General features: G+C 59.8%; 111 protein-coding genes and 1 tRNA gene (2 of these 112 only partly in view). 57 read left to right on the top strand and 55 right to left on the bottom strand.

Annotation, left to right across the window (positions count from 1 at the left end; all coding sequences use genetic code 11):
- Positions 1 to 1,136, top strand: partial view of an MFS transporter gene (locus CR254_RS05080; protein ID WP_097928696.1) — the 3' portion only. 13 nt of this gene lie to the left of the window's left edge; only the last 1,136 of its 1,149 coding nucleotides appear in the window; its start codon lies off the left edge, out of view; the stop codon is at positions 1,134 to 1,136.
- Here the strand turns inward: CR254_RS05080 and pth are convergent.
- From pth to CR254_RS05045, 7 genes are all read right to left on the bottom strand, one after another.
- Positions 1,126 to 1,812: an aminoacyl-tRNA hydrolase gene (pth, locus tag CR254_RS05075; RefSeq protein WP_097928695.1), complete on the bottom strand. Its 687-nt coding sequence runs from the start codon at positions 1,810 to 1,812 to the stop codon at positions 1,126 to 1,128. The two genes, CR254_RS05080 and pth, sit on opposite strands and share 11 nt — an antisense overlap.
- Positions 1,813 to 1,892: 80 nt before the next feature.
- On the bottom strand, positions 1,893 to 2,519 hold the full coding sequence (locus CR254_RS05070) for a 50S ribosomal protein L25/general stress protein Ctc (RefSeq protein ID WP_097928694.1): 627 nt from the start codon (positions 2,517 to 2,519) through the stop codon (positions 1,893 to 1,895).
- A gap of 178 nt (positions 2,520 to 2,697) precedes the next feature.
- Positions 2,698 to 3,051: an MmcQ/YjbR family DNA-binding protein gene (locus CR254_RS05065; RefSeq protein WP_097928693.1), complete on the bottom strand. Its 354-nt coding sequence runs from the start codon at positions 3,049 to 3,051 to the stop codon at positions 2,698 to 2,700.
- The gene (locus CR254_RS05060; protein ID WP_180955883.1) at positions 3,048 to 3,668 is read right to left on the bottom strand and encodes a LutC/YkgG family protein; all 621 of its coding nucleotides are present in this window, start codon (positions 3,666 to 3,668) and stop codon (positions 3,048 to 3,050) included. Before CR254_RS05060 ends, CR254_RS05065 begins: the two co-directional genes overlap by 4 nt.
- Positions 3,665 to 5,092 (bottom strand): LutB/LldF family L-lactate oxidation iron-sulfur protein, encoded by a 1,428-nt coding sequence (locus CR254_RS05055; RefSeq protein ID WP_097928691.1) that lies wholly within the window; start codon positions 5,090 to 5,092, stop codon positions 3,665 to 3,667. The genes CR254_RS05060 and CR254_RS05055 overlap by 4 nt, the downstream gene beginning before the upstream one ends.
- On the bottom strand, positions 5,089 to 5,835 hold the full coding sequence (locus tag CR254_RS05050; protein ID WP_097928690.1) for a (Fe-S)-binding protein: 747 nt from the start codon (positions 5,833 to 5,835) through the stop codon (positions 5,089 to 5,091). The genes CR254_RS05055 and CR254_RS05050 overlap by 4 nt, the downstream gene beginning before the upstream one ends.
- Before the next feature lie 81 nt (positions 5,836 to 5,916).
- Complete coding sequence (locus tag CR254_RS05045; RefSeq protein ID WP_097928689.1) at positions 5,917 to 6,564, bottom strand: GntR family transcriptional regulator; 648 nt, start codon at positions 6,562 to 6,564, stop codon at positions 5,917 to 5,919.
- A 135-nt stretch (positions 6,565 to 6,699) separates the two neighbouring features.
- On the opposite strand from CR254_RS05045, the gene speB reads away from it, so the two are divergent.
- Complete coding sequence (speB, locus tag CR254_RS05040; protein ID WP_097928688.1) at positions 6,700 to 7,644, top strand: agmatinase; 945 nt, start codon at positions 6,700 to 6,702, stop codon at positions 7,642 to 7,644.
- Here speB and CR254_RS05035 read toward each other — a convergent pair.
- From CR254_RS05035 to CR254_RS05025, 3 genes are all read right to left on the bottom strand, one after another.
- Entirely contained in the window at positions 7,641 to 8,099 is a 459-nt protein-coding gene (locus CR254_RS05035) for an SRPBCC domain-containing protein (RefSeq protein ID WP_097928687.1), read from the bottom strand. The two genes, speB and CR254_RS05035, sit on opposite strands and share 4 nt — an antisense overlap.
- A gap of 161 nt (positions 8,100 to 8,260) precedes the next feature.
- On the bottom strand, positions 8,261 to 8,896 hold the full coding sequence (locus CR254_RS05030; RefSeq protein WP_097928686.1) for a DsbA family protein: 636 nt from the start codon (positions 8,894 to 8,896) through the stop codon (positions 8,261 to 8,263).
- Positions 8,897 to 8,930: 34 nt separating this feature from the next.
- The gene (locus CR254_RS05025; protein ID WP_097928685.1) at positions 8,931 to 9,497 is read right to left on the bottom strand and encodes a DUF721 domain-containing protein; all 567 of its coding nucleotides are present in this window, start codon (positions 9,495 to 9,497) and stop codon (positions 8,931 to 8,933) included.
- Between CR254_RS05025 and CR254_RS05020 the strand changes: the two genes are divergently transcribed.
- The 6 genes from CR254_RS05020 (at position 9,496) to CR254_RS04995 (ending at position 16,598) form a co-directional block, all read left to right on the top strand.
- Positions 9,496 to 10,506, top strand: a complete 1,011-nt coding sequence (locus CR254_RS05020) for an A/G-specific adenine glycosylase (protein WP_097928684.1) — start codon at positions 9,496 to 9,498, stop codon at positions 10,504 to 10,506. The genes CR254_RS05025 and CR254_RS05020 overlap by 2 nt on opposite strands.
- 182 nt (positions 10,507 to 10,688) lie before the next feature.
- Positions 10,689 to 11,795: an alkane 1-monooxygenase gene (locus CR254_RS05015; protein ID WP_097928683.1), complete on the top strand. Its 1,107-nt coding sequence runs from the start codon at positions 10,689 to 10,691 to the stop codon at positions 11,793 to 11,795.
- Positions 11,795 to 13,441 (top strand): FAD-binding dehydrogenase, encoded by a 1,647-nt coding sequence (locus CR254_RS05010; RefSeq protein WP_425440245.1) that lies wholly within the window; start codon positions 11,795 to 11,797, stop codon positions 13,439 to 13,441. Before CR254_RS05015 ends, CR254_RS05010 begins: the two co-directional genes overlap by 1 nt.
- A gap of 229 nt (positions 13,442 to 13,670) precedes the next feature.
- Positions 13,671 to 14,756, top strand: coding sequence for a PA0069 family radical SAM protein (locus CR254_RS05005; RefSeq protein ID WP_097928681.1), 1,086 nt, complete (start codon positions 13,671 to 13,673; stop codon positions 14,754 to 14,756).
- A 37-nt stretch (positions 14,757 to 14,793) separates the two neighbouring features.
- Positions 14,794 to 15,420: a ribonuclease HII gene (gene rnhB / locus CR254_RS05000; RefSeq protein WP_097928680.1), complete on the top strand. Its 627-nt coding sequence runs from the start codon at positions 14,794 to 14,796 to the stop codon at positions 15,418 to 15,420.
- A 71-nt stretch (positions 15,421 to 15,491) separates the two neighbouring features.
- On the top strand, positions 15,492 to 16,598 hold the full coding sequence (locus CR254_RS04995; RefSeq protein WP_097928679.1) for a site-specific DNA-methyltransferase: 1,107 nt from the start codon (positions 15,492 to 15,494) through the stop codon (positions 16,596 to 16,598).
- Between the two features lie 75 nt (positions 16,599 to 16,673).
- On the opposite strand, the gene CR254_RS04990 is transcribed toward CR254_RS04995, so the two are convergent.
- A complete protein-coding gene (locus CR254_RS04990; RefSeq protein WP_097928678.1) occupies positions 16,674 to 17,948 on the bottom strand; it encodes a cation:proton antiporter in 1,275 nt (424 codons plus the stop codon).
- Between the two features lie 114 nt (positions 17,949 to 18,062).
- Positions 18,063 to 18,551, bottom strand: a complete 489-nt coding sequence (locus CR254_RS04985) for a GNAT family N-acetyltransferase (RefSeq protein ID WP_097928677.1) — start codon at positions 18,549 to 18,551, stop codon at positions 18,063 to 18,065.
- A 140-nt stretch (positions 18,552 to 18,691) separates the two neighbouring features.
- Here CR254_RS04985 and CR254_RS04980 point away from each other — a divergent pair, with 140 nt between their 5' ends.
- From CR254_RS04980 to CR254_RS04950, 7 genes are all read left to right on the top strand, one after another.
- Complete coding sequence (locus CR254_RS04980; RefSeq protein WP_097928676.1) at positions 18,692 to 19,297, top strand: flavin reductase family protein; 606 nt, start codon at positions 18,692 to 18,694, stop codon at positions 19,295 to 19,297.
- A gap of 1 nt (position 19,298) precedes the next feature.
- On the top strand, positions 19,299 to 20,171 hold the full coding sequence (locus tag CR254_RS04975; RefSeq protein ID WP_097928675.1) for an S-methyl-5'-thioadenosine phosphorylase: 873 nt from the start codon (positions 19,299 to 19,301) through the stop codon (positions 20,169 to 20,171).
- 120 nt (positions 20,172 to 20,291) lie between these two features.
- A complete protein-coding gene (locus CR254_RS04970; protein WP_219617977.1) occupies positions 20,292 to 21,878 on the top strand; it encodes a SulP family inorganic anion transporter in 1,587 nt (528 codons plus the stop codon).
- Positions 21,879 to 21,963: 85 nt separating this feature from the next.
- Entirely contained in the window at positions 21,964 to 22,356 is a 393-nt protein-coding gene (locus CR254_RS18180) for an alkaline phosphatase (RefSeq protein WP_245851381.1), read from the top strand.
- A gap of 72 nt (positions 22,357 to 22,428) precedes the next feature.
- A complete protein-coding gene (locus tag CR254_RS04960; RefSeq protein WP_097928674.1) occupies positions 22,429 to 22,644 on the top strand; it encodes a hypothetical protein in 216 nt (71 codons plus the stop codon).
- Positions 22,644 to 23,315 carry an ABC transporter ATP-binding protein gene (locus CR254_RS04955; protein WP_097928673.1) on the top strand — a complete coding sequence of 224 codons (672 nt, stop codon included), beginning with the start codon at positions 22,644 to 22,646 and terminating at the stop codon, positions 23,313 to 23,315. The genes CR254_RS04960 and CR254_RS04955 overlap by 1 nt, the downstream gene beginning before the upstream one ends.
- Positions 23,308 to 24,618: an ABC transporter permease family protein gene (locus tag CR254_RS04950; RefSeq protein ID WP_097928672.1), complete on the top strand. Its 1,311-nt coding sequence runs from the start codon at positions 23,308 to 23,310 to the stop codon at positions 24,616 to 24,618. The genes CR254_RS04955 and CR254_RS04950 overlap by 8 nt, the downstream gene beginning before the upstream one ends.
- Positions 24,619 to 24,648: 30 nt before the next feature.
- Here the strand turns inward: CR254_RS04950 and CR254_RS04945 are convergent, their stop codons facing one another.
- The 3 genes from CR254_RS04945 to CR254_RS04935 form a co-directional block, all read right to left on the bottom strand.
- Positions 24,649 to 25,569, bottom strand: coding sequence for a hypothetical protein (locus CR254_RS04945; RefSeq protein ID WP_219617976.1), 921 nt, complete (start codon positions 25,567 to 25,569; stop codon positions 24,649 to 24,651).
- Between the two features lie 196 nt (positions 25,570 to 25,765).
- On the bottom strand, positions 25,766 to 27,169 hold the full coding sequence (locus tag CR254_RS04940) for an NAD(P)(+) transhydrogenase (Re/Si-specific) subunit beta (protein ID WP_097928670.1): 1,404 nt from the start codon (positions 27,167 to 27,169) through the stop codon (positions 25,766 to 25,768).
- 10 nt (positions 27,170 to 27,179) lie between these two features.
- Entirely contained in the window at positions 27,180 to 28,748 is a 1,569-nt protein-coding gene (locus CR254_RS04935) for a Re/Si-specific NAD(P)(+) transhydrogenase subunit alpha (protein WP_097928669.1), read from the bottom strand.
- A gap of 189 nt (positions 28,749 to 28,937) precedes the next feature.
- On the opposite strand from CR254_RS04935, the gene mutL reads away from it, so the two are divergent.
- Positions 28,938 to 30,779 carry a DNA mismatch repair endonuclease MutL gene (gene mutL / locus CR254_RS04930; protein WP_097928668.1) on the top strand — a complete coding sequence of 614 codons (1,842 nt, stop codon included), beginning with the start codon at positions 28,938 to 28,940 and terminating at the stop codon, positions 30,777 to 30,779.
- A gap of 33 nt (positions 30,780 to 30,812) precedes the next feature.
- On the opposite strand, the gene rsgA is transcribed toward mutL, so the two are convergent.
- Both rsgA and gloB read right to left on the bottom strand, forming a co-directional pair.
- Positions 30,813 to 31,895: a ribosome small subunit-dependent GTPase A gene (rsgA, locus tag CR254_RS04925; protein ID WP_097928667.1), complete on the bottom strand. Its 1,083-nt coding sequence runs from the start codon at positions 31,893 to 31,895 to the stop codon at positions 30,813 to 30,815.
- A gap of 261 nt (positions 31,896 to 32,156) precedes the next feature.
- Complete coding sequence (gloB, locus tag CR254_RS04920) at positions 32,157 to 32,924, bottom strand: hydroxyacylglutathione hydrolase (protein WP_097928666.1); 768 nt, start codon at positions 32,922 to 32,924, stop codon at positions 32,157 to 32,159.
- Between the two features lie 63 nt (positions 32,925 to 32,987).
- Here gloB and CR254_RS04915 point away from each other — a divergent pair, with 63 nt between their 5' ends.
- The 7 genes from CR254_RS04915 (at position 32,988) to CR254_RS04885 (ending at position 39,361) form a co-directional block, all read left to right on the top strand.
- On the top strand, positions 32,988 to 33,767 hold the full coding sequence (locus tag CR254_RS04915) for a class I SAM-dependent methyltransferase (protein ID WP_097928665.1): 780 nt from the start codon (positions 32,988 to 32,990) through the stop codon (positions 33,765 to 33,767).
- Positions 33,768 to 34,031: 264 nt separating this feature from the next.
- Entirely contained in the window at positions 34,032 to 34,592 is a 561-nt protein-coding gene (locus tag CR254_RS04910; protein WP_097928664.1) for a F0F1 ATP synthase subunit delta, read from the top strand.
- Entirely contained in the window at positions 34,592 to 36,130 is a 1,539-nt protein-coding gene (atpA, locus tag CR254_RS04905; protein WP_097928663.1) for a F0F1 ATP synthase subunit alpha, read from the top strand. Before CR254_RS04910 ends, atpA begins: the two co-directional genes overlap by 1 nt.
- A 36-nt stretch (positions 36,131 to 36,166) precedes the next feature.
- The gene (locus tag CR254_RS04900; protein ID WP_097928662.1) at positions 36,167 to 37,036 is read left to right on the top strand and encodes a F0F1 ATP synthase subunit gamma; all 870 of its coding nucleotides are present in this window, start codon (positions 36,167 to 36,169) and stop codon (positions 37,034 to 37,036) included.
- A gap of 18 nt (positions 37,037 to 37,054) precedes the next feature.
- The gene (gene atpD / locus CR254_RS04895; RefSeq protein WP_097928661.1) at positions 37,055 to 38,479 is read left to right on the top strand and encodes a F0F1 ATP synthase subunit beta; all 1,425 of its coding nucleotides are present in this window, start codon (positions 37,055 to 37,057) and stop codon (positions 38,477 to 38,479) included.
- Between the two features lie 55 nt (positions 38,480 to 38,534).
- A complete protein-coding gene (atpC, locus tag CR254_RS04890) occupies positions 38,535 to 38,945 on the top strand; it encodes an ATP synthase F1 subunit epsilon (RefSeq protein ID WP_097928660.1) in 411 nt (136 codons plus the stop codon).
- Between the two features lie 65 nt (positions 38,946 to 39,010).
- Complete coding sequence (locus CR254_RS04885) at positions 39,011 to 39,361, top strand: H-type lectin domain-containing protein (protein WP_097928659.1); 351 nt, start codon at positions 39,011 to 39,013, stop codon at positions 39,359 to 39,361.
- 70 nt (positions 39,362 to 39,431) lie between these two features.
- On the opposite strand, the gene CR254_RS04880 is transcribed toward CR254_RS04885, so the two are convergent.
- Positions 39,432 to 40,451 carry a ribose-phosphate pyrophosphokinase gene (locus CR254_RS04880; RefSeq protein WP_097928658.1) on the bottom strand — a complete coding sequence of 340 codons (1,020 nt, stop codon included), beginning with the start codon at positions 40,449 to 40,451 and terminating at the stop codon, positions 39,432 to 39,434.
- A gap of 119 nt (positions 40,452 to 40,570) precedes the next feature.
- Here CR254_RS04880 and CR254_RS04875 point away from each other — a divergent pair, with 119 nt between their 5' ends.
- On the top strand, positions 40,571 to 41,179 hold the full coding sequence (locus CR254_RS04875) for a 2-hydroxychromene-2-carboxylate isomerase (RefSeq protein WP_097928657.1): 609 nt from the start codon (positions 40,571 to 40,573) through the stop codon (positions 41,177 to 41,179).
- Complete coding sequence (locus CR254_RS04870) at positions 41,179 to 41,964, top strand: alpha/beta fold hydrolase (protein WP_097928656.1); 786 nt, start codon at positions 41,179 to 41,181, stop codon at positions 41,962 to 41,964. The genes CR254_RS04875 and CR254_RS04870 overlap by 1 nt, the downstream gene beginning before the upstream one ends.
- On the opposite strand, the gene CR254_RS04865 is transcribed toward CR254_RS04870, so the two are convergent.
- The 5 genes from CR254_RS04865 to msrC all read right to left on the bottom strand — a co-directional run bounded on the left by CR254_RS04865 (position 41,965) and on the right by msrC (position 45,623).
- Entirely contained in the window at positions 41,965 to 43,005 is a 1,041-nt protein-coding gene (locus tag CR254_RS04865; RefSeq protein ID WP_097928655.1) for a threonine aldolase family protein, read from the bottom strand. It lies immediately after the preceding gene.
- A complete protein-coding gene (locus CR254_RS04860; RefSeq protein ID WP_097928654.1) occupies positions 43,002 to 43,445 on the bottom strand; it encodes a YcgN family cysteine cluster protein in 444 nt (147 codons plus the stop codon). Before CR254_RS04860 ends, CR254_RS04865 begins: the two co-directional genes overlap by 4 nt.
- Positions 43,446 to 43,491: 46 nt before the next feature.
- Positions 43,492 to 44,397: a bifunctional riboflavin kinase/FAD synthetase gene (locus tag CR254_RS04855; RefSeq protein ID WP_097928653.1), complete on the bottom strand. Its 906-nt coding sequence runs from the start codon at positions 44,395 to 44,397 to the stop codon at positions 43,492 to 43,494.
- Between the two features lie 33 nt (positions 44,398 to 44,430).
- Complete coding sequence (locus tag CR254_RS04850; RefSeq protein WP_097928652.1) at positions 44,431 to 44,883, bottom strand: MaoC family dehydratase; 453 nt, start codon at positions 44,881 to 44,883, stop codon at positions 44,431 to 44,433.
- Between the two features lie 284 nt (positions 44,884 to 45,167).
- Positions 45,168 to 45,623: a free L-methionine (R)-S-oxide reductase MsrC gene (msrC, locus tag CR254_RS04845; protein ID WP_097928651.1), complete on the bottom strand. Its 456-nt coding sequence runs from the start codon at positions 45,621 to 45,623 to the stop codon at positions 45,168 to 45,170.
- Positions 45,624 to 45,662: 39 nt separating this feature from the next.
- Between msrC and nadC the strand changes: the two genes are divergently transcribed.
- Both nadC and pgi read left to right on the top strand, forming a co-directional pair.
- A complete protein-coding gene (gene nadC, locus CR254_RS04840) occupies positions 45,663 to 46,538 on the top strand; it encodes a carboxylating nicotinate-nucleotide diphosphorylase (protein WP_219617975.1) in 876 nt (291 codons plus the stop codon).
- A complete protein-coding gene (gene pgi, locus CR254_RS04835) occupies positions 46,535 to 48,124 on the top strand; it encodes a glucose-6-phosphate isomerase (RefSeq protein WP_097928650.1) in 1,590 nt (529 codons plus the stop codon). The genes nadC and pgi overlap by 4 nt, the downstream gene beginning before the upstream one ends.
- Positions 48,125 to 48,163: 39 nt before the next feature.
- Here pgi and CR254_RS04830 read toward each other — a convergent pair whose 3' ends face one another.
- Complete coding sequence (locus CR254_RS04830; protein ID WP_097928649.1) at positions 48,164 to 48,403, bottom strand: DUF2061 domain-containing protein; 240 nt, start codon at positions 48,401 to 48,403, stop codon at positions 48,164 to 48,166.
- Between the two features lie 123 nt (positions 48,404 to 48,526).
- Here CR254_RS04830 and CR254_RS04825 point away from each other — a divergent pair, with 123 nt between their 5' ends.
- A complete protein-coding gene (locus CR254_RS04825; protein ID WP_097928648.1) occupies positions 48,527 to 49,369 on the top strand; it encodes a helix-turn-helix transcriptional regulator in 843 nt (280 codons plus the stop codon).
- 127 nt (positions 49,370 to 49,496) lie between these two features.
- Here the strand turns inward: CR254_RS04825 and amtB are convergent, their stop codons facing one another.
- Both amtB and CR254_RS04815 read right to left on the bottom strand, forming a co-directional pair.
- Positions 49,497 to 50,813, bottom strand: coding sequence for an ammonium transporter AmtB (gene amtB, locus CR254_RS04820; RefSeq protein WP_097928647.1), 1,317 nt, complete (start codon positions 50,811 to 50,813; stop codon positions 49,497 to 49,499).
- A 42-nt stretch (positions 50,814 to 50,855) separates the two neighbouring features.
- Positions 50,856 to 51,194: a P-II family nitrogen regulator gene (locus CR254_RS04815; RefSeq protein ID WP_097928646.1), complete on the bottom strand. Its 339-nt coding sequence runs from the start codon at positions 51,192 to 51,194 to the stop codon at positions 50,856 to 50,858.
- Positions 51,195 to 51,488: 294 nt separating this feature from the next.
- On the opposite strand from CR254_RS04815, the gene CR254_RS04805 reads away from it, so the two are divergent.
- Together CR254_RS04805 and CR254_RS04800 are read left to right on the top strand one after the other, a co-directional pair.
- A complete protein-coding gene (locus CR254_RS04805; RefSeq protein ID WP_097928644.1) occupies positions 51,489 to 53,522 on the top strand; it encodes a transglycosylase domain-containing protein in 2,034 nt (677 codons plus the stop codon).
- Positions 53,523 to 53,555: 33 nt separating this feature from the next.
- Positions 53,556 to 54,857 carry a lytic murein transglycosylase gene (locus CR254_RS04800; protein ID WP_097928643.1) on the top strand — a complete coding sequence of 434 codons (1,302 nt, stop codon included), beginning with the start codon at positions 53,556 to 53,558 and terminating at the stop codon, positions 54,855 to 54,857.
- A 1-nt stretch (position 54,858) separates the two neighbouring features.
- Here CR254_RS04800 and CR254_RS04795 read toward each other — a convergent pair whose 3' ends face one another.
- The 8 genes from CR254_RS04795 to htpX all read right to left on the bottom strand — a co-directional run bounded on the left by CR254_RS04795 (position 54,859) and on the right by htpX (position 64,305).
- Positions 54,859 to 56,181 (bottom strand): M16 family metallopeptidase, encoded by a 1,323-nt coding sequence (locus CR254_RS04795; protein ID WP_097928642.1) that lies wholly within the window; start codon positions 56,179 to 56,181, stop codon positions 54,859 to 54,861.
- Positions 56,178 to 57,521 (bottom strand): M16 family metallopeptidase, encoded by a 1,344-nt coding sequence (locus CR254_RS04790; RefSeq protein WP_097928902.1) that lies wholly within the window; start codon positions 57,519 to 57,521, stop codon positions 56,178 to 56,180. Before CR254_RS04790 ends, CR254_RS04795 begins: the two co-directional genes overlap by 4 nt.
- 69 nt (positions 57,522 to 57,590) lie before the next feature.
- Positions 57,591 to 58,151 (bottom strand): DUF3035 domain-containing protein, encoded by a 561-nt coding sequence (locus CR254_RS04785; RefSeq protein ID WP_180955882.1) that lies wholly within the window; start codon positions 58,149 to 58,151, stop codon positions 57,591 to 57,593.
- A 32-nt stretch (positions 58,152 to 58,183) separates the two neighbouring features.
- Positions 58,184 to 58,660, bottom strand: coding sequence for a signal peptidase II (gene lspA, locus CR254_RS04780; protein ID WP_097928640.1), 477 nt, complete (start codon positions 58,658 to 58,660; stop codon positions 58,184 to 58,186).
- A 109-nt stretch (positions 58,661 to 58,769) separates the two neighbouring features.
- On the bottom strand, positions 58,770 to 60,359 hold the full coding sequence (purH, locus tag CR254_RS04775) for a bifunctional phosphoribosylaminoimidazolecarboxamide formyltransferase/IMP cyclohydrolase (RefSeq protein ID WP_097928639.1): 1,590 nt from the start codon (positions 60,357 to 60,359) through the stop codon (positions 58,770 to 58,772).
- A gap of 12 nt (positions 60,360 to 60,371) precedes the next feature.
- The gene (locus tag CR254_RS04770; protein WP_097928638.1) at positions 60,372 to 62,087 is read right to left on the bottom strand and encodes a heparinase II/III family protein; all 1,716 of its coding nucleotides are present in this window, start codon (positions 62,085 to 62,087) and stop codon (positions 60,372 to 60,374) included.
- 53 nt (positions 62,088 to 62,140) lie between these two features.
- A complete protein-coding gene (locus CR254_RS04765; protein ID WP_245851379.1) occupies positions 62,141 to 63,406 on the bottom strand; it encodes an RsmB/NOP family class I SAM-dependent RNA methyltransferase in 1,266 nt (421 codons plus the stop codon).
- Positions 63,403 to 64,305 (bottom strand): zinc metalloprotease HtpX, encoded by a 903-nt coding sequence (htpX, locus tag CR254_RS04760; RefSeq protein ID WP_097928637.1) that lies wholly within the window; start codon positions 64,303 to 64,305, stop codon positions 63,403 to 63,405. The genes CR254_RS04765 and htpX overlap by 4 nt, the downstream gene beginning before the upstream one ends.
- A gap of 72 nt (positions 64,306 to 64,377) precedes the next feature.
- On the opposite strand from htpX, the gene CR254_RS04755 reads away from it, so the two are divergent.
- The 6 genes from CR254_RS04755 to CR254_RS04730 all read left to right on the top strand — a co-directional run bounded on the left by CR254_RS04755 (position 64,378) and on the right by CR254_RS04730 (position 68,382).
- On the top strand, positions 64,378 to 64,563 hold the full coding sequence (locus tag CR254_RS04755; RefSeq protein WP_097928636.1) for a DUF1674 domain-containing protein: 186 nt from the start codon (positions 64,378 to 64,380) through the stop codon (positions 64,561 to 64,563).
- A gap of 40 nt (positions 64,564 to 64,603) precedes the next feature.
- Entirely contained in the window at positions 64,604 to 66,058 is a 1,455-nt protein-coding gene (locus CR254_RS04750) for an NAD-dependent succinate-semialdehyde dehydrogenase (protein WP_097928635.1), read from the top strand.
- A gap of 113 nt (positions 66,059 to 66,171) precedes the next feature.
- Complete coding sequence (tsaD, locus tag CR254_RS04745) at positions 66,172 to 67,245, top strand: tRNA (adenosine(37)-N6)-threonylcarbamoyltransferase complex transferase subunit TsaD (RefSeq protein WP_097928634.1); 1,074 nt, start codon at positions 66,172 to 66,174, stop codon at positions 67,243 to 67,245.
- 11 nt (positions 67,246 to 67,256) lie between these two features.
- On the top strand, positions 67,257 to 67,532 hold the full coding sequence (locus CR254_RS04740) for a YciI family protein (protein ID WP_097928633.1): 276 nt from the start codon (positions 67,257 to 67,259) through the stop codon (positions 67,530 to 67,532).
- Position 67,533: 1 nt separating this feature from the next.
- Positions 67,534 to 67,953 carry an EVE domain-containing protein gene (locus tag CR254_RS04735; protein WP_097928632.1) on the top strand — a complete coding sequence of 140 codons (420 nt, stop codon included), beginning with the start codon at positions 67,534 to 67,536 and terminating at the stop codon, positions 67,951 to 67,953.
- A gap of 45 nt (positions 67,954 to 67,998) precedes the next feature.
- Positions 67,999 to 68,382: a DUF1761 domain-containing protein gene (locus CR254_RS04730; protein WP_180955881.1), complete on the top strand. Its 384-nt coding sequence runs from the start codon at positions 67,999 to 68,001 to the stop codon at positions 68,380 to 68,382.
- A 31-nt stretch (positions 68,383 to 68,413) separates the two neighbouring features.
- Here the strand turns inward: CR254_RS04730 and gltB are convergent, their stop codons facing one another.
- The 3 genes from gltB to CR254_RS04715 all read right to left on the bottom strand — a co-directional run bounded on the left by gltB (position 68,414) and on the right by CR254_RS04715 (position 74,987).
- A complete protein-coding gene (gene gltB / locus CR254_RS04725; RefSeq protein ID WP_097928630.1) occupies positions 68,414 to 72,943 on the bottom strand; it encodes a glutamate synthase large subunit in 4,530 nt (1,509 codons plus the stop codon).
- 11 nt (positions 72,944 to 72,954) lie between these two features.
- A complete protein-coding gene (locus CR254_RS04720) occupies positions 72,955 to 73,380 on the bottom strand; it encodes a GFA family protein (protein WP_245851377.1) in 426 nt (141 codons plus the stop codon).
- Positions 73,381 to 73,547: 167 nt separating this feature from the next.
- On the bottom strand, positions 73,548 to 74,987 hold the full coding sequence (locus tag CR254_RS04715) for an NAD(P)-dependent oxidoreductase (protein ID WP_097928628.1): 1,440 nt from the start codon (positions 74,985 to 74,987) through the stop codon (positions 73,548 to 73,550).
- 263 nt (positions 74,988 to 75,250) lie between these two features.
- Between CR254_RS04715 and CR254_RS04710 the strand changes: the two genes are divergently transcribed.
- On the top strand, positions 75,251 to 76,054 hold the full coding sequence (locus tag CR254_RS04710) for an undecaprenyl-diphosphate phosphatase (protein WP_097928627.1): 804 nt from the start codon (positions 75,251 to 75,253) through the stop codon (positions 76,052 to 76,054).
- Here CR254_RS04710 and CR254_RS04705 read toward each other — a convergent pair.
- Together CR254_RS04705 and CR254_RS04700 are read right to left on the bottom strand one after the other, a co-directional pair.
- Entirely contained in the window at positions 76,051 to 77,055 is a 1,005-nt protein-coding gene (locus tag CR254_RS04705; protein WP_097928626.1) for a complex I NDUFA9 subunit family protein, read from the bottom strand. The genes CR254_RS04710 and CR254_RS04705 overlap by 4 nt on opposite strands.
- Positions 77,056 to 77,122: 67 nt before the next feature.
- Positions 77,123 to 77,725, bottom strand: a complete 603-nt coding sequence (locus CR254_RS04700) for a LysE/ArgO family amino acid transporter (RefSeq protein ID WP_180955880.1) — start codon at positions 77,723 to 77,725, stop codon at positions 77,123 to 77,125.
- Between the two features lie 79 nt (positions 77,726 to 77,804).
- Between CR254_RS04700 and CR254_RS04695 the strand changes: the two genes are divergently transcribed.
- The 10 genes from CR254_RS04695 (at position 77,805) to ptsN (ending at position 84,977) form a co-directional block, all read left to right on the top strand.
- On the top strand, positions 77,805 to 78,692 hold the full coding sequence (locus tag CR254_RS04695; protein ID WP_097928625.1) for a LysR family transcriptional regulator ArgP: 888 nt from the start codon (positions 77,805 to 77,807) through the stop codon (positions 78,690 to 78,692).
- Between the two features lie 65 nt (positions 78,693 to 78,757).
- Positions 78,758 to 78,844: transfer RNA gene (locus CR254_RS04690), tRNA-Leu, on the top strand.
- Between the two features lie 142 nt (positions 78,845 to 78,986).
- The gene (locus CR254_RS04685) at positions 78,987 to 79,598 is read left to right on the top strand and encodes a ribonuclease D (protein WP_097928624.1); all 612 of its coding nucleotides are present in this window, start codon (positions 78,987 to 78,989) and stop codon (positions 79,596 to 79,598) included.
- 67 nt (positions 79,599 to 79,665) lie between these two features.
- Positions 79,666 to 80,619 carry a KpsF/GutQ family sugar-phosphate isomerase gene (locus CR254_RS04680; protein ID WP_097928623.1) on the top strand — a complete coding sequence of 318 codons (954 nt, stop codon included), beginning with the start codon at positions 79,666 to 79,668 and terminating at the stop codon, positions 80,617 to 80,619.
- Between the two features lie 4 nt (positions 80,620 to 80,623).
- A complete protein-coding gene (gene lptC / locus CR254_RS04675) occupies positions 80,624 to 81,226 on the top strand; it encodes an LPS export ABC transporter periplasmic protein LptC (RefSeq protein WP_097928622.1) in 603 nt (200 codons plus the stop codon).
- Positions 81,223 to 81,708 carry an LptA/OstA family protein gene (locus CR254_RS04670; protein WP_097928621.1) on the top strand — a complete coding sequence of 162 codons (486 nt, stop codon included), beginning with the start codon at positions 81,223 to 81,225 and terminating at the stop codon, positions 81,706 to 81,708. Before lptC ends, CR254_RS04670 begins: the two co-directional genes overlap by 4 nt.
- A complete protein-coding gene (lptB, locus tag CR254_RS04665) occupies positions 81,708 to 82,445 on the top strand; it encodes an LPS export ABC transporter ATP-binding protein (protein WP_097928620.1) in 738 nt (245 codons plus the stop codon). Before CR254_RS04670 ends, lptB begins: the two co-directional genes overlap by 1 nt.
- Positions 82,446 to 82,472: 27 nt before the next feature.
- Positions 82,473 to 83,786 (top strand): RNA polymerase factor sigma-54, encoded by a 1,314-nt coding sequence (rpoN, locus tag CR254_RS04660; RefSeq protein WP_097928619.1) that lies wholly within the window; start codon positions 82,473 to 82,475, stop codon positions 83,784 to 83,786.
- 109 nt (positions 83,787 to 83,895) lie between these two features.
- On the top strand, positions 83,896 to 84,471 hold the full coding sequence (gene hpf / locus CR254_RS04655) for a ribosome hibernation-promoting factor, HPF/YfiA family (protein ID WP_097928618.1): 576 nt from the start codon (positions 83,896 to 83,898) through the stop codon (positions 84,469 to 84,471).
- Positions 84,472 to 84,509: 38 nt separating this feature from the next.
- Entirely contained in the window at positions 84,510 to 84,977 is a 468-nt protein-coding gene (gene ptsN, locus CR254_RS04650; protein WP_097928617.1) for a PTS IIA-like nitrogen regulatory protein PtsN, read from the top strand.
- Here the strand turns inward: ptsN and CR254_RS04645 are convergent, their stop codons facing one another.
- The 8 genes from CR254_RS04645 to cysQ are packed head-to-tail and all read right to left on the bottom strand — an operon-like array spanning position 84,978 to position 94,160.
- Positions 84,978 to 86,483: a hypothetical protein gene (locus CR254_RS04645; protein ID WP_097928616.1), complete on the bottom strand. Its 1,506-nt coding sequence runs from the start codon at positions 86,481 to 86,483 to the stop codon at positions 84,978 to 84,980. It abuts the gene before it with no gap.
- Positions 86,483 to 88,144, bottom strand: coding sequence for a DUF5927 domain-containing protein (locus tag CR254_RS04640; RefSeq protein ID WP_097928615.1), 1,662 nt, complete (start codon positions 88,142 to 88,144; stop codon positions 86,483 to 86,485). The genes CR254_RS04645 and CR254_RS04640 overlap by 1 nt, the downstream gene beginning before the upstream one ends.
- Positions 88,145 to 88,175: 31 nt before the next feature.
- The gene (locus CR254_RS04635) at positions 88,176 to 89,195 is read right to left on the bottom strand and encodes a glycosyltransferase family 2 protein (RefSeq protein WP_097928614.1); all 1,020 of its coding nucleotides are present in this window, start codon (positions 89,193 to 89,195) and stop codon (positions 88,176 to 88,178) included.
- A 10-nt stretch (positions 89,196 to 89,205) separates the two neighbouring features.
- Positions 89,206 to 90,345, bottom strand: a complete 1,140-nt coding sequence (locus tag CR254_RS04630; protein ID WP_097928613.1) for a glycosyltransferase — start codon at positions 90,343 to 90,345, stop codon at positions 89,206 to 89,208.
- Positions 90,346 to 90,363: 18 nt separating this feature from the next.
- Positions 90,364 to 91,245 (bottom strand): UTP--glucose-1-phosphate uridylyltransferase GalU, encoded by an 882-nt coding sequence (gene galU, locus CR254_RS04625; protein WP_097928612.1) that lies wholly within the window; start codon positions 91,243 to 91,245, stop codon positions 90,364 to 90,366.
- Between the two features lie 23 nt (positions 91,246 to 91,268).
- The gene (locus tag CR254_RS04620) at positions 91,269 to 92,567 is read right to left on the bottom strand and encodes a glycosyltransferase family 2 protein (protein ID WP_180955879.1); all 1,299 of its coding nucleotides are present in this window, start codon (positions 92,565 to 92,567) and stop codon (positions 91,269 to 91,271) included.
- A gap of 4 nt (positions 92,568 to 92,571) precedes the next feature.
- The gene (locus CR254_RS04615) at positions 92,572 to 93,372 is read right to left on the bottom strand and encodes a 3-deoxy-manno-octulosonate cytidylyltransferase (RefSeq protein WP_097928610.1); all 801 of its coding nucleotides are present in this window, start codon (positions 93,370 to 93,372) and stop codon (positions 92,572 to 92,574) included.
- On the bottom strand, positions 93,372 to 94,160 hold the full coding sequence (gene cysQ / locus CR254_RS04610; protein WP_097928609.1) for a 3'(2'),5'-bisphosphate nucleotidase CysQ: 789 nt from the start codon (positions 94,158 to 94,160) through the stop codon (positions 93,372 to 93,374). The genes CR254_RS04615 and cysQ overlap by 1 nt, the downstream gene beginning before the upstream one ends.
- Before the next feature lie 85 nt (positions 94,161 to 94,245).
- On the opposite strand from cysQ, the gene CR254_RS04605 reads away from it, so the two are divergent.
- The gene (locus CR254_RS04605) at positions 94,246 to 95,064 is read left to right on the top strand and encodes an ABC transporter permease (RefSeq protein WP_097928608.1); all 819 of its coding nucleotides are present in this window, start codon (positions 94,246 to 94,248) and stop codon (positions 95,062 to 95,064) included.
- Between the two features lies 1 nt (position 95,065).
- On the opposite strand, the gene CR254_RS04600 is transcribed toward CR254_RS04605, so the two are convergent.
- On the bottom strand, positions 95,066 to 95,971 hold the full coding sequence (locus CR254_RS04600) for a LysR family transcriptional regulator (protein WP_097928607.1): 906 nt from the start codon (positions 95,969 to 95,971) through the stop codon (positions 95,066 to 95,068).
- A gap of 66 nt (positions 95,972 to 96,037) precedes the next feature.
- Positions 96,038 to 96,628 (bottom strand): transglycosylase SLT domain-containing protein, encoded by a 591-nt coding sequence (locus CR254_RS04595; RefSeq protein WP_097928606.1) that lies wholly within the window; start codon positions 96,626 to 96,628, stop codon positions 96,038 to 96,040.
- A 178-nt stretch (positions 96,629 to 96,806) separates the two neighbouring features.
- On the opposite strand from CR254_RS04595, the gene hspQ reads away from it, so the two are divergent.
- Positions 96,807 to 97,133, top strand: coding sequence for a heat shock protein HspQ (gene hspQ / locus CR254_RS04590; protein ID WP_097928605.1), 327 nt, complete (start codon positions 96,807 to 96,809; stop codon positions 97,131 to 97,133).
- Between the two features lie 4 nt (positions 97,134 to 97,137).
- Here the strand turns inward: hspQ and CR254_RS04585 are convergent, their stop codons facing one another.
- Positions 97,138 to 98,706 carry a gamma-glutamyltransferase family protein gene (locus CR254_RS04585; protein WP_097928604.1) on the bottom strand — a complete coding sequence of 523 codons (1,569 nt, stop codon included), beginning with the start codon at positions 98,704 to 98,706 and terminating at the stop codon, positions 97,138 to 97,140.
- 267 nt (positions 98,707 to 98,973) lie between these two features.
- Here CR254_RS04585 and CR254_RS04580 point away from each other — a divergent pair, with 267 nt between their 5' ends.
- Positions 98,974 to 99,318, top strand: coding sequence for a DUF2794 domain-containing protein (locus CR254_RS04580; protein ID WP_097928603.1), 345 nt, complete (start codon positions 98,974 to 98,976; stop codon positions 99,316 to 99,318).
- A gap of 108 nt (positions 99,319 to 99,426) precedes the next feature.
- Here the strand turns inward: CR254_RS04580 and rnr are convergent, their stop codons facing one another.
- The 5 genes from rnr to CR254_RS04555 form a co-directional block, all read right to left on the bottom strand.
- Complete coding sequence (gene rnr, locus CR254_RS04575) at positions 99,427 to 101,655, bottom strand: ribonuclease R (protein WP_097928602.1); 2,229 nt, start codon at positions 101,653 to 101,655, stop codon at positions 99,427 to 99,429.
- A gap of 91 nt (positions 101,656 to 101,746) precedes the next feature.
- Positions 101,747 to 102,244, bottom strand: coding sequence for a DUF892 family protein (locus CR254_RS04570; protein ID WP_097928601.1), 498 nt, complete (start codon positions 102,242 to 102,244; stop codon positions 101,747 to 101,749).
- Between the two features lie 86 nt (positions 102,245 to 102,330).
- A complete protein-coding gene (locus CR254_RS04565) occupies positions 102,331 to 103,062 on the bottom strand; it encodes a hypothetical protein (RefSeq protein WP_097928600.1) in 732 nt (243 codons plus the stop codon).
- Between the two features lie 107 nt (positions 103,063 to 103,169).
- On the bottom strand, positions 103,170 to 105,836 hold the full coding sequence (gene topA / locus CR254_RS04560; RefSeq protein ID WP_097928599.1) for a type I DNA topoisomerase: 2,667 nt from the start codon (positions 105,834 to 105,836) through the stop codon (positions 103,170 to 103,172).
- A gap of 160 nt (positions 105,837 to 105,996) precedes the next feature.
- Positions 105,997 to 106,995, bottom strand: a complete 999-nt coding sequence (locus CR254_RS04555; protein WP_097928598.1) for a DctP family TRAP transporter solute-binding subunit — start codon at positions 106,993 to 106,995, stop codon at positions 105,997 to 105,999.
- Positions 106,996 to 107,243: 248 nt separating this feature from the next.
- Here CR254_RS04555 and CR254_RS04550 point away from each other — a divergent pair, with 248 nt between their 5' ends.
- The 7 genes from CR254_RS04550 to CR254_RS04525 all read left to right on the top strand — a co-directional run.
- Positions 107,244 to 108,170: an aspartate carbamoyltransferase catalytic subunit gene (locus CR254_RS04550; protein WP_097928597.1), complete on the top strand. Its 927-nt coding sequence runs from the start codon at positions 107,244 to 107,246 to the stop codon at positions 108,168 to 108,170.
- A gap of 61 nt (positions 108,171 to 108,231) precedes the next feature.
- Positions 108,232 to 108,693 carry a hypothetical protein gene (locus CR254_RS17855; RefSeq protein WP_145996700.1) on the top strand — a complete coding sequence of 154 codons (462 nt, stop codon included), beginning with the start codon at positions 108,232 to 108,234 and terminating at the stop codon, positions 108,691 to 108,693.
- Positions 108,690 to 109,979, top strand: a complete 1,290-nt coding sequence (gene pyrC, locus CR254_RS04545; protein ID WP_180955878.1) for a dihydroorotase — start codon at positions 108,690 to 108,692, stop codon at positions 109,977 to 109,979. The genes CR254_RS17855 and pyrC overlap by 4 nt, the downstream gene beginning before the upstream one ends.
- Positions 109,976 to 110,602, top strand: a complete 627-nt coding sequence (gene plsY / locus CR254_RS04540; RefSeq protein WP_425440236.1) for a glycerol-3-phosphate 1-O-acyltransferase PlsY — start codon at positions 109,976 to 109,978, stop codon at positions 110,600 to 110,602. Before pyrC ends, plsY begins: the two co-directional genes overlap by 4 nt.
- 13 nt (positions 110,603 to 110,615) lie before the next feature.
- Positions 110,616 to 110,969: a DUF805 domain-containing protein gene (locus CR254_RS04535; RefSeq protein WP_097928596.1), complete on the top strand. Its 354-nt coding sequence runs from the start codon at positions 110,616 to 110,618 to the stop codon at positions 110,967 to 110,969.
- 47 nt (positions 110,970 to 111,016) lie between these two features.
- A complete protein-coding gene (dprA, locus tag CR254_RS04530; RefSeq protein ID WP_245851375.1) occupies positions 111,017 to 112,114 on the top strand; it encodes a DNA-processing protein DprA in 1,098 nt (365 codons plus the stop codon).
- Positions 112,115 to 112,160: 46 nt separating this feature from the next.
- Positions 112,161 to 112,382 carry the start of an ATP-dependent DNA helicase gene (locus CR254_RS04525; RefSeq protein WP_097928595.1) on the top strand. The gene runs 1,311 nt beyond the window's last position, so 222 of the gene's 1,533 nt are visible here — the first part of the coding sequence; its start codon is at positions 112,161 to 112,163; its stop codon lies off the right edge, out of view.

The following is a 112,382-nucleotide window of genomic DNA, read 5'->3' as shown; positions in this document are numbered from 1 at the left end:
AACCATCCGTCATTATCCTGACTGCTGCCGTTGGCGTTGTTGGTTCTAACTCACTGTTGCTGGGCCCGATTGCGACGGCGGTTGCGCAGTCCTTTGTGGGGGCGGGTGCGTCGGATGTTTTGCTGGCCTCGGCGGCTTACGGTCTGGCCACGGCGTTCAGCGCGCTGACGCTGGCACCGCAGGTGGACCGGATCGGGGCTGGGCGTGTGGCGGTGCTGGCGCTGATGGTGCTGGCCGCGGCGCTGGTGGCCTCGGCCATGGCGACCAGCGTACCGTTGCTGATTGCGGCGCAGTTGGTTGCAGGTTTGGCGTGCGGTGCTGCGCTGCCCTCGATCTATTCCCTCAGCACCGAGGTCGCGGACCCGGGGCGCGAGGCCGAAACCCTAGGCGTCGTGCTGTCCGGCTGGACCATTGCGCTGGTCGCGGGGGCCAGCTTGGCCGGACCTGTGGCGGAATACCTGCATTGGCGAGCGGCCTTTGCAGGGCTGGGCGTGTTTGCGCTGATCGCGGCGACGGTGCTGCATATCCGCCTGCGCGGGCGCGGCGCGCCGGTGGATGGTAAAACCACCTCTCCGCTGGTCGCGCTGCAAACGCCGGGGATCGTGCCGGCACTGATCGGGGTCGCGGCCTTTATGATCGCGTTTTACGGCATCTATACCTATCTGGGCTGGCATGTTCAGGGAGTGCTGGGGCAATCAACCGCGAGGACCGGCTTTCTGACGCTCAGCTACGGGATCGGGTTCGGGCTGGCCGTGCCGCTGGATCGCGTTATTGACCGGTTGGGTGCGGTGCGCATGGCGCCGGTGCTGCTGTTCACGCTGGCAGGGGTCTATGTGGCGCTGGCGCTGGTGATGCATAGCTTTGCAATGCTGGTCGCGCTGTGCTTCGTCTGGGGCTTGGTGAACCATATGGCGATGACGCTGATCGTATCGCAATTGTCGGCGCTAGCTCCATCGCGACGGGGTGCGATTCTAGGGTTATATTCCGCCACGACCTATCTGTGCGTGGCGGGCGGCGTTGCGGTGTTCCGTCCGATTGTGGAGCATTTCGGCCTGTCCATGGCGGCATTCGTATCGGCGCTGTGCATCCTGCCCGCCGCAGTGCAATCGCTGCAACGGCGTCGCGTTAGCGCTTAAACCGATCGGCCAGACGCTCCAGCGCGCTACGCTCATCCACTGGTTCTGGGGCAGGGGGGGCTGGTTTTGCGGTGGTGTCCGCGCGCGGTTTGCTGGTTGAGGATCGTGGCGGCGCAGTGCGCAGGGACACCGCGTTCAAAAACCGGCCGCTATCGCCCTTGGCCAGTTCCGCCGCGCCATCCGAGATTCCGCGCAAAACATCGTCCAGCCACGTTTCCTCCGCCTTGGCAAAGTCGGACAGAACATAGCCCGATACGCGATCCTTATGCCCCGGATGCCCGACGCCCATGCGCACACGCTGATAATCCGGCCCTGCATGCGCGTGGATCGAGCGTAGGCCGTTATGCCCCGCATGACCGCCGCCCATTTTGACCCGTACCTTACCGGGGACCAAATCCAGCTCATCATGAAACACGGTCACATCCGCCAGATCGACCTTCCAAAAGCGCATAGCCTCGCCCACGGATTGACCGGAATTGTTCATATAGGTGCTGGGCTTTAGCAGCCAGACCTTCTCGGTCCCCAAACGCCCCTCGGCGACCTCGCCCTGAAATTTGGTGCGCCACGGGCCGAAACCGTGATCCGAGGCGATGGTGTCCAGCGCCATAAACCCGATGTTGTGCCGGTTGCGCGCATATTTCGCGCCCGGATTGCCCAGTCCAACAAATAGTTTCATGGCTCTTTCCCCTTACAAACGAAAACGCGCACCGCTTGGGATAAGCGGTGCGCGTCAAAAGGTCTACGGAGTGGGAGGAATTACTCCTCGCCGCCCTCGGCTTCGCCCTCTTCGCCTTCATCCTCATCGGAATCAGCAATGCCGCCCGGTGCCTGAATGTTTGCGATGACGAAATCACGGCCCGTGATCATCGTGCGTGTGCCGTCAGGCAGGTCGATATCGGAGATGGTGATGGTGTCGCCAACTTCGAACTTGGACAGATCAACGACCAGCTGGTCAGGGATCTTGCTCGCCGTTACCTTCAGTTCAACTTCGGAACGAACAACGATCAGCGATCCGCCCTTCTTGATGCCGGGGCATTCTTCTTCATTCTCGAACACCACCGGGATGTAGAGGTTGATGCGGCTCTTGTCCGACAGGCGCAGGAAATCAACGTGTGTCGGAAGATCCTTGACCGTATCGCGCTGAACCGCACGACAGATCACCTTGTTCTCAACACCGTCAACCTTGACGTTCATCAGCGTGGACAGGAACTTGCCCGCTTTGAGCAGCTTGAGCAGCTCGTTGAACTTCACGCTGATCGACTGTGGCTCTGCGTTGCCACCGTAAATCACACCAGGGACCAGGCCCTCACGACGCGCAGCGCGAGCAGCCCCTTTGCCCACACCATCACGCGCCACTGCTTCGAGAATTGTGTTCTCAGCCATTGGCTATCTCCTAAAATCTGTTTCTTGGCGGCGATCCTCCAGGGGTGTAAGCGCCGCGCGAACCTGTCCCTTAGTCGATTCACTTTACAAGATAAAGAGCGTCGTTGGGGATTCGAGAAATAGAATGCCGCGCGCGGGCAGATGCCTCCGGCGGGGATATTTGGGGAATGCGATGGGCCTAGCGTGGCGGTAATTGCGCCCGCATCGCCTTGGTCAATCCGGCGCGCACCGTGTCATAGGAGGTTTCGATCCGCCCACACAGCTCATCCAGCCCCGTTTCGGTGAGGTTGAACGAGATCCAGCCACCCCGTGGCAGGTATTTCGCCCGCTGTGCGGCACCGATTTCAATCAGGAATGCTGCGGTGTCCACGTCCTGACATTTCACGGTGATCCGGTCCTGTTGCAGGCCCAGAATGGCAAAGACCTTTGCCTTGTCCCCGATCCCCACCTTGAACACATGCGCGCCGCCCCATTGCACGATCATGGTTGCGCCGGGCAATGCGGTGGCGTGATCCTCCAGTATTTGCCTCATGCATCAACCACAAAAATATGCAGCGCAATCGGTCCATGTGCGCCCAGTTGCAGCACCTGCCCGATATCGGCGGAACGGGATGGCCCCGTCACCATATTCAGGGTGCGCGGTGCCAATCCATCCTGACGCACAGCGGCAAAAACGCCCTCGAACCCTGCCTTGATATCGCTGGCCTTCAGAACGACGAAATGGGTTTCGCCCAAAAAGGTCAGCGTGACGGGATTGTCGGGACCAGATGCCAGAACCAGCGTTCCGGTTTCGGCCATGGCGTAATGTGCCCTCGACAGGGTTGCAGGTTCATCAATCCGCCCGACCCCCTGCGAGGTTTCAACCGTGCCCCAGTCCAGCGCGGTAAATGCAGGGTCCGCGCCATGCCTGATCGCTGCGGGCAGGTTGCGCCCGCGCAGCTCATCGGCCAATGCGGCGGGCAGGGCGGCCATATTGTCGATGCGGCTGACGGTGGCATCGGCGGCGGTTGCCTGTGCGATGAACCGGTCCATGCGGTCTGCGCCGTCAGTCATGGCGATGGCGGGCGTCGCGCCGCCACCCTGCCATGCAACATCATCAGGGGTGGATGCCTGTCGGATGCGGTTCAGGATGCGGTCACGAGCGCTCATCTTTTCGCCTTCCATTGTGCCATAAAGGTATCGCCCTGCGGGGCGGGCATGTCGCGCATATCGGTCCAGCCGCTGGCCAGTGGAACCTTGTGCAACCTGCCGCGCCCCCGCCCCAGTATCCGCATACCGGCCATGCCGGTGCGTGTTGCCAGCCGGTACAGGGCAGGCCGCTTGGCGAACCATGCCCAAACGCCCAGGCCCCATCGGGTGGCGGTGGGGGTCAGGTTTTTCTCGAATTCACGCTCACGCCAATGGCGCATCATCTTGGGCAGGGGGATGCGCATGGGGCAAACATCCTCGCACCGCCCGCAGAATGTTGAGGCATTGGGCAACTGGCCGCCCTCCTCCACCCCGATCAGGCTGGGCGTCAGGACCGATCCCATCGGGCCGGGGTAAACCCAGCCATAGGCGTGGCCGCCGACGGTTTGATAAACGGGGCAATGGTTGATGCAGGCACCGCAACGGATACAGCGCAGCATCTCCTGAAACTCGGTGCCCAACATGTTCGAGCGCCCGTTATCCAGCAGCACAACGTGATATTCCTCGGGCCCGTCCGGATCGACAGTACGGCGCGGGCCTGCGCTGAAGGTGGTGTACACGCTCATATCCTGACCGGTAGCAGATCGGGCGAGGATGCGCAGCACGGTGCCTGCATCCTCCAGCGTTGGCACGATTTTCTCGATCGAGGCCATGACGATGTGCACCTTGGGCAAGCTCTGGCTCAGATCGCCATTGCCCTCATTCGTCACGATAATGCTCTGACCTGTTTCGGCGATCAGCATATTTGCGCCGGTGATGCCGACCTCTGCCTCGAAATATTTCTCACGCAGAACGCCGCGCGCCTCGGTCAGCAGGGTGTCCAGACCGGAGAGGTCGCGGTCGGGGTCCAGATGCTGATGGGCCTTCAGGAATTCCTCACGCACTTGCGGCACGGTGACGTGAACGGCGGGGGCGATGATGTGGCTGGGGGCCTCGTCACGTAGCTGGATGATATATTCGCCCAGATCCGTCTCAACCGGTTTGATCCCGTTTTCAGCGAGGTAATCATTGATCCCGCATTCCTCCGAGATCATGGTCTTACCCTTGTTCACCGTTTTCGCATCCGCCTTGCGGCAAATGTCGAGCACGATGCGCTGGGCGTCCTCGGCGGTTTCGGCCCAGTGCACATGGCCACCCGATGCGATGACCTGTGCCTCATAGGCCTCCAGATAATCACCTAGATTGGCGAGGACATGGTTTTTCAGATCACGGCCACGGTCGCGCAGGGCGTCGAATTCATCCTCGCCCATTTTGGCCCGTGCAATGGCGCGCTTGCCCACGAAACCGTTGCGAGCCCCGCGCAGGGCGCTTTGCAGGTTCTCATCGGCTAGCGCATTGCGGGAATTCGCCTTGAACTGCGGAGTGGTGGATTCGTGCAGGCTCATTTGGTCGGCTCCCCTATGGCGGGCGTGTCGGTCATGCCGGCCAGAACCTCGACCACGTGGCGCACCTCGATCCCGCGCCCCTCACGGGTTGCCTTGCCTGCCATGTTCATCAGACAGCCCAGATCGCCGGCCAGCAGCAATTCCGCGCCGGTGGTGGTGGCGTTGCGCACCTTGTCGCCGACCATGCTGGCGGAGATATCGGGGTATTTCACGCAGAACGTCCCCCCAAAGCCGCAGCAGACCTCGGCCTCCTCCATTTCGCGCACGGTGGTTCCGGCGGATGCCAGCAGCGTGCGCGGTTGTTCCTTTACGCCCAATCCGCGGAGGCCCGAGCAACTGTCGTGATAGGTGGCCAAGCGGGGGATTTCAGCGGCGACGCTGTTCACGCCCAGAACATCTACGAGGAACGAGGTGATCTCATGTGTTTTCGCGGCCAATGCCTGCGCACGCGGCACCCATGCCCCCTCCACGATCGAGGGGTAATCCTTGACGATTGTGCCCGCGCACGACCCTGACGGGGCAACGACGTAATCATAGCTCTCAAATGTCAGGATAACCTGCTGCGCGATTTCGGCGGCTGTTTTGCGATCGCCGGAATTATAGGCGGGCTGGCCACAACAGGTCTGTGCCTCGGGCACGTCAACGGTGCAGCCTGCATCCTCAAGCAATTTCACAGTGGCAAAGCCGACCGAGGGCCGGAACATATCGACGAGGCAGGTGACGAACAACGCGACGCGGGGCATGCAGATCTCCAAATTGGTCAGTTTCTTTTACCACGCAGATGCCGTTACGCTAGCCTCAAAATCCCGCGCCCTGAAATCCGCTCAAATTACCAGCATTCGCAGTCCACCCGTCACATCGGCACGCACGGCCAACCGCAGCCCCGGTTCGTCGCCTGCCTTTAGCGCGGCGATGATCTTCATGTGGTGATCCACGGCGCGGGTCTGCTGCTGCTTTGCATACATTGCGCGCATCGTGGGGCCGGATTGCAGCCAGACGGTTTCGGTCAGGGCCAGCATGGCAGGGGCCTGCGCGCGCAGATATAGTGTACGGTGAAACTCCATATTGGCGCGAACATAGCCGGTGCGCGCGCCCTCGCTGACCAGGCGTTGAATCTCACCGTTAATGGTGTGTAACCGGTCGATCAGGGCCATATGGGCGCGGGGCAGGGCGCGCGCGGCCAGCTCCGGTTCCAGCAGGGCGCGGATAGCGGCCAGCTCCTCGATCCGCTCATTTGTCAGCGCGGGCGTGGAGATGCGACCGGATTTGGACAGGGTCAACGCCCCCTCCGCGGCCAAGCGGCGCAGGGCCTCACGCACGGGGGTGATGCTGACATCCATCTCGGCTGCGATGCCGCGCAGGGTCAGGCTTTGGCCTGGCTCGACCTCACCGTGCAGGATGCGATTGCGCAGCCGACGATAGACCCGCTCATGCGCGGGTCCGGGGCCGTCTATGTTGTCCTTGATGCTCATTGCGCAATGATCCGTGCCGCATCGTGGTGCGTCAAGCACAGGTGGTGGAGTTATTTTGGGAAAGTGAAATCCGGTCTATGGACAGCACGCGCCACGAGGTGAGATTGTGCCCTATCGCAACGCCGGAGACCCCAAATGGAATACCGCAAGGACTACGCCTTTACCGCCACTGATCTAAAGGCGGAAACCCATGACGAGATGTTCTTTTCAGGCGCGACCAGCTTTTGCCGCCGCAAATATGTGCGCAACTTGGACGGGGTTGAGGTGGCGGTCGTCGGCGTGCCCTTCGACACCTCGGTCACGAACCGCCCGGGCAGTCGGTTCGGCCCGCGTGCGGTGCGGGCAGCCTCGACCAATATCGCATGGGCACGGTCATGGCCGTCCAGCTTCGACCCGTTTCAGCGGCTGGCCGTTGGGGATTGGGGCGACATCCATATCGAGCATGGCCACCCCGAGAAAACCCCCGCCCTGATCGAGGCGGCGATCAAGCATGTGCACTCCAGCGGCGCCAAAACCCTGCTTATCGGGGGCGACCACTTCACCACCTATCCGTCGCTAAAGGCGCATGTCGCGCAGCATGGCCCGCTGGCGCTGATCCAGTTCGATGCCCACACCGATACGTGGAAGGATGACGGCACCCGCATCGATCATGGCACCATGTTCTATCACGCGGTGGAACAGGGTCTGATTGATCCCGCCAAATCCATTCAGGTCGGTATTCGCACCACCAATGATGACCCGATGGGGATCGAAATCCGCGACGCGATAACCGTCAACGACACCCCTACAGCCGAAACCATCGCCGCGATCCGCGAGCGTGTGGGCGATGCGCCGTGCTATGTGACGTTCGACATCGACGCGCTGGACCCATCCTGCGCGCCGGGCACCGGAACGCCGGTAATCGGTGGCCTGTCCACGCATAAGGCGATGAGCATCCTGCGCGGCCTGCACGGCATCAACATGGTCGGATGCGACGTGGTGGAGGTTTCGCCCGCCTATGATGTGGGTGAAATCACCGCCCTCGCCGGTGCGACCATCGCGCTTGAGATGTTGTGCCTTTATGCCAGTGCGGCTGATTAAGACCTGAGCAGTTGTTCCAGTTGTGACAGGGCGGCACCCCAGCCGCCCTCGAAACCCATTTCCTCATGCTGCTTTCGCCCCGCCTCGGTCGGATGCAGGACGCGGGCGGTATAGTGGGTTTGATCCCCGTCAGCACGCATCAGGATTTGCGCGGTCATGGGGAAACTGCTCTCAACCGGCTGAAACCCCTCGGACATGGTTGAGGTAAAGACAATCCGGGCCTGCTCCTCGACCAATAGGAAACATCCGGGTGCGGCAAGTTTCTGCCCGTCGGGGCTGATCATCTGCATGCTAAACCCGCCACCGGCCCAAACGTCATGCTGTAGGATTTCAGCACTCCACGGGTGAGGCACCCACCACTGTGCAAATTTCACCGGATCAACCCAAGCATCCCAAACCCGCGCGATGGGGGCATCTATCAGGCGGGTCAGCTCTAGCGTTGTGCTATCTGTCATTATCCGTCTCCGTTACAGGGCGGCCATATATCTGGGCCTAGGCGAACATGTCCGGCAGCTTGCTCCAAGCTTTTGTGGGCTTTCTGTATTTTTGGCTATCAGCACATAAAAAGGCGGCCCCCTGCGGTGCCGCCTTTTAAACTCGAATATTGCCGCCGTGATTACAGCAGGCCGTCCAGTTTTTCGACAAAGGCGTTGTAGCCCATGTTGGAATTCATCTCGCCGTTGATGACAAAGGATGGCGTGCCGGTGATGGGATATTCCTCGGTGTGCTCCTGATATTTGGCGACCAGCGCCTCAGCCAGTTCCGCGTCCTGTAGGCATTCGTCCATCTGCGCATCAGTCAGACCTGCCTGCGCGCCGATCAGACGCATTGCAGTGACGGCTTCCTCGCCGCTGCTGACCTGCGTCCAGTCTGCCTGATGTTCCATCAACAGGCCGATGATCCCGAAATAGCGCATTCCGCCGCCACACCGTGCCAGCATGCCGCCCCACAGGCCCAGACGGTCGAAGTAGACCTCGCGGAATTCGAACTTGGCCAGACCTGCATCGATGTAGTTTTCGCGCAGCTGGGGGAACACATCGCTGTGGAAGTTCGCGCAATGCGGGCAGGTCAGCGAGGCATACTCGATGATGTGCAGGGGCGCGTTTTCATCGCCCATGACATAGGCGCGGGTGTCGGGTCCGGCCTCCTGTGCCAGTGCGGTGCCGGTCAGGCCGGTCATTCCGCCCAACAGGGTCAGGCCGGATACGGCGCCAGTTGCCATTGCCTTGCGGCGGGTAATGATCGTGGTCATGTCGGGTGGTTCCCCTAATGTTGTTCGCTCGAAACTAAAGTGTCTTGCTCTCAATGTTTTTACCTAAGGACATCAGCGCCGCACGCAAGCCATCATCAGCCACCTCACGAAGGTCTGATCGCAGCGCCTCAACACGTTCCGGTGACAATTCGGGCTTTGCAGCGGCGGTTGCGCCCGCCTGTGGCACCGCCAACCCGCCGGGGGCTGTCTGTGTCAGGCTAACCCGACTGATTGCAGCATAGCCGTAGCAGGCGTTGACCCGATCCCGAATCGTGGGAGCCATCATCTGTACCTGCGGCGCGGCGGCCCCACTGACCAGTACAGTTAACGTCGCGCCCATGCCGTTCTTGGTGTACCCCACCTTGACTGGGCGGGCCAATGCGGCAATTTCAGGCCCGACCACGTCATCCCAATCGGTTAGCAGCCGCGTTTGGGCAAAGCCCCGCTTCTCGGATGCCTTGCGCAATTGCGGCGCGATCAGGCTGCCGGCCTGCGTGAATTTCCACTTACGCCGCGGCTGCGGCGGTTTACCCGGTTTGCGCACGTCTGTGTCCCCCGTTACGACAGATACGATAGCACCGCTGAAGGGCAGAGAAAACATGGACGCAGTGACCTTACTCAACTGGTACGACGCACATGCCCGCGCAATGCCGTGGCGAGTGCCGCCGCGCAGCAATCATCGGGCCGATCCCTATTTCGTGTGGCTATCCGAGGTGATGCTGCAACAAACCACCGTTGCCGCGGTCAAGGATTACTTCGTCAAGTTCACCACCCGCTGGCCCTCCGTGCACGATCTGGCCGCCGCTGCGGATGAGGACGTGATGGCGGCGTGGGCGGGCCTTGGCTATTACGCCCGCGCGCGCAACCTGCTGAAATGCGCGCGGGTCGTGGCCGATGCGGGCGGAACGTTCCCTGATACGGAGGAAGGTCTGCTAACCCTGCCGGGTATCGGGCCGTATACCGCCGCTGCAATCGCCTCCATCGCGTTTGACCTGCCCGCCGTTGTGCTGGACGGTAATGTGGAGCGTGTGATGGCCCGCCGTCATGCGGTGCTGGACCCTTTGCCCGATAGTAAGGAAACTCTTCGCGCCCTCGCCGCCCGCCACACTCCCACAATCCGGCCGGGGGATTACGCACAGGCAGTCATGGATCTGGGCGCGACGATCTGCACCCCGCGCAATCCGGCCTGCGGTATCTGTCCGTGGATGTCCGAATGTGAGGGGCGCATGGCGGGCCTCGCCGCTGAGCTACCGCGTAAACGCCCGAAAAAGGCCAAGCCCACCCGTCTGGGCACCGCCTATCTGGCCCGCCATCCAAATGGCGCGACCCTGCTCGAAACCCGCCCGCCCAAGGGGCTGCTGGGCGGTATGTTAGCGCTGCCCACAACCGACTGGTCCGATGCCCCCGTGGCGGCTCCACCACTGGATGCGGATTGGCAAATCGTGGGTGAGGTCCGCCACACCTTCACCCATTTCCATCTGATCCTGACCGTCGCCACCGCGACCGCCACGTCCATACCGGAACGGGGGGGCTGGGTGGAGAATGCTGATCCAAACGACCTGCCCACTGTCTTTGCCAAAGCATTTCGACTGGGCGCCAGTGCGATGTAATCGGTTCCGGTGCGCCAGCGAATACAGGCAGGATGCCGTCCAATAGCCATGACCGTTTAGGAGCGATGCCAGCCGACGGGCCAGGCGTTCCCTTGCGTTACATCCACCTGTAACATCGCGGTTAGGCTTGCCCGACGGGCTTTGCTCTTTCACACTTTGCGAAAACACCGGAGGGAAACCAAATGCCTGCGCCTGCTTTACCGTTCTGGCTGCCGCTATCGCTGGTGCCGCTGATTGCGCTGGCCGGATGGCAGGGTGGCTGGTGGCTGGGCGCGGTGTCGCTGTACACGCTGGGGCTGATTACGGTGCTGGATAGTGTGCTGGAGATGGACACAACCAATGCCGATCCCGCCACGCAGGACGAGCATCTGTTCTGGCACAAGATGGTCACATGGATCTGGCCGCCGATGCAGCTGGTGATGGTTTTCGTGGGCCTGTGGTGGGCGGTTTACGGCCCCCTGCGTATGGGTGAGGCGATTGCCCTGATGGCGATCATCGGCATTGCCTCCGGCGCGATCGGGATCAATTTCAGCCACGAGCTGATCCACCAGCGCACCCGATGGGAGCCCCGATTGGGAGAATTCCTGCTGACCATGGTGCTGTACGGCCATTTCAAATCCGAACATCTGCTGGTGCATCACCGCTATGTCGCCACCCCGCGCGATCCTGTGACAGCGCGCTATAATGAGGGGTTCCACCGCTACTTTCCCCGCGTGCTGGTCCAACAACCGATCAGCGCATGGCGGGCCGAGGGGGCGATGCTGGCGCGCAAGGGGCTGCCCGCCTCTTCATGGCGCAACCCGATCTATCGCTACATCGTGGCCAGCGTGGCGTTTCTGGTGCTGGCCTATGTTGTTGCCGGATGGCTGGGCGTGGCGCTGTTCGTGTTTCAGGCCTTTGTTGCGATCCTGCATCTGGAGATGACGAATTACATCGAGCATTACGGCCTGACCCGCCGCTATCTGGGCGACGGCAAATACGAGCACGTTAAGCCGCACCATTCGTGGAACGCCAATCACCGCGTTTCCAACCGGTTGCTGATCAACCTACAGCGCCATTCGGACCATCACTACAAACCCGACCGGCGCTTCCCCCTATTACAAGCGCGTGATGAAAGTGAGGCCCCCCAATTGCCATATGGATATCCCCTGATGACGATCCTCGCCACGTGCCCACCGCTGTTCCGGCGGGTGATGAACCCCCGCGTGCGGGCATGGCGGCGGCAATTCTATCCCGATATTCAGGATTGGAGCGCCTATAAGGCCGCCTCAAATCCGGTGCCACGATGATGGATGCGGATGCACTGATCGTCGGGGCGGGCCTTGCCGGTCTGGTTGCGGCATGTGAGCTGATCGACGCGGGCAAATCTGTGATCGTTATCGATCAGGAACCGCCGCAACATCTGGGCGGACAGGCATTCTGGTCGCTGGGCGGGATGTTCCTGATCGATACGCCTGAACAGCGCCGGATGGGGATTCGCGACAGCTTCGATCTGGCCCGTCAGGACTGGATGGGAACAGCAGGCTTTGATCGGGCCGAGGATAGCTGGCCCCGCCGCTGGGCTGAAAAATACCTCGAATTCGCCGCGACGGAAAAACGGGACTGGCTGCGCGAACGCGGCCTGCGCTTTTTCCCCGTTGTCGGCTGGGCGGAGCGTGGCGGCGTTTCCGCCGAAAGCTATGGTAACTCCGTTCCGCGATTCCACATCACATGGGGCACCGGTCCCGGTGTGATTGATCCATTCGTGGCGCGGGTGCAGGACGCGGCGCAGGCTGGAAAACTGCGCTTTGCGTTCCGGCATCGCGTTGACGGGCTGATTATCACCGATGGCGTGGTGCAGGGGGTGCACGGCGCGACCCTTGCGCCGGATGATGCGGTGCGCGGCTGTAAAACCAATCGGGATCAGGTGGGCACGTTTGAGCTGCGGGCGCCTGTCACCCTGCTGTCCTCAGGCGGGATTGGTGGCAACCACGACAAAGTCCGCGAACATTGGCCTGATCGATTGGGCGCACCACCAGAATTCATGATCAGCGGCGTGCCCGATCACGTGGACGGGCGCATGCTGGATATTGCCGGCGCGCAGGGTGCAAACCTGATCAACCGCGACCGGATGTGGCATTATGTCGAGGGCGTGCGCAACTGGGACCCGATCTGGCCCGCGCACGGGATTCGCATCCTGCCCGGTCCATCCTCGATGTGGTTTGATGCCCATGGCGAACGGCTGCCGGTTCCGAACTTCCCCGGTTTCGATAGCCTCGGCGCGCTGGAGTATATTTGCAGCACCGGCCAGCCCTATACGTGGTTCGTGCTGAATCAGGCGATCATCAAGAAGGAATTCGCCCTATCCGGTTCCGAGCAAAACCCGGACCTGACCGGTAAATCATGGCGGCAGGTGATCGGGCGTGCCTTCGGTAAAAACGCGATGGGCCCTGTTGAGGCGTTCAAGGAGCATGGCGAGGATTTCATCGTCGCGGATACTCTGGAGGATCTGGTGGTCGGCATGAACCGTGTCGGCACGGTCGAGGTATCGACAGACCGCATTCGCGAACAGATCGTGGCGCGGGACCGGAACGCGGTGAATCCCTATTCCAAGGACGCGCAGATGGCGGCCATCCACGCCGCACGAAACTATCGCGGCGACCGCCTGATCCGTACCGCCAAACCTGGCCCGATCCTTGATCCTGACAGTGGACCGCTGATTGCGGTGCGCCTGAACATCCTGACCCGCAAAAGCCTTGGCGGGATTGAAACCGATCTGGACGCGCGGGCGCTGACAGCATCGGGTGCGATCCTGCCGGGCCTGTATGCGGCGGGTGAGGCATCTGGCTTTGGCGGTGGTGGTATGCACGGCTATCGCAGTCTGGAGGGAACGTTCCTTGGCGGATGCGTTTTCTCAGGCCGCACGGCTGGGCGCGCCATGGCTGCGGCAAATTAGAAACATGTGGCGGAACATATCCGCCACATAGTTCGCCCAGATACATAAAGTCATGCCAAGTTAGGGCCTTCTCAACCATTCTATGCCCCGTTCAGGCATCCCCACAGGCTGGCATTTTGCCAGCCGGATAGCAGCCACAAAGCAGCCGCTTCGCAGCCTGCCGAATTTCTAAACTACCCTCTTCTCGAATCACCTGTTTGTTCCTATTTTGTTCTGATAGGAGCCAAGCATGAACGATCTCTTTACAGATGATATTGATGAGGCTGCCCGTCGCGGACGCGGCGCTGTTCGCAACCTGACCGGCCGGTTCGAGGCACTAACCCATCACCGCGCCGATGATGGCTGGGAGCCGCAGGAGCAAGCTGTTGTTCGCACACAGGTTTTGGACGACCACCCGCGTAAGATTATAACCCGAAACCAGTCGCCAGATGTCCCGTTTGACCGCTCCATTAACCCCTATAAGGGCTGCGAGCATGGCTGCGTCTACTGTTTCGCCCGCCCGACCCACACCTATCTGGGCCTCAGCGCGGGTCTGGATTTCGAAAGCCGTATTTTCGCGAAATCCAACGCCGCACAATTGCTGGAGGTAGAGCTGCGAAAACCGGGATATGTGCCTGCCACCATTGCGATCGGCACCAATACCGACCCCTATCAACCGATTGAAAAAGAAAGGCAAATTATGCGTCAGATCCTAGAGGTTCTGGACGCCTATAACCACCCCGTAGCAATCGTGACCAAGGGGGCGTTGGTTAGCCGTGACACCGATATTCTGGGCCGCATGGCGCGCCGTGGATTGGCCAAGGTTGCCCTGTCGCTAACTACCTTGGACTCACAACTTTCCCGCCGGTTGGAACCACGCGCCAGTGCCCCGCAGGTACGCCTACGCGCGATCGGTGCGCTGGCCCGCGCAGGTGTGCCGACGGGGTTTATGATGGCCCCGATTATCCCCGCATTAAACGATCATGAGATTGAAAAGGTTGTGGAATCTGGTGCACGGGCAGGGGCCACATGGTGCGCCTTTGTGGCATTGCGATTGCCGCGGGAGGTGTCACCGCTGTTCCGCGATTGGCTCGACGAACACTACCCCGCCCGCGCCCATCGCATCATGGCGCAGGTCCGCGAAATGCATGGTGGCAAGGATTATGATAGCGAATGGGGCAAGCGGATGAAGGGCGAGGGCGTCTATGCCAACCTGATCGCCCGCCGGTTTGAGGCAGCAATGAAACGCCACGGCCTGCGCCGCCGAACCGCCCCGCTGGATTGCTCCCGCTTTGCGCCACCTGCGCGAAAGGGCGACCAGTTTACGCTTTTCTAACGGTTTGCTGCGATAAGCGTCTGGGATAGGACGGGGCATGGTACAAATCCCTGATCCCGATTTCGAGGCGCGTTACGCGCATTTTGGTCCCGTTTGCGGCGTGGACGAGGTTGGGCGCGGCCCATGGGCCGGCCCTGTCGTAACGGCTGCGGTTATCCTCGGCCCTGATGCGCCGGACGGTTTGCGCGACTCAAAGGCACTCAGCGCCAGCCGGCGTGACGCGCTGTTCGATGCGATTCTGGAAACCTGTCAGGTGGGCATCGGCCGCGCGGAATTGGATGAGATTGAAAGCCTGAATATCCTCAAGGCATCGCTGCTGGCCATGACCCGCGCGGTCGAGGCTTTGCCCACCACGCCCGGATTCGCGTTGATCGACGGGAACAAGCTGCCCACGAACCTGCCCTGCGATGCTGAGGCAATCGTAAAGGGCGACGGCAAATCACGCGCAATCGCCGCTGCATCGATCATAGCGAAGGTAACACGTGACCGCGAAATGGTGGCGCTGGCGCAACAGTACCCCGGCTACGGATGGGAAACCAACATGGGTTACGGCACCAAAGCGCATCAGGAGGGGCTGTCCCGTTATGGCGTAACACCACATCATCGTAGGGGGTTCGCCCCCATACACAAGATATTGGTTCAACAAAATTATTCAACACGTTGATTCGATTGAAAATTGACACCGATTCGCTCTGCGGCCATTTTAAGGAAAACAAAATATAAGGGCAGCAGCACATGGCGATCCGGCAAAAACCGACCACAACCGACCTACCATTGGACACAATTCTCGCAGGGGATTGCATCGCACAGATGAATGCACTGCCTGCTGAATCGGTCGATCTGATCTTTGCGGACCCGCCCTATAACCTACAGCTCAAGGGCGATTTGCACCGTCCTGACAATTCCAAGGTCGATGCTGTTGACGACCACTGGGACCAGTTTAACAGCTTTGCCGTCTATGACCGCTTTACCCGCGACTGGCTGGCCGCCGCGCGTCGTGTGCTGAAACCGAATGGCGCGATTTGGGTAATCGGTTCATATCACAACATTTTCCGCGTTGGTGCGGCTTTGCAGGATCAGGGCTATTGGCTGCTGAACGATGTGGTTTGGCGTAAATCGAACCCGATGCCGAATTTCCGGGGCAAGCGCCTGACCAACGCGCATGAGACGATGATCTGGGCCGCGAAATCCGATGGCGGCAAGTACACCTTTAACTACGAAGCGCTGAAGGCGATGAATGAGGGCGTTCAGATGCGCTCCGACTGGTTGCTGCCAATCTGTAATGGTGGTGAGCGGTTGAAGGATGAAAATGGCGATAAGGCGCATCCGACGCAAAAGCCTGAAAGCTTGCTGCACCGCGTTCTGATCGCCTCGACCAAACCGGGCGATGTTGTGCTCGACCCGTTCTTTGGCACAGGCACAACCGGTGCCGTGGCCAAGCGTTTGGGTCGCCATTACATCGGGATCGAGCGTGAGTCGGCCTACCGCAAGGTGGCGGAAAAGCGTCTGTCCGAAATCACCCGCTATGACCGTGATGCACTGCAAGTTACCCAATCCAAGCGCGCCGAACCTCGCGTTGCCTTCGGATCATTGGTTGAGCGTGGCCTGCTGCGCGTCGGCGCGGAACTGCGGTCGCTGAATGGTCGTCACAAGGCGAAAGTACGCGCCGACGGCACGCTGGTCGCCTTTGATACAAAGGGCTCGATCCATCAGGTCGGCGCGGTTCTGGAGGGTGCGCCATCCTGCAATGGCTGGACCTACTGGACCTATAAGCGTCAGGGCCAGTGGGTGCCTATCGACGTTATGCGTCAACAGATCCGCGCGGAGATGGCCGCGGTTTAAATGCCCGGTTTCGCGCCTCGCGAAACCCAACTGCCCCGCCGGAGCAATCCTGCGGGGCTTTTTTGTGCCTGATCCTTATTGATGCCCGTCGGGATCGTCATCGCGTTGCAGCCACGCGGAATTTGCCAACCGCTGCGCGAGGGGCGCCACGGTCAAGCCCTGCACGATGATCGAGAAGACAACCACGCAATAGGTCGCGCCCAGAATCAGCGGTTTCCATTCCCCATCAGGCAAGGCCAGCGCCAATGCGATGGAGATGCCGCCCTTTAGCCCGCCCCATGTCATGACGGGGATCACATCCCGCTCTTGCCGTCTAAACGGGCGCAGCATCAGCACAGGCACCGCCACGGCGGCCAGACGGGCCAGCAATGCGATACCGATTGCAGCGGCCCCTGCGGTCAAAATCTCGGCTGAGAAGGCGACGGCGAACACCTCGACCCCGATCAGCAGGAACAGAACCGCGTTCAGAATCTCGTCAATCAGTTTCCAAAACCCGTCCACATAGGTGCGCGTGATTTCGGACATGCCATAGCGCGTACCGACATGGCCGATAAACAGGCCCGCAACCACTGCCATAATCGGTGCGGAGACATGCAGCGCAAGGCTAAGGGAATATCCACCAAAGGCGAGGCCGAGCGTCAGCAGAACCTCCAGCGAATATTCGTCAATCCGCTTCATCAATTGAAATGTCAGCCAGCCTAGGATCGCGCCCAGCAAGGCGCCGCCAAGGGCCTCCTGCACAAAGAGCAACCCGGCATCGGCAATCGTCGTCGCATGGCTTTCCGCCGCAGGAAAGGCCAGCGCGACAAGGATCAGGTAGACCACATAGCCAACGCCATCATTGAACAGGCTTTCGCCCGCAATCTTGGTTTCCAGCGAGCTGCGCAAGTTTGCCTCCCGCAGCACGCCCAGAACGGCAACGGGATCGGTCGGGGAAATCAGCGCGCCGAACACCATTGCAATCAGCAGCGGCATGCCGGTCAGCAGGGAAAAGGCCGTTCCCGCGATCAGCGTGGACAGGCCAACCCCGATTGTTGCCATCAGCAGAACGGGCAGGGCTTGCGCCCGCAATTTCTCCAGCGAGACATGCAGCGCACCGGCAAAGAGCAGCAGGCCCAGCATCCCCTCTAGCAATGCATCGGAAAAATCGATGCCCATAACGGTATTGCGAACCGATGGCCCGATGCCCAGATCGGGCACGGCCAGATCAACGCCAAGGATCATAAAGGATGCCAGCAGTGATACCACGAGGATGCCAATCGCCGAGGGTAGCCTGAGGTAGAGATGGTTCAGCGTTCCGAACAACCCCGCCAGAACGATCAGAATTGAGGTGATTTGCAGGATATCCATTGGGCGCTCCATCCGCTGTGATCACTTGGTCATAGCGCGAGGCACGGGTTTGGGTCCAGCGCAGGGCGGGTTGGGCAGATGCCTCCGGCGGGGATATTTCGGGAATGCGATGCGCTAAAGCGGCGCGGTTACCGCGCCTGCAACGCCGTCCATCGCGCCGGGGATCAGTTCCAGCGCCAATAGCCGGTCGGGATTTGTGGGGGGCGGATATTCCAGACCCGTCGCCAGATCGCGGCGAAATCCGAAGCGTTTGTAATAGGGCGGATCGCCGACCAGTATTACGCGGCTCCATCCCAAGCTCGGGGCCAGCTCCAGCGTGTGGCGCATTAACAGACCGCCCATCCCCTCACCCTGTCGCGTGGGGTGGACCGCGATGGGGCCCAGCAGCAGGCACGGACTGTCGCCCGCCAGCACCGGCCAATATCGAATCGCCGCTGCGAGGGTGTCGTAATCGTCGCGTACCATCCAGCTGAGCGCGGCCACAGGCGGACCCGCACGCAGCCGATAGCTCGACAATGCGGTGCGCCCCGGTGCAAAAGCGAGGTCGTAAAGGTATTCAACCTCAGGCGTATCGGCGGAAAGTTCAGGCAGAAGGCGGGTCATGGGGACTCCGAATAGGGGATCGCGGTCAGGGTGATATGTCCTAGCCTCGTCGCATCCTTGGCCTCTGCTCCTTTTCGGTTACATTCGCTTGGGCTAGCACGCCCTGACATGACCGCCAAGCCCAACAGACCGGAGAGTTTATGTTCTATCGTCCCGCAGATGGCCACGGCCTGCCCCATAACCCGTTCAATGCTATTGTAACGCCCCGCCCGATCGGCTGGATTTCGACCCGTGGCAGCGATGGCACCGAGAATTTGGCGCCCTACTCCTTCTTTAACGCGGTGGCCTATACGCCGCCGCAGGTGATGTTTGCCTCAACCGGTGCAAAGCCTGACCGCGATGGCACCAAGGATTCCGTCAGCAATATCCGTGAGACAGGTGTGTTTTGCGTTAACGTCGTCAGTTTCGAGATGCGCGACGCGATGAACACCACATCGGGGAACTGGGAAAAGACCGCCGACGAATTCGATCTGGCCGGCTTGGACCGCGCTGAATGTCAGAGCATCGCCTGTTCGCGTGTTGCCGCCGCGCCCGCCGCGCTGGAATGCAAGATGACGCAGATCGTGCCGTTGCAGGGGGATGCGAACTTTCTGATTTTGGGCGAGGTGACGGGTGTGCACATGCGTGACGATTGTGTGAAGGACGGGATTTTCGACGTTTTGGCCTTCAACCCGTTGGCCCGAATGGGGTATCGCGATTACAGTGTCGTGCGTGAGAAATTCAGCCTCACCCGTCCGGGAGAGTAATATGACACAGGCAGTTATCGGAATTATCGGCGGTTCGGGCTTGTACGAGATTGCAGGCCTACAGGACGCAACGTGGGTCAGTGTTGAAACGCCATGGGGTGCGCCCTCTGATCAATTTTTCACCGGAATGCTGAACGGGGTGAAGATGGTGTTCCTGCCGCGTCACGGGCGCGGCCATGTGCATACGCCATCCTCGGTGCCCTATCGTGCCAATATTGACGCGATGAAGCAGTTGGGCGTGACGGATGTGTTCAGCCTGTCTGCGACTGGCAGCTTCCGCGATGAAATGGCGCCGGGTGATTTCGTTATCGTGGATCAGTTCATCGACCGGACCTTTGCGCGGGAAAAGTCGTTCTTTGGCCCCGGTTGCGTGGCCCATGTGTCCGTGGCGCATCCGACCTGCCCACGCCTGTCCGACGCGGCGGAGGCTGCTGCGCGGGCCGAGGGGATCAATGTGCATCGTGGCGGAACCTATCTGGCGATGGAGGGGCCGCAATTCTCGACCCTCGCGGAATCCAGGATGTATCGTGAGGCATGGGGCGCTGATGTGATCGGCATGACCAATATGCCCGAGGCCAAGTTGGCGCGTGAGGCAGAGCTTTGCTACGCCTCCGTTGCGATGGTGACGGATTACGACAGTTGGCACCCTGACCATGGCGAAGTTGATGTGACCAAGATCATCGCGACGCTGATGGGCAATGCGGATAAGGCGCGCGGTCTGGTTGCCCGATTGCCCGAATTGCTGGGAGCGCAGCGCGCAGATTGCCCCCATGGTTGTGACAAGGCGCTGGAATTTGCCGTGCTGACAGGGCCGGAACATCGCGATGCCGCCTTGGTTGCAAAGCTGGGCGCGGTTGCCGGACGGGTGTTGTAACGCGGTATCGCATGCCCCGTGGGTGGGGTGCCGTAGGCTTCCGTTTTTGATGCGCAAATGCTAATGCGCCTCTTGCTCTCGCCTCGTTGCGGTGCAGCGAATCATCTTGAGAGGAAAACTATGTTCTTGGCACCTCGCCTACAGCGGCATTTTGACCAGCTGTTTCGTATGTCTGTACCGCAAATGCGGACAGAAGTTCTGTCCGGTATCACAGTTGCATTGGCACTGGTGCCAGAGGCAGTTGCCTTCGCCTTTGTCGCTGGTGTGGAGCCGCTGGTCGGGCTGTATGCGGCGTTTATGGTTGGTCTGATTACGTCGCTATTTGGTGGTCGTCCGGGCATGATTTCGGGCGCAACTGGCGCGCTGGCCGTGGTTATGGTTGCGCTGGTGGCGGAACATGGCGTGCAATATCTGTTCGCGACCGTGGTTTTGATGGGGATCATACAGATGATCTTTGGCGCGCTGCGCTGGGGTAAATTCATCCGTCTGGTGCCGCAGCCGGTCATGATGGGCTTCGTCAACGGTCTGGCCATTGTGATTTTCCTCGCACAGCTTGAGCAATTTCAGGTCCGCACGCCGGATGGGGGCCACACATGGTTGCAGGGCGCGGATATGGCGCTGATGCTGGCGCTGGTCGGTCTGGCGATGGCGATTATTTGGCTGCTGCCCCGCCTGACGAAAACGGTTCCCGCGCCGCTGGTGGCGATTATCGGTGTCTGGGCCGTGGTGGAGCTGCTGGGGCTGGACACGCGCAATGTTGGCGATCTGGCTGATATTCAGGGTGGCTTGCCTACCTTTGCGTTGCCTGTTGTTCCGATGAATATGGAAACGCTGTATATCATTTTCCCCTATGCGATCATCCTTGCAGGCATTGGTCTGATTGAAAGCTTGCTAACGCTGAACCTGATTGACGAGATCACCGAAACCCGCGGTCGTAACTCGGTTGAGTGTATGGCGCAGGGTGCTGCAAACATCGTGACCGGCTTCTTTGGCGGTATGGGTGGTTGTGCGATGATCGGGCAGAGCATGATCAACATTTCCTCCGGCGCGCGGCATCGCCTGTCCGGTGTGGTTGCAGCGCTGGCCTTGCTCAGCTTTATCCTGTTCGGCTCCGCCCTGATCGAGCAAATCCCGCTGGCCGCGTTGACCGGTGTGATGTTCATGGTTGTGATCGGCACGTTCGCTTGGCGCACCTTTCAGGTCATGCGCCGCGTTCCCCTGTCGGATGCCTTGCTGATCGTGGTTGTGACCGGTGTGACCGTGATCGAGGATCTGGCAATCGCGGTTGTGGTTGGTATCATTCTGGCCAGCTTGGTCCATTCTTGGCGTGTTAGCCGTCTGGTTAGCGCCCGTTCGTGGCGGTCCGAGGATGGCAACCTGAAGACCTATCACCTGAATGGTCCGGTTATGTTCGCCTCGACCGAGAAGTTCCGGGAGCTGTTTACCCCGAAAACCGATCCGGCGCGGGTGATCGCTGATTTCACGGAAAGCCGCGTTTGGGACATGTCCGGCGTTGATGCGCTGAAATCCCTTGCCGAACGTTATACCCGTGAGGGCAAAGTGCTGGAGTTTCACGGCCTCAGCCGCGATTGCGCCAAGCGTTTGGGCGATTACACCAAACTGGTGGTTCGCGATGAGGAGCACGACCCGAAATACGAACTGTTCGTGGATCGTGATAACCCTCCCGGTGAACCTGTAGGTCACTGATAACAGAGGATGCTGTAACGGCATCGTCACAGAATTAGGCTACCTTCTGTCGGTGAAATAACGCTGATCCGACAGGAGGTAACCGATGAGAGCTCTCGTCAGCTTTATGCTGTCTGCCGCGATGCTCACCACCGGTGTCAGCGCACAGGACGCCCCCGTTCAGGTCGCACAACCGATTGAGGGGCGTACCCTGAACGTGATCCTGATGGTTGCGGAACATGTCTCGCCCTATGAGGCAGTTCCAAACCTCGCCTTGGTCAAAACCTATAACATCAACGCCCAAACACCGGATTCCGCACCCACCGCAGGGGCGATGAATACGGGCGTGGAGCAGCGCCTTAACCTGATCAACCTTGGCGAAAACGCGGTCCACGACGATTGCAGCACCCAGACCGATATCACGACCCAGCTCATCGCTCCTATGCACACCTGCACCATCGATTTTGCCATGAGCGTGTCGTTCCGGCGTTACGGCTGAGCAAACTTACACCATCGCCACCACGCGAGATGCGGGAGGTCGCTCCCCTCGCGCTATATTTTGGAGTATGCGATGCGCCGCCGTACCTTCCTGTCTTTTGCCGCTGCTAAACTTGCTATGCCTGCACAGGCACAGGTGGAACAGCGGGCTGCATTACGTGGATATATGGCGCGGCCACGCCTCATTGTGACCTGTCTGCTTTGCGAGAACGCTGCCGACTGGCGTGATCCTGAGACCGGATTTGTCAGTCACGTCCGATTGACCGATGCCACGTTTGGACGCGCATGATGGGGCTGTCATTGGCGCTGCGCGACGTATCCGTCACGGCCGATAATGGCCGCGTTTTGCTACAAACCGGCGATGTGGACATCCCGGCGGGGCAAACCGTTGCGGTTCGGGGGCCATCGGGCGCGGGGAAATCCACCTTTCTGAATGTCATCGCGGGCTTAACCATGCCAAGGGGCGGGGCGATCCATTGGGGCGATACGGCCTTTCACGCGCTGTCAGGGGCGGCGCGCACTGCCTTTCGCGGGCAGTATCTGAGCATGGTGTTTCAGGATCACTTGTTGTTCGAGGAGCTGGGCGCCGAACAAAACGCCGCCATTGCCGCCGGTTTTTCGCCACGTGATCAGCGGGCAACTATTCGTGCGGCGGCCAAGCAGGCGCTGATGACCTTCGGTGTTCATCGTGATGATTTGCCCCCTGTCGCGCGCATGTCCGGTGGTGAGCGGCAGCGTGTCGCGGTGGCCCGCGCATTGGCCCGAACACCTGATGTGTTGCTGGCGGATGAGCCGACGGCGAATCTGGACCGGCAAACCGCCGACCGCTTGATCGAGGATCTGCTGGTCCACACCAAACGCCACAACATGACCCTGATCGTGGTCAGCCATGACGCCAATCTGATCATGGCGGTGGATCGGGTTCTGGGCGTTGACAGCGGAGTATTGCGGGATGCGTGACCTATGGTTGGGCCTGCCGGTAATGGCGCAGGACAGCATGATATTGACGGCGCTGCTGGTGCCCGTTGCGGTGATCGCGGTGGTGCTGCTGCGCCGCTTTGCGCCCTATGTGATGGTGCGGGCATTGCTGCGGCGGCACTTGGCGATCAATGCCGTCTTCGTTGGGTTGATCGCGATGTCCGTAGCGATTGGATGTGGATTGATCGCACAGGAGCGGGGCCTGCGACGGGCCAGCGCGCAGGCGACAGACAAGTTTGATTTGATCGTTGGCGCACCGGGCAGTGAGGTGACGTTGTTATTCAGCGCGGTCTATTTGCAGCCGGCGGATATCGGTCTGGTCGATGGGGAAGCATTTGCTGAGATCGCGGCAAATCCGCGTGTGGCACTGGCCGCGCCCATTGCCTTTGGCGACAGTTGGCCGGGACATCCCGCGGTGGGAACCGTGCCGGAGCTGATTGCGCATCTGTCACCGCAATTGGCGCAGGGGCATGGTTTTGCCACCTATCAACAGGCCGTAATCGGGGCCTCGGTCACGCTGAGCCTAGGGGATTACATCGCACCCGCGCATGGTGTTGGGCAGTTGGCTGAGCAGGGCGCCCATGGCGGTCATGAGATCGCAATTATTGGCCAGATGGCGCCAACAGGCACCCCATGGGACAACGCGATCCTGATGCCGATTGAGGGGCTCTGGCAGGTTGACGGACTGGGGGATGGGGCTGGCGGCGTTGCTGCACCACTGATGGGCGGACCCTTTGATGCGGCGCATTTCTTGGGTGCGACCGCGGTTCTGGTGATCCCGACCGAGCCTGACGCCACCGATTCCCTACGCCAGCAGTTCACGCGGGATGATATGATGGCGATCCTGCCCGGTGCCGTGTCGAGCCAGCTTCACGGCCTGATGGGGGATATTCGCGGGGCGGTGTCCCTGCTGACAGTGGTTAGCCAAGGGCTGGTGGCAATTGCGGTTCTGGCGGGGCTGACCCTGCTGATCCGGCTGTTCGCACGGCAATTGGCGTTGCTGCATGCACTGGGCGCACCGTTACGGTTTGTGTCCGCTGTGATCTGGAGTTACGCGATGGGGCTTGTGCTGTTGGGCAGCGTGATTGGACTGATCCTGTCACTGGGCGTGACATCCGCGCTGTCATCCATGATCGAAATCCGAACAGGGTTGAGTATGACAGCGGATATCGGCTGGGCCGAGATACGCCTGACCGCAGCATTCATATTGGCCGCTGCCATTGCGGCCGTGCTGCCCGCGCTATTTGGATTGCGGGGGGATATTGCGCGCAGGGTGCGCGGATAGGGCGACGCATTCGCCGCCCAGACGCTGTGATTAGCTGGCCGGATTGCGCGGTGCGGTGCAGCCGTCATTCGCGGTTGGTGTGCCGATCACGTCTGCCTCGAATACCTCAACGGAGGTTTGGGCATTTGCCTCCAGCGCGCCCAGCATGGCGCTGGCATGGGCGAATTGCTCAACCGTTGGGCGTGTGGTGCCGTCGAGATAGGGCGCGACAAAGGACTGCACTTCGGTGAAATCAGCCGCAACGCAATCCAGTGCCGCACGCATTTCAGGCGTTGGGGGCAGGATTTTCTGCATCGCGTCACCGGTGGCCAGCAGGTCCAGATTCTGCTCGATCTCCTGCAAAACGTCGTTCAGCGTGGCGATCGCGGCATCGCTATGCTGGTCCACGGCGATCAGGCACAGATTGGCGCTGATGGTCGTTGCCCGCTGCGTGATATCGGTCAGCGCGCCCAGGGTCGAAGATTCCAGCATGCCAATCCGCTGCAACATAAAGGTGGTGTTCAGGACATCCACAACCTCATGCGAGGCATCGGGGATCGGCGCATGTGCCAGATATAGTTGATCCAGATAGGGTGCAGACATCGTGCCACGTGTGCCAAAGGTGGCAAAGGCCAGATAGGCCTCAACCTCCTGCTCTAGCGTGTCCAATGCACGCTGCGCGCGGCGCGAGCGTACCGGCGCAATGCCCTCAGCCTCACCACCGGTGCGCAGCAGGGCGAGGGTGCTGTGGAACGTCTCAACATCGTTTTGCAGGGCGGTGACGGCCTCTGCGCTTTCGCTCAGGCTGATCTGGCAGGAATGGTCCAGCATATACTCGACCGAAGTAATCAGCGTCTGCGCCGCGTTGATCGTATTGATGCCCAGTGCCGTTGCAGTGGCGTCATCTTGAGCAAGTGCAGGCGTGTTCAGCGCGAGGAGGGACAGGGCTGTGCCCAGAATATAGTGCTTCATTTGGATGCTTTCGGTCGATTTCTTGCCACGCGCTTGCGCTGATTTGCTGCTCTTTTGCATGTTCTTGGCGATGTGTCCATTGACCATGGATTGCGGTTGTGGGCCGACGCTGCGTTCTGCGCAGGGGTTGTTATGCGCAATAAAAAAGGCCCAGCGGGGATCCGCCGGGCCTTAACATTTGCGCTATCCGCTGGGGTTAGCTGATGCGACCCAGCAGCGCGTCCAGCGATGCCTTTGCATCACCATAGAACATGCGGCTATTTTCCTTAAAGAACAGTGGGTTCTCAATGCCGGAATAGCCGGTGCCCTGACCCCGCTTGGAAATAAAGACCTGCTTTGCCTTCCACACTTCCAGAACCGGCATGCCCGCGATGGGCGAATTCGGATCCTCTTGTGCAGCAGGGTTCACAATGTCGTTGGCGCCGATGATCATCACAACGTCTGTATTGGGGAAGTCGTCGTTGATCTCCTCCATCTCCAGCACGATGTCATAGGGCACTTTTGCCTCGGCCAGCAGAACGTTCATGTGACCGGGCAGACGACCGGCAACAGGGTGGATGGCGAAGCGAACTTCCTTACCCTGTGCGCGCAGACGCTTGGTCAGCTCGGAAACGCTGGACTGTGCCTGTGCGACCGCCAGACCGTAGCCGGGCACGATGACGACGCTATCTGCCTCGTCCAGTGCGGCGGCAACGTGATCCGCATCGGTTCCGATCATTTCACCGTCGATTTCCATTGCGGGGCCAGAGGCGCCACCAAAACCGCCGAGGATCACGGACACGAAGTTCCGGTTCATCGCTTTACACATGATGTAGCTGAGGATCGCACCGGACGAGCCAACCAGCGCACCGGTCACGATCAGCAGATCGTTGCCCAGCGTAAAGCCGATCGCCGCAGCCGCCCAGCCGGAATAGCTGTTCAGCATGGACACAACCACGGGCATATCCGCACCGCCAATGGCCATAACCAGGTGCCAGCCAAGGATACCAGCCAGCACCGCAACCAGCCAAAGCTGCCATGTCGATGCGTCCTGCATCACACCCTCGGCATTCACGCCGTTAGACGCCGCAAAGCTGTAACCGATGATGATCGAGACAAGCACAAGCGCCACGTTGAACGCATGCCGCATCGGCAGGATCAGCGCCTTACCGTTGATCTGGCCCGCCAGCTTACCATAGGCGACAACCGAGCCGGTAAAGGTGACAGCACCGATAAAGACGCCGAGGAAGACCTCGACCTCCATGATCCCAAACTCGATCCCGATCTTGTGCGGGGGGTCGATAATGGTGTTCACGCCGATAAAGACCGCAGCCAGACCGACCAGCGAGTGCATCGCCGCGACCAGTTGCGGCATGCCGGTCATTTCAACCTTAACCGCGATGTACGAACCGATTGCGCCGCCGATCAGCAGGGCAGGGATCAGGACAAAGTAGTTGCCCGTGGCCTCGGCAAAGAAGGTTGCGACAACGGCCAGCGCCATGCCGACCATGCCATAGATGACGCCCTTTTTAGAGCTTTCCTGATTGCTCAGACCCGCCAGAGACAGGATAAAGAGGATAGCCGCGACAACATATGCCGCGGAGATAAGTCCGGTGTTCATTGTCGTTTCCTCAGCTCTTCTGGAACATGGCGAGCATACGGCGCGTCACCATGAAGCCACCGACGATATTGATGGAGGCGATCAGCACGGCAATCGCGGCCAGCACAACGGCCCAGCCCTCGCCCGATCCGATTTGCAGCATCGCACCGATGATGATGATCGATGAAATCGCGTTGGTCACAGCCATCAGCGGCGTGTGCAGCGCGGCCGTAACCGACCAGATCACCTGATATCCGATGAAGCAGGCCAGAACGAATACGATGAAGTGCGACATGAAGCTGGCAGGCGCAACGCCACCCAGCAGCAGGACCAGCAGGCCACCACCGATCAGGGTCGCCATCTGCATCTGGCCGCTTTTGCGTGCAGCGGCGGCTTCCTCGGCGGCTTTTTCCTCGGGCGTCTTTTCAGGTGCCTTCGGTTTTGCAGCCGCAATCGCCTTCGTCTTGGGCGGGGGCGGCGGGAAGGTGATGGCGTTATCATGCACCACGGTCGCGCCGCGAATGACGTCATCCTCCATGTTCTGCACGATCACACCGTCATTTGCCGGTGTCAGGTCGTCCATCATGTGGCGGATGTTGGTGGCGTACAGCGTCGAGGATTGCGTCGCCATGCGGCTGGGCAGATCGGTGTAGCCAATGATCGTCACGCCGTTGGCGCTCTCGATCTTCTCGTTCTCGACGGTCAGCTCACAGTTGCCGCCACGCTCTGCTGCGAGGTCAACAATGACGGAGCCGGGCTTCATCGCCTCAACCATGTCCTTGGTCCACAGGATCGGCGCGTCGCGTCCGGGGATCAGGGCCGTGGTGATGACGATATCAACCTCGGGGGCCAGTTCGCGGAATTTGGCGAGCTGCTTTTCACGGAATTCAGGGCTGGACGGGGCCGCATAGCCGCCGGTTTCCGCGCCATCGGTCTGTTCCTCGTCAAAGTCGAGGTAGACGAATTCGGCGCCCATGGATTCGATCTGCTCTGCCACTTCGGGGCGAACGTCGAACGCATAGGTGATCGCACCCATCGAGGTGGCAGCCCCAATCGCGGCAAGACCGGCAACGCCAGCACCTACAACCAGAACCTTGGCCGGGGGAACCTTACCCGCAGCGGTGATCTGACCGGTAAAGAAGCGTCCGAAATTGTTCGACGCCTCAACAACGGCGCGATAGCCGCCGATATTGGCCATCGAGGACAGGGCGTCCATTTTCTGCGCACGCGAAATACGTGGCACCATGTCCATTGCGATGACGGTGGCACCCTTGCCCTGCAATGTTTCCAGCAGCTCGGGGTTCTGGGCAGGCCAGATGAACGAGATGATGGTCTGACCGGCACGAATATGACCGATTTCGGCGTCCGCGGGGGCGCGCACCTTGCTGATCACATCGGCAGCAGCATAGACAGCCGCCGCATCTGCGACGACCTCTGCGCCGGCGGCGGTGTAGTCGGCGTCGTTGAAACGTGCAGCCGCACCGGCACCCGCCTCAATGACACATGTATGGCCAAGTTTGGCGAGTGCGACGACGCTTTGCGGGGTCATTGCAACGCGCGCCTCTCCTGGCCAAGTTTCCTTAATCGCGCCGATTTTCATGGGCATTTCTCCTCGCAAGGCAGCAGTTGCGGATTATGTGACACGTGCATGGCCGATAGGGAAGCCAAGTTTCCTTATCTGCAATGCCAAAACGCAACTTTATGTCTAGTGTCGTGGGGTAACTCTTTGCAGTTATTTCGCACGTGTTGCGGCTGGGCGACTCGGCCTTAGCCTGCTAAATCTAGCCGGATGAGCCAACCAGACCGCTATATAGATGCCGAACGACGTGTGATCCGTCAACTCGATGCAACCGAATCCAACCGTATCGCGGCGGGGGAGGTGGTGGAGCGTCCGGCCAGCGCGGTGAAGGAACTGCTGGAGAACGCATTGGATGCCGGTTCCAGCCGTATCACCATTGCCGTGGCTGATGGCGGGAAAACCCTGATCCGCGTCACGGATGATGGTCACGGCATTCCGCAATCGGAACTTTCCCTCGCGCTTAGCCGCCATGCCACGTCCAAGCTGGACGGCGATGATCTGGTCAATATCCGTTCCTTCGGGTTTCGGGGTGAGGCGCTGCCCTCGATCGGGGCGGTTGCACGCCTGCGTCTGTCCAGCCGCGTCGCGGGGGATGAGGCATGGGAGGTGGCCGTCAATGGCGGTGTGCTCAGCACGCCAACCCCCTGTTCTCTGCGCGGCGGCACGGTGGTTGAGGTACGTGACCTGTTCTACGCGACCCCTGCACGGCTGAAATTCCTACGCACCGATCGGGCGGAGCTACAGGCGATCTCCGAGGTGGTGAAGCGCCTCAGCCTCTCCGCGCCTTCGGTTGCTATCACGTTGCGTGACGTGTCCGGCGGTGGCGAGGGGCGCGTGATCTATTCCGCCGAGCGGGGCGATCCCGCCGCGCGGATGGAGGCCGTTCTGGGCCGTGATTTCCGCGCCAACGCGATTGAGATCAACGCCGAGCGTCAGGGCATCACCATGACCGGCTTTGCCGCCTTGCCGACCTATAGCCGTGGTGCGGCGGTGGCGCAGTTCCTGTTCGTGAATGGCCGCCCCGTGCGGGACAAGGTACTGACCGGCGCGCTGCGCGGGGCCTATGCCGATTTCCTCAGCCGTGATCGTCACCCCGCCGTCTGCCTGTTCCTGACCTGCCCGCCCGAGGAGGTGGACGTGAACGTGCATCCGGCCAAGACGGAGGTCCGGTTTCGCGAACCCGCGCTGGCTCGTGGCCTGATCGTGTCTGGCCTACGCCATGCTTTGGCCGAGGCAGGGCACCGTGCATCCACAACCGTTGCCGATGCGACACTGGGCGCGATGCAGCCGCGCACGGCCCCCAATGCGCCGATCTACCAGATGGACCGCCCGTCACTTGGCGCGCGGTCAGCGGCCTATCAACTGCAATCGCCACGGGGATTTGCCGAGGAAAGCGTCGGCTGGACCGGTGCGCGGGTTGAACCTGCTGTGGTGGATGACAGTCCCGGGATACCGGAGCAGGACGCCCCATCCTATCCGCTTGGTGTTGCGCGCGCGCAATTGCATGAGAATTACATCGTTGCCCAAACGCCCGATGGCATGATCCTCGTCGATGCCCATGCCGCGCATGAGCGTCTGGTCTATGAACGGCTCAAGGGGCAGGCCGCCGCCCGATCCGTCCCGACGCAGGCCTTGCTGATCCCCGATATTGTTGACCTTGCCGCTGATGATGTTGCCCGCCTGACCGATGCGTTTGAGGCTTTGGCGCAGGTGGGGTTGGAACTGGAACCCTTTGGCGCCGGCGCAATTGCCATTCAATCGGTTCCCGCTGCATTGGGGCAGGTGGACGGCAAGGCATTGCTGACCGATATCTGTGATGAACTGGCCGATCAGGGCACCACGACGCGCATTGCGGATAGGTTGGACGCGATCCTCAGCCGGATTGCCTGCCATGGGTCCGTGCGCACTGGTCGCCGGATGCAGGCCGAGGAGATGAATGCATTGCTGCGCGAAATGGAGGCCACGCCCCATTCCGGTCAGTGCAATCACGGGCGGCCCACCTATGTGGAGCTGAAGATGAAGGATATCGAGCGGTTATTCGGCCGCTCGTGACCGCCACGCGGGCAGCACAAGCGGCCTGTTGGGTCAGTTCGACTTCTTGTTCTTCTTCTGGATTTTGCGGATGTTTTTGCCCAGAACCTTATCCTTTGCCTTGCGCATCGCCATGGTTACGGTGTTTTCGGCATCCTCGGATTTCAGTTTGAGCCAGCGGGTATAGCGGGCCTCGTCCACCTCACCACTCTCAATCGCGGCGCGCACCGCGCATCCGGGTTCAACGGTGTGCTTGCAGTCGTTGAATTTGCACTGAGCGGATAGCGCATGCAGATCGGCGAACAGATCGTCGATGCCCGATGCAGAATCCATCAACTGCAATTCGCGCATTCCGGGCGTATCCAGAACCATGCAACCATTCGGCACGATGTATAACTGCCGCCGCGTGGTGGTGTGGCGACCGCGGGCGTCATCCTCGCGGATTTCCTGCGTCTCAATCGCATCACTGCCGGCCAGCGCATTGGTCAGCGTTGATTTTCCAACGCCGGAGGTGCCGAAAAATGCAACGGTCTGACCCGGCTTGCACCACTGCGCCAATTGTTCGCGGGGTGCGCCCCCACGGGCATCCAGCGCGACAACCGGCACAGCGTCCGAGATTGCCCGCGCCTGTGCGATATAGTCCTCAGGATCGGCGGCCAGATCGGTTTTGGTCAGCACGATGACCGGCGCGGTATCCGCCTCCATCGCGAGCGAGATATATCGCTCCAACCGTGCGACGTTAAAATCAGGGTTGCAGGAGGACACGATGAACGCCGTGTCGATATTCGAGGCGATCAACTGGATTTGCAGGTTTGACCCCGGCGCACGACGCTTCATCAGGCTGAACCGGTCCAGTGCGCGGCTCAACAGCGTGTCGTCCTGATTCAGCATGATCCAGTCGCCAACGGTGACATTTGGCAGCGGCCGGATCGAGGTGTCGATCCCGTCGCCCACAACGTGCAGTGCCTTTCGGTGCACCTCGACAATGCGAACGGGCGGGGTGTCGATCAGCTCATCCGCGCTGACCTGTTGGGAAAAGAAGGGTCTCCAGCCAAGGCTGGTAATGATCGAGCGTCGTATCTCGGCCCCTGCGGGCGTGGTTTTCTGTGGCAGAAACGTGGAGTAATCCCGTGTCATGAAGGTCTGCTTTCATACCGTGGCTGCATCAGCAGCGCGGGTTTGGAGTGTCAGTCATATCTGAGAGCGCAATTCAACAGTCGCGCCAACATCCCGTCGGCGACGTGGTCGGGTGTTGAATGTGCATCGGGAGGGCTGTTGCCTCCCCACTTTACCGGGGCATAAAATCTCCATCTTGGTTGCCTGAATTATAGGCGCGTTGCGTCCTGTCGCACAAGCCTGCGCTGCGCCGGTGAAATTATTCCACCGGCGCACGCGGTTTTAGAAGTTATCCTTGCGGTTGCGCACCTCGGTAAAGACGGCGGCGTCATCCGCATCGGGCATACCGACGGCGGCCTTAACGCTGGCAATATGGGCGCGCAGGAACGGGTTGGTCGCCTTTTCCTCGGCCAGCGAGGACGGAACCGTTGGCATTCCCTTTTCGCGGGCGGCGTCAATCCGTGCGGCGCGGGCGACCAGCTCGGCATTGTCGCTCTCGATGCTCAGGGCAAATTTGGCGTTGCTCTGCGTATATTCATGACCGGAATAAACGATGGTGCTGTCAGGCATGGTCAGGAATTTCTGCATGCTGGTCCACATCATCGGGCCGTCGCCCTCAAACAAACGTCCACACCCCAGCGCCATCAGGCTATCCGCGGAAAACACTGCATCCGATCCGGGGAAGTGAAAGGCGATATGCCCGACTGTGTGGCCGGAAACGTCCAGAATATGCGCCTCGCTTTCACCCACGGTGATGGTGTCGCCCTCGGACACGGCCTGATCCAGCGGGGGCAGACGGTGCGCGTCGGGCTTTCCGCCAATGACGGTGCAGCCATATTTCGCGCGCAGCTCCTCAACACCCTGAATGTGGTCATCATGGTGATGGGTCAGCAGAATCATATCGAGGCCAAGGCCACGCGCATCCAGTGCCGCAATCAGGGGCGCGGCTTCGGGAACATCAACGATTGCAACGGTGCCTGTGGCGGCATCGCGCAGGATGTAGGCATAGTTATCGGACAGGCAGGGGATGGTCTGGATGTCGAGGGCCATGGTGTGACGCTCCTTCCTTGGCTAGAGTTGCCCTGAAACTGGGGTATCCGGACACCGAGCGCAATGCATCTAGACGTCGTCGATCTAAAGGCTTTCTACTATCGCACCCGTTTGGGGCGCGGTGCGCAATCCGCATTGCAGCGCCGATTGCGTGAAATGTGGGGCGACGTTAGCGGCCTGCATGTTGTGGGATACGGGTTCGCCGCCCCTTTTCTACGCCCGTTTTTGAGCGAGGCGGAAAGGGTGATGAGCTTTATGCCCGCGCCGCAGGGCGTCATGCCGTGGCCGCCGGGGCTGCCGAATCTCAGTGCCTTGGTCGAGGAAACGCATTGGCCGGTTCAGGCCAGCTCCATCGACCGAATCGTTGTGGCCCATGGGTTGGAGACATGTGAGCGCCCCCGCGCCTTGCTTGAGGAAATCTGGCGGGTGCTCGCGCCGGGTGGACGGGTGATTTTTATCGTGCCGAACCGGACGGGGATTTGGGCGCAGCGCGATGTCACGCCCTTTGGGTACGGTCGGCCCTATAGCTTTGGTCAGCTTGATGAACAGTTGCGCACGCACCGGTTCGAGCCTGAAACACATGCGGCCGCGCTGTATCTGCCGCCGTCCCATAAACGCTGGATGTTGCGGATGCAGGCATCGGTTGAGCGGGCGGGCCACCGGATGCGCGCGCATCACGTTGCGGGCGCCTTGGTGGTTGAAGCTGTGAAGCAAGTGCATAGCTTGCCACGAGGACTGCGCCGCGAAGCGCGCCGTCCGATAAGTATTTTGAGCGGTCTGGGCGTGCCCCAGCCAAAGCCAGAGCCGGGTCGCGCCGGCAGAACAGCCGTGGATTCGCGCTAAAACGCGGGCTGATGTGTTGCAACTGCGACATAATGTTGCGTTCTTAGGGGGCGCTAAAACGCCATATTGGGTGTTCTTGGGGCTTAACCCTATGTAACTAATAGATAGTCCTGATTCTAGGCGAGTCTTTGGACTATATTGCTCTGTGCGAAATGCTCTGCTATCACCCGCGCAGTTTCATCCGCAGGCCGCCTAACCGGCCGGTCATGAATCACTGCGGGCCGTTGTTATGCGTAATGGTCTGCTCAAGAATGGGGTGCCCCCTTGGCAACTGCATCCGCTCACGTTTCCGGCATTGCTGGACGCTATGCGACGGCTCTGTTCGAGCTCGCACAGGAAGACGGTTCCGTCGTACAGGTCGAAAACGACCTGAATGCGATTGAATCCGCACTGGCCGACAGCGCCGATCTGCGAGAGCTGATCGCGTCGCCTGTCTACAGCCGCACCGATCAGCAAAATGCTATGCGTGCGCTGGCACAGGCCATGACGCTCGGCAATACGGTCAGCAACGGATTGGAGCTTATGGCTTCACGCCGTCGGCTGTTCGTGCTGCCTGACGTGATCGCTGGTGTGAAGGCGCTTGCCGCCGACGCACGTGGCGAAATCACGGCAGAGGTCACATCGGCGACGCCGATGACCTCGGAACAGCTCGAAGCGCTCTCAGCATCGCTCAAGGCCTCTGTTGGCCGCGACGTCATACTGAACACGACCGTTGATGACAAAATCATCGGCGGTCTTATCGTCAAGGTAGGCTCGAAAATGGTCGATACGTCGATCCGATCGAAGCTCGCCGCCATGAAAAACGTAATGAAAGAGGTCGGATAATGGCAATCCAAGCCGCGGAAATCTCTGCGATCCTCAAGGACCAGATCAAGAATTTCGGACAGGACGCCGAAGTCGCCGAAGTGGGCCGTGTGCTCAGCGTCGGTGATGGTATTGCGCGTGCGCACGGCCTCGACAACGTCCAGGCGGGCGAAATGGTCGAATTCCCGGGCGGTGTTCGGGGCATGGCTCTGAACCTCGAGATCGACAATGTCGGTATCGTTATCTTCGGGTCTGACTCGAAGATTAAAGAGGGCGACACTGTTAAGCGTACACGCTCCATCGTGGACGTGCCCGTGGGCAAGGGTCTGCTGGGTCGCGTTGTTGACGCACTGGGCAACCCGCTCGACGGTAAGGGCCCGATCGAGGCAACCGAGCGCCGTGTTGCGGACGTCAAGGCGCCCGGCATCATCCCCCGGAAGTCGGTTCACGAGCCTATGCTGACCGGCCTGAAATCCATCGATGCCCTGATCCCCGTTGGCCGTGGCCAGCGCGAGCTGATCATTGGTGACCGTCAGACCGGTAAATCGGCTGTCGCTCTCGATGCGATCCTGAACCAGAAGTCCTATAACGAGGCTGCTGGCGACGACGAAGGCAAGAAGCTGTACTGCATCTACAATGCTGTGGGCCAGAAGCGTTCCACCGTTGCGCAGTTGGTGAAGAAGCTGGAAGAGACCGGCGCGATGGCATATTCCATCGTTGTTGCATCGACCGCGTCCGAACCTGCTCCAATGCAGTTCCTCGCACCTTATTCCGCCACTGCGATGGCTGAGTATTTCCGCGATAACGGCATGCACGGCCTGATCATCTATGATGACCTGTCCAAGCAGGCTGTTGCCTATCGTCAGATGTCCCTGCTTCTGCGTCGCCCACCGGGCCGTGAAGCGTATCCTGGCGACGTTTTCTACCTGCACTCCCGTTTGCTGGAGCGTTCGGCAAAGCTGAACGAAGATAACGGGTCCGGTTCCTTGACGGCGCTGCCGATCATCGAAACGCAGGGTGGCGACGTTTCGGCGTTTATTCCTACCAACGTGATTTCGATCACCGATGGACAGATCTTCCTTGAGACCGAATTGTTCTATCAGGGCATCCGTCCTGCTGTGAACACCGGTCTGTCGGTTTCGCGAGTTGGTTCCGCCGCTCAGACGAAGGCGATGAAATCGGTTGCCGGCTCGATCAAGCTGGAGCTGGCGCAGTACCGCGAAATGGCGGCATTTGCTCAGTTCGGTTCCGATCTGGATGCATCGACACAGAAGCTGCTGAACCGTGGTGCGCGTCTGACCGAATTGCTGAAGCAGGCGCAGTACTCGCCCCTGACCAACGCAGAGCAGGTCATCGTGATTTACGCGGGCACCAAAGGTTATCTGGACGATCTGGCCGTGAACAAGGTCAAGCCGTTCGAAACCGGTCTTCTGGCTGATCTGCGTGGCAACCACGCTGACCTGCTCAACGATATCCGGGATAACGACCGCAAGGTTGCCGGTGATCTGGAAGAGAAAATCAAGTCGGTGCTCGACGCATTTAAAAAGTCGTTCGCCTGATTCGTCGCAGATAGTTAAGGGAAGGGAGCAAGGCATATGCCGAGCCTCAAGGACCTGAAAATCCGCATCGAATCAGTCAAATCGACGCGGAAGATTACAAAGGCGATGCAGATGGTCGCCGCCGCTAAACTGCGCCGTGCGCAGGAAGCGGCGGAGGCTGCGCGCCCCTATGCAGATCGCATGGAGGCCGTATTGGGTAACTTGGCTGCGGGGGCAAAGAATTCTGCCTCCGCTCCGCTGCTGCTACGCGGCACCGGAAACGACCAAACCCATCTGCTGATTATCGCTACCTCCGAGCGGGGACTGTGCGGCGGTTTCAATACGAACATCGTCAAGCTGGCACGCGGCCACATCCAGAAACTTCTGGCTGCTGGTAAAACAGTCAAGATCATCACGGTCGGCAAAAAGGGTCGCGAGCAACTTCGCCGCGATTTCGGATCGCTGATGGTGGATCACGTCGATCTATCGGCTGTAAAACGTGTGGGTTACGAAAACGCCTCTGGCGTGGCCGAGGATGTCCTCAGCCGCTTCGCTCAGGGTGAATTCGACGTTGCAACGCTGTTCTATTCAGCGTTCGAAAACGTAATTACCCAGCGCCCGACTGCACAGCAAATCATCCCGGCCGTGGTTGAGGAGGGCGCCGAAACCGACGCACTCTATGATTACGAGCCTGAGGAAGATGCAATCCTTGCAGATCTGCTGCCGCGTTCGGTCGCAACGCAGGTCTTCACCGCTTTGCTCGAAAATGCTGCCTCCGAACAGGGTGCGCGGATGTCCGCAATGGATAACGCGACACGCAACGCAGGCGACATGATCGACGATCTGACCATCCAGTATAACCGGACCCGTCAGGCCGCGATCACGAACGAGCTTATCGAAATCATTTCGGGCGCTGAGGCGCTCTGACGACTGGAGAAAACAGACATGGCAAATGCTGTCGGTAAAATCACCCAGGTGATCGGCGCGGTCGTCGACGTTCAATTCGACGACCACCTGCCTGAGATCCTCAACGCTCTGACTTGCGACAATAACGGTCAGAACCTTGTGCTCGAGGTTGCTCAGCACCTCGGCGAAAGCACCGTTCGTGCCGTGGCTATGGCCGCGACCGAGGGTCTGGTACGCGGTCAGGCTGTGACCGATACGGGCAATTCCATCCAGGTTCCTGTTGGTGAGGGCACATTGGGCCGCATCATGAACGTGGTTGGTGAGCCTGTGGATGAAAAGGGCCCGGTTGTTGTGACCGAGTACCGTTCGATCCACGGCGAAGCTCCTTCGTTCGAGGCACAGTCCACTTCGTCGGACATCCTCGTCACCGGTATCAAGGTGATCGACCTTCTCGCCCCCTACTCCAAGGGTGGTAAAATTGGTCTGTTCGGCGGTGCCGGCGTGGGTAAAACAGTTTTGATTCAGGAGCTGATCAACAACATCGCGAAAGTACACTCGGGCTATTCCGTGTTTGCTGGTGTTGGTGAGCGTACTCGTGAGGGTAACGATCTTTACTACGAATTCATCGACTCCAAGGTTATCGACGCCGAGGACCTGACGAAATCGAAGGTGGCACTGGTTTACGGCCAGATGAACGAGCCTCCCGGTGCGCGTATGCGTGTTGCGCTGTCCGGCCTAACCATGGCTGAGCAGTTCCGCGACCAGTCCGGAACCGACGTTCTGTTCTTCGTGGACAACATCTTCCGCTTTACACAGGCTGGTTCCGAGGTGTCCGCGCTTCTGGGTCGTATTCCTTCCGCTGTGGGTTATCAGCCTACGCTGGCAACCGATATGGGCGCCATGCAGGAGCGTATTACCTCCACGAAGTCGGGTTCGATCACTTCGGTTCAGGCGATCTACGTGCCTGCGGATGACCTTACCGACCCTGCACCTGCAACGTCCTTTGCGCACCTTGACGCAACGACCGTTCTGTCGCGTGCGATCTCCGAGCTGGGTATCTACCCTGCTGTGGATCCGCTCGACTCGACGTCTCGTATCCTTGATCCACAGGTTGTGGGTGAGGAGCACTATCAGGTGGCTGTTGACGTTCAGCAGATGCTTCAGCGCTACAAATCGTTGCAGGATATCATCGCGATTCTGGGCATGGACGAGCTTTCCGAAGAGGATAAGCTGACCGTGACCCGCGCGCGTAAGATCCAGCGATTCCTGTCGCAGCCCTTCGACGTGGCAGAAGTGTTCACCGGTTCGCCGGGTGTGCAGGTTCCGCTCGACGACACGATCGCGTCCTTCAAGGCCGTGGTTGCGGGTGAGTATGACCACCTGCCAGAGGGTGCGTTCTACATGGTTGGTGGCATCGCAGATGTGATTGCCAAGGCTGAGAAGATGGCCGCAGCTGCGGCCTGATGAACTCTGTCGCGGTTTCGGGTGATCCTGAAACCGCATCGAACAGGAGGCTATGATGGCCGATACGATGCAGTTCGATCTCGTCAGCCCTGAGCGGAGCCTCCATTCCGCTCAGGTCACGCGGGTCCAGCTTCACGGCGAAGAGGGCGAGATGACGGTTATGCCGCAGCACGCCGCTACGCTGACCCTTCTGCGTCCGGGCTTCATGACGGTGCATGAGGGTGGCGAGGTTCACGATTACGTCGTGACCGGCGGTTTCGCGGAAATCGGGCCTGAGGGTCTGACCGTGTTGGCCGAGCAGGCAACCCTGCGTGCCGATGTGACGACTGACTGGATGGACCGGGTTATCAATGCGGCTGAGAAAGCTGCTCTTGATGCGCCTGATGACAACCGGATCTCGCTGAACCAGCGTGTAAACCACGCACGGTTCCTGGCGGAGCAATTGGGTATCAAATCCGATATCTGATCTGCTTTTAAACGATCTTTAAAAACCCCGTCGCTCTGGCGGGGTTTTTTCGTTAGGGCGGTAGAATGAGACGAATAGACACAAATTGGCTGGGCGTAGCTGAGGGCTTCGTCACATTGTTCGATCACTGGGAAACCGCGACGGATATGTGGGATGGTGTTGGGGAGCGGCAGGTCCGCCACCCGATCCAGTTTGACGGCACCTTTGCTTCGGTCCCTGTTGTGCAGCTGGCGCCCACCTTGATCGATGCGCATTCCGATACCTATTTGCGGCTTAACATGCGGGCGGAGGAGGTCACGGAGACCGGCTTCGTGCTGACCGTCGATATTTGGGACGATACCCGCATTGCACGCCTTGGCGTGAACTGGCAGGCGCTTGGCCCGTTGGATGACCCAGATGAGATTTGGGACGTTTAGACCCCAAACAAAACGGGCGCCCCTGTCGAAACAGTAGGCGCCCGTAATGTATATCATTGAAGAATGAGCATTAGCCCATCGGATAGAACGCCTCGTAAATCGGGCCGAGTGTGTCCTCGTTGAACAGCGACGAAACGCTCGACCCGTTCGAGATATTGAGGATCGCCTGTGCAAACATCGGGCCGATGGGCACGACGCGGATGCGCGGCTCGTCCTGAACGGGTGCTGGCTGCTCGATCGAATCCGTGACGACCAGCGATTTCAGAACCGAGTTACCGATGCGGCTGACCGCTGGGCCGCTCAGAACACCGTGCGAGATATAGGCGTGTACTTCCTTGGCACCGCCCTGCTGTTCCAGCAGCTCAGCCGCCTTGCACAGCGTGCCAGCGGTGTCACAGATGTCGTCTACGATGATACAGACGCGATCCTTAACGTCGCCGATGATCATCATCTCCTCGATCTCACCGGGCTTGGAGCGGCGCTTGTCCACGATGGCAAGGCCAGCACCGATCCGCTTGGCCAGTTCACGTGCACGCGCAACACCGCCAACGTCCGGCGACACAACCGTCACTTCGCTGAGGTCGGGGAAGTGCTGCTTGATATCCAGCGCAAAGACCGGCGCCGCATACAGGTTATCCACCGGAATATCGAAGAAGCCCTGAATCTGGCCCGCATGCAGGTCCATGGTCAGAACGCGGTCAACACCGGCCTGCGCGATCAGGTTTGCCACCAGCTTCGCCGAAATCGGCGTGCGTGCGGCGGTGCGACGATCCTGACGGGCATAGCCGAAATAGGGGATCACTGCCGTAACCCGCTGGGCGGAGGAGCGACGCAGCGCGTCCGCCATAATCAGCAGCTCCATCAGGTTGTCATTTGCTGGGTTCGACGTGGACTGGATAATGAACATATCCTCGTCACGGACATTGTCGAAAACCTCGACGAAAATCTCTTTGTCGTTGAAGCGCTCGACCCGCGCATTGGCGAGGGTCACGGGCGCACCGCGATAGACCGTCATGCGACGGGCAATATTGCCCGCGAGGTCCTTATTCGCGTTCCCGGAAATGAGCTTAAGATTGATGTCGGATTTCATCGGGGCAGTCCTCTTGAACGGCATGGGAGACCTCTGCTGCGGCGGTATGGGCGGGCAATACCATTGAGCAGGGTGTATGCAAAGCTTATCTGAAGTAACGAAACAAAACGGAGCGTCCGATGTCGCAGATCGATTACTATCTCTTTCCCCTGTCCCCGTTCACGTATCTGGCTGGAATGCAGTTGGAGACCATCGCGAAAAAACATGACGTTAAAGTGGTTTACAAGCCTTTCGACCTGTTCCGCGTCTTTGCCGAGCATGGCACACAACCCCCCGGAAAACGCCACGTTTCGCGTCAGGCATACCGCCTGCAAGAAATTGAGCGGGTAGCGGGTATGAACGGATTGGACGTCAACCTGAAGCCTGCCCACTGGCCAACGGACCCGAAACGGGCTGTTGCGGCAACAATTTACGCGCAGGAATTCGCGGAGCAGCACCCTGGCGGTGATGTGGGTAAGCTGAGCTTCGAGATTTTGCGCGCCTGTTGGGCGGGTGAGCAGGACATCGCGCGCGAGGACGTGATCGAAAAATGCCTCGTCGCCGCAGGCTTTGACGGTGGTTTGGCGCAACGCGATCTGCAATCCGCGCTGGATATTTACGAGCGCAATACGGATGAGGCATTGGCGGCCAACGTCTTTGGCGCGCCGACCTATGTTTACGGCAATCAACTGTTCTGGGGTCAGGATCGTCTGGCGCATCTGGACGCACATTTGGCGACGATAGGCTGATGCAGGTTCGCCTTGCAGGGGCCATGACGGGCCTACATCGCACGGGGGAGCAAGGGCCGCGGCTGTTGCTTTCCCACTGCTCACTGGCGCATTCAGGCGCGTGGAAGGGCATGTTGGGCCATCTAGGCCCTGTTCGGGCCGAGGCACTGGACCTGCCCGGTCATGGGATGAGCGAGGCTGATCCCGATCGCCGCCCCCGCAGACAGGCCGCTGACGCCTTGCTGGAGGTGCTGGGCGATGAACCCGCACATCTGGTCGGTCATTCCTTTGGCGGCGGTGTGGTGCTGCGCGCAGCATTGGACCGGCCCGAGGCTGTGGCAAGCCTGACCCTGATCGAGCCGATGATGTTCTATCTGCTGGATGCCGCCGACCCCGTCGCGATTGATGAGGCTGCGGCCACAGCAGGCTATATCAACGCCGTGCAAAGCGATCAGGCGGAATTGGCGGCCGAGGAATTCATGACCCTATGGGGCAATGGCGTTCCGTGGAAAATGGTGCCGGAAAAGCTGCGCACCTACGCGATTGAGCGGATGGGCTTCATCACTGCATCCGCCGATGATGTGGCGGGGCGTGGGCCGGATCAGATCACGGTGGAGCAGATCGCCTCACTACCCTGTCCGGTGCAACTGATTGCTGGCGCGCAGACCCGCCCCTCGGCCATCGCGATCTGTGAAACCATCGCGCAACCGTTGGGCGTCACCCCGCATCTGGTGCAGGGTGCAGGGCACATGGTGCCAATCAGCCATCCGGCGGAAGTCGCCAAGCTGATCGGTGCGATGCTTTAATCAGCCCTTTAGCGTGCTGAGGAACGCATCAATCTGTTCCTGGGTGGTCGCCCAATTGCAAACCAGACGCGCACCAAGCATTTCGTGCGCGTCCCCCTCTAACGGCGCATCCGGCGTCAGGTAATATTGCGCCCCTGCCGCCGTGGCCCGTTGGTGGGCCGCACGCGGCAACCGGCAGAAAATCTGATTGCCCTGTACGGGAAACATCATCTCTGCGCCTGCATCACGCAATCCATCAGCAAACCGCGCGGCCGCATCATTGGCGGCGGTTGCCAGATCATGCCACAAATCATCGGTCAGATAGGCGTCCATCTGCGCGGCCAGATAGCGATGTTTCGAGAATAGATGACCGGCTCGCTTGCGACGACGCTCCAGTTCCTGCTGTTTGGCGGGATCGCGCAGGATCACCGCTTCAACCCCCGGCAGGCCGTTTTTCGTACCGCCGAAAACCAGTGCATCAATGCCAGTGGCCATGACTTGCGCAGGGGTGTATCCGCCCGCAACCATGGCATTGGACAGGCGCGCGCCGTCCAGATGCACGGTCAGGCCCGCCGCGTGGGCGATCTCAACCACGGCTGTAATCTCGTCCAGTGGCCAATAGGTGCCCGCCTCGCTAAGGTTGGACAGGGACACCGCCGCCGGAGCCGCCGAATGTACGCCCGATGCTGTTGCCGCCAAGGCGTCGGACAGCGTTTGTGCGCTGAACTGTCCATCAGGGCCCGAGATCAGCGTCAGCTTGCCGCCGCCGATGAAAAACTCGGGTGCGCCGCATTCGTCCTGCTCGATATGTGCGTCATCATGGCAGTAAATCCGGCCCCATGGCGGGCATAGACAGGCCAAAGCCAGTGAGTTCGCCGCCGTTCCCGTCGCGGCCAGAACAATCGCCGCATCTGGCGCATCAAACAAAGCACGCAGGCGGTTTGCGATGTCGCCGCTCAATGGATCATTGCCGTAGGGCATGGCGTAACCGGCATCTGCGCGGGTTAGGGCCTCCCAAACTTTGGGGTGGGTCGGACCGGAATTGTCTGAGGCGAAATTCATGCCAAATCCTCTACTATGTGATCTTCGTAATCTTCCTCATCGACCTCATATTCCGCGACGGTGCGACCGGTCATGGAATGGCCCGCCATCGCTACACTGCCGGAATCGCCGGTCAGCAGGGGATGCCAGTCGGGGATGGGTTTATCCTCGTATCGCAGGCGATATGCGCAGGTTTGGGGCATCCAGAACGCGATTTCGGGCAGGGTTTCCGCGTCCAGCACCACACAGCCGGGCACCAGTTGTTTGCGCACGGGATAGTTGCCACAGCGGCAGGTGTCGGGGTCAAACAGTCGGCACGCGATGTCGGTATAGGCGATGTCGCCGTCATCATCCTCCAGCTTGAGCAAGCAGCATTTGCCGCAACCATCGCACAGGGCCTCCCATTCGGGGCGGGTCAGGGCGTCCAGCGGCAGGGTCCAGAATTCAGGGCGTTTGGTCATGTCGTGATCCTACCGTTTTGCGGTTGGAGGGGATTCGAAAATACAGTCAGGCCAGAAGCTTGCGCGTTTCGACAACATCGGCGTGCATCTGTACGATCAGTGGGTCCATGCCGTCGAATTTCAACTCGGGCCGCTGGAAATGCATCAGCGCTACGGACAATTCGGCGCCGTACAGATCACCGGAAAAGTCGAGCAGCATTACCTCAAGATTTGGCGCGTTATCCCCGAATGTGGGGCGTGATCCCAGCGAGGCGACTGCTTTATACGTGCCCATATGCCGCCCGTCGCGCACGTCCACAGTACAGGCGTAAATGCCGAAAGCAGGCAGGTGCAGCCCCGCCATGGAGATGTTCGCGGTGGGGAATCCCATCTCGCGTCCACGCTTGAATCCATGCTCGACGATGCCCTCGATCCGGTGCCAATGGCCCAGCATATCGGCGGCGTCAGTGGGGCGTCCCTCGCTCAACGCAGTGCGGATTGCGGTGGAGGAAATCGCGCCATTCGGGCCCTGAAGCAGTGGAGCGATAGAAAGCTCGAATGGGGCCTCTGAGAGCGTATTTGTGTTTCCTTTCCGTGACTTACCGAATTTAAAGTCGGCACCGACAACCAGATGCCTGATGCCGAGCTGTTTGACGAGCACTTCGTTAACGAAAGCTTCAGGTGTCAGGTTGGCGAGGTCACGGTTAAAGGGGATTTCGAACAGGTGCTGCACGCCCAGTTTTTCCAGCCGATGCGCGCGGGATGTCGCGTTCATCAGGCGGAATGTGGGGGCGTCGGGGGCAAAGATTTCACGCGGATGCGGTTCAAACGTCACCACGCCCAACGGCATGTCGGGGCGACGGGCCAGATCCAGAACCGATTGATGGCCCAGATGCAGGCCATCGAAATTGCCCATCGCGACAGATGCGCCGCGTGCGGTTTCAGGCACCTCAAGGCTTTGATATCGTTGCATGGCCTACCCGAATGGGGCCGGGCGGCCCGGCGGTTAGTCTAGTTTCGCGGAGGGCGCCAGAACCAGCGCCTCACCCTTTAGAACTACGGTATCGCCCACGTGGGCGGCGCAATCAAGCGTGACACGGCGACGGGCGTAATCAATGGCTGCAACGGTGACGGTTGCCTCGACATGATCGCCGGGGCGAACGGGGGCCATGAATTTCAGGCTTTGGCCCAGATAAACCGTGCCGTGACCGGGCAATTGTTCCCCGATTACGGCCGAAATCAGCCCCGCTGTCAGCATTCCGTGGGCGATGCGACCGCCAAAAATAGTGTCCTGTGCGTATTCCTCGTCCAGATGGACGGGGTTGTGATCGGTGCTAAGGGACGCAAAAGCCTCAATTTCTTTCATGCCAATGGTTTTCCCAACCGAACGGGACATGCCGATTTCGAGTTCCTCGATAACGATTGTACCTTTGGGAAGGTTGTGGCCGTGGTCGAGCATATTAATCTCCTGCTGCATCTGCGAAGAGATATAGCACGCGATTTTAGTCACGCAAGATAAAAACATTTATGTGCAAAAATATGAAATCTTTGATCGCGATGGATTTTTGAAATTTAACGCAAACTGGCCAAAGATGAAGACACCTTTCCCCGATGGTCATCATTGTTAACGCCCGAAACGGTTGGCTGCCCTGTGGCTGCTATCGGTATGGCATGCGTATGGCACCTGTCTGGCCGCACGGAAAGGGTTAACGCGCCGCGGCGAAGGCGGCGCGCCCCTGTTTTCTAAGGCAGTGGGCCGAAAACCTGCGCCAGAATCGCCTGTAGCGCGTCGCGGTCATCTGTGTCGAACGCATCGGGTAAATCGCTATCTACGTCAAAAACCGCGATCAGCCGACCAGAGGAAAAGACGGGCACCACGATCTCCGATTTTGTGGAGGAGGCGCAGGCGATGTGCCCCGGAAAGGCATCCACATCTGCGACCAATTGTGTCTCGCCGGTTCGTGCCGCAGCGCCGCAAACTCCGCGTGCAAACGGGATGACGAGGCAGCCATGCCCGCCCTGATAGGGGCCGATTTTCAGCAGTTCGGGTGCGACCACGCGGTAAAATCCGGTCCAGTGGAAGTTTTCGAAATGGTGATGCAGCTCACATGTAACTGTCGCCATCAGCGCGATGGGATCGTCTTCCCCTTCACACAGGGACATGATTGCGGCATGTACATCGTGATATCTGGGGTGCATTCGGCTCTCCTTTTATATGGCCAGTCAGCATGAGGTGCTATGATGCGCAACCCGTACCTTCCCGTATTACCCGCGCCCTTGATCCGCAATGCGGTTGAGGCCGCGTTGTTGGAGGATCTGGGTCAGGCGGGGGATGTGACCTCGCTCGCCACGATCGGACCCGCTGTTCAGGCCACAGCCGTTATGAATGTGCGCCAGCAAGGGTATATCGCGGGCATGGATGTGGCCAAGGCCGCATTTGCCGCGCTGGACGCCGATACCGTTTTCGAGGCACTGGTCAGCGATGGCGACGCGGTTCAGGCGGGACAGGATATTGCACGCATCACGGGATCGGGCCGATCGGTCATGGGAGCCGAACGTGTGGCCCTGAATTTCCTGATGCATATGTCCGGCATTGCCACCCACACCGCGCGCTTTGTCGAGCAGTTGCAGGGCACAGATGCGCGGATTGTTTGCACGCGTAAAACGACGCCGGGTCTGCGCGCGTTCGAGAAATACGCCGTTCGGTGTGGCGGTGGCACCTCGCATCGCTATGGTCTGGATGATGCGGTGTTGATCAAGGATAACCACATCGCGGTTTGCGGCGGTGTGCAGCAGGCGCTGGATCTGGCCTATAGCTATGTCGGGCATCTGATGGCGGTGGAGATCGAGGTCGATACGCTGGAACAATTCGAGCTGGCGCTGGATGCAGGCGGTAAGGTTGTTCTGCTGGACAATATGGACCCCGACACCCTGCGCAGGGCAGTGGCGATGAATAGGGGCGCCGCGTTGGAGGCGTCCGGAAATGTTGATCTGGATACTGTGCGCGCCATCGGGCAAACGGGCGTGAACTTTATCTCAACCTCGAAAATCACGATGGCGGCGGGAACGCTGGATATCGGGCTCGATATCAAGCTTGGAGACGAAGCAAAATGAACTGGAATGAGTTGCAGGCGGCATACGGCCCCACGATCGCGGAATTGCAGGACGAGGACCGCTTTGACGGGTTTTCGGTCACCTTTGACGACATGCTGTTCGATTTTTCACGCACCCAGATGACCGAGGACGCCCGTGAGGGGCTGATCGACATGCTGGAGGAGCGTGAGTTCGAGCTGACCCGCGATGCCATGTATGCCGGCGAAAAGATCAATGTGACCGAGGGGCGGCGCGTGCTGCACACCGCGCTGCGCATGCCTGAGGGCACGCAGATGGTCGCGGATGATGAGGATATTGCCCAGACCGTGCTGAACAGCCGCGCGGCCTGCTATGCCTTTGCCGAAGATGTCCGCTCTGGCGCCTATGCGGCGGCTGCGGGCAGCTTTACCGATGTGGTCAATATCGGCATTGGTGGCTCCGATCTGGGGCCTGTTCTGGTGGCGGAGGCATTGACGGCGCAGATGGACGGCCCGCGCCTGCACTTTGTGTCGAATGTTGACGGTGCCGCGCTGAACCAGGTACTCAAGACATGTGACCTAAGCCGCACATTGTTCATCATCGCCTCCAAAAGCTTTGGCACGATTGAGACGATGGAAACGGCCAAGGTTGCGCTGTCCACGATGCAGGGCGTTGTTGCCGATGCCTCGATCCATTTTGCGGCACTGACCACCAAGCCTGAAATGGCGGCGGAGCAGTTCGGGATTCCGGCGCAGCGGTGCTTTGGCTTTGCCGATTGGGTCGGGGGGCGGTTCTCTGTCTGGTCACCGATTGGTTTGCCGCTGATGATCGGTCTTGGCTCGGCGCAATTCGGCGAGTTTCTGGCCGGCGCGCATGAGGTGGACGAGCATTTCCGCACCGCGCCACTGTCGAACAATATGCCGGTGCTGATGGCGTGCGTTGGCGTTTGGCATCGCAATGGGTGCGGATATCCGACGCGTTGCGTTGTGCCCTATGACCAGCGTTTGGCGACGCTGCCGCAATATTTGCAGCAGCTCGACATGGAATCGAACGGTAAGCGGGTCACGGTTGAGGGGGATGAGGTCGATGTGGCGACATCGCCTGTCGTCTGGGGTAGCGCTGGCACAAATGCGCAGCACGCCTATTTCCAGATGCTGCATCAAAGCCCGACGCCGCAGCCGCTGGAATTCATGATCGCGGCCAAACCTGTGGCCGAGGGTTTCGAGCATATGCAGAAAATCCTGATCGCCAACTGCTTCGCGCAATCGCAGGCGCTGGCCTATGGCCGGTCCGAGCGTGAGGCCGAGGAGCTGATGATCGCTGCCGGTATGGATGCGGGCGAGGCGCGTGAACTGGCACCGCATCGGGCCTTCCCCGGAAATCGCCCGTCCACATTGCTGATGTACCGCGAGCTGACGCCGCGCACGCTGGGCCGGATTATTGCTTTGGCTGAGGCGCGTTGCTTTACCGAGGGTGTGTTCTGGGGCGTGAACAGCTTTGACCAATGGGGTGTTGAGTTGGGCAAGGTGCTGGCCACCGATATGCTGCCACATGTTGAGGGGCGCTTCTCACCCGATATGGTGGATGAGGCGCTGTCAGGCCCATTGGCGCATTACCACGCACTGTAATCTAGGTTTGGGGGCGGTCCGGTGGGCCGCCCCTTTGCATTATTCCGCAACGGTAATGTCGATTTTGGCGGCGGGGCCGGTGCCGCGCCCCCATGAGATTCTGGACCATGCCATTTCGTGCAGAAAATAGGCGATGAACCCTGTCACCGCGCCGGTCAGGGCAATGCCGCCGCTGGCCACGACTGATCCTGTGAACAGAAATCCAATCAGCATCATCGAGAAAAAGCCTGCGAACTGCCATGTCACTGCTTTGGTTGCCAATCTGATCGTGCTGTCCATATCCGGTTGCTCCGTTTGGTGGTGATACCTGCATTTGCTATCGCGAACGGCGGAAATTGGACATTTGGTGAATTTGCTGCGAAAAACCAAGGATGGTGTTTTTAATCTGCAAGGTTGCCAAAAATGGACAAGCGTGAGCGCGCCACCCTATTCCGAAATCGGCTGGATGAGGCGATGCAGCGTGCAGGCATCACCAAGAGCGCGCTGTCGCGATCCACGCATGTAGATCGGTCCACCATCGGGCAGTTGCTGAAGGAGGATCACCCCCGCCTGCCCAATGCGCAATTGGCCGCAGATATCGCACAGGCGTTGAGCGTTAGCACCGATTGGTTGCTGGGTCTTACCAACCGCCCCGAAACCCCCGGCGATATTGTGGCGGCGGCGATGTCGCTAAGTCCGGCGGAGCGAACATCGGCGGATGAGCAATTGCTGGAATGGCATCGTGAGGCGGCTGGCTACAAAGTGCGCCACGTTCCCGCGACCCTGCCCGATTTGTTCAAGACGGAGGCAATGCTGCGCTGGGAATACGGTGCCTTTCTAGAGCGGCAATTGCCCCAAGCGTTCAACACCATGCAGGACCAGTTACATCTGCTATCCGCCGGTATCTATGATTACGAAATCGCCATTCCCCTGCATGAGGTTGAGGCCTGCGCCGCCGGCACCGCCTATTACAAGGGTGTTGCGCAAAGCATCCGCTACGAGCAGCTAAACGTCATCGCGGATCAATGTGAGCAGATGTTGCCGCGCCTGCGGGTGTTTCTGTTCGATGCGCACAGGGTCTTTAGCTCACCCGTCACGATATTCGGGCCTAATCTGGCCGTCGTTTATGTCGGGCAGTGCTATCTGGCATTTCGGGAGATTGACCGCGTGAAGTCCCTGACCAGTCATTTCGATTGGTTGGTGCGTGAGGCAACCGTCGATGCGCGCGATGTGCCTGCCTATATCCGGTCCCTGATGCAGGGATAATCCGACCATTAGGCAAAAAAAGACCCGAACCGCGAAGGTCCGGGCCAAGTTAGAATGAGCCGCTATAAAAGCCCATTCCGGGGAAAACAGGTTGCGGCGAATGTGATCGCCGCAACCTCACCGGGCCTTAGCCCTTTGTGAATTCTGGGTAGGCTTCCATGCCCATTTCCGTGGTGTCGAGACCCATGATCTCGGCTTCCTCGTCAACGCGGATGCCCATTGTGACCTTCAGGATCATCCACACGATGTAGCTGACGATGAAGACGAAGGCGCCGATGGAAACAACACCGATGAACTGTGTCACGAAGCTGGTGCCGTCATTGGTCAGCGGCACAGCCATTGTGCCCCAGATACCGGCAACCAGGTGTACAGGGATCGCGCCAACAACGTCATCGATCTTCAGCTTGTCCAGCAGTGGAACTGTGAAGACTACGATCGCTCCACCGATACCACCTACGATCAGCGCCATCAGAAGCGAGGGTGCCAGAGGCTCGGCCGTGATGGATACCAGACCAGCCAGCGCGCCGTTCAGCACCATGGTCAGGTCGATCTTGCCATAGACAGCTTGCGTCAGGATCAGCGCAGTAACAGCACCGGCAGCAGCAGCCATGTTGGTGTTCGCAAAGATGCGCGAGATGTCGGTTACGTCGCCAACAGTACCCATTGCTAGCTGCGAACCACCGTTAAAGCCGAACCAACCCAGCCACAGGATGAACGTACCCAGTGTAGCGAGGGGCATGTTCGAGCCGAGCATTGGGATAACGCGGCCATCAGCAGCATATTTGCCGATACGTGGGCCGAGGATCATAGCGCCTGCAAGTGCTGCAAAGCCGCCTGCTGCGTGAACCAGTGTGGAACCGGCGAAATCGGAGAAGCCCATGCCGCTGAGGAAGCCGCCGCCCCACTGCCAGGATGCTTCGATCGGGTAGATGAAGCCGGTCAGGACAACAACGAAGATCAGGAATGGACCCAGCTTGATACGCTCGGCCAATGTGCCCGAAACGATGGATGCGGTGGTCGCACAGAACATCAGCTGGAAGAAGAAGTCGGAACCGACGGATGCATAGTCGAGGGTTGCATCAGCAGCAGCCAGGCCGACAGGCTCCAGCGTGGTCCAGAAGAACGCACCAACCATGCCGTCCATGACCCATGCATCGCCCGGATACATCAGGTTGAAGCCAACCAGCCAGTACATGATGGACGCGATGGAGAACAACGCGATGTTTTTGGTCAGCTGGGTCGTTACGTTCTTGGAACGTACCAGACCTGCCTCAAGCATGGCGAAGCCTGCTGCCATCCAGAAGACCAGAAAACCGCCGATAAGGAACAGCAGCGTGGTCAGGATGTAGGGGGTAGGATCGGCAGCGGCATCCTGTGCCAGTGCAGGGGTAGCAAGCATCAGGGCCGTGGCCCCCGCTGTACCGAATTTAAGGAAATTGGTCATTTTTATCTGGTCCCTCGTTGGTCTGATCAGATGGGGTCAGGTTCAGATTGCGTCGGCGCCGGTTTCACCGGTGCGCACGCGAACTGCTTGCTCTACGTCGAGCACGAAAATCTTGCCGTCGCCGATCTTGCCGGTCTTGGCTGTGGTGGAGAGGGTCTCAACGGCCTTCTCGACGATGGCGTCATCAACGACCATCTCCAGCTTTACCTTGGGTACGAAGTTCACGACATATTCCGCACCGCGATAGATCTCGGTGTGGCCAGCCTGACGGCCGTATCCTTTAACTTCTGATACCATTAGGCCCTGCACGCCGATGGTGGTGAGCGCCTCGCGCACCTCCTCCAGCTTGAAAGGCTTGATGACGGCGATGATAAGCTTCATTGCGTTCCCTCGTGTTGGTCTGCATCTGTCGCCGTTCAATATGCAAGAACCGTGCCAACACGAAAATCGAGGTAACATTTCACTGAAGTGTCAATGAAACCGGTTGCGGGTACAGCTTTGAGCACTACGTTGCGATTCAATTGCGCCCAAAATTTAGACAGCGAAAATCCGCCGATTAAAAAATAGGCATAAAAGTTGTGCAAAATTGCGCCGCCTTGGGTCATCCAACCACTTCGCAATGTCGCGCCATCATACTAAGTTGCATAAACAAGCCCGAAAAACGGTGCGGAGCAGATGAGCAGCAAGAAATCCAAAACGGCCACGGCGAAACCCGTGCGTAGGCCGTTACTAATTCGTGTATTCGGTGGCCTGTTCCGGCTGATCCGAACAATCCTGTTCCGGCTGATCGGCTGGGGCATCGTCGTGGCTGCGGCGGTGGTACTGTATTTCTATCTGCAATTGCCCGATGCCAAGGAGTTGCTGGACGGTCGTGAGAGCGGATCGGTTGCGATGGTCGATCGCCACGGCGATATCTTTGCATGGCGGGGCGAGCAGGGCGGTGTCGTCGGGTCCGCGCAGATGAGCGAGGATTTGCGCAACGCGGTCGTCGCGACCGAGGATAAGCGGTTCTATTGGCATATGGGCATCAGCCCGCGCGGTATTCTGGGCGCGATCCGCATCAATCTAAGCGAGGGTCGCAGCGCGCTGTCAGGCCATGGCGGGTCCACCATTACACAGCAGGTCGCCAAGCTGGTTTTCCTCAGCGAGGAATCGACATGGCGGCGCAAGGTTCTGGAAATCCCCTACGCCTTGGCAATGGAGCTGGCCTATACCAAGGAGGAAATCCTCTCCATCTATATGAACCGCGCCTATCTGGGGGCCTCGGCCACGGGGTTCGAGGCGGCGGCGCAGCGCTATTTCGGGATCAGCGCGCGTGAGGTGGACGTGCAGCAGGCGGCAATGCTGGCGGGGCTGCTGACCGCGCCCAGCCGTTATGCACCGACACGCGATCTGGGCCGTGCGCAAAACCGTTCGCAGGTGATTTTGCGGTTGATGCATGAGCAGGGCTATATCGACGATACTGTTTTTGCACAGGCGCGCGCCAATCCGGCGGAGCTGAGCGAATCCGCCCGTCGCCGCGCCGGTGGCTATTTCGCCGATTGGGTGATGGAGGCCGGCCCCGAATTCCTGATCGAGGGCACGCGTGAGGATGTGGAGATTTCCACCACCTTTGACCCCGCGATTCAGGAGGCGGCGGAACAGGCGCTGTTCTCCGTCTTTGACGATCTGGTGCGTGAGGGGTCCGAGGCACAGGCCGCGATTGTTGTGCTCAGCGCGGATGGCGCGGTGCGTGGCATGGTCGGCGGGCGTGCCATTGGCGGGGCCGGTACATTTAACCGTGCAACGCAGGCGCTGCGTCAGCCCGGATCGGCGTTCAAACCCTTTGTCTATGCTGCGGCGGTGGAATCAGGGATGCACCCGACCGATTACCTGAACGACGCGCCGCTAACGATCAACATACCGGGCTCCGGCCCGTGGAGCCCGCAGAACTATGGCCGCTCCTATCGCGGCCCGATGCCGATGTACGAGGCGCTGGCCCGTTCCACCAACACCATCGCCGTGCGCGTGTCCGAGGAAGTTGGCCGCGCTGAGGTGATCGAGGTGGCGCATGATCTGGGCCTCGACAGTGATCTGACGAACTCACCCGCACTGGCATTGGGCGCGTCGGAAACCACGCTACTGGACCTGACTGGCGCCTATGCCAGCATCCTGAACCAAGGTTTCCGTGCGGAGCCTTACGGCCTGACCGAGGTACGTTTGCGCCATGGCGGCGAATTGCTGTTGTCCGAGGAGCCATCCCTGGGCAAGCGGGCGATTTCCGAGCAAACCGCCGGCTACGTGACGTGGATGATGAATCAGGTGGTTGAGGCCCCCTATGGCACTGGCCGCCGTGCCGCGCTGGGGGATCGCCCCGTTGCGGGTAAAACCGGAACGACCGATGCGGCCCGTGATGCGTGGTTTATCGGATTTTCCGGCGATTATGTCGTCGGGGTCTGGATGGGCTATGATGATAACACCCCTCTGACCGGCGTGACCGGTGGTGGCCTGCCAGCGGAAATTTGGCGCCGCACCATGTTGGGTGTGCATGAGGGGATGCCGGTTTCCGCGTTGCCCATGCTGGTGCCCAATACGCCGAGCTATCAGGACAACATTGCCACCGCTGGCAATGACGTGGTGCGCCGGATCGAGGATGCCGCACAGGATGTCGATGACGGGTTGAGCGGTATTGTCGAGGGGCTGCTGCGCGGTCTGCTCGGCGGAAACTGAGTTTCAAGTGACGAATTTAACAGGAGTAACAGGATGCATGCGACCTCAATGCAACGCTCAGGTTGGCGATTTGCCCTGCTGGGGGCCGCTGCCTTCGTGGTGGGATGTGGTGGGCCAGTCGCCAATGCTACGGCGCAAACCACCGGTGATGTCGTGACCTCGGTCCGTCCTGAACCGCGCGAACCGCTGGCGGATCGTCAGGCGCGCGCGTTGTCCTTTGACCAATGGCTGGCGCAATTCCGCACCCGTGCACTGGGTGAGGGGATTAGCGCGCAGGTGTTCGACACCACGATGCAGGGCGCTGCGCCCTCGACCCGCGTTACGGATCTGGACGGCGCGCAGCCCGAATTCGTGCGGCCCGTTTGGGAATATCTGGATAGTGCCGTTTCCGATACCCGCGTCGCAAATGGTCAGCGTGAGGCAGGCGCCCGCGCTGAAACCCTGCGCGCGATCGAGGCGCGTTACGGCACCGATGCCCGTGCGTTTCTGGCTATCTGGGGCATGGAAACCGCCTATGGCGCCATTCGGGGCAGCTTCCCCGTGGCGCGCTCGCTGGCGACGCTGGCCTTTGACGGTCGGCGGCGTGATTGGGCGGAGCGTGAGCTGATCGCCGCGATGCGTATCGTGCAGGAGGGGGACGCCCGCCCTGATGAGCTGGTCGGATCATGGGCCGGTGCGATGGGGCATACGCAGTTTATGCCGTCCAGCTTTCACAACTACGCGCAGGATTTCGACGGGGATGGCCGCCGCAATATCTGGTCGGATGATCCAACGGACGCGCTTGCCTCTGCCGCGCATTACTTGCGTCAGGAGGGTTGGAACCCCGGTCAGCCATGGGGGATGGAGGTGCGCCTGCCTGCCGACTTTAACTGGCTGCTGGCGGATCGCTATGTACGCCGCCCTGCCGCGTTCTGGAACGAGATTGGCGTGCGGACCTATGCGGGCGGTGCTGTGCCGGATCACGGTGTTGCGGGGTTGTTTGCGCCCGCAGGTGTGGGCGGTCCGGTTTTCCTGACCTATCCGAATTTCAATGTAATCAAGCGGTACAACAACTCCGATTCTTATGCGCTGGCTATCGGGTTGCTGGGGGACCGGATTTATGGCGGTGCAGGTGTACAGGCATCGTGGAGCCGTGATGTGCTGCCGCTGACGCGCAGTGACCGGCGCGAGGTGCAGCAGCGCCTGACCGCGCTGGGCTATGACACGCAGGGCACGGACGGCCTAATCGGGCCGAATTCCGAGGCAGCGATCAAGCGGTTCCAATCCGCAACCGGTCTGATCCCTGACGGATATGCGTCGGACCGGTTGCTGGCTGCGTTACGCGCTGCTGGCTGAGTTAGTTCAGGGCGCTGACCGTTGTGGTCAGCCCCTGCGGCTGTCCGACCACAACAACGGTCAGGTCGTCGGATTGCAGCAGGCGCGCGGCGACGCGGGCGATATCGTCAACCGTTACCGCCTCGATCAGGGAGTTGCGGCGCTGGGTGTAATCAATGCCCAGCTCCGCCTCCTGCACGCCGACCAGAATATCCGCGATCTTTGCATTGGTATCAAAGCGCAGGGGATAGGCGCCGGTCAGGTAGCGTTTCGCCTCGTCCAGCTCCTGCTCCGTCACGCCACCCTCGGCCATACGGACCCATTCGCGGCGCACCAGCTCAATCGTTTCGGCAATCGTGTCATTGGCCGAGGCAACAGAGCCGAGGAAAAGCGGCCCGTGGCTGAGCGAGGCCATAAAGGTCGAAATGCCATAGGTCAGGCCGCGCTTCTCACGGATTTCCTCGGTCAAGCGTGACGAGAACCCGCCGCCGCCCAGAATGTGGTTCATCACATAGGCGGCCATAAAGTCGGGATCGTCGCGTTGCAGGCCCTGATGACCGAACAGCGCGCGGCTTTGCGTGCCGGGCAGATCCACAACATGCACGCCGCCGCGCAGGTGTACGGGCATATCGCCGGGCAGGGGGGTGTCGCTGCTGGGAATACCAACCATGACGTGATCCACCAGCTCGGCTGCTTCGTCGGCGGAGATGTCACCAACGACCGAGATATAGGCGCGGTCGCGGCTGATTGCGGCATGGTGGGCGGCCTGCAAATCCTCAATGGTCATAACGGCGATACTGGGGGGCGTGCCATCGGTTCCGCGGCTATAGGCATGGTCAGGGAACGCGATGGAGAACAGCGCCTCACGCGCCAGTTCGCTCGGATCGGTGCGGTTCGAGCGGGTCACAGACAGCAATTGCGAGCGCACGCGGGAAATCGCATCGGGGTCAAACCGTGGTTCCTGCACTGCCAGACGGACCAGTTCGGCCACATCGGTGCGGACCTCGCGCAGCATGCTGGCGGAAACGGTCAGGGTATCACGCCCCGCATCGAAGCTGATGCGCGCGGCGAGCTCCTCGCTGGCGGCGGCATATTCCAGGGCGGTCATATCGCCCGCGCCCTCGTTCAACAGGCCGGCCATCATGGTGACGGCACCGGGGCGATCCGCGGGGTCAACGCCCGCGCCACCACGAAAGATGATCTCCATGCTGACGATGGGGATCGTGGGTTCAGTGGCCAGCCAGAAGGTCGTGCCACCGGGGGTCACGATTTCCTCGATATCGGTTTGGCACATCGCAGCGATCGGCGTAAACGCGATCAGCGCGCTAAGAATGTATCGGATCATTGGAAAGCCTCCGTTGGCGCAAGGCCACGTAATTCAGCGGTGACGGATTGGCGCAGATCCAGAACCTGTTCTGCGACGCGCATCACATCCTGTGTCGTTACTGCCTCCAGTGCGGCGGGCCAGTTTAGTACATCCTGCACAGTCAGCCCCGAGGTTAAAGCGGCACCAAAGGCACGGGCCAGCCCCTCCTGACTGTCGCGGGCGAAAATCTCGGCGGCACGGACCTGAACCTTGATCCGCTCCAGATGCTGTTCGTCCGGTCCGTCCAGCATGAATTGTTCCAGCGCGATGTCCAGTGCTGCCTCGGCCTGCGACAGCTCAATATTCGCGGCGGGCACGGCGTAGATGCCGAAGCTGGTGCTGTCCAGACTGGTGCCATTGTAGAATGCACCGGCGGAAACTGCAATTTCCTGCTCAACCACCAGTGCGCGGTTCAGTACGGAGGTCGGCCCCCCGCCCAATAGTTGCGCCAGAATCGTCAGCGCGGCGGCATCCTCCTGCGCGCCTGCGTCACGTTCCTGTGCCAGATAGCTGCGCATGACATAGGGCTGCTGAACGCGGGGGTCCTCATAGGTCAGGCGACGGGCGGCCACGGCGACAGGTTCCTGCGGGCGCACCCGCGCATGAATGGTATCTGAGGGGGGCAGCGGGCCGAAGTTTTCCTCGGCCAAGGCGACGACCTCGTCCAGCGTGACATCGCCCGCCACGATCAGGATCGCATTGTTGGGGGCGTAATAACGGGCATAGAAATCCAGCGCGTCCTGACGGGTCAGCGATGACATCTCATGCTCCCACCCGATGATCGGCGTGCCATAGGGGTGGTTGAGGTATAGCGCGGCGTTGCGTTGCTCGCTCATTATCGCGGAGGGGTTCGACGCGACGCGGCTGCGCCGTTCCTCGAGAATCACGGCGCGCTCTGGCACCCAGACTTCCTCGGAGATGATCAGATCGGTCATCCGGTCCGCCTCCATCTGCATGACCAGTGGCAGGCGATCAGCCGCGATTCGCTGAAAATAGGCGGTGTAATCGTAGGAGGTGAACGCATTATCGGTGCCGCCATTGGCCGCCACGATCTGGCTGAATTGTCCCTCGGGGATTTCATCGGTGCCCTTGAACATCAGATGCTCAAGGTAATGTGCGATCCCTGATTTGCCCGCAGGTTCGTCCGCCGCCCCGATCCGATACCAGACCATATGGGTCACAACAGGGGCGCGGTGATCCGGGATCACCACGATCTCCAACCCGTTGGACAGGTGGTGGGTTTCAACCTGCGCCTGCGCGCTGGCAGGAAGTAGCAGCAGAAGCAGGCTGAATAGGGCTGCAAGACGTGAAGTCAGTATCAAAGGGGCGCTCCGCGGAGTTTCACTGCGGTATAGCGTAGCGCCATCAGCGCGGGCTGCAAGCGGCCTTTATTCTGGTGTCCCCAACGGCGCGTTCGGCGTCACGATATTTGGATATTCACGGCGCAAACGGGCAAGCTCGGCAACGGGGTCCAACTGCTGATCGCGGTAAGGGTTGCCGATTGATGAAAACGCCGACGCGAATATGCCGGTATCGGCACCATCCAGCGTGCGCTGATGTTCCGTCTGGATTTCATCGCGCAGATCCGCAGGGATTGTTTCGGTGCGCAGGTTGGCAAGCAGCATCTGTTCCGCAGCACCGGGACCGGTGGAGAAACTGCGCGTTGTGCCGCCCAGTGCAGCAGCGACCAATTGGTCGGGCTGTGGTTCAACACGGCTGACGGCACCGGGGCGCGGGGTGGGTAGGGCGCGGATGTTCGCAGGTATTTCCAGCATACCATGCTCAACAACCATGAACGGATCGGGTCCACCCTGCCGGACCTGTGCGCGTTCCAGCAGGCTGCGTTCCTCGGTCAGGTCATCACCGCATGCGCTGAGGACCAGCACGGCGCCAAGGGCGGCCATGATTGCGATGGCCCGGATCGGGGTGGAAGGAAATGTCGTTTTCATGGTCTCTCCCATACGCAATTCAGGTCGCCGCGTCACGCATCGTCTGTTGTGCGGCCGCTCAATACAATCAAAAGGCCCGCTCCGGCGAAGATGAACACATCCGCCACGTTGAAGGTATAGGGATTGCGCAAGCCACAGCAACTCATGTTCAGATAATCAGCAACAGCGCCGTACTGAATCCGGTCCCAAACATTGCCGATCGCGCCGCCAATGACCAAGCCCGCGCCGATATGTATCCATTTACCGGCCTGCTGGTTGGCCCACCATAGCAGCCAGATACTGATTCCAATGGCCAGCAGGGTCAAACCCCAGCGGGTCCATTCCTCGTGGCCCGCCAGCAATCCGAAGTTGATGCCGCGATTCCAGCCCATGGCGAAATTCAGATAGGGGTCGAAAACCTCGATATACAAAATCTCGCGCAGATTGGCCCATTCGACGATCCACAGCTTGGACAATCGGTCCAAACCGCATGCCAGCAGGGCTATCGTTAGAATGCGGATCAGGGGCATGGGGGCTCCGGTTTAGGTTTGTGGCACAGGATGCGCGCCATGTTTGATGTATTCAAGAGGGTGCCCCGCCAGATGCCTCCGGCGGGGATATTTCATGAATGCGGTCCGATCAGTGACGGAAGTGGCGCATTCCGGTGAAGACCATGGACAGGCCAGCCTCATCGGCGGCGGCGATGACTTCCTCGTCGCGCATCGATCCACCCGGCTGGATGACCGAGGTCGCACCGGCCTGTGCCGCGGCCAGCAGACCATCCGCGAAGGGGAAGAAGGCGTCGGAGGCGACGACCGAACCCTGTGTCAGCGGTGTGGTCAGACCCATCGCCTCAGCCATGTCCACGCTTTTGCGCGCGGCGATGCGCGAGCTGTCAACGCGGCTCATCTGACCTGCGCCGATGCCGACGGTTGCGCCGTCCTTGGCATAAACGATGGCGTTGGATTTAACGTGCTTTGCCACGCGCCATGCGAACAGCATATCGGCCAGTTCGGCGGGCGATGGCTGCCGCTTGGTCACGACCTTCAGGCCGCTCATGTCTAGGCGACCGTTATCGCGGTCCTGAACCAGCCAGCCGCCGGCGACCTGCTTCCAAGTGCGCCCAGCGGTTGCCGGATCGGGCAGGCCATCGGTCAGCAGCAGGCGCAGGTTCTTTTTGGCGGCGAAGATTTGCTGTGCTTCCTCATCGGCTCCGGGGGCGATGACGACCTCGGTGAAAATACCGGTAATGGCAGTTGCCGTTGCCGCATCCAGTGGGCGGTTCAGGGCCACGATACCGCCAAAGGCGGAGGTGCGGTCGCAATCATAGGCGCGGGCATATGCCTCTGCCATGGTGTCACCGGTGGCGACGCCGCAGGGGTTTGCGTGCTTGATAATCGCGACTGTCGGCTTGCCCGCGTCGAATTCGGCGACCAGTTCTACCGCAGCGTCGGTATCGTTGATGTTGTTGTAGCTCAGCTCCTTGCCCTGCAACTGCTGTGCGCTGGCAACGCCGGGGCGCATATCGCCGGTGACGTAGAAGGCCGCGGACTGGTGCGGGTTTTCGCCATAGCGCAGGGTCTGGCGCAGGGTGCCGCCCGTTGTGCGACGCTCCGGCACGGAATCGCCGATAGCCTCGGCCATCCAGCCGGATACGGCTGCGTCATAGGAGGCTGTGCGGGCATAGGCCCGTGCCGCCATTGCCTGACGGAAGGGACGCGAGGTCGCACCGCCATTCGCCTCAAGCTCGGCCACCAGATCCTCGTAGGTATCTGCATCGACGATAACAGTCACATCACCGTGGTTTTTTGCGGCGGCGCGGATCATCGCGGGGCCGCCAATGTCGATGTTTTCAATGCAGGTATCGTAATCGCCACCAGCCGCGACTGTTGCCTCGAACGGGTACAGGTTCACGACCAGCAGATCGATTGGCAAAATGCCGTGATCGTCCATTGCGGTCACATGCTCGGGGTTCGAACGCTGCGCCAGCAGGCCGCCATGCACGCCGGGGTGCAGGGTTTTGACGCGGCCGTCCATCATCTCGGGGAAGGAGGTCAGCTCGGACACATCACGCACCGTCAGCCCCGCATCGCGCAGCGCCGCCGCCGTGCCGCCGGTCGAGACAAGCTCAACACCCATAGCGGCCAGAGCTTGCCCAAGGCCAAGAAGGCCGGTTTTATCGGAAACGGATAGCAGCGCGCGCCGGATCGGCGCGAGATCGGTGGTCATGAAAACAGCCTCTTACTGGTCGGTCTCGAAATCCCGGACGGCGTGCCTGCGGTCCCCCGCGCGGCCAACCACCCACTTGATGCGGCTCGCATAGTCCATTGCGGCGACAGAGACCACGATTTGTTGTGTTAAACGTGGGTTTAGCCGCCGTTGATCTAGGTAAGTTGAGGGTTCCAACGTCAGATCACCGCCCGACTGGCGGAAAATCCAGACCTCGCCCGATCGCAATGTCAGGCTGACCGCATCCCCGCCAAGGTCCAGGGACGCCTGCACGCCAGGGTGCAAATGGAACCGTGCGCGCCATGTTACAGCGCCGGTTTCGCGCATTCTGGCAAAGCGGGCCTGACCGCGGCTGGATTGCGCGCTCATCGTGTCCTCACCGCGCAGTTCCATGCCGTCGGGGGTCATGAACAGGCGGCGTTCGTGGAACAGGCCGTAGGCGGCGGTATATCCGTCGTGACTGCCAAGCGCCCAATGCCCGCTAACATCCACCGCCCGTTCCAGCGCGACCTGTTTCGGCCCATCGGTCAGGGTTTCTGTGTCCGCACAGCCAAAGGACTGCATCGGCACGAATTTTGCCATCGCGGTTCCTGCAACCTCAACCGTGGAATGGGCGCTGGTTTCGCGGGCATGGCGGCGCCAGTCGGTGCCGAAGGCATCACCGGTTCCCTGATTGACAATCATGGGGCGACGGCCGGACGACATCTCGAACGCTAGGGTGCCCGCATGGGCGCGCAGGCCGTTCGCGCCCTCGGCCGGTGGGGCGGCGTCCATGATCGCAACGGTGCGCCCGGCGGCCAGTCGGCTGTAGCCCATCACGGTTTTGGCGCGCGCGGCTGACCGGATGCCACTATCGGCGAGGCTTTGATCTAGCAGCCCCTCCTCCCCGCGCCCACCGCCGTGGAACCGTGCCAAGGTGCCGTCGCCCATGCGCAACCCGCGCAGGGTGGGGGCGATGCGAGCGATGGCGGCCTGTTGAGCGGCCTCGCTGGGTTGTCCTGCCTCACGCTGGGCATGATCGGCCCAGACCAGCAGGGTGAACAGTTTTAGTAACTCTTCGGGGCTGCGGCTGGGCACGGCACCGTCGGCGTCCAGTGCCTCACATGCCTTGGCCAAGCCGCGACGGGCGCTGCGCAACAGCCCCTCCGCGCCCTCCAGCGATAATGCGGCGTAGAGCAAGCCGGTCAACGCCTCGACCCGCGGCAGGCCCTGTGCGGCGTCGGGCCATGCATGGGCGAGGTAATTTGTCTGCCGACCAAGGCTCTTGAAGAAGCTATGGGAGCGCTGGCTTTCCTGCCCCTTGAGCAAGAATGGCGCGTGACTGATCCAGCGGATCAGGCGGCGGCCGGCCAGATCGGGATACCACCCCGGACCGCGTGCCGCGCCGTAGCGTTCAATCCATTGCCACAACCAGTCCTGCGCCAAGGCGCGGGCAGGTGCATCCCCCGCTGCGGCCAGATCGTCCAGCCATTCAAACCCGTGCAGGGCAAAGGTGAACGCATCCGACGGTTGCTCAATATCCCAGATCGCGGTTGCCGGTGCCTCGACCAGCTCACCGCCGAACAGGAAATTGCCCGATTGCAGTTGGCGGGCCCGTGCAACGGTGCCGATGGCGCGCGGCTGTGGTTGGCTGGTGATCGCAGTAACGCGACCCCCCAACGCGGAGCGCCACGCCTGAATGCGATTATCGGCGCTGCGTGCGCGGGTACTGAGGGTCGGTTTCGCCATTGCGTCGGAAAACTTTCGCTTTTTACGACCTTACCCTCAGTTCTGTAGCAGTGTCATGCACTCTTGATAAGATGCGCAATATAGAACCCGTCCATTCCGCCCTGTTCTGCCCAATAATCAGGACGCAGGCGTAATGCACCGTCAACAACCCAATGTTCGTCACCGCCTAGGGCAGTTGCGTCAATCGGGTCCAGCGACCAGTCAGGATGGGTTTCGAGGAATCGGGACACAGGCACCTCGCCCTCGGATGGCAATAGCGAGCAGGTGCAGAACACCAGTCGGCCACCGGGCTTGACCCATTTCGCGGCACGCTCCAGCAGGTCGCGCTGCAATTTGACCAGCGATTTATTTTCCTCGCCGGTTTTGACAAAGGGCAGGTCGGGGTGGCGGCGTAGCGTACCGGTTGCTGTGCAGGGGGCATCCAGCAGGATCGCGTCAAAGGGCGCATCCGGTTGCCAGCCCATGGCGTCGGCGCGCACGATTTCCGCCGTCAGCTTGGTTCGGGCGAGGTTTTCACGCACCCGCTCCAGCCGTTTCGAGGAAATATCCAGCGCCACAACATCGGCCCCGGCGGCGGCGAGCTGCAATGTCTTGCCCCCCGGCGCGGCGCATAGATCCAGCACCCGCTCGCCAGATTTCGCATCCAGAACACGGGCGGGCAGGGCGGCGGCGGCGTCCTGTACCCAGAACGCGCCCTCCTCATATCCCGGCAGGGCGCTGACCTGACCCGAGCGATAGCGGCGCAATGTGCCGGTCGGGGCCATCTCGCCCTCCAACCCCTCGGGCTGTTCACCGCGCAGGGTCAGATCCAGCGGCGCACCGCCTGCGTGAACCCGCTCCATCGCGTCAACGGCATCCTCACCATAGGCGCGCAGCAATGGCGCACGCAGCCAATGTGGCAGGCGCTGCGGTTCCATCTGCGCCCAGATATCGTATCCCTCGCGGCTGATATTGCGCGCAACGGCGTTGACCAGACCGCTCAACCTAGAGGATTTCGGGTCAGAACGCGCGGCACGCACCGCCGCATCCACGGCGGCATGGGGCGCAACCTCATCTATCAGCATTTCCGCTGCGGCAATCCGCAGAGCATGCATCGCGCGCACTGGCGGTTTGCGTGTCAGGAACTGGTCCAGCACCGTATCAATGGGCTCCAGATTGCGCAGCACCATCGCGGCGAGGCTTTGCGCCCGCGCCCGTGCAGGTGGCGGCAAATCGCGGGGCAGCTTTTCGACCAGATCGCCCAGCATGATCCCGTCGGACAGGACGCCGATCAACAGCTCCGCTGCGGCCAGACGTGCGGGTAGGCCCGGCGCGCTCAACGCTTGCGTCCGATGGTTGGAATGGAGCTGGCCCGCACGGTGGGGCGGGTCATTTCGGGGGAGTCTGCCAGTTTCATCAACGCCTCGATGCGGTTGTTCACGTTTGGATGTGTCGAAAACAGATTGTCGGTCCCGCGTCCAGAGAGCGGGTTGATGATAAACATATGCGCAGTTGCCGGATTACTCTCAGCACTTTCTATCTCATGCGCGGGTACAGCCCCTGAAATCTTGCGCAAAGCATTGGCCAGACCGACCGGATCACGGGCAATTTGCGCCCCCATCTTGTCCGCCGAATATTCCCGAGTGCGGCTGATCAGCATCTGTATCATCATCGCGGCCAGCGGCGCCAACAGCACCGCCGCAATCATTCCGATAGCACCTAACGCCCCCCGTTCACGGTGATTACCCCCGAAAAACATGCCGAATTGCGCCAGCATCGCGATTGCACCACCCACCGTTGCGGCAATGGTCATAATCAGCGTGTCGTGGTTCTTGATGTGGGCCAGCTCATGCGCCATCACGCCGCGCAGCTCATCATGGCTGAGCAATCGCAGGATGCCGGTGGTCGCCGCCACGGCAGCGTTCTCAGGATTGCGGCCCGTGGCAAAGGCGTTTGGCTGATCCTCGGTTATCAAATAAATCTTGGGCATCGGCATTTCGGCACGTTGCGACATTTCCTGAACCATATCGAATAATTCAGGGACCGATGCGCGTGTGACCGGCTGGGCGTTGTGCATTTTCAGCATCGCCTGATCCGATCCCCACCACGCCCATGCATTTGTTCCCACTGCAAAACAGAACGCGATCAGCATGCCCAGCTGCCCGCCGACAAACCAGCCAACCGTCATGAATAGCGCCGTTAGGGCCGCCAGCAGCAGCCCGGTTTTAAAATAGTTCATGCCTACGACCCCTTGCGCGCAAAACCCTGCGGGACATATTCAGGTTATACTCGTCCCGATAGGAGATGTAGGATGTCAAACGATCCCGAAAAGACCGCGCGCCTGCGCGCCGCCGCTGAACGTGCCTTGGCCGAGGCGGATCAGCGCCGCAAGGATACCCCGCCACTGGACCTGCCCGAGGAACTGGGCGGCCGCGATGGGCCTGAGCCTATCCGCTTTGGTGACTGGGAGAAAAAGGGCATCGTGTCCGATTTCTAATCTATTTTAATAAGCAAAAAATGATCGCCGGGAGGGCACTATGAAACTCGACAATCCGAAATTGTTCACCACGAAATCCTATATTGATGGCGCATGGGTTGATGCCGACAATGGCGCGACCTTTGATGTGACCAATCCCGTTGATGACAGCAATATCGCGCAGGTGGCCGATCTGGGTCGTGCCGAGGTGGCCCGTGCCATCGACGCCGCAAATGCCGCACAGGCCGGTTGGGCGGCAAAGCTTGCCTCGGAACGCTATGCGATCCTGATGGAATGGTATCGCCTGATTATGGCGAACCAGGAGGATCTGGCGAAGCTGATCACCGCCGAAATGGGCAAACCGCTCAAGGAATCGCGCGGCGAGGTCGCCTATGGCGCGTCCTTCATCCAGTGGTTCGCTGAGGAGGCCAAGCGGATTTACGGCGACACCATCCCCCAGCATCAGGCGGATAAACGGATCGTGGTTATCAAGCAGCCCATCGGCGTTGTCGGCTCGATCACGCCGTGGAACTTCCCGCTGGCGATGATTACCCGCAAACTGGCCCCCGGTCTGGCGGCGGGCTGTACCTGCGTGGCGCGCCCTGCGGAACTGACACCGCTAACCGCATTGGCACTGGCCGAATTGGCGGAACAGGCGGGCTTCCCCAAGGGGGTGTTCAACGTCGTAACAGGGTCCGACAGCTCCGCCATGGGCAAGGAACTGTGCGAGAACGACAAGGTGCGCAAGATTACCTTCACCGGCTCCACCCGCGTTGGGTCGATCCTGATGGAGCAATGTGCAGGCACGATCAAAAAGATGAGCCTTGAGCTGGGCGGCAACGCGCCGTTCCTCGTGTTCGATGATGCCGATATTGATGAGGCGATCGAGGGTGCAATCATCTGCAAGTTCCGGAATGCCGGCCAAACCTGCGTTTGTGCCAACCGCATCTACGTGCAGGCAGGCGTCTATGATGAATTTGCCAAGAAGCTGGCAGCCCGCGTCGCACAGATGAAGGTCGGCGACGGCACTGACGCGGATACCGATATCGGTCCGCTTATCTCCGGTCCCGCGCTGAAAAAGGTGCAGGAGCATCTGGATGACGCGGTATCCAAGGGCGCAACCATCATTCAGGGCGGCACGGCCAGCGATCAGGGCGGCACGTTCTTTAACCCCACCGTCGTCACCGGCGTAACGCAGGATATGAAGGTCGCGCAGGAAGAAACCTTCGGCCCGATGGCCCCTCTGTTCAAGTTCGAGACAGAGGAGGAGGGCATCAAGCTGGCCAATGACACGATCTTCGGCCTCGCCGCCTATTACTACACCCGCGATATCGGTCGTGTTTGGCGCGTGGGTGAGGCACTGGAATACGGTATTGTCGGCCTGAACACCGGCCTGATCTCGACCGAGGTTGCCCCCTTTGGCGGCGTCAAACAGTCGGGTCTGGGTCGTGAGGGCTCCAAATACGGCATCGAGGAATATCTGGAGCTGAAATATATCTGCATGGGCGGCATCTAAGGCCCATCGCATTCGCTAAATATCCCCGCCGGAGGCATCGAAACAGATCCTCTGGCGGGGCATCTGATGAAACTGAATTGGACGCCCCGCGTGCGAACCTTTAGGCAGCGGCCATGACCCTGATCCTTGGTATCGAATCGAGCTGTGACGACACGGCAATCGCCGTTGTGAACACGGATCGTACAATCCTGTCGAACCGCGTGTTCTCGCAATCCGACCTGCATGCTGATTTCGGCGGTATCGTCCCCGAAATCGCGGCCCGTGCCCATGCCGAACGGCTGGATATCGTGGCCGAGGCCGCCTTGACCGAGGCAGGCGTGGCGCTGGGCGATATCGATCTGGTTGCCGTCACCTCAGGCCCCGGCCTGATCGGCGGCGTGTTGTCCGGCGTGATGTTTGCCAAGGGGATGGCCGCAGGCGCAGATATACCCCTGATCGGCGTGAACCACCTAGCCGGTCATGCGCTGACGCCGCGTCTTACGGATGGGCTAGAATTTCCCTATCTGATGTTGCTGGTATCGGGCGGGCATTGCCAGTTCCTCGCCGTGACCGGCCCTGATGAATTTACCCGCATGGGCGGCACCATCGACGATGCACCGGGTGAGGCATTCGACAAAACCGCCCGCTTGCTGGGCCTGTCCCAACCGGGTGGCCCACTGGTGCAGGCCGAGGCGGAAAGCGGTGATCCCAAACGGTTCGCCTTTCCCCGCCCCCTGATGGACCGGCCCGGATTCGATATGAGCTTTTCTGGCCTGAAAACCGCCCTGCGCCGTGCCCGCGATAAAATCGTCGAGGAAAAGGGCGGCATCACACGACAGGACCGCGCAGACCTGTGCGCCAGTTTCCAGCAGGCCGTGGCCGATGTGTTGCGCAAAAAAACCGCCCGTGCGCTGACTGCCTTTGCGGCGGAGCACGGCGCGACAACTATTGCCGTTGCCGGTGGCGTCGCTGCGAATACGGCAGTGCGCGCCGGTTTGCAGCAGGCCGCCCGCGATGCGGGCTTTACCTTCACCGCGCCGCCGCTGAAACTGTGCACTGACAATGGCGCCATGATCGCATGGGCGGGTTGGGAGCGGTATCGCCTTGGCCAATCCGACGACATGACGCTGGCCGCGCGACCGCGCTGGCCGCTTGATAAAACCGCCGCTCCGATGCTCGGTTCTGGCAAACGAGGCGCGAAAGCCTGAGAGGAAATCCCATGTTCTATGCCATTATCGCCCATGACAAACCCGGTGCATTAGAGGTGCGTAAGGCCAATCGCGACGCGCATCTGGCCTATATTGCCGAAACCGGCGTCGTGGCACAGGCAGGCCCGTTGCTGGACGCGCAGGGCGACATGGCCGGATCGCTGGTCATTCTGGACGTGGCTGATATGGACGCCGCACAGGCATGGGCCGATGCCGATCCCTATACCAAGGCGGGTCTGTTTTCCTCGGCTGATATCCACCCGTGGAAGCGTGTGATCGGGGGCTGATATGGCATATTGGCTTTTTAAATCCGAACCCAACACATGGGGCTGGGACGATCAGGTTGCCAAGGGCGATGTGGGCGAGGAATGGGACGGCGTGCGCAACTATCAGGCTCGCAATAACATGCGTGCCATGAAAATTGGTGACAAAGGCTTCTTCTACCACTCCATCGACGAAAAGCGTGTCGTCGGCGTGGTCGAGGTGATTGCCGAGGCACATCCCGATAGCAAGGCAAACGACCCCCGCTGGGAATGCGTGGATATCAAGGCAATCGGCCCCTTCCCCAAGCCTGTTACCTTGCAGGATTGTAAGGACGATCCGCGCCTGTCCGCTATGATCCTCGTGAACAATTCGCGCCTGTCGGTGCAGCCTGTTTCCGACGAGGAATGGCAAATCGTCTGCGATCTGGGCGGGTACGAGGGCTAGGTCAGGCCCCACAGCTATGGCATCCTCCGTTGCAGGAGGATGCAAATGGATATTATCGCAGTGTTTCTCGCCGCCGCCACAACTTGGGGTATCGGCGCGTTCTGGTACGGGGTCATCTCCGGCCCATGGCTGGCCGTCAGCAATATGACGGCGGAACAAGCCGCCGACACACCCAAATCCGTCTACCTTCTCAGCTATCTATGCTTCGTCGTGATGATGGGGTTTGCGCAATATGTCTACGTCCTCGCCGATGTGCGCGGCGCGGGTGAGGGCATGTTGCTGGGTGCAGGATTTGGCGCGTTTATCGCCCTGCCATGGATGGCAGTGAACAACATGTACCAACACCGGCCCGTACTGCTAACCGTGATTGACGGGGCCTATGCCGTGGCCGGAATGGCCGCAGGTGGCGCGGTGCTGGGACTGTTTTGAGCGGCCGCCCCCGTAGGGGCGACCAGCTGTATTATTCCGCCGGGATCGCGTCAGCCAGATCGCTGAGCGGTGCGGCCAGACGGCTGAGCATTTCCTTGGGGCAGACCTGACGGAATTTACCCAGCTCATCGGACCAGTGGCGCAGGATTTCCTCGCCCCGACGCGAACCGGTTTCCGCGACGTGCTGCTCGATCAGATCGCGCAGGACGCCCTCCCAATGAGCGCTCTCGACGTTGACGGCGATGATGCTCTCATCATTCATCCGCACATCGAAATCACCTGCTGTGTCATAGATGAACGCCATGCCGCCGGTCATGCCCGCGCCGAAGTTATCACCGACCGACCCGAGGATAACCGCCGTGCCGCCGGTCATATACTCACACCCGTTCGAGCCGCAGCCCTCAATCACCACAGACGCGCCGGAGTTGCGCACGCAGAACCGTTCGCCCGCGCGGCCATTGGCGAACAATTCACCCGCCGTCGCACCGTACAGAACCGTATTGCCGATGATGGTGTTATCCGCCGCGACCAGCGGGCTGCCCAGCATTGGATGCACGACGATACGCCCACCGGACAGGCCCTTGCCGACATAATCGTTGGCATCGCCTGCGACCTCCAGCTTTAGCCCCGGTGCCGCGAATGCGCCCAGCGACTGACCGGCAGAGCCTTCCAGCTTTACCGTCAGGTGGCTGCTCTGCAAATCGTTGCGCATGCCAAAGCGGCGGACGATATGCGACGAAACCCGCGTGCCCACTGTCCGGTCGGTGTTTTCCACCGAATAGCTCAGCTGCATCTTCTCACCGTCCTTAAAGAACGGTTGGGCGTCGCGCACGATCTTGGCGTCCAGCGTGTCCAGAACGACCTGACGAGGCTTGTCACGGTCGTAAACGGTGCCGCGCTCCTCATCCACCGCGATCAGCATCGGGTTGAGGTCAAGATCATCCAGATGCGCCGCACCACGCGAAACCTGTGTCAGCAGATCGGCACGGCCGATAACCTCATCCAGCGATTTCGCGCCAATGCTGGCCAGCACTTCACGCACTTCCTGCGCGTAGAATGTGATCAGGTTTACAACTTTGTCTGCATTGCCGGTGAACTTGTCGCGCAGTTCCTGATCCTGTGTACACACGCCAACAGGGCAGGTGTTTGACTGGCACTGGCGGACCATGATGCAGCCCATTGCGATCAGAGCGGCGGTGCCGATGCCGTATTCCTCGGCACCCATCATCGCGGCAATCACGATATCGCGGCCCGTGCGCAAACCACCATCGGTGCGCAGGGTAACGCGCGAGCGTAGGTTGTTCAGCGACAGCACCTGATGTGCCTCACTGATGCCCATCTCCCACGGCAGCCCCGCATGCTTGATCGAGGTCTGTGGCGATGCGCCCGTACCACCGTTATGGCCCGAGATCAGGATCACATCCGCCTTCGCCTTGGCCACACCAGCCGCAATCGTGCCTACGCCGCTTTGCGCGACCAGCTTTACGCAGACCTTCGCATCGGGGTTGATCTGCTTGAGGTCATAGATCAGCTGCGCCAAATCCTCGATCGAATAGATATCGTGGTGTGGCGGGGGTGAAATCAGCATCACGCCGGGGGTGGAGTGGCGCAGCTTCGCGATCATTTCCGTGACCTTGAAGCCGGGCAGCTGCCCGCCCTCACCGGGTTTTGCACCCTGTGCGACCTTGATCTCCAGCTCCTGACAATTGTTCAGGTATTCCGCCGTTACACCGAAACGACCGGAAGCCACCTGCTTGATTTTCGCAGAGGGATTGTCGCCGTTTGGCTCGGGGTGGAAATGCTTGGGGTCCTCGCCGCCCTCACCGGAATCGGATTTCGCACCGATGCGGTTCATGGCGACGTTCAGCGTTTTATGCGCTTCGGGCGACAGCGCGCCCAGCGACATGCCGGGGGTCACGAACCGCTTGCGGATCGATGTGATGCTCTCCACCTCATCCACGGAAATCGCGGTCTGGTTTGGTTTGAAGCCCAGCAAATCGCGCAGGTGGATCGGAGCACGCGCCTGCATGGCGTTGCTATATTCCTGCCAGATTTTGTAGCTGCCGCGATCACAGGCTGCCTGCAACATGTGCATGGTCTGTGCTTCCCACGCATGCGCCTCGCCGGAACGGCGCGCCTTGTAGAAACCACCGACCGGCAGCACATCGGTGCCGCTGGCATAGGCGCGATCGTGGATGCCCACGGCCTTTTGCTGAATGCCGCTGATGCCGATACCGGAAATCCGGCTGGGCATTCCGGGGAAGAACTCGGCGCACATTGCGCGGCTCAACCCGACCGCCTCGAAGTTCAGGCCACCGCGATAGGACGAGATGACGGAAATCCCCATCTTCGCCATGATCTTGAGCAGACCCTGATTGATCGCCTCGACAAAGCGGTCCATCGCGGCGGAAAGTGGTCCGTCCATCAGGCCACGCTCAATCCGGTCCGCGACCGAATCCTGCGCCAGCCATGCGTTAACAGTGGTCGCGCCCGATCCGATCAGAACGGCGAAGTAATGCGGGTCAACGCATTCCGCCGACCGCACGTTGATCGAGCAGAAGGTCCGCAATCCCTTACCTGTCAGCCATGAATGCACGGCGGAGGTGGCGAGGATCATCGGCAGCGCGATGTGACCGGCATCCACGTGTTCATCCGTCAGAATAATGTGGTTCGCACCGGCGCGCACAGCTTGCTCCGCCTCGGACCGCACACGGGTCAGCGCGGCGCGCATGCCACCGGCGTCATTTTCAAACGAGCAGTCGATCACGGCGGCGCTGTCACCGAAATAACCAACCATCCGGTCCCAGCGCGCATTGGTCAGAACAGGGCTGTCCAGCGTCAGGATTTCGGTCTGGGCGCTGGTCTGATCCAGCACGTTTTTCAGGTTGCCGAACCGTGTTTTCAGCGACATCACGCGATGCTCACGCAGACTGTCGATTGGCGGGTTTGTAACCTGACTGAAGTTCTGACGGAAATAGTGGCTAAGCGGACGATACTTTTCCGATAGCACAGCCTGCGGCGTGTCATCGCCCATAGAGCCGAGCGCCTCTTTCCCGTCCTCAACCATCGGATGCAGGATTTGCTCCAGCAACTCGATGTCATATCCGGCGGAGATCTGACGCTTGCGCAGGGTTTCAGCGGTGCTGACGACGGATTCCGTCGGGCTGCTGGTAATGGAGTCAAGGTCAGCGATCTGCCCGACCCATTCGGCAAAGGGCTGCGAGCCGGCCAGTTCGTCCTTCAGCTCAACATCATGCAGCAGGATGCCCCGCTCCATATCAACGCCCAGCATCTGTCCGGGACCAAGGGCACCCTTCTCAACGATATGCATTTCATCCACGGGTACCATGCCTGCCTCGGACCCGGCGATGACCATGCCATCCCCCGTCACGACATAGCGCATCGGGCGCAGGCCGTTCCGGTCCAGACCTGCGCAAACCCAACGACCATCGGTCATGGCCAGTGCTGCGGGGCCGTCCCATGGTTCCATCACGGAGTTGGAATAGGCGTACATCTCTTCCCATTCCTTGGACATCTTGGTCGCGGTCTTGGACCATGCCTCAGGCACCAGCATCGTTTTCGCCATTGGCGCGTTACGGCCTGCGCGAACCAGAACCTCGAACACGGCGTCCAGTGCGGCGGAATCGGAGGAACCGGCAGCGACGATCGGCTTGATATCCTCGGCCATGTCACCGAAATAGCTCGATGCCATGCGAATCTCGTGGGATTTCAACCAGTTCAGGTTGCCCTTCAGCGTGTTGATTTCACCGTTATGCGCCAACATGCGGAATGGCTGTGCCAGCCACCACTGCGGAAAGGTGTTGGTGGAATAACGCTGGTGATAGATGGCAAAGGCGCTCTCGAACCGCTCATCCATCAGATCAGGATAGAACACGGCGACCTGTTCGGCCAGCATCATGCCCTTATAAATGATCGAGCGGCAAGACAGCGAACAGATGTAGAGCTGCGGAACCTGCGCAGCCAGTGCTTCCTTCTCAATCCGGCGGCGGATGACGTAGAGCTCACGCTCGAACGTGTCCTTGTCCACACCCTTGGCGTTGGAGATCAGGATTTGCTCAATCTCGGGGCGGGTTGCGTTCGCCTTCTCTCCTAAGCACGAGATTTCGACGGGCACATGACGCCAGCCATAGATGGTGTAGCCCATGCGCAGGACTTCGGTTTCAACAATCGTCCGGCACCGTTCTTGCGCCGCGAAATTCGTGCGTGGCAGGAAGATTTGGCCGACCGCGATCAGCTCACCGCGATGGGTGTGGCCGGTGCGCTCAATCTGATCCTTGAAAAACTCAACGGGGATTTGAACGTGAATACCCGCGCCATCGCCGGTTTTGCCGTCCGCATCAACCGCGCCGCGGTGCCAGATCGCCTTTAGCGCGTCGATCCCGTTTTGCACCACCTTGCGCGATGGCTTGCCGTCGACGTTGACGACAAGGCCAACACCGCAGCTCGCGTGCTCTTCCTCAGGCAGGTACATGCCCCGCTCGGCTAAATCAGCGGCGCGGGCTTCGTAGGAGGCTGCCCATTCGGCATCGTAATTGGTCATGGTCATGCTCCTTAAATGTCGACGCTGTACAGCGCGAGGACGTCAGCTTTGCTCAGCAATTCACGCTCACCCGCATAGGTGAAGGCGTCTGGTTTGCTATCAATGAAAATTTCACGGGTCATTTTCAGACCGTTTGCGTCGTCCAACAGGCCGACAGGTATTTCGTAATTGCCGGCATGGGCCACATCGGCCGTAACGCGGTACCACAGGCCGGTGCCGCATTTATCGCACCATGCCCGCTCTGCCCAATCCGAGGATTGGATCGTCTTGATATTCTCGGCGCCGGTAATGGTCAGGTCTGCCACAGGCACCGAAATGCCCAATAGCGCGGAGCCGGTCCAGCGGCGGCACATCTCACAATGGCAGGTGCCATATTCCGCGGACAGATCGCGGATAGACAGCGCGACCGCGCCGCACATGCACTTTCCTGTCGCCATGTTACCTCTCCCACGGAACGGTTCTGATGAACCGTTAAGATTGCATTGGGGGCATTACGTCTGCATGCCTGACCTGTGTTATCCGTGCAACTGCCGCCTGCTGGCCATTTTGCCAGCCGTATAGCAGCCATAGAGCAGCCACATCGCAGCCGCTCTATCGTGATGATTTACTCTGCCGCGATTGCGTTTGCAGCCTTGTCGAATTTCTTGAGGATAGCCTCCGCCGCCTCACGCCCGTCACGGATGGCCCACACGACCAGCGACGCGCCGCGCACGATATCGCCGACCGCATAAACACCGGGCATCGGTGTTTCATGGGTGCCGAATTTGGCGGTAACAGTGCCCCAGCGCGTGACTTGTAGCTCAGGCTCGTTCCACAATGTCGGCAGGTCCTCAGCCTCAAAGCCCAGAGCCTTGATCACCAGATCTGCATCCTCGACATAATCGGCATCGGGGATGATTTCGGGGCTTTGACGACCCGTTGCATCCGGTGCGCCCAGACGCATTTTCGAGACCATTACGCCGCTGACATCACCCTCGCCGGTGAAGCCCTTGGGCGCGGCAAGCCAAACGAATTCAACGCCTTCTTCCTCGGCGTTCTGGGTTTCACGCTGCGAACCGGGCATGTTGGCGCGGTCACGACGGTACAGACATTTCACGCTGGTCGCGCCCTGGCGGATGGCTGTGCGCACGCAATCCATTGCCGTATCACCGCCGCCGATGACCACAACACGCTTGCCGCTGGCGTTCAGCTCTCCGCTCTCGAATTCGGGAACGTGATCGCCAAAGCTGTTCTTGTTCGAGGCGGTCAGGTAATCCAGCGCCCGCACAATGCCGTTCAGACCTGCACCGGGCCCGCCCAGATCGCGGGACTTGTAAACGCCCGTCGCGATGATGACGGAGTCGTGCTTCGCCTTGATATCGCTAAAAGAAATGTCCACGCCCACATTGACGTTCATTTGCAGGTCAACGCCGCCCTCAGCCAGCTGCGTGTTGCGCCGTTCAGTCACCTGCTTTTCCAGCTTAAAGCCGGGGATGCCGTAAACCATCAGGCCACCCGCGCGGTCATAGCGGTCATAAACCGTGACCTGCACACCTGCACGGCGCAGCATGTCAGCAGCGGCAAGGCCACCAGGCCCCGCGCCGATAATGCCAACGCTTTCAGTGCGTTCACGGGCAGGGGTGATCGGTTTGACCCAACCATTTTCCCACGCAGTATCGGTGATGTATTTTTCGATCGAGCCGATGGTCACAGTGCCATGGCCGGACTGTTCGATGACGCAATTGCCCTCGCACAGACGATCCTGCGGGCAAATGCGGCCGCAAATCTCCGGGAAGGTGTTGGTCGCTTGGCTCAGCTCATATGCCTCTTGCAGGCGCCCCTCGGCGGTCAGCTTTAGCCAGTCGGGGATGTTGTTGTGCAGAGGGCAGTGCGATTGGCAAAAGGGAACGCCACATTGCGAACAGCGCGACGCCTGCTCGTTCGCCTTTTCCTGTGCGAACTGGCTATAGATCTCATCAAAGTCCGCCGTCCGCGCATCCGCTGCGCGTTTCTCCGGCATTAGCCGAGGCACTTCGGTGAACTTCAGCATCACTTGCTTGGCCATTACCATTTTCCCGTCTTCTCATCGCACATGCCGCTGGTGGTGCAAAAGCGGTGCACCCAACGTCTTGCTGTTTTGTTATAGCAGGTCGGCGTATATATAAAGTCAGAAATGCTGACCTAAATGCGGGAATTTTAGGCGGTCCGCGCATTTTTCGAGCATCGTCCGCTAAATTTAGGTCCGAAGCGGACTTAATGGGGCGATTCACAGTCTACTGATACATCTATAGCTTACCCCCGAACGTGATTCGAGTGTCAGGAAACCCAATGCCATTGTTCGACTTGCTCATGCTTGCGCTGATACAAGGTATCACTGAGTTCTTACCAATTTCTTCATCCGGCCACCTTATCCTATTACCCGCTTTGACCGGAGCGCAGGATCAGGGCGTAACGTTGGACGTTGCCGTGCATGTCGGAACATTGGTCGCGGTTATCGGCTATTTCAGGGCTGAGGTCGCTGTAGCCCTGCGTGGGACGCTGGATGTGCTGCGCGGACGGCTCACGACACCAGCGGCGCATTTGGCATTGGCCTTGGCGATTGCGACGGTGCCTGTGGTGATTGTGGGCCTGATCCTGAAGGTCACGGGCCTGAACGATCAGATGCGCTCAATCACGGTGATTGGCTGGACCATGCTGGTTTTCGGCATCGTGTTATATTGGGCGGATAAGGCCAGCCCGGCAGATCGGGCGGATACGGAATGGACGTTTCGCCATGCCATTATCATGGGGCTGTGGCAGGCTGTTGCCCTGATCCCCGGCACGTCGCGGTCCGGTATTACCATCACCGGCGCGCGTTTTCTGGGCTATGACCGTGTTTCTGCGGCGCGGTTGTCGATGCTGATGTCGATCCCGACCATTGTGATGGCGGGGGGGCTGATCGCGTTGGACCTGCCCACAGCCAGCGCCGAGGTGTGGCGCGATGCAGGGATTGCCGCAATATTTGCAGGGCTATCGGCGCTGGTTGCGCTGAGCCTGATGATGCGATTCCTCAACAGCGTAAGCTATACGCCCTATGTGATTTACCGCGTCATCCTGGGCATCGCCCTGCTGGGCGTCGCCTACATGGCTTAACGCAGGTTTTTAGCGGATTCGAGGATATCGGAGAACTGCCCGCTGGGGCGGAAACGCCACAGATAGCTGTCGAGGATGCCATCCATATCCCGCGGAACGATGCCCAGATCGTCAAAGGTCATCGCATCATCTGCCACTACATTATCCTGCTGTAGCTGGATAACCTGACCCGGTGTCAGGATGGAGTTGGGCAGGATGCCGAAGGTCAGCTTGGGCAACAGGTTCAGCAGATGTGCGCCCAGTTTTGCCAGACCTGCCGGAACGGGAACCAGCACACGCCGACGGCGGATGGTGCTGACCAGACGCTCCAGCAACTGACGGAAGGTCTCGATGTCAGGGCCGCCCAGCTCGTATGTGCCGGGTTTCGCATCGCCGCGCAGGATTTTGGCTGCGGCCAGCGCGATGTCATCCACATAGACCGGCTGGAAACGGGTCGCGCCACCAATCATCGGGATCAGCGGTAGATCTGCGGCCATGGTGCCGAAACGGTTGAAGAAAGAGTCCTCGGTTCCGAATACCAGCGAGGGGCGCAGGATAGATGCCTCGGGGAAGGCGGCCAGAACGGCTTGCTCGCCCTGACCTTTGGTCCGTGCGTTGATGCTGGCGGAATCGGCATCTGCGCCGATTGCGGAAAGGTGCAGCAGTTGCTGTACGCCTTCAGCCTTGGCCAGACGGGCGATACGCTCGGCGCCCTCAACCTGCACGGCGTCCAGTTCCTGTTTGCCATGCGGGTACAGAATGCCAACGCAGTTCACGACAGCCGATGCGCCGCGAATGGCTGCAAGGGTCGAATCCTCGTCACGGATATTTGCCTGAATCGGCTGAACCTGACCTACGCGGCCATAGGGCATGGTGAAGGTCGCCTCGTTCGGGCGACGCACCGCGACGCGAACACGCCAGCCGTCACGTACAAGGGCCTGCACGATATAGCGGCCGACAAAACCGGATCCGCCAAAGACCGTTGCAATCGGTGGCGTGACTAGGGTGGACTGGCTGCTCATCTGCGCGCTCCTACATCTGCTTGCGTTTGTGAATACTTGCGCAAACCCCGTGCGGCAAGGGGGCGTATCACCGGAGTAACAATCCGAGAGCGATCACCCACATCACAACACCCACCAATCCGTCCAGTATGCGCCATGCCGAGGGGCGCGCGAAAAACGGACGCAGCAGTCGTGCGCCATATCCCAGCGCAAAGAAAAAGCTGAACGAGGCCATGACCGCGCCCGCACCGAAGCTCCACCGATGGGGATCAAATTGTGTCGAGACGGAGCCGACAAAGACTAACGTATCCAGATAAACATGGGGGTTCAGCCATGTCAGCGCCAGACAGGTTGCCAAAACCGTGCCTAGCCGCGCGGGTGCCGTATCGCTGGGCGACAAGGCATCTGTCGCGGTAAATGCCGCGCGAAAACTGCGAAAACCGTAGACCAGCAGGAAGGCAACGCCGCCATATAGGAAGACCGGCTCGACCCACGGGGCCGTTTCAACCAGCACACCGAACCCGCCAACACCGGCCAGAATCAGCAATGCGTCGGACAGCGCGCAGGTCAGGCAGATCATAAAGATGTGCTCGCCGCGCAACCCTTGGCGCAGGACAAAGGCGTTTTGGGCGCCAATGGCGAGAATCAATCCCAGCCCTAGGGCATATCCGGCGAAAAGTGCTTCGATCATGGTGGTCTCTCCCTGTTGGGGCTGTGATAGGGCCGGAAGTGCTTGAGTAAAAATGAGAAGTTCTGCATCTAATTAAGCTATGCTTAATCACATTGATCCCGCCGCTTTGTCCGCCCTGCGCGCCATTCTGGAAACTGGCAGTTTTGACGGTGCCGCCGCCGCGCTGGGGGTGACGCCATCTGCTATTACGCAGCGCATCCAGCGGCTGGAGGATCATGTCGGTGCGCCGCTAATCCTGCGCGGGCGACCCTGTAGCGCCACACAGGCGGGCAGGCGGTTGCGCCAGCACGCGGATGAGGTTGCTCTGCTGGAGCATGGATTGCAGGCCGATCTGGGCTTGCAGGCATCGGGGATCTGGCCGCGCATCCGGATTGCGCTGAACGCGGATAGTTTGGCCACCTGGTTTTTGGGCGCAATGGCCGCGATTGATGGAATGCAATTCGATCTGGTGTTGGACGATCAGGATCACAGTCATGCTTGGTTGCAACGCGGTGATGTGATGGCGGCGATCACGGCCTCACCGGCGGAGGTTCGTGGATGCGATGTGCGCCCGTTGGGAGCGTTGGCATATCGTGCCACGGCCAGCCCTGACTTTATGGCGCGGTGGTTTGCGGACGGGCTGTGTGCCACGTCCCTCTCGCAGGCGCCAATGCTGGTGTTTAATGCCAAGGATGGGTTGCAGCGACGCTGGCTGGAGCAGCAAGGATATGGGCGGGTAGCGGGTGCGCCGGTCCATTGGCTGCCCTCGACCACGGCGTTCGTTGAGGCGGCGGAGCGGGGCATTGGTTGGGGGCTGAATCCGTACCCCCTCGTGCGGGACCAAATCGCGGATGGGCGTTTGGTGGATATGGGGGGCGCGTTCAGCACCCCGCTATATTGGCATTGGAACCGACGTATAGGGGCGCAATTGGCCCCCGTGACACAGGCGGTGCGGGGGGCTGCGCGCAAACAGTTTTGCGAAGTTTGAATTTTCCTGATCGATTGCCGTTGACACCCCCTGCGCACAGGTCTAAACGCCCCTTCACGACACCTGCCCAGGTGGCGGAATTGGTAGACGCGCTGGCTTCAGGTGCCAGTATTGGAAACGATGTGGAGGTTCGAGTCCTCTCCTGGGCACCAATATCAAAAAGCCCTTGGAACTTCGGTTCTGGGGGCTTTTGCTTGTTGGGAACCCGAAATGCTCTGGCCACACATGTAATTCAGGGGTGTGCCTGCGGGGCGAATAGATTAAGCCATTTGAAATCTGCTTTTCGGAGGGCACATGGCGATCCACCTGCATCTCAACGACCTGCCTGACGGGCTGGACCTTGGTCCGGTTGTGGCGATCGACACCGAAACCATGGGCCTGATCCCGCATCGCGACCGGCTGTGTCTGGTCCAACTATCCGCTGGCGACGGGGATGCACATCTGGTGCAAATCACGCAGGATCAAACCGACGCGCCTAATATGGTGGCGATGTTGACCAATCCCGATGTGTTGAAGCTGTTCCACTATGGCCGTTTTGATATTGCCGTTTTGCAGCACCGGTTCGGAGCCGTCACAGCGCCGGTATATTGCACCAAGATCGCGTCGAAACTGGTGCGGACCTATACGGACCGGCACGGATTGAAAAACCTGCTGCACGAATTGCTGAGCGTGGATATTTCCAAACAGCAGCAATCCAGCGATTGGGGTGCAAAGGTCCTGACACAGGCGCAGCAGAACTACGCCGCCTCGGATGTTCTGTTCCTGCACCGCCTGCGTGAGGTGCTGAACCGCAGGTTGCTGCGTGAGGGGCGGATGGAAACCGCGCAGGCCTGTTTTGATTTTCTGCCAACGCGTGCGGCGCTTGACCTCGCCGGTTGGCCAGAGACGGACATCTTCTCACATTGACGTATAAACCCTGCGTCACAGGGATGCGCGACTTTACCTTGTTTATGCGGCCACCTAGGTACACCAGATGAGCGACACACAAAAAATGATCGACGCAGGCCGTGAGGTTCTGCGGATTGAGAGCGCCGCACTGGCCGGTTTTGCCGATACGCTGGGCGACAGCTTTGCCGAGGCGGTGCAGGTTCTGCTGGCCACCAAGGGGCGCATCGTCATTTCCGGTATGGGAAAGTCGGGCCATGTGGGGCGCAAGATGGCAGCGACATTCGCCTCCACCGGCGCGCCGGCGCAATATGTGCATCCGGGTGAGGCAAGCCACGGCGATCTGGGCATGGTGACACCCCATGACAGCCTGATCGTGCTGAGCAATTCGGGTGAAACGCCTGAACTGAACGACATCATCGCCCATTCGCGCCGCTTTACCATTCCGCTGATCGGCGTGGCAAAGCGGGCGGATTCAACGCTGCTAAAGCAATCCGACGTGGCGATCCTGTTGCCTGACGCGCCCGAGGCATGCCCGAACGGCTTGGCGCCGACGACCTCCACCACGCTGACATTGGCGCTGGGCGATGCGCTGGCGGTTGCGTTGATGAAGCAACGGGATTTCACACCCGAGAATTTCCGCGTGTTCCACCCCGGCGGCAAACTGGGTGCGCGCCTCGTCAAGGTTGGCGATCTGATGCATTCCGGCGATGAAATGCCGCTGGTTGCACGCGACACGCCGATGTCTGAAACGCTGCTGACGATCACGCAAAAGGGCTTCGGCACCGCGGGCGTGATCGAGGATGGCCGTCTGGTCGGTGTCATCACCGATGGCGATTTGCGTCGGAACATGGACGGCCTGCTGGCCCGCTCCGCCGGTGATGTGATGAGCGCGAACCCCAAAACGATCGAGGCGGGCGAACTGGCCGAGGCGGCTTTGGCCCGCATGTCGGGACGTGTGACCACGCTGTTCGTGACGCAGGATAGTGCCCCCGTCGGGATCGTTCACGTGCATGACCTGCTGCGGGCAGGGGTGGTGTAAGCATATGGCGCGCGGTCCAGGATATTCACGGCTGGTCCGCTACCTGAAGATTGTGCTGCCGATGGCGGCTGTTGTTTTGCTGAGCACGATTTTCCTGATCGATCAGGATCGCATTGATTTCGACGAAAGCCTGCTGGGCGAATTGCCTGAGGGGCTGGATTTCGAGGAGGGCGTCCTGTCGCCCCGCTTGGCGGGTGAGCTGGCCGACGGCACCCCCTATTCACTGCGCGCGGAATTCGCGGTGCCAGTCCTGAGCGGGTATCGCCTGCGCGATGTGACTGCGCGGGTGGAGCGCGAGTTGGACCCGGTCGAAATGATCGCGGCTGAGGGCGTGTATAGTGGCGATGATAAACAGCTTACCCTGAGTGGTGGCGTTGATCTGCATACGCAAAGCGGGGCACAGCTGGTAACGGACAGTGCGGTTGTTGGATTGAACGACCGCTCCTTATCCTTACCATCGCCACTGGAACTAACTTCACCCGGTGCGCAATTGCGTGCGAATAGTCTACGAACAGAACAGATGCCCACGGGCGACGATATTATTTGGTTCGAGGGGGATGTTCGGCTAAGCATCGACCCAGACCGGATGGCGGAGGAAACGGAATGACGAAACGATTTGCGGGTACTTTGATTGCTGCCCTGATGATAGCTGGCAGTGTGCTCGCGCAGGCGTCACAGCCATTCTCGTCGTTCCGCCATGACAGCTCGCAACCGGTTGAGATCGCGTCGGACCGTCTGGGTGTTAGCCAGCAGGCGCAGACTGCGGAATTTATCGGTAATGTTGAGGTTTTGCAGGGCGCGTTGACCCTGCGCGCCGATCAGATGCTGGTCAGCTATGATCAGGGCACCGGTGATATTCGCCAGATGGTCGCCACCGGCAATGTCCTACTGTCCAGCGGAACCGAGGCCGCCGAGGGGCAGAGCGCGGATTACAATGTTGAGACAGGATTTCTGGAAATGCAGGGCGATGTTCTGCTGACACAGGGGCAAAGCGCGTTGAGCGCGCAGTCGATGCGCATCAACCTGAACGAAGGCACCGGTGAGTTCGCGGGCCGCGTGCGCACGGTATTTGTTCCGCAGTCGCAGTGATGGTGCAGGCTGACGCGCAGGGCCTTCAGATTGCGAATCTGGGGAAATCCTACAAAAAACGCCCCGTGCTGCGGGATATCTCGCTAACCGTTCAGCGGGGTGAGGTTATTGGCCTGCTCGGGCCGAATGGCGCGGGTAAGACGACGTGTTTTTATTCCATCACGGGATTGGTCACGCCGGATGCCGGCACGATCACAATCGACGGGACCGACGCGACATTCCTGCCGATGTATCGCCGCGCGCGGCTGGGCGTTGGGTATCTGCCGCAGGAAGCCTCGATTTTTCGGGGATTGTCCGTTGAGGATAATATCCGCGCTGTGCTGGAATTGGTTGAGCCGAAATCCGACCGCCGTGAACAGCAGCTAGATGAATTGCTGGCGGAATTTTCGATCACTCACTTGCGGCGCACGCCCTCCGTCGCGCTGTCCGGTGGTGAGCGGCGGCGGGTCGAGATTGCGCGCTGCCTTGCCTCGCGGCCGGCCTATGTGCTGCTGGACGAGCCATTCGCCGGTGTTGATCCGATTGCCGTGGGTGAGATTCGCGATCTGGTGCGGCAATTGCGGGATCGTGGCCTTGGCGTGCTGATCACTGACCATAATGTGCGTGAGACATTGGAGATTATCGACCGCGCCTATATCCTGCATGACGGCACGGTGCTGATGTCCGGCACGCCCGAGGATGTGGTGGCGGATGAAAATGTGCGGCGTGTCTATCTGGGCGATGGATTTCGCCTCTGACCGCGTATTCGTGGTAGACCCTGTGCCATGTCGCTAACGCAACGTCTCGACCTAAAGCAAACACAGCAGTTGCGCATGACGCCGCAGCTAACGCAGGCGATTGCGTTGCTGCAACTGTCGGCCAGTGAACTGCTGGATCGCGTGGGTGAGGAGGTCGATAAGAATCCGATCCTCGAACTCGACCGGTCCCGCCCCGTTTCAGGGGGCGTTGCCGCCAGTGGCGGTGAGGATTTCGACCGTGCCGCAAATGTGGCGGAAAGCATCACCCTGCGCGCGCATCTATTGGCGCAAATCGGGGGGATGCGGGCGGGGGCACGCACGCGGCAACTGGCACAGGCCCTAGTGGATGAGCTGGACGCAGATGGCCGGTTGGCGGCGCCCCTGTTTGAAATCGCGGATCGCTACGGCGTGGTCACGGGTAAGGTGGAATCGGCGCTGGCCTTGGTACAGGCCTGTGATCCGGCGGGCGTTGGGGCGCGCAGCCTTGGCGAATGTTTCGCGTTGCAACTGGATGAGCGGGGCCTGTTGGACCCTGAAATGCGGCTGATCTGCGAAAACCTGACCAGCATTGCAGGGGCAGGCCGTGCCGCATTGATCGAACGCACAGGCTTGGATGCGGCGGAGTTTGCGGCTCGGCTTGCCCTGCTGCGGGATTTGGACCCGCGGCCGGGACAAGCCTATGCCGAGGACGCGACAGCCCCCGTGATCGTGCCGGATGTCATCGTGCAGAAGCGCGCCGCCGGTTGGTATGTGGAACTGAACAGTGAAACCTTGCCCCGTGTTCTGGTCAACGACATCTATGCCAGTGAGGTGTCCGCCAGTGGTGAGGAAGCCGCGCAATTCATCAGCACCTGCAAGGCCAGCGCAAATTGGCTGGTTCGGGCGCTGGAACAACGTGCGCAATCGATTCTGAAGGTCTCGGAGGCATTGCTGCGCCATCAGCGGGGCTTTTTCGAGGAGGGTGAAATCGCATTGCGCCCTCTATCCATGGCTAAATTGGCGGAGGAAATCGGCGTTCACGAATCGACCGTCAGTCGCGTGGTTGCCAATAAATACATCCTGTCCCCCCATGGCGTGCGGCAGTTGCGCGGCTTCTTCAGTCAGGGGGTTCCGGCAACGGGACAGGGCGACGGATTTGCCGCCGGGGCGGTACATGCGCGCCTGCGAAAGCTGTTTCAGGGGGAAAACCCAGATCGACCATTGAGTGATGACGCACTCGTAACCATTTTAAAAGATGACGGTATTCATATTGCGCGCAGAACGATTGCGAAATACCGTGATGTTATGGGCATCCCGTCATCGGTTCAGCGTCGTCGTCTCAAATCCGCCAAGCGGGGCTGAGAAGCTGGGTTGAGCGGGCCGCTAACGCCCGAACTCCCAACGCTGAATTTAGACAAGATGCCCTCAACCCCGCGCCAATTTCGGCGCGTAATGCAAAAGGGGACTATCCATGCGAATTCAGGTAAGCGGTAAGCATATCGACGTGGGCGATGCCATGCGAAGCCATGTGTCCGATCGTATTCAGGACGTGGCTGGGAAATATGCAGGACGAGCAACCGAGGGGAATGTTACCTTCTCCAAGGACGCCCATGAATTCAAATGTGATGCATCTGTTCATCTATCTACGGGTATGACGACTCAGGCCACCGGACGCGCGACGGAGATTTACGCCGCCTTCGATTCGGCCGCAGATAAAATGGAAAAGCAGCTGCGCCGGTACAAGCGCCGCCTAAAGGATCATCACAAGGACCGCAGCGACCCGATCGAAATGATCGGTGCACCATCCTATGTACTGGCAAATCCTGAACATACAGAAGATGATGAGCCAGAGACGCTGCAACCCGTAATCATCGCAGAGACGAAGACACCGGTTCTGACATTATCTGTTGGTGAGGCCGTGATGCAGTTGGAGCTGTGGGGAACCGCGTTCCTTGTGTTCCGAAACTCTTCACATGGCGGCGTTAATGTGGTTTACACCCGCGACGATGGGAATGTCGGGTGGATTGATCCCAGAACGATGTCCTGAGTAACACGTTCTCGCAATGATACATGCAGGTGAGCTCTATGGAGCTATTAGACATTATTGGCTCTGACGCGGTGATGACCGGTCTAAAGGTCGGTAGCAAAAAACGGCTCCTGCAGGAAATGGCCAGCTTCGCTGCTGGCCGTGACCCGTTGGTACCCGCGTCACAGTGCCTGGATGCATTGCAGGAACGCGAAAGCCTCGGCCCAACTGGTATGGGGGGCGGTGTTGCCATCCCCCATGCACGCCTAAGCCAGCTGGACCGTGTGGTCGGCTATTTCGCGCGGTTGGAGAAGCCCGTGGATTTCGAGGCTGTCGATGGCTTGCCCGTTGATCTGGTCTTTATGCTGCTGGCCCCGCAGGAGGCCGGAGCGGAGCACTTGCGTGCGCTGGCCCGTGTGTCACGCACACTGCGCGATGCGCAGATTTGCGACAAGCTGCGGTCCACAGGTGACGCTTCTGCGCTATACGCGATTTTGACCGAACCGGCCGCATCGCGCGCGGCCTGATCAGCTCGCGCTCCAATCCTTGAATCCGAACTGGTGATAATCACGACCGTAGATCGCGCGGCACTGAGCCTCGATCTGCGGTGTCCAGATTTCGCGCAGGGCGAAGATGTGATCCTGTCCTGAATCGCGCAGCACTCCATTGCGTAAATCGCCAAGGTTGAACCGTTTGCGCATATAGGCAGCGCCTGCGATCAGGTCTTCCTCACGCAGGATCAGGTGCAGGGTCACGGCTGAGGAGAACCCCTCAACAAATTCGGCCTGCGCGGTCCACAGGGCGTCCTTACGCATGGGAGTGCGGCCTGCCAGATTGGCCCGCAGAAAATCAAGGAATGCGCTGAAGCTGGCCCTGTGCCGTGTGACGTCATAGCCTGCGCGCTCCAGCTCCGCCCGATCGGTGCGGCCCTCAACCGGTAGGTACATGCTGAACTGTTCATGGGCGTAATTACGGATGCGCGGGAATGTTTCCTGCCCCGCTCCACCAAAGACGCGGTTCATAAACACATCATAGGCCCGTGCCACTGGGTGCCGGACACTGGTAAAGCAGACATGGCCGGGGTGGGTTTGCTGCCAATCGGTCAGTGCTTTGCGATTCTGGATGCTGCCAAAGGGCGGCGCGTTTTCCATCAGCTGCGGGAAATCCCGCCGCTGGGCATCGCCACCATCCACGCCGTGCAGCCAGCGCAGCACCTGCTCGTTCGGGCCACCCGGGATCGAGGCGTATAGTAACGGTGCATTTTGCGTGGTGTACATATATCGCAAGCCACCAGCACGGTCGCTGCGCGCGCCCTCACCGGTGCGGTGCATGCCGCCCTCATTCCGCAGCAGGTCTACCATCTCAGCGTAATTTTCGACCTTCTCCTCCATCGGGCCAGGATTTTGGCGCTGGATGGTGGTTTCAATCGAATCGAGCCGATCCGGCGTGCCCAGCCACGAGGCGATGCCGTTGATGATTGCCACGTCGTTTAGTTCGCTAAAATCGATAATGAACGGTGTTTGGCCGGCAACCTTCATCATGTGTAATGCGCGGGCATAAAAGCTGTCAGATTGCGCCACGTAATCGCGATATTCGGCAATGTCGAAATGGATTTGCACGCTGCGCCGCGCCCGTTGTTTCATCAGCATCCACTGGTCGGTTTCCTTCGCAATCTTGAGGGAAACGTAGCTGTCCAGCGGGTTTCGGCGCAGCATAATCTTGGCCGCTGTCGGGTCGTGTAGAACGGCGGAGGTAACCTGCGCATTGTGCCCCTCGAACAGGCGAAACCCTGAAAGGGTGCGTGGTTTGCCAGATGCGACCATTTTATCGATCAGCGACATTGGGTCGGCGTCACGCTCGGCGCAGGTCATGCCGAAATCAGTTTGATTGGATGGGTCGTTGATAAATGCCGGATTGAACAGTTCACCGTAACAATTCAGCGAAGGTATCTGGTCCAGCGTGCGTTGCAGCAGGTTCGATCCCGTGCGCATCACGCCCAAAATGGCAAAGTATCGGTATGGGCTTTGCGCCATCAGCCAGTATCAGATTGTTTAAGGTGCCGAATATTCGCCGCGCCAATGCCCGATGCCGGTGCAGAAATGCCTGCTGTCGTCATGTTGTAGGCCAGTTCGTTCAACCCGTGTTCCTTGCGCATTTTTGGCATATGCCCTGTTTGTGCAGCTTGGCTGCCCTCGATCATCTGCGCAAGGGCGTTTAGCGGTAGTGTCGGGTCGGCAATCACCTGCGCGAGGGTCCAGCTTTGCACCTGTGCGCGGGTTTTATTGCTTTCCAACTCATTAATGTGCTTTTGCTCTAGCAATTTAAGGCGCATTGCCCGACGGCGATATGCTGCGGCACTCTCATCCGGTTTTTGTGTCATGCCGAGGGCCCACGCGCCCTTGATAAACAGAACATGGGCATTCGGGTCCTTTAGGATGAACGAGGCCATGCGTGTGCTGTCGGAGACGTGGAACTGAAAACTTTGCTGCTCGTCCCGTGTGTGCCAGATCAGGTTGGTCAGGAACTGCTCGGTATTCCAGTCGCGGATGCGTGGATTTGCAACAACACTGCCGGGCATAACCTGCGCATTGCCGTCAAATTCCACGGAGTTTTTATTAAAAATCCGCCCATGGGCACGCCCGATGCCGAGCGACTTTTGCCACAGTTGGATATCCTCGAATAACAGGTCATAACCGTCCAGCACCAGATAAGGGCGCGCCGTGACATGCTGCGGCTCAAAGGCCTGGACGGGAAAACGGCTTTGCATCAGCAGGCCGGGGCGACCGACGCAGCGGTTTTTACGCCCCTCGGCAACGAGATCGTCGAGCGAGCCACGCTTGGGGCGACGTGCGGCGATCATCGGCTCCACACCGTTTAGGTATTTATTGTACAGACCGCTGGCGCCGTGCCACACCTTGCGCGCGAAAAAGTGCGAGGCGCTGCCCCGCAGTAGGTGCGCGTGGTCGTCATAGAAGGTGAACGGCTTACCCTGCGGGTCAAATTCGCTCAAACACAGGGTTTGATTGACCAAGCGGCGTGTATGCGTGTGTACCAGCGTTTGAACATATGCCTCATCCACAATCCAGCATTTGCGGAAATAGGCATCTGTTTTGGGCTTTAGCGGGTCATCCAGAATCCGGCGCAGCGTGCCGCGGGACAGGGTCCACCATTGAGAGCCGACTGCGATGCGCAGATGCTGCGGAATGGTGCGCTGAATACGAAAACGGCGTTGCAGGTCCACCGCACGGTCGAACCACCAGCGGCGCGATTGCCAGCCAAACGGGAAGAACAGGGTGAATCGTTCCTCGGACAGGCCGCCATGGATCCACTTTTCCTCGTCCAGAAAATGGGTGTCGACGAAATCAGTGTCGCGGTTGCGCGCAAGGTGGGATTTCAATGCGCTGACCGATTGGATCGGCAGGCAGGACCCGCTGATCAGGCAAACATGGTCCACATCCTCAAATGTATCGATCAGCAGTCGGGCGGATTCCAGCGAGGCATCATGCAGCGCAAACGTGCCCCATTCGCAGCGGCGGCGTTCCGCAAAGATCGTGTCGGTATCGGATAGTGCGTCCTTGAGCGCATCGAATTCGGTTTGGGGAGTGTTTGAATCGACATGAATGACGACTCTGCAATCGGCTGCCGCGAAATGTCGCGCCAACTCCTCCACCCGATACAGGTGGTGGTGTGACATTATGCAAATGCCTACACTCACTTTTGCCCCCTCAAATCCAACTCCCCGAGGACATCAGTCCTAATCCCTCGAGTTGCCTCCATCCCACGTACTCGACAGACCCCTCAGTCCAGAACGTGCCGTTTTGTTCAATCGTCTCCTGGTAAGCTTGGTACTCGCGTCCTCCAGCATAGTGTTGCTTTCGTTCAAGTTCCTCGTCAACCTTCGAACCAATTAAGCTGAGGAATTTGGCGTGAAGAAGGCAGCCTGATGGCTTCTCTCCGCCCCATTCATCAAACACACGATTTAGCCCGCGTGGCAGTAAACTGTGCGTCGAGCTGGTGTATACGTAACCACGATGCCATTTGACGAGTGGAATCTTGTTTAACGCTGGGGCGCGAGCCGGTTCTGTCGCAAAGACGTTGCGCATGCGCGGGCCGCCCTGAATCCACAAATTGCCGTGACGGCGATCCTTGCGAATCAAGTAATTGCCCGGATCAAACCATCGCAACAGGTCAAACGGGTTCTGCCCGCGCCTGTAATGTGTCTGAGAGATCGGGCCCTTTGAGTACATGTCCAGCAGCATTGCGCTAAATGACTTTACAGAGGATGAATCCAACCAATCTGTCATCGCATTTAGTGGGCGCGTGTCGGAATGCGGATAGACGAGGAATTCGTCAACATCCACGGTCAGCGTCCAGTGGCCATGGGCATATAGCGCCTGTAGCCCGTTGAGCCAGTCACAGCCAAATCGGGCGCTGCGATAGCTGGCATCGGTGTGCCACAGCGACACATCGTCCTGTTCCTCTAGATATTCGCGGCTGCCATCGGTTGAGGCATTATCGACGATCACAAAGTGGTTGCAGCCAATTTTGCGATAATAATTCAGGAAGTAGGGAAGTCGGTCCAACTCGTTACGTTGGGTGGTGAAAACGAGAATATCTTCGGGGCGGATATTAGCTGTGCGGTTCTGCACCGGCTTCAGCTCACGCCGCTTGCGGCGTGCACGCAATTGTAAACGGCGACGGCGCGCGCGCAGTAGTAGCTGGTTGAGGATAGCAGTGATCTTCATTTCGCAACCATTATTGCAGGGCTATCTGTGCCTTCAGAACTTTGGCGGAGTGCGTCCATGAATCCCACAAAACCGGTTCCTGCTCGCTCGTCGATCTGTGCTCATTGAGAGCTTTGGAGATTGCCAGTCTCCAATCCGTGATATCATGTGTCATTACGTATTCAATGCTATCCCCGTGCAGTTCACGCAGTTCTGACAGGTTTGACGCAATCACAGGTAGTCCCCGTACCCGCGCCTCCATCACAGGTAGGCCATAGCCCTCGGCCTTCGATGGAAAGAGCAGACTGTGCGCTGTGGCGATTCGCTGCGCAATATCGGCATCAGAGGCATTGTTAATCTCATGCACCGCGGCGGGTTGGCTGTTCAGATGCTCGAACAGGGTTCGGCTGTTCCACCCCCGCGTGCCGATGATGGTGAGGTCCGCGCGGTGTGCAAAATCATCCCAGATATCGAGTATTGTTTTGTGCCCCTTGCGCGGTTCAATCGTGCCGATCATCAGCATATTGGGGCGTTTGCTGGGCTGGCGAGGAAAGCTGGGGAGCTCGGTCGCACCCATCGGGAACAGGGCATTGGTTTGGTCGGGGCGCGTGCCATAACGACTGATCCAGCGGTCCTGACCAACCTGCGTCAGATGCAGGATCAAGTCGGCATGAGCGGCCGTGACCTGCATCGTTTTGGCAAAACGCTTCGCGGGGGCAGGGCGTGACCATTCTGGATGATCCAGCGGGATAAGGTCGTGAACCAGCACGGCCAGCCGCCCGCCATCGCGTTTCCATCTGGCCACGATGTGATGCGGGGGCAGGGAATGGCCAACACAGATCAGCCATTTCCCCTGTTGCGTCCCCCGTGGCAATGAGCGGCTGCCGCGTCCCAATGCAGTGCGAATGCTGCTTTCGGCGCGGCGTCGGGTGATGTCACGCCATGGCTGCAATCGTGCTGTCAGATCTGTGATGTTATGCTGCCCCACCGCGGGACTGATACTGTCAGCCGGTCCGGTCCAATGGCGACCGCCACTGCGGATCAGCCCCTCAACAGGGCCGAGTTTGGAGAGGGCCGTGAATAGCGACCACTCAACGCGATCAATCCCTGTTGGAGTTCCCCGATCTAGTCGGGAAAAGCTCCTGCTCAGGTCAAAAATGATCCCGGTCATCCGGGAGGCCCCGTGCGGTTAGGCGTTGAGGTCGAGTGTGGATAGGAAGTCGGTCAAATCCTGACGCAGCTCATCACGAGCCAATCCGAAGGCAACTGTCGCCTGTAGGTAGCCTGCCTTTGATCCGCAATCGAACCGCTTACCCTCGAACCGCTGGCCGTAAACGCCGTCCGGCCCTGAAATTTCCGCTGCGATGGCATCGGTTAGCTGGATTTCGTTGCCGGCGCCGCGTTGCTTGCTGTTCAGGTTTTGCAGCACGCGTGGCGTCAGGATATATCGCCCGATCACGGCGAGGTTGGAGGGTGCATCGGCGACGTCCGGCTTCTCAACCATCTGATCGACCTTAACACGTGCGCCGTTTTCCTCGGATACACCCAGAATGCCGTAGGACGAAACCATCTCGTTCGGTACGTCCATAGCAGCAACCACGTTGCCGCCGGTTTCCGAATGAGTTTCGATCATATCGGCCAGACAGCTGCGTCCGCCCTGAATCACGTCATCGGGCAGCAGCACAGCAAACGGCTCATCCCCGATCAGGCGACGCGCACACCAGACGGCATGGCCCAGACCGAGTGCCTCACGCTGACGGATATAGGCAATTGCACCGGAATCCATATCGGTGCGCTTTAGCTCGTTAAGTAGGGCTGTTTTACCCTTTGCGGCCAAAGTGCTTTCAAGTTCGGGCGCACTATCGAAATAGTCTTCGAGGCTTTGCTTGCCGCGTGCGGTAACGAAGATAAAATCGCTGATACCCGCGTCGCGTGCCTCATCAATGGCGTACTGGATCAGCGGGCGATCCACGAGAGTCATGATTTCCTTGGGGATGGATTTGGTCGCCGGCAAAAATCGCGTGCCTAGCCCTGCAACAGGAAATACAGCTTTCGTTACCTTGCGTTCCATATCTTCTCCAATTCTAAAAGCATCTAACACCGCGCCACCTGATGTTGCAGTGCGTCAAAGATCAAGTTAGCGTCAAAGCGCGCGACTGTCTCTAACTTATTGTTTCTGTTTATTGAGCTTTGGTCGATAGGTTTTTGACCTAAGTCAAAAATCTCTCCACCGCCGCGTCGTTTGCCTAGGATTAGATGTGTGTATCTTCGGTGCGCATCTGTCCGTATCAATTCCCACATCACTGCCCTGTTCCATTTAGGCACATGGTTCCCGTCGCGAAAAAGGCCACCCCGATGATGGAAATATCCATCATGGCACCATCGAACGCGCATCGGGCGATTGAGCCAAGTTTGGGTGATGAGCGTAACGTCAAAGCCCTTTTGATTTAGATCGCGCGCCACTGATTTAGCCGTACGCCGGTCAATCATGCGCGGGGCTAATGCGATGCGGGGCCTATCTGCTGGGGGCGATGGGGGTGTGGCGTGGGCGGTGGGAATGCTCACTTGGGTGGCGCGTGGTGCGGGGGTTTGTAACCCGTGTTCGACAGCCTCTAGCCGGCGGGCGAAACCCGTGCCTGACAAAAAACCGATATCGTGCATTTTGCGCAGGCGGTGCCATTGGACCTGTTGCAAGTGTTGCGCGGCCAGAGCGGCCTCGCCCTCATCTGCATGGCTGAGGGTAAAGGCGGCCACACTGCGTCCTAGCTGGCGAAATCCGTCAATCGTGGACCCTGCGCCGCGCACTGCGTTGCTGTGAGCGGCATGGTGAACCAGCGCCCCCACGGTCCATTTGTTGCGCCACCCGGCCTGTACAAGGCGCAGCAGCATGTCGGTTTCATCCAGATAATATGCGAAGCGTGTGTCAAAGCCGCCTATCGCTGCAATGGCCGTGCGCCGCAGGGCCATGTTTGTGCCGTGCAACTTTACATAGGGTCCATCAGGGCTATCCCGCCCCGCACGGTCAAAGCGGGTTTCACCCCATTGCACGCGCACGCCATTACCGCCCAAAACGGGCCCGCCAACCGCGCCGATAACAGGCGCATCAAATGCCGCTGACAGTTGCAGTAGCCAGTCCGGTTCGGGAATGGCATCATCATCGCAAAAGGCAATGATCTCACCTTTGCTGGCAACCAATCCGGCATTCCGGGCGCTGGATATGTTGGCATCCGCGTGGCGCAGCCATGTGACGCTAAGGTCCCGTGGGGCCGGCGCATCAGAGACGACGATGATTTCTGCGGTAATCCCGCGTTGCCGTTTCAGCGCCTGTAGGGTCAGCGACAGGGACCATTCACGGCCCCTGTTTACAACGACAACGCTGACCGACGGTCGCATGACCTTAGTCGAGACCGTGATCGCGCAGGATGCCCTCGATCCGCTCAACATCTACAGGGTTGTTCAGCTCCCAAAAGGCGCGGCCCTTTGCGTCAACCTCAACACACTGCACCGGCACGCCATTTTCCATGAAGCGCAGTTGCTCCAGCCCCTCCCACGTTTCCAGACGGCCCTCGGGCCATGTGGAATAGGCGGCCAGTGCGGCGGGGCGATATGCGTATACGCCAACATGGTGGAAAACGGGGTTTTCCTCACCATCGGCGAATTCACGGCCGGTATAGGGGATAACCTCCTTGGAGAAATACATCCCACGGCCCGCGCGGTCGAATACGGCGGTTGTGCCGCCAACGCGCCCGTTGCGGCGATCCTCAAGGAAGCCACGCAATGCGGCGGCATCAGTGCGCAGAACGGGGGTGGCGACCTGCATTTCAGGGTCAGCCTGCATGGCGCGGATCAGATCCTCAACAAACCACGGTGGTGTCAGCGGCGCGTCCCCTTGCAGGTTCACGACGATATCGGGGGGCGTGTCCAGCGCGGCCACAGCCTCGGCGCACCGCTCCGTCCCGTTGCGCGCGGTGGTGGAGGTCATGATGACCTCGGCCCCGAAGGCGCGTGCATGATCCGCAATCCTGTCATCATCGGTGGCAACCGCCACACGATCAGCACCCGCAACGGACAGTGCCGCATCCCAGCTGCGCCGGATCAGCGACCGTGACTGACCCGAGGCACCGGTCAATTCCACCAGAGGTTTACCCGGATAGCGGGTGGAGGCATAGCGGGCGGGGATCAGGATCAAGACGGACATTACTGCTCCAGCTTCTGGGTTGCAGGTGCCGCGATGAAGAACGGATTCTCGAACCCGGATTTGCCATAGGCCAGCGGGGTATGGTCGTCAAAGCGCACAACCGTACCGCCAGCACCGCGCAGAACCGCGTCGCCCGCCGCCGTGTCCCATTCCATCGTGCGACCCAGTCGGGGGTACAGATCGGCCTCTCCTGCCGCGACGAGGCAGAATTTCAGCGACGATCCGGCGGCGACCAACTCGGCCACCTCGTATTTTGCGATATAGTCATCCGTGGCCGCATCGCGATGTGATTTCGACGCAACGATGCGCAGGGCGCCCTGCGCGGATGAGACGTTCATCGGGATGGTTGGGCCAGCGATAGTGCCGAAATCGCCGGTTTCCTCAACCGCCTGACCGGATGCATCGGTGTAGAACAGACGTCCAACAGCGGGCGCGTAGACGATGCCGCGGGTCGGGATGCCGTCCTCAACCAATGCGATGTTCACCGTGAATTCACCGCGCCGCTGTACGAATTCCTTTGTGCCGTCCAGCGGGTCTACGATGATAAAGGTCGAAACGCTTTGCCCGTGGGTATCTGCCTGTTCCTCGGTCACCAATGCGATATCGGGGAATGCAGCCCGCAAACCAGCGGAGATCAGCGCGTCTGCTGCCTCATCCGCGGCGGTTACGGGGCTTTCATCAGCTTTGGACCGGACGTTGAAATCATCCTCGCCATAGATTTCCATAATCACCGCACCTGCCTCAAGCGCGAGTTTACGGAAAGTGGCGGTAACGTTTTGGTAGTCCATGGCATTCATCCTTAGCTGTAGCGGGACATTTAGCCCTCGACTAATGTATGAGATACCTACCGTCGTCTTACAAGGACTGGCCGCGATGCCCCGCCTACAGAAATATCACCGCAGTACAACATTCTGGGAATCCAGCCTCAGCCTGTTCGAGCTGAGCTATATCTCGATCGTGCGATCCTTCCGGTCGGCAACGGGCGGGTCGATGCTGGGCCTTGCCGGATTGTTGATGAAGCCATTGCTGCTGTTCACTGTTTTCTATGTGATGTTCGAGGTGTTCGGTCGCACGGCAGTCATTCGCGGTGATTTCCTGCTGTTTATGATGACGGGGATTTTCCTGTATCTGGCGCATATTCAGGCCGTGCAAAACCTAAAGGGTGCAGGCCATGCCAGTGCAGGCATGTTGTTTTATGCCAAGACATCGACACTGCTCAGCATCCTCGCTGCTGCGGTCAACCAGCTATACATCGTTGTGCTGTCGGTGATCGTGATTATGGGCACGGCCTATCTGATCCGTGGTCATCTGGAGGTTTATAATCCCGCCGGAATGCTGCTGCCATTCTTTCTGGCATGGGCCAGTGGTCTGTCTGTAGGGTTGCTATTTATGGCGTTCTCGCCCCTCGCGCCCAGTGTGATACCGATGTTTTATCAGGTGTATCGACGGGCGCAGATGATCACGAGCGGTAAGATGTTTGTCGCCAATGCGCTGCCATCTGCCTATCTGCCGTTTTTCAGCTGGAACCCGCTGTTCCACGCGATTGATCAGGCGCGGGGCCATGCCTTTATCAACTATATCCCGCGATATACGTCGATTGAGTATCCGCTGTACTTCACGCTCGCCGCGCTGGCGATCGGGTTCACGGGTGAGTTTGCGATGCGTGCACGGCAAAGCTACGGGACGGAGTAACCTACCAGATTACATCGCCTTGCTTTTTGAAATGTGCGGCCATGAATTCAACAAAGGCGCGCAGCTTTGGCTGTGGAAAACGGCCGGGCGGATAGACGGCATAGATGCCTAGTAGCGGTTTGCGCACTTGGGGCAGGATTTCGACTGTGCGGCCCATCTCGATTGAATCGCGCAGGATGAAGGTTGGCACGGCTGAAATGCCTAGCCCTGCCTCAACCGCGCGCAGCAATGCCTCACCGTTATTGGCGGTCAGTTTGCCGCCTGCGCGCACCTGTTTTTCCACGCCATTCTCACTGACCAAACGCCAGAAATTGCCGGTGGATAGGTTCGAGTAGTGCAGCAAGTCGTGGTCGGACAGATCCTCAATGCTTTGCGGAGTTCCGCGTCTGTCCAGATAATCCTGCGAGGCGACCAGCAGGCCGGTTGCCTCGCCTAATTTTCGCGCGCGCAGGCTGGAATCGGGCAGGTTGCCGATACGAATGGCCAGATCGAATCCCTCGGAAACCAGCTCAACAAAGCGGTCATCCATGGTCATGTGGATGGAAACGTCGCGATACTGTTGCAGGAACGCGGCAACTGCTTCGGAGATGTGGGTCGTGCCGAACCCGACAGGAACCGACAATCGCAGCTCACCACGGGGTTCGGATTGCATGGAGGTGACCATGGCATCCGCGTCGCCAGCCTCGGACAGGACGCGACCGGCCTTGTCATAATAGGCCAGCCCGATTTCCGTTGGGCTGACCCGACGGGTCGTGCGGTTTAGCAGTCGCGCGCCCAATCGCGCCTCAAGGCTGGAGACATGCTTCGAGATCGCGCTTTTCGAAATATTCAGCTTTCGCGCCGCATCGGTGAAGCCACCTTGGTCCACGACAGCGATAAACGCTTCCATTTCTGCCAGACGATCCATCAGAGTCTCCGTTTCCGTATCTGCATCAGAAAGTCATTCTGACGCCGATTGTCAACGGATCGTCGATCACGCTCTGCGACTGGGGCACCCGTTTAGTTGTAATTGATAGGTTCCCGTCATGGTTTGCACCTCGGCTGCGGCATTGAGCAGAAATTCCTTTTGCCAATATGTGCCAAGGGTAAAGCCACGATGCCCCTCATGATAGGCGAGGTAGTGAGCAAAGCTGTCACTGGTCGCCAGCCCGTTTTGCCGCACGGTTTGCGTCATGTACCAACCGACAAAATCAGCCGCATCGGCGAAGTTATCGCGGCGGGCATGCCGATTTCCCGTAACGTCCTTGTACCAATCCCATGTCGAATTGATCGCCTGCGCATAGCCATAGGCCGATGTTGTGCCCGGGCTGGCATGTTGGCGAAACCGGCTTTCGCGCCACATGATGCCCATCATGACATGGACGGGGGTGTTATACCGTGCAGCGGCGGCCTCCATATGGGTGCGCCAGTGCGGTTTTTCGTCGAAAATCGCGCAAATGTTGAATGTATTAGATGGGGGGGCATCCGCGCGCGATGCGCTGTCGCTATCCCCACGGCCACCGCATGATGCTAACGCGCATAGCATCGCGATACCCGCAAGGCGGGCAAACTGGATGATCCTCATTATTGTCACCTGTACTGTCACTGCTCGGCGGACCTGTTTGTCAGGCCTCTGACGGGACCATAGCACGATCAGACCGGTCTTGGGTGGTCAAAATCATAGGGATAGGGCGCAATGGCCCACGCTGGACAGTTTGCGGTGTTATCCGTATCACTGCCGATGCAACAAGAAAGGAATGAGAATGACAGTTAAGGAAGCGAAATTTGCGATCGGGCATGTGGTGCGTCACCGCGTCCATCCATTTCGCGGTGTCATTTTCGATGTAGATCCGGAGTTTTCGAACTCGGACGAATGGTGGGAAACCATCCCTGAGGAGCACCGACCCAGCAAGGATCAGCCCTTTTACCACCTGTTTGCCGAAAACGACACCAGCTACTATGTGGCCTATGTTTCAGAGCAAAACCTGTTGGCAGATGACAGTGGTGAACCTGTGGATCACCCCGATATTGGCGGGATGTTCCACACGTTGGAGGATGGACGCTATCGCCTGTCGGGTGTCGCGCACTGACCGCTCAATAGCCTAGGGCGCAGCCATCCTTACGTGGGTCACTGGCGCCTTCTAGCACACCATCGGGCCGGATGCGGATTGCCTGCGCACCGCCAATTGCGGTTTCGGGCGATTGCACCGCGTGGCCCTTGGCCCGCAATGCGTCCCAGACCGCAGGCGCATAGCCGTTTTCCAGATCCATCGGACCCAGCGCGCCAAAGCTGCGCGGCGCGTCGATCGCCGATTGCAGGTCCATGCCGTAATCGAGCAGGTTGGACAGCAACCGCGTATGACCGTTCGGTTGATAGGCCCCGCCCATTACGCCAAAGGGGATTTCGACCCGTCCGTTCCGCTTGAACATCGCGGGGATGATGGTGTGCATCGGGCGCTTGCCCGGGCCAACCTCGTTCGGGTGTCCCTGTTGTAGGGTGAAGCCCGCCCCGCGGTTCTGGAACCCGATCCCGTATTTGGTGGAGGCAAGGCCGGACCCGAAGCTGTGGAAGATCGAATAGATCAGGCTGACGGACAGGCCATCGCCGTCTACAACCGTGATATAGATCGTATCCTTGTGAACCTGTTCAGCCAGCGGCTGCGGGGCGGGCATCGCGTGATCCATGTTCACCAGCGCGGCAAGTTGCTGCGCCGTCTGCGCCGACAGCATGTGATCCAGCCGCGTTGTATGCGCCGCATCCGCGATAAAGCGGTTGCGGGTGTCGTAGGCCAGCTTTGCGATCTCGGCCTCCAGATGGGCACGCTCCGCACCAAAGGGATCAAGTGCGACAACGTCGAACCGCTCCAGCATGTTCAGCATCAGCAGCGCGGTCGCTCCTGATCCGTTTGGCGGCAATTCGACCAGTTCCGTTCCGCGATAGGTGCCGGTGACCGGCTCCACCCAGTCGCAATCGGTGGCGGCAAAATCGGCCAGCGTATGTGTGCCGCCCATAGCCCGTAGCGAGGCAACCATATCCTGTGCGACCGGCCCCTCGTAAAAGCCTGCGCGGCCCTTATCCGCGATCTGGCGTAGCACTTCGGCCTGACCGGCGGCGCTGAACATCGTGCCTGCCGTGGGAACTGCGCCGTCCACCAGAAAATAGTCGCGCGCGATTCCGCTGAGGTTGCCCGCCTTGGTCCAATCATCAGCCACACGGGGGGCGACTGGGACGCCGCTTTCGAAATAGGGGATCACAGGGCCTAGGGTGTCGGCCATGCCCAGACGCCCCATCTCCGCCGACAGCTTGCAAAACCCGTCTACCGCGCCCGGTACGGTGACAGCCTCAACAGCGTAGGTCGGAACGGTCTGGTGCCCATCGGCGCGCATTTTATCGGCACTGATGCCAGCAGGTGCGCGGCCAGATGCATTCAACCCGCGAATGGTGCCGTCCTTGGCGATCAGGGCGAACATATCGCCGCCCAATCCGGTCATTTGCGGTTCGCACAGCCCCAGCAGGACTGCCCCCGCAATGGCTGCATCCACAGCGTTTCCCCCACGCTTTAGCGTATCAATGGCAATTCCAGCGGCCAGCGGGTGCGACGTTGCGCACATGCCGTTCGTTGCAAAAACAGGGGACCGGCCGGGTAGGTGGAAATCGCGCATGGGGCACCTCGCTATGTCGTAGGAGGGCAGACCCTATCGGATCGACATCAGGATTCAACTGTTAGGAAAGGTACGGCACACCGAATGATCCGAATTCAGTTTGGGGGCATGAAATAGGATCGTCCCGTGTGCCGCACTATCGTTAAACGGGAAAATCATGGCGGGAAAGCGGGCAAAATCGGGCTGTTTCGGGAAGAGTTTTAGGCGCCTCTGCCTTAATCTGATCTGTGTGCTTGCCTAACCACGCAAACCGCATATTTTTGCACTATGAGTGTCGTCACAAACCTGAACGGATCCCGTAAACCGGATGAGGTAGTCAGCTACCACCGGACCGAGTTGAACGTTATCCTGTCGCTATACGGTCGTATGGTCGCCGCAGGCGAGTGGCGCGACTATGGCATTTCCGCTCTACGTGAGGTTGCGGTCTTCTCCGTTTTCCGGCGTGCGGCGGAACATCCCCTGTATCGTATTGAAAAACGGCCCAAACTGGCGCGCGCGCAGGGCATGTATGCGGTGATCGGGATGGATGGCCATATCCTGAAGCGGGGGCATGAACTGAAAACCGTACTGCGCGTGTTGGAGCGTAAGTTGATCCGCGCGGTGGATCAGTAGCACTGGGCGCTTTCATGCGTCCACTGGCGCGCCTGTCAGAGGTCACATCGCCACCACCATCGGCGGGCCGAAGCTTGCTTCGGAACGCCAGGTGGCAGCGGGTATATTTTACGAGCGTCGTGATTTATTACGCCGGATTTTCGACTTGGTCAGCTTACGCTTTGGGCCGCCGCGACGGGGGCCTGAATTGCCCTTGGGCATGGCGCGATCCTCAACCGATAATAGCTCGAACAGCAGGCCGCCGGTGACGGGCACCGCTTCCTCCAGCCGGACGGTTACGGGCATTCCCAAACCGATGATCCGACCCGAACGGTCCCCTTGCAGGGTTTGCGTGTCGGGGTCGTGGCTCCAATATTCGCGACCCAAGCGGCTGATCGGGATTAGGCCGTCTGCGCCGGTCTCGTCCAGCTTTACGAACAGGCCAAAGCGGGCGACGCCTGCGACCTTGCCCTCGAACTCATTCCCGATGCGATCCGCCAGATAGGAGGCGAGGTAGCGGTCGGTCGTGTCACGCTCAGCCAGCATGGATCGACGCTCGGTCTGGCTAATATGTTCCGCCGTTTCGGCCATCCGGTCCTCATCCGTGGGGGTCAGTCCGTCACTGCCCCAACGATGGGTCGAGACGAGCGCACGGTGCACGATCAAATCCGCATAGCGCCGGATTGGAGACGTGAAATGCGCATAGCGGGCGAGGCTCAACCCGAAATGGCCGAAATTTTCCGCCGCATAATATGCCTGCATCATCGAGCGCAGGACCGAGACGTTGATCATCTCGGCATGTTCCTGCCCCGCGCTGTCATTCAGCAGGGCGTTCAGATGCGAGGTTTTCAGCACCTGCCCCTTGGCCAGCACCATGCCGACGCTGTCCACCACCTCACGCAATTGATCCAGCTTCGCGGTCGAGGGTTCCTCGTGCACGCGGTACAGGAACGGGCGTTGGCCCCGTTCCAGCGTTTCGGCGGCGCATACATTGGCGAGGATCATGAATTCCTCGATCAGTTTATGCGCGTCGAACCGGTCGCGGAAGGCGACGGTTTTTACCTCACCTGTTTCGGTCAGGACCACTTTGCGTTCGGGTAAGTCCAGATCCAGCGGCGCCCGTGCGGCCCGTGCGATTTTCGCGGCCTCATAAGCGGCCCATAGGGGACGCAGCACCCAGTCGAGCAGGGGTTCTGTACGCTCCGTTACCTCACCATCAATGGCGGCTTGCGCCTCCTCGTAGCTGAGCGAAGCGGGGGAGCGCATCAGCGCGCGGGTAAAGCGGTGGTCGATCTTTTGACCCTGCGCGTTCAATTGCATGCGCAGCGCGATACAGGGGCGGTCTACCCCCTCATGCAATGAACACAGATCGCCGGACAGTTCCTCGGGCAGCATCGGCACGACGCGGTCGGGGAAATAGGTGGAGTTGCCACGCTTGCGGGCCTCCGCATCCAATGGCGAGCCGGGGGTGACATAATGAGCCACATCGGCAATCGCGACCCAGACGACATGTCCGCCCTCATTCGCGGGATCGGTATCTGCCTCCGCTGCGACGGCGTCATCGTGGTCGCGCGCGTCGAACGGGTCGATGGTGATCAGGGGCAGATGCCGCAGGTCCTCACGCTCGCCCAACGTAACGGGTTTCGCCTTGATCGCCTGTTTGACGACCTCATCGGGGAAAGCATCGGGGATGCCATGCTCGTGGATTGCAATCAGGCTGACGGATTTGGGGGCGGCTGGATCGCCCAGCCGTGCGGCGATGCGTGCCTTGGGCAGGCCAGTATGACCGCTGCGGCCGATTTGCTCGCCCTCAACCAGTTCGCCATCGCGTGCGCCGTTGCGATCGCCAGGTTGTACGATCCATTCCTTATCGGCCTTTTTATTGACCGGAATGATACGACCGCCGAATTCCTGCTGACGGAAAATGCCCAGAACCTTCTGCGGGCCGGACCCGATTTTGCGGATGACCTTGCCGAAATAGCCTTGCTCACCACGGTCGATCTTAACGAGGATCTGATCGCCCTCACCCACGGCCTTGTCGCCACGACCGGGGGCGATTGCCACGCGGGGGCGGGCATCCTCGCTGTCCCATTGCAGGGGTTCGGCCCACAGGTCGCCATCGCTATCGGGGGCCATGACGCGCAAAACGGCAACAGGGGGCAGTTCGCCCGCCTTGCGGAACTGTTTGCGCCCCTTTTCGATCAGGCCCTCATCGGCCATTTCACGCAGCAAGCGTTTCAGCTCAATACGCGCGTTGCCCTTGATGCCAAAGGCTTTGCCGATCTCACGCTTACCACTGGCGCGAGGGTTCGCGCGGATAAAGTCGAGGATCTGCTCTTTGCTTGGAAAGTCTTTCATGTGCTCGCCTTAGCACGCCCCGCAGCCGGAAACGAGAGCGCCCCGCCCGCGAAATGCAGACGGGGCGCAAAACCATGCGTTTCGTGGCGGATCAGGCCGCAGCGGCGCGGTTGATCCCGCCGATTGCCAGATCGCTCATCGTGCTATCGCCATCATAGCTGGCGCTGAGGCAGGTATCGAGGCGCTTGGCATCGTCCTCCAGCTCCAGCCTGTGCGCAAATGCTTTGCAGCACCCGTAACCGGCAATGGCGTAATGCGCCATCCGTTGATATTGCGTGATAATCATCGCATCGCGAACATCGGAATCGGTGAAGTCCTGACCCAGAACATGGGCGTGAACTTCCTTCACCAGCCCCTCCATCCCGCGACAAAACTCACCATCCGGATTTGCGTCATGGCTAGACAGGATCGTGGAAAGCGTGTCCATGCCATCCTGAATGCCGGTAACGCCGGCGGCCAGCGCATCGCGCAATGCCGGATCAGTGGCGGCGTCATGCAGTTCCTGCGTCGCAGCGCGGGATTGTTTGCAGGCGGAATAAATGTCCTGCATCTGGTCGATATAAATCTCGTTCAGATTCGAAAAAGCCATTATGTAATCCTTTCGTTAATCGAATGGGTTAGGTCCGATCAACGTGTGGGTATGGCTGTGGTTCCGAAGTTTCCGGCCGCTGCTGTTCACAGTTTGCGCAGGCGACCCAGCAGGCTGCTCAATACGGGGTTATGCTTGGCGGTCAGGCGGGCGGTATTGATCGCCCATCGCTTTGCATCCTCGGTTGATCCGGCCAGACCGCGCAGGGGCAGGATTTGCCGAACGGGGCGCGGGGGTACGGTGCATTGGTTGGTGACATCAACGTTATACATGCCCTCAACCAGGATATTCAGCGTCAGGGTGATCCCCTCGGGCAGGGTATCGTCGGCGGGGCGCAGGCTGACCATCATCGGGACCAGCCCCATATGCAGGGTAAAGCTGTAATGCGGCATTATCTGCCCCAGCCACGGTGTTAAATCCGCGTGGTGGCGTGGTTTGCCAAAGGTTTTCCGGACCCATTCGGTTAACTCCGCGTGGCCCAGATCGGTTTTTTCCTCAACCCGCCGCCACAGCTCCGCCTCCGCCGCGTCGGTCAGCGAGATCGTGTCATCCGTCCGCATCGTGACATCGTGGCGCAACCAGTGGGTCGTGCGGGCGCTGTTGACGAAGGCCTGCATCGCCTCGACCTGTTGCGGTTCGTCCAGTTTGGCAAGGCGCGCACAGTCCCAGCGCCCCATGCCGAATCGCAGCGGTACGCGCAGTGCGGCATCATGCACGGCACGCGGTGTCATCAGCGGGCTGATTGGATCGGGTTTGTTATGCCCGAACGCCGCACCCATTACGGTGAAGTCACCCGAGCCGATTTTAAGGGTCGTCATATGCAGCCTCCGGCCAGAATTGGCCTGTTGCCGCATAAATGCAGCTACGACAGGTACAGTCCAGAGCAACAGCCGGTTTGGCCGTTACCCTGACTGTGCTGTGTCGGTTAGCTTTCGTCATCTACCACGTCAGGATCAGCGGCTGGCGTGGCGGCCTTTTTAGGGGCTGCCTTCTTAGCCGGAGCCTTCTTTTTCGCGGCAGGTTTCTTTTTCGCAGCCGTTTTTTTGGCGGGTGCTTTCTTCTTGGGCTTCGAGCCCGCCTTTTCCGTGATCAGCGCCAGTGCCTGTTCCATGGTGACGGTTTCAGGCTCCACGTCCTTGGGCAGGGTCGCGTTGATTTTTTCCCACTTCACGTAGGGGCCGTAACGCCCCTTCATCACGTTGATCGGCCCGCCATCTGGGTGATCGCCAAGCTGTTTCAGCGGCTCGGCTGCCACGCCGCGCCGCCCGGGGTTCAGCTTTTTCTGTTCGATCAGGTCAACGGCACGGTTCAGGCCGATTATGTGCACTTCCTCGGGGTCGGCGAGGTTGGCGTAAACCTTTTTGGGTTTATCCTTGGCGCCGGCATCCTCGGGCAATGGCTCGGTCAGCATGACATAGGGGCCGAAGCGCCCGATATTGGTCTCGATATCGCCGCCATCTGGGTGCTTGCCGATAAAGCGGGGCAGGGCCAGCAGGGGCAGCGCCATGGCCAGATCGACCTTTTCCAGTTCCGTCCCCTTGGGGATGGAGGCGCGCTTGGGCTTGGGGGCCTCCTCGGTCGGTTCGCCGAGTTGGACATAGGGGCCAAAACGACCGGTGCGCAGGGTGACGGGAACGCCCTCATCATCATGACCCAGCAGCTTACCATCGGGACCAGCCACATCGCCGCCCTCAACCTCGCCCGCCATGGGGCGGGTGTAGCGGCATTCGGGGTAGTTCGAGCAGCCGATAAACGCGCCGCCGGACCGTGCCGTGCGCATCGACAGGCGACCCTGCCCGCAATTGGGGCATAGGCGTGGGTCGGAGCCGTCCTCCTTGGCGGGGAACAGATGCGGTTCCAGAACCTCGTTGATTTTCTCAAGCACTGCCGTGATCGACAGGTCCATGGTTTCGTCCAAGGCAATCTTGAAATCGACCCAGAACCGTTCGAGCAGCTTGTGCCAATCTGCCTCGCCCGCCGAAACGTGGTCGAGATCCTCCTCCAATTTCGCCGTGAAATCATAGGACACATAGCGGCGGAAGAAATTCTCAAGGAAGGCTGTTACCAGACGGCCCTTATCCTCGGGGATCAGGCGGTTCTTATCCTTGCGGACGTAATCGCGGTCCTGAATCGTGGTGACGATGCTGGCATAGGTGGACGGACGGCCAATGCCCAGTTCCTCCATCCGCTTGACCAGAGTTGCCTCGGTATAGCGGGGTGGGGGCTGGGTGAAGTGCTGCTCGGGTGTAACCGATTCCTTCTTCGCGGCCTCACCTGCGGTGATCTGGGGCAGGCGCTTTGCGTCATCTGCCTCAACATCATCGCGGCCTTCCTCGTATACCTTGAGGAAACCGTCAAAGGTGACGACCTGACCGGTGGCGCGCAGCACAACCTCACCATCTGTCGAGCCAACCTCAACGGCGGTCCGCTCCAGCTTGGCGCTTTCCATTTGCGATGCGATGGTCCGCTTCCAGATCAGATCGTACAGCTTGCGCTGCTCCGCCTCGACCGTGGAGGGCAGTTCCTCCGCCGCGCGAGTCAGTTCGGTGGGGCGAATACATTCGTGCGCTTCCTGCGCGTTCTTCGCCTTGTTTTTATAAACGCGGGCGGTGGCGGGCACGTATTCCTTGCCATAACGCGCACCGATGGCATCGCGTGCGGCGGTCACGGCCTCTGGCGCCATGTCGATGCCGTCGGTCCGCATATAGGTGATGTAGCCTGCCTCATAGAGCCGCTGCGCCACGTTCATCGTCTGACGCGCACCCCATGAGAATTTGCGGCTGGCCTCCTGCTGCAAGGTCGAGGTCATGAACGGAGCCGCCGGATTGCGGGTCGCCGGTTTTGCCTCAACATTCAGAACGGTCATATCGCGGGAGTTAATCGCCGCAACGGCCAGTTCCGCCGCCTCACCGGTTGCCAGATCGTAGCGATCCAGCTTTTTGCCACCCAGATGGGTCAGGCGGGCCTCGTAGTTCTGGCCGCGCGGGCTTTCCAGCATCGCCTTGACGGTCCAGTATTCGCGCGCCTTGAACGCCTCGATCTCCATCTCACGCTCAACGATGACGCGCAGTGCGACGGATTGCACACGGCCTGCGGATTTCGCACCGGGCAGGCGACGCCACAGAACGGGGGACAGTTTGAAGCCTACCAGATAATCCAGCGCGCGGCGGGCCAGATATGCCTCCACCAGCTCCATATCGACCTGACGGGGGTTTTTCATTGCCTCGGTCACGGCGGTTTTGGTGATGGCGTTGAACACCACACGCTCAACCTGAGTGGACTTTTTGATGGCGCGGCGTTTGGTGAGCGCCTCCTGCAAGTGCCACGAGATTGCCTCACCCTCTCTATCAGGGTCGGTCGCGAGGATCAGTTTGTCGTCGGTCTTCAGGGCCTCGACAATGGCCTTGATGTGTTTTTGCGAGGCGGTGGCCACCTCCCACTTCATCTCGAAATTATCGTCAGGATCGACGGATCCATCCTTGGGGGGCAAGTCACGAACATGACCATAGGATGCCAGAACAGTGAAGTCCGACCCTAGATACTTGTTGATGGTCTTTGCTTTAGCAGGGCTCTCGACGACGACGACTGGCATGAATTCTCCCCCAGCGGACCCCAGGCCCGTTTGTTGCGGGAAAATGGGTGCAGGTGTGCCAAGTGTCAACGGGGCACGGAGTCCACATTGAAGGCGGACCCCGCATTATCGCCCTGATTTGGGCATCCAGCGGCAATATTTCGCCGCTGCCGCCTCGATATTACAGCCCGCCCTCAGCGGCCTCGGCTGCGTTGATCAGGTCCAGCCCGATTTCATCCTCGAACTGTGCCCACACTGGTGCCAGCGCACTGACCCATGCGGCGCGCGTTTCTGCGTCCAGCCGACGGATACGCACGCCATCCTGCCGGACGCGGATCTTGTTCAGCTCACCCAATTCAAATGCGAAGCGGTTCCGCTCATGCGTGACCTCCAGCAGGATTTGGGCCAGATCGTCGCGCAATTCGGGGTCCAAGCCGTCCCACCACGTGGTCGAGGTTACGACCAGATAGTCGAGAATGCCGTGATTACTCTCCGTCACGCCGTCCTGCACGGTATGGAAGGACTGCGTGTAGATGTTGGACCAGCTATTGGCCTGCCCGTCGACTCCACCTGATTCGAGGGCCGCGTAAACCTCGCTAAAGGGCATCGGCGTTGCGGTGGCACCCAGTGCCTCGATCTGTGCATTCAGGATGGCGGAGGGCTGGATGCGGAACCGCAATCCGGCGGCATCAGAGGGCTGGATCAACGGGCGGTTGGCCGAAAATTGCTTCATCCCGTTATGCCAGAACTCCAGACCCAGCAGGCCCTCATCCACCATACTTTCCTTTAGCGCCTGGCCCGCATCAGAGTTCTGGAATTCCTCGACCGCCAGCATATCCTCGAACAGGAAGGGCAGATCGAACAATTGCAGGCTTTGCGTGTAGCTGCTGAATTTGGACAATGACGGCGCGGCCATTTCGACCTCGCCGCGCAGCATGGCCGGCAGCACGTCGTCGTCGTTGAACAAGGTGGAGCTTGGGTAGACCTCCATACAGGCGCGGCCGTCCAGCTCGTTATTGACGCGCTCTTGCAGCAGCAAAGCGGCTTCACCCTTGGGGTGGCCTTGCTCGGCTGTAACGTGGGAGAAGCGGATGACTTCCTCGCCCGGGTCGCATTGCGCCATTGCAGAAGTCGTTGCCAGTACGCCAGCCAGCGCTACGGTATATGAAATCGCTCGCATCAAAATTCCCCCTATTTCCGAGTCGTCACCCGGTCCCCCAATTCTTATTGGGTGTGATCTGGGCGTTTTTTAGTCGTAACACGGCGTAATCAAGGTGAGTGAACGAATTTGTTCAGCTTTTATCAGGGATTAAGTTTGTAGGTGTAGTGGTCTACCCATTTGCACGACTATGATGACACGATATCCACACGCTTGCCCCGCACCATGCCGCCTGACATAACGCGCGGCGAGGCGGCAGAGAGGAATACGTGATGTTCGAACATCGGCATCTTCTGGGAATCGAGCACCTGAAACCCAGTGATATTACTGCGATTCTGGATCGGGCGGATACCTTCGCGACCACCCCTGACAGCCGTGCCGTGCGCAAGGACAGTCTGGCCGGTTTGACCCAGATTAACATGTTCTTCGAGAACTCGACCCGCACACAGGCGAGCTTCGAGATCGCGGGCAAACGTCTGGGCGCTGATGTGATGAATATGGCGATGCAGGCCAGTTCGATCAAAAAGGGCGAAACCCTGATCGACACGGCCCTGACGTTGAACGCCATGCACCCCGACTTGCTGGTCGTGCGTCACCCCAATTCCGGCGCGGTGGCCCTGTTGGCGCAAAAGGTAAATTGCGCGGTGATTAATGCGGGCGATGGCAAGCATGAACACCCGACGCAGGCCTTGCTAGACGCGTTGACCATTCGCCGTCGCAAGGGCCGCTTGCAGCGCCTGACCGTGGCGATTTGTGGCGATATTGCCCATAGCCGCGTGGCACGATCCAACATCATGCTGCTGGGTAAAATGGAAAACCGCGTCCGCTTGGTCGGACCGCGCACCCTGATGCCTCCCGGGATCGAGAAATTCGGGGTTGAGGTCACGGATGACATGGAAACCGGCCTAAAGGATGCGGACGTCGTTATGATGCTGCGCCTGCAACGCGAACGCATGGACGGCGGCTTTATCCCGTCCGAGCGTGAATACTACCACCGCTTCGGTCTGGATGCAGCCAAGTTGTCCCACGCTAAACCCGATGCCATCGTCATGCACCCCGGCCCGATGAACCGCGGGGTCGAGATCGACGGTGAAATCGCCGACGACATCAACCGCTCTGTCATTCAGGAACAGGTCGAAATGGGCGTCGCTGTCCGCATGGCTGTACTGGAGATGCTGGGTGAGGGGCGGGGATGAGTGATCGTTCATATTTTATTCCACGTTGCGATTTCTTAATTCAAAAAGAGGATACTTTTTAATGATTGAGATCGCGGCAGGACTAGCAATCGCTAATGGCCCGTTGGCTCTTATCGAAAAAGTCACGGGTGCAATTGGAAAAAAAGATCCAAACGAAGCCAAAGAGGCGCTCATTGAAATTCGCGGGAGTGTGCTCGACCTTAAATCCGCCTTGCAGGATGCGCTAGAACGGGAGTCTTTGCTTCGGGATGAAATCTCGGAGTTCAAGCGGGACGCTAAGGTCGAAACGAATTTTGAAGATGAAAACGGCTTGCTTTATCAGTTGGATAGTGATGGCAAGCGCGTAGGTGCACCATACTGCCATCAGTGTTATGTGGACCAAGATAAATTGTTCCGCGCTGAGAAAGTCGATTTAGAGAGTGGCCACGATTATAGATGCCGAAATTGCAAAAACCCATTGGGAACAAAGGGTCCAGTTCGAAAGTCTCCGCTTGGGGTGAGATACGAAGCGATATCCAAATGACCCTTCTCTACAATGCCCGCCTGATTGATCCCGAAGCAGGCACCGATACTCTTGGCGCGCTCCTCATCGAGGATGGTGTGGTGCGGGAGGTGTTCGAAAACCCCGTTGATCTTCAGCAGTTTAGCGCGCGCACTCAAATTGACTGCGGTGGTAAATGCCTCGCGCCCGGGATCGTGGATATCGGGGTGAAAATCTGCGAACCGGGTGAGCGGCACAAGGAAAGTTTCCGCTCCGCGGGTCGTGCGGCTGTGCGTGGCGGAACGACAACCATCGTGACCCGTCCCGATACCGAGCCGACCATCGACACCCCCGAAATGGTACGGTTTCAGATTGAGCGGGCCGAGGATGACACCCCCGTAAATGTGCTGCCTATGGCCGCCCTAACCAAGGGGCGCATGGGGCGTGAAATGACGGAGATCGGGTTCCTAACCGATGCCGGTGCTGTCGCCTTTACCGATTGCGATGCTGTGGTTGCGGATACCAAGGTTCTGTCGCGCGCGCTGACCTATGCGGCGGGCCTTGGCGCGTTGGTGATAGGTCACCCGCAGGAACCGCAATTGTCCAAGGGCGCGTGCATGACCTCGGGGCAGTATGCCTCGCAATTGGGTCTGCCGGCGGTTTCCCCCTTGGCCGAGCGGATGGGGCTGGAGCGTGAGCTGGCCTTGGTTGAGGCAAGCGGTGTGCGCTGGCATGCGGATCAGATCACAACGGCGGCGGCCCTGCCGATCCTGCGCCGTGCGCGGACAGCGGGTTTGCCGGTGACGGCGGGAACCTCGATTCACCATCTGACGTTGAATGAGTTCGACGTGGCGGATTACCGGACCTTCTTTAAGGTCAAACCACCCCTACGCTCCGAGGAGGATCGCCTTGCCATCCTGACCGCGCTGATCGACGGTGATATCGACATCATCTCCTCGATGCACACCCCGCAGGATGAGGAGAGCAAGCGCCTGCCGTTCGAGGAAGCCGCCAGTGGTGCTGTCGGGCTGGAAACCCTGCTGCCCGCCGCGTTGCAACTGGTGCATGGTGAGTATCTGACCCTGCCGGAACTGTTCGCAAAGCTGTCGTTGAACCCCGCAAGGTTGTTGGGGCTGGAATGCGGGCGGCTGACCGTTGGCGCGCCTGCGGATTTGATCCTGTTCGATCCCGATCTGCCCTATGTGCTGGACCGGTGGTCGCTGGCCTCGAAGTCCAAGAACACCCCCTATGACTTGCGCAGGATGCAGGGCAAGGTGCTGGGAACATGGGTCGCTGGAACCCGAGTCTACGCGGGAGACGAAGCATGAGCGCATGGTTGCCGGATATCATGGGGTGGGACCGCGCGGGCCCTGCCTTGGCGATGATTTTCGTCGCGGGCTACCTGATTGGTTCAATCCCGTTCGGGTTGCTGGTGACGCGGGTTTTCGGGCTTGGCGATGTGCGTAAAATCGGCTCGGGCAATATCGGCACAACGAATGTGTTGCGCACCGGCAGCAAGAAGGCCGCAGCGCTGACCCTGCTGCTGGATGGCGGTAAGGGCGCGGTGGCTGTGCTGATCGCGATGTCGATGTACGGAATGCTGGCCGCTCAGGTTGCGGCGCTGGGCGCGTTTCTGGGGCATCTCTATCCGGTATGGTTGCGGTTCAAGGGCGGAAAGGGCGTTGCAACCTTTCTGGGCGTAATCCTCGCATTACACTGGCCTGCGGGCTTGCTGGCCTGCGCCACTTGGTTGGTGACTGCGTTTGTTCTCCGAATGTCGTCGCTGGCGGCATTGGTTGCGGCGGCGCTGGTCCCTGTGTGGTTGTGGGTAACCGCGGCGGAGCCTGTGATTTGGCTCGCCGTGTGCCTAGGCGCACTGATTTTCATAAAGCACAGCGCCAATATCGCGCGTATTATTAGCAGGACAGAGCCGAAAATCGGCAAGTCCTAGTAGGAGATAACAGATGGGCTTTTCCGAAGCTGTACAGGCCGTTTTGGCAAAATATATGGTCATTGAGGGGCGTGCGCGGCGGTCTGAGTATTGGTGGTTCACGCTGGCCATGATCCTCGGCAATATTGCGACGGGCGTTGTTGATGGCATTTTGGGCATCTCGCTGCTGTCGATCCTGTTCGGTTTGGCGGTCCTGATCCCCAGCTTGACGGTTTCTATCCGCCGCTTGCACGATGTGGGTAAGTCGGGCTGGTGGCTGCTGATCGTGTTGGTGCCAATCGTCGGATGGTTGGTGTTGCTGTTCTTCACCGTGCAGGACAGCCAGCAGGGCGCGAATGCCTATGGTGAGAATCCAAAGCAGGCTTAACGGTGCGTTAACCCGAATCGAGGTCAGGTGGGGCAAGGAGATTTGCCTTGCTTGACCTCGATACAGACCTGCCTGACCGCGATACGCTGATTACCCATCTGGCGCTGGCCCGTTCGCCCCGTGTGGGAACGGTGACGTTTCGCCGCTTGATTGCGACCTACGGCTCCACGGCGCAGGCGCTGGCCGCATTGCCAGAACATGCCGCGCGCGGCGGGATGAAGGGGTATCGCCCCGTTGATATGGCAGCAGTGGAACGCGAGGTGGCGATGGCCGCCGATGTTGGTGCGGTGCCGCTATTGCTGGACCAAGCGGGATACCCCGAACGATTACGGCAATTGCCTGATGCACCCATGCTGATCTGGATGCGCGGCTCAATGCCTGACCATGATCGTGGAGCGACAGCAATGGTCGGCGCGCGCAATGCCTCTGCATTGGGGTTGCGCATGGCACGAACACTCGCGGCGGAGCTGGGGGAGCTGGGCCACGTTGTCGTTTCAGGATTGGCGCGGGGTATTGATACCGCCGCGCATGAGGCGGCGCTCGAAACCGGTACGATTGCCGTGATGGCGGGCGGAATTGATACGATTTACCCACCGCAGAACCTCGATTTGGCTGAGCGGATCGCCGCGCAAGGTGCCCTACTGACTGAGGCCCCTCCCGGGCTGGCCCCCATGGCAAAACACTTTCCACGCCGCAATCGCATCATTTCCGGCCTGTCGGACAGCATCGTGCTGGTTGAGGCGGCGGAGCGATCCGGCTCGCTGATCACTGCGCGCATGGCGCTAGAACAGGGGCGTGAGGTGCTGGCCGTACCGGGGCATCCTTTCGATGCCCGCGCCGCCGGATGCAACCGATTGATACGTGAGGGGGCGGGGCTGGTCCGGTCCGCCAGCGATGTGGTTGAGGCACTGGCAATGCCCTCACCCATGGGAATTTCTGAGGAACAGTTGGTTTGGGCGCCTGAGCCACCATCGGATGGAGTCGGTGATGCCTTGGCTGCGCTATTATCCCCCACGCCGGTGGCCGAGGATGAGTTGATCCGGCAGATCGACCGCCCCGCAGGGCAGGTCATGGCGGCATTGATGGATATGGAGCTGTCAGGTGCAATTGCCCGACATCCCGGTGGTATGATCACGCTGGCCTGATTGAATTAGACTGGTGGCCAGCGGGCCGTGTGGATAGGGTCACGGCATGACGCTTCCCGTACAATATTCCGACGATCAGGCCCAAGCCTGGGACGCCATTTCTGACCTGCTCGGCGCGGCTGGGGTGGATATGGTCAATGGCACCACTGTTCCGGCGGTCGAGGGGGCGAAATCCTCGATTCTGGCGGTGATGGGCAAGGCGGGATCAGGCAAAACGCTGCTGCTGGCCGAATTGGTCAAGGCGCTTGGCGATATGGGGTTGGAGACA

The sequence above is a fragment of the Pontivivens marinum genome, from assembly GCF_900231835.1.
In the GTDB taxonomy this organism is placed as follows: Bacteria; Pseudomonadota; Alphaproteobacteria; order Rhodobacterales; family Rhodobacteraceae; genus Pontivivens; species Pontivivens marinum.
Note: the sequence above shows the minus strand (reverse complement) of the source record. Positions and strands in the feature narration are given on the sequence as shown.

What these genes read in the sequence shown, in the direction of transcription:
- CR254_RS04800 (WP_097928643.1), top strand. Translation starts at nt 53,556, where the DNA reads ATGCATGCGACCTCAATGCAACGCTCAGGTTGGCGATTTGCCCTGCTG.
- topA (WP_097928599.1), bottom strand. Translation starts at nt 105,836, where the DNA reads ATGCCAGTCGTCGTCGTCGAGAGCCCTGCTAAAGCAAAGACCATCAAC.
- CR254_RS04720 (WP_245851377.1), bottom strand. Translation starts at nt 73,380, where the DNA reads ATGGCGACAGGAAAGTGCATGTGCGGCGCGGTCGCGCTGTCTATCCGC.
- CR254_RS05035 (WP_097928687.1), bottom strand. Translation starts at nt 8,099, where the DNA reads ATGACAGATAGCACAACGCTAGAGCTGACCCGCCTGATAGATGCCCCC.
- CR254_RS04645 (WP_097928616.1), bottom strand. Translation starts at nt 86,483, where the DNA reads ATGGCGCAAAGCCCATACCGATACTTTGCCATTTTGGGCGTGATGCGC.
- CR254_RS04870 (WP_097928656.1), top strand. Translation starts at nt 41,179, where the DNA reads ATGCAGGTTCGCCTTGCAGGGGCCATGACGGGCCTACATCGCACGGGG.
- CR254_RS04850 (WP_097928652.1), bottom strand. Translation starts at nt 44,883, where the DNA reads ATGCTCGACCACGGCCACAACCTTCCCAAAGGTACAATCGTTATCGAG.
- CR254_RS04705 (WP_097928626.1), bottom strand. Translation starts at nt 77,055, where the DNA reads ATGAGCAGCCAGTCCACCCTAGTCACGCCACCGATTGCAACGGTCTTT.
- CR254_RS05020 (WP_097928684.1), top strand. Translation starts at nt 9,496, where the DNA reads ATGGACGCAGTGACCTTACTCAACTGGTACGACGCACATGCCCGCGCA.
- CR254_RS04995 (WP_097928679.1), top strand. Translation starts at nt 15,492, where the DNA reads ATGGCGATCCGGCAAAAACCGACCACAACCGACCTACCATTGGACACA.
- CR254_RS04985 (WP_097928677.1), bottom strand. Translation starts at nt 18,551, where the DNA reads ATGACCCGCCTTCTGCCTGAACTTTCCGCCGATACGCCTGAGGTTGAA.
- lptC (WP_097928622.1), top strand. Translation starts at nt 80,624, where the DNA reads ATGGCGCGCGGTCCAGGATATTCACGGCTGGTCCGCTACCTGAAGATT.
- CR254_RS04990 (WP_097928678.1), bottom strand. Translation starts at nt 17,948, where the DNA reads ATGGATATCCTGCAAATCACCTCAATTCTGATCGTTCTGGCGGGGTTG.
- CR254_RS04730 (WP_180955881.1), top strand. Translation starts at nt 67,999, where the DNA reads ATGGATATTATCGCAGTGTTTCTCGCCGCCGCCACAACTTGGGGTATC.
- CR254_RS04900 (WP_097928662.1), top strand. Translation starts at nt 36,167, where the DNA reads ATGCCGAGCCTCAAGGACCTGAAAATCCGCATCGAATCAGTCAAATCG.
- CR254_RS04830 (WP_097928649.1), bottom strand. Translation starts at nt 48,403, where the DNA reads ATGGACAGCACGATCAGATTGGCAACCAAAGCAGTGACATGGCAGTTC.
- CR254_RS05070 (WP_097928694.1), bottom strand. Translation starts at nt 2,519, where the DNA reads ATGGCTGAGAACACAATTCTCGAAGCAGTGGCGCGTGATGGTGTGGGC.
- CR254_RS04945 (WP_219617976.1), bottom strand. Translation starts at nt 25,569, where the DNA reads ATGAAGCACTATATTCTGGGCACAGCCCTGTCCCTCCTCGCGCTGAAC.
- CR254_RS04735 (WP_097928632.1), top strand. Translation starts at nt 67,534, where the DNA reads ATGGCATATTGGCTTTTTAAATCCGAACCCAACACATGGGGCTGGGAC.
- rsgA (WP_097928667.1), bottom strand. Translation starts at nt 31,895, where the DNA reads ATGACACGGGATTACTCCACGTTTCTGCCACAGAAAACCACGCCCGCA.
- ptsN (WP_097928617.1), top strand. Translation starts at nt 84,510, where the DNA reads ATGGAGCTATTAGACATTATTGGCTCTGACGCGGTGATGACCGGTCTA.
- CR254_RS04740 (WP_097928633.1), top strand. Translation starts at nt 67,257, where the DNA reads ATGTTCTATGCCATTATCGCCCATGACAAACCCGGTGCATTAGAGGTG.
- CR254_RS04975 (WP_097928675.1), top strand. Translation starts at nt 19,299, where the DNA reads ATGACACAGGCAGTTATCGGAATTATCGGCGGTTCGGGCTTGTACGAG.
- CR254_RS04585 (WP_097928604.1), bottom strand. Translation starts at nt 98,706, where the DNA reads ATGCGCGATTTCCACCTACCCGGCCGGTCCCCTGTTTTTGCAACGAAC.
- lspA (WP_097928640.1), bottom strand. Translation starts at nt 58,660, where the DNA reads ATGCCCCTGATCCGCATTCTAACGATAGCCCTGCTGGCATGCGGTTTG.
- CR254_RS04605 (WP_097928608.1), top strand. Translation starts at nt 94,246, where the DNA reads ATGCCCCGCCTACAGAAATATCACCGCAGTACAACATTCTGGGAATCC.
- CR254_RS04715 (WP_097928628.1), bottom strand. Translation starts at nt 74,987, where the DNA reads ATGGCCAAGCAAGTGATGCTGAAGTTCACCGAAGTGCCTCGGCTAATG.
- rnhB (WP_097928680.1), top strand. Translation starts at nt 14,794, where the DNA reads ATGGTACAAATCCCTGATCCCGATTTCGAGGCGCGTTACGCGCATTTT.
- nadC (WP_219617975.1), top strand. Translation starts at nt 45,663, where the DNA reads ATGATGCGCAACCCGTACCTTCCCGTATTACCCGCGCCCTTGATCCGC.
- rnr (WP_097928602.1), bottom strand. Translation starts at nt 101,655, where the DNA reads ATGAAAGACTTTCCAAGCAAAGAGCAGATCCTCGACTTTATCCGCGCG.
- amtB (WP_097928647.1), bottom strand. Translation starts at nt 50,813, where the DNA reads ATGACCAATTTCCTTAAATTCGGTACAGCGGGGGCCACGGCCCTGATG.
- CR254_RS04755 (WP_097928636.1), top strand. Translation starts at nt 64,378, where the DNA reads ATGTCAAACGATCCCGAAAAGACCGCGCGCCTGCGCGCCGCCGCTGAA.
- purH (WP_097928639.1), bottom strand. Translation starts at nt 60,359, where the DNA reads ATGACCACCGATCTCGCGCCGATCCGGCGCGCGCTGCTATCCGTTTCC.
- CR254_RS04815 (WP_097928646.1), bottom strand. Translation starts at nt 51,194, where the DNA reads ATGAAGCTTATCATCGCCGTCATCAAGCCTTTCAAGCTGGAGGAGGTG.
- CR254_RS04880 (WP_097928658.1), bottom strand. Translation starts at nt 40,451, where the DNA reads ATGAAATCCGACATCAATCTTAAGCTCATTTCCGGGAACGCGAATAAG.
- CR254_RS18180 (WP_245851381.1), top strand. Translation starts at nt 21,964, where the DNA reads ATGAGAGCTCTCGTCAGCTTTATGCTGTCTGCCGCGATGCTCACCACC.
- CR254_RS04565 (WP_097928600.1), bottom strand. Translation starts at nt 103,062, where the DNA reads ATGACGACCCTTAAAATCGGCTCGGGTGACTTCACCGTAATGGGTGCG.
- CR254_RS05045 (WP_097928689.1), bottom strand. Translation starts at nt 6,564, where the DNA reads ATGAGCATCAAGGACAACATAGACGGCCCCGGACCCGCGCATGAGCGG.
- CR254_RS05055 (WP_097928691.1), bottom strand. Translation starts at nt 5,092, where the DNA reads ATGAGCCTGCACGAATCCACCACTCCGCAGTTCAAGGCGAATTCCCGC.
- CR254_RS04950 (WP_097928672.1), top strand. Translation starts at nt 23,308, where the DNA reads ATGCGTGACCTATGGTTGGGCCTGCCGGTAATGGCGCAGGACAGCATG.
- CR254_RS05010 (WP_425440245.1), top strand. Translation starts at nt 11,795, where the DNA reads ATGGATGCGGATGCACTGATCGTCGGGGCGGGCCTTGCCGGTCTGGTT.
- tsaD (WP_097928634.1), top strand. Translation starts at nt 66,172, where the DNA reads ATGACCCTGATCCTTGGTATCGAATCGAGCTGTGACGACACGGCAATC.
- CR254_RS05060 (WP_180955883.1), bottom strand. Translation starts at nt 3,668, where the DNA reads ATGAGCGCTCGTGACCGCATCCTGAACCGCATCCGACAGGCATCCACC.
- CR254_RS17855 (WP_145996700.1), top strand. Translation starts at nt 108,232, where the DNA reads ATGATTGAGATCGCGGCAGGACTAGCAATCGCTAATGGCCCGTTGGCT.
- CR254_RS04785 (WP_180955882.1), bottom strand. Translation starts at nt 58,151, where the DNA reads ATGAAAACGACATTTCCTTCCACCCCGATCCGGGCCATCGCAATCATG.
- gloB (WP_097928666.1), bottom strand. Translation starts at nt 32,924, where the DNA reads ATGGCCCTCGACATCCAGACCATCCCCTGCCTGTCCGATAACTATGCC.
- pgi (WP_097928650.1), top strand. Translation starts at nt 46,535, where the DNA reads ATGAACTGGAATGAGTTGCAGGCGGCATACGGCCCCACGATCGCGGAA.
- CR254_RS04915 (WP_097928665.1), top strand. Translation starts at nt 32,988, where the DNA reads ATGCATCTAGACGTCGTCGATCTAAAGGCTTTCTACTATCGCACCCGT.
- galU (WP_097928612.1), bottom strand. Translation starts at nt 91,245, where the DNA reads ATGGAACGCAAGGTAACGAAAGCTGTATTTCCTGTTGCAGGGCTAGGC.
- CR254_RS04885 (WP_097928659.1), top strand. Translation starts at nt 39,011, where the DNA reads ATGAGACGAATAGACACAAATTGGCTGGGCGTAGCTGAGGGCTTCGTC.
- CR254_RS04795 (WP_097928642.1), bottom strand. Translation starts at nt 56,181, where the DNA reads ATGATCCGATACATTCTTAGCGCGCTGATCGCGTTTACGCCGATCGCT.
- rpoN (WP_097928619.1), top strand. Translation starts at nt 82,473, where the DNA reads ATGTCGCTAACGCAACGTCTCGACCTAAAGCAAACACAGCAGTTGCGC.
- CR254_RS04535 (WP_097928596.1), top strand. Translation starts at nt 110,616, where the DNA reads ATGGGCTTTTCCGAAGCTGTACAGGCCGTTTTGGCAAAATATATGGTC.
- plsY (WP_425440236.1), top strand. Translation starts at nt 109,976, where the DNA reads ATGAGCGCATGGTTGCCGGATATCATGGGGTGGGACCGCGCGGGCCCT.
- CR254_RS04600 (WP_097928607.1), bottom strand. Translation starts at nt 95,971, where the DNA reads ATGGATCGTCTGGCAGAAATGGAAGCGTTTATCGCTGTCGTGGACCAA.
- CR254_RS05025 (WP_097928685.1), bottom strand. Translation starts at nt 9,497, where the DNA reads ATGTTTTCTCTGCCCTTCAGCGGTGCTATCGTATCTGTCGTAACGGGG.
- htpX (WP_097928637.1), bottom strand. Translation starts at nt 64,305, where the DNA reads ATGAACTATTTTAAAACCGGGCTGCTGCTGGCGGCCCTAACGGCGCTA.
- CR254_RS04685 (WP_097928624.1), top strand. Translation starts at nt 78,987, where the DNA reads ATGGCGATCCACCTGCATCTCAACGACCTGCCTGACGGGCTGGACCTT.
- CR254_RS04955 (WP_097928673.1), top strand. Translation starts at nt 22,644, where the DNA reads ATGGGGCTGTCATTGGCGCTGCGCGACGTATCCGTCACGGCCGATAAT.
- CR254_RS04750 (WP_097928635.1), top strand. Translation starts at nt 64,604, where the DNA reads ATGAAACTCGACAATCCGAAATTGTTCACCACGAAATCCTATATTGAT.
- mutL (WP_097928668.1), top strand. Translation starts at nt 28,938, where the DNA reads ATGAGCCAACCAGACCGCTATATAGATGCCGAACGACGTGTGATCCGT.
- CR254_RS04935 (WP_097928669.1), bottom strand. Translation starts at nt 28,748, where the DNA reads ATGAAAATCGGCGCGATTAAGGAAACTTGGCCAGGAGAGGCGCGCGTT.
- CR254_RS04700 (WP_180955880.1), bottom strand. Translation starts at nt 77,725, where the DNA reads ATGATCGAAGCACTTTTCGCCGGATATGCCCTAGGGCTGGGATTGATT.
- CR254_RS05050 (WP_097928690.1), bottom strand. Translation starts at nt 5,835, where the DNA reads ATGCCCCGCGTCGCGTTGTTCGTCACCTGCCTCGTCGATATGTTCCGG.
- atpD (WP_097928661.1), top strand. Translation starts at nt 37,055, where the DNA reads ATGGCAAATGCTGTCGGTAAAATCACCCAGGTGATCGGCGCGGTCGTC.
- CR254_RS04670 (WP_097928621.1), top strand. Translation starts at nt 81,223, where the DNA reads ATGACGAAACGATTTGCGGGTACTTTGATTGCTGCCCTGATGATAGCT.
- pyrC (WP_180955878.1), top strand. Translation starts at nt 108,690, where the DNA reads ATGACCCTTCTCTACAATGCCCGCCTGATTGATCCCGAAGCAGGCACC.
- CR254_RS04860 (WP_097928654.1), bottom strand. Translation starts at nt 43,445, where the DNA reads ATGACCAAACGCCCTGAATTCTGGACCCTGCCGCTGGACGCCCTGACC.
- CR254_RS04855 (WP_097928653.1), bottom strand. Translation starts at nt 44,397, where the DNA reads ATGCAACGATATCAAAGCCTTGAGGTGCCTGAAACCGCACGCGGCGCA.
- CR254_RS04960 (WP_097928674.1), top strand. Translation starts at nt 22,429, where the DNA reads ATGCGCCGCCGTACCTTCCTGTCTTTTGCCGCTGCTAAACTTGCTATG.
- CR254_RS04635 (WP_097928614.1), bottom strand. Translation starts at nt 89,195, where the DNA reads ATGAAGATCACTGCTATCCTCAACCAGCTACTACTGCGCGCGCGCCGT.
- CR254_RS04980 (WP_097928676.1), top strand. Translation starts at nt 18,692, where the DNA reads ATGTTCTATCGTCCCGCAGATGGCCACGGCCTGCCCCATAACCCGTTC.
- CR254_RS04580 (WP_097928603.1), top strand. Translation starts at nt 98,974, where the DNA reads ATGAGTGTCGTCACAAACCTGAACGGATCCCGTAAACCGGATGAGGTA.
- CR254_RS04970 (WP_219617977.1), top strand. Translation starts at nt 20,292, where the DNA reads ATGTTCTTGGCACCTCGCCTACAGCGGCATTTTGACCAGCTGTTTCGT.
- CR254_RS04640 (WP_097928615.1), bottom strand. Translation starts at nt 88,144, where the DNA reads ATGTCACACCACCACCTGTATCGGGTGGAGGAGTTGGCGCGACATTTC.
- CR254_RS04595 (WP_097928606.1), bottom strand. Translation starts at nt 96,628, where the DNA reads ATGAGGATCATCCAGTTTGCCCGCCTTGCGGGTATCGCGATGCTATGC.
- CR254_RS05015 (WP_097928683.1), top strand. Translation starts at nt 10,689, where the DNA reads ATGCCTGCGCCTGCTTTACCGTTCTGGCTGCCGCTATCGCTGGTGCCG.
- CR254_RS04680 (WP_097928623.1), top strand. Translation starts at nt 79,666, where the DNA reads ATGAGCGACACACAAAAAATGATCGACGCAGGCCGTGAGGTTCTGCGG.
- CR254_RS04805 (WP_097928644.1), top strand. Translation starts at nt 51,489, where the DNA reads ATGAGCAGCAAGAAATCCAAAACGGCCACGGCGAAACCCGTGCGTAGG.
- lptB (WP_097928620.1), top strand. Translation starts at nt 81,708, where the DNA reads ATGGTGCAGGCTGACGCGCAGGGCCTTCAGATTGCGAATCTGGGGAAA.
- cysQ (WP_097928609.1), bottom strand. Translation starts at nt 94,160, where the DNA reads ATGGACTACCAAAACGTTACCGCCACTTTCCGTAAACTCGCGCTTGAG.
- CR254_RS05005 (WP_097928681.1), top strand. Translation starts at nt 13,671, where the DNA reads ATGAACGATCTCTTTACAGATGATATTGATGAGGCTGCCCGTCGCGGA.
- CR254_RS04570 (WP_097928601.1), bottom strand. Translation starts at nt 102,244, where the DNA reads ATGGCTTTTTCGAATCTGAACGAGATTTATATCGACCAGATGCAGGAC.
- speB (WP_097928688.1), top strand. Translation starts at nt 6,700, where the DNA reads ATGGAATACCGCAAGGACTACGCCTTTACCGCCACTGATCTAAAGGCG.
- CR254_RS04825 (WP_097928648.1), top strand. Translation starts at nt 48,527, where the DNA reads ATGGACAAGCGTGAGCGCGCCACCCTATTCCGAAATCGGCTGGATGAG.
- CR254_RS04875 (WP_097928657.1), top strand. Translation starts at nt 40,571, where the DNA reads ATGTCGCAGATCGATTACTATCTCTTTCCCCTGTCCCCGTTCACGTAT.
- CR254_RS04620 (WP_180955879.1), bottom strand. Translation starts at nt 92,567, where the DNA reads ATGCGACCGTCGGTCAGCGTTGTCGTTGTAAACAGGGGCCGTGAATGG.
- hpf (WP_097928618.1), top strand. Translation starts at nt 83,896, where the DNA reads ATGCGAATTCAGGTAAGCGGTAAGCATATCGACGTGGGCGATGCCATG.
- atpA (WP_097928663.1), top strand. Translation starts at nt 34,592, where the DNA reads ATGGCAATCCAAGCCGCGGAAATCTCTGCGATCCTCAAGGACCAGATC.
- CR254_RS04940 (WP_097928670.1), bottom strand. Translation starts at nt 27,169, where the DNA reads ATGAACACCGGACTTATCTCCGCGGCATATGTTGTCGCGGCTATCCTC.
- CR254_RS04770 (WP_097928638.1), bottom strand. Translation starts at nt 62,087, where the DNA reads ATGGCGAAACCGACCCTCAGTACCCGCGCACGCAGCGCCGATAATCGC.
- gltB (WP_097928630.1), bottom strand. Translation starts at nt 72,943, where the DNA reads ATGACCAATTACGATGCCGAATGGGCAGCCTCCTACGAAGCCCGCGCC.
- CR254_RS04615 (WP_097928610.1), bottom strand. Translation starts at nt 93,372, where the DNA reads ATGTCCGTCTTGATCCTGATCCCCGCCCGCTATGCCTCCACCCGCTAT.
- pth (WP_097928695.1), bottom strand. Translation starts at nt 1,812, where the DNA reads ATGAAACTATTTGTTGGACTGGGCAATCCGGGCGCGAAATATGCGCGC.
- CR254_RS04555 (WP_097928598.1), bottom strand. Translation starts at nt 106,995, where the DNA reads ATGCGAGCGATTTCATATACCGTAGCGCTGGCTGGCGTACTGGCAACG.
- CR254_RS04710 (WP_097928627.1), top strand. Translation starts at nt 75,251, where the DNA reads ATGCCATTGTTCGACTTGCTCATGCTTGCGCTGATACAAGGTATCACT.
- CR254_RS04630 (WP_097928613.1), bottom strand. Translation starts at nt 90,345, where the DNA reads ATGACCGGGATCATTTTTGACCTGAGCAGGAGCTTTTCCCGACTAGAT.
- hspQ (WP_097928605.1), top strand. Translation starts at nt 96,807, where the DNA reads ATGACAGTTAAGGAAGCGAAATTTGCGATCGGGCATGTGGTGCGTCAC.
- CR254_RS05030 (WP_097928686.1), bottom strand. Translation starts at nt 8,896, where the DNA reads ATGACCACGATCATTACCCGCCGCAAGGCAATGGCAACTGGCGCCGTA.
- CR254_RS05065 (WP_097928693.1), bottom strand. Translation starts at nt 3,051, where the DNA reads ATGAGGCAAATACTGGAGGATCACGCCACCGCATTGCCCGGCGCAACC.
- msrC (WP_097928651.1), bottom strand. Translation starts at nt 45,623, where the DNA reads ATGCACCCCAGATATCACGATGTACATGCCGCAATCATGTCCCTGTGT.
- CR254_RS04695 (WP_097928625.1), top strand. Translation starts at nt 77,805, where the DNA reads ATGCTTAATCACATTGATCCCGCCGCTTTGTCCGCCCTGCGCGCCATT.
- CR254_RS04865 (WP_097928655.1), bottom strand. Translation starts at nt 43,005, where the DNA reads ATGAATTTCGCCTCAGACAATTCCGGTCCGACCCACCCCAAAGTTTGG.
- atpC (WP_097928660.1), top strand. Translation starts at nt 38,535, where the DNA reads ATGGCCGATACGATGCAGTTCGATCTCGTCAGCCCTGAGCGGAGCCTC.